The sequence below is a fragment of the Bradyrhizobium zhengyangense genome, from assembly GCF_022012555.1.
In the GTDB taxonomy this organism is placed as follows: domain Bacteria; phylum Pseudomonadota; class Alphaproteobacteria; order Rhizobiales; family Xanthobacteraceae; genus Bradyrhizobium; species Bradyrhizobium zhengyangense.
Genome location: NZ_JAKLTZ010000004.1, coordinates 563,378 through 678,720, shown reverse-complemented (window position 1 = coordinate 678,720; position 115,343 = coordinate 563,378). Strand labels below are relative to the sequence as shown.

The window sequence follows — 115,343 nt, the reverse complement described above, 5'->3', positions numbered from 1 at the left end:
AGGCCATTCCCGGCATCGAGCATGTCATCTCATCGAACGAAGCATTTCATCTACCCGAATTGCCGAAGCGTATCCTGATCCAGGGCGGTGGCTATATCGCGCTGGAGTTTGCGTGCATCTTCTCGGGCCTGGGTTCCCTCGTGACTGTGGTCTATCGCGGCGACAACATCCTGCGTGGCTTCGACGACGACGTCCGCGCCCATGTCCGCGATGAGATGGAGAAGAACGGCATTACCATCCTGACCGGTTGCACGGTCGACGGGATTGAGAAGCACGACGATTGGTACACGTCGCACCTGTCGAATGGCTCCAGCATCGCGTCCGACAAGGTGATGTTCGCCATCGGCCGTCACCCCGCCGTCGCAAATCTCGGGCTGGAGAAAGCCGGCGTCGCCATCAACCCGGATAACGGAGGCATCGTCGTCAACGAAGCCTCGCAGAGCTCGGTGCCACATATCTATGCGGTCGGCGACGTCACCCATCGCTTCAATCTGACGCCGGTAGCGATCCGTGAGGGCCACGCTTTCGCCGATACGGTTTTCGGCAAGCGGGCGGTCAAGGTCGATCACATCGATATTCCGACCGCCGTGTTCACGCAGCCCCAGGTCGGCACCGTGGGCCTCACCGAGGCGCAGGCGCGGGCGCAGTTCGCTATCGTTGATGTCTACAAGGCGGCGTTCCGCCCGTTGAAGGCGACGCTGTCCGGCAGCGAGTCGCGGGTGTTGATGAAACTGGTGGTTGACGCGGGGAGCGACCGCGTCGTGGGTTGCCATATCGTTGGATCGGACGCGGCCGAATTGGTTCAGGTCATCGCCATTGCCGTAAAGATGAAGGCTACCAAGGCGGACTTCGACGCCACTATGGCGCTGCACCCGACCTCCGCCGAGGAACTGGTGACTATGCGTACCCGCACTGCACGTTACGTGCGCGACGCGGCGGCTTAGAAAGCTCAATTTCGATCGATTGTGCAAATTCAGGCCGTTGGCGCGCGCGTTATGCGGCGCCGCTCAAAACGCACTTGACAATACGATTGTGATCATACCAAACTGGTCCTACCAGTATCGGTGAAAATCCAGCAACAGACTAACCTCGCCATCCGCAGCCGCTTGTAGTCGAGGAGCTGGATGCGGAAGTTCTGGCGAAGAAGATTGGGCCCACCATGGAAGTGGATTATTTGACTAGCCTGCCGCGACGCATCCACCTCATTGTGGATGAGGGGGCCAAAGCAGGAGCATCCCGGCCGGCTCTTACTGACGAGCGGGGCATCGTTTGGTCCTATCGGAGACTGATCGATACGATCGAGGCCGTTGCAGGTGACTTGGCGCGTCTAGGGATCCGTCCCGGTGATCGGGTCATGGTGGTGGGCGAGAACTCAATCGGCGCCATCGTCCTGATGTATGCGGCGAGCCGGCTTGATGCATGGGCAGTGATGACGAGCGCACGGCTCGGCCCGCACGAACTGGACGCCATTGAGGGTGATTGCAAGCCCAGACGCGTATTCTATACGCATGGAATATCGGCGGAAGCAGATGCTGCGGCGTGCCGGCGCGGCGCGGAAGCCGAAGCGTTCACGGGGATTGGAGCGATCAAGGTCGGTAAGTTGGAGGCGAGCGCCGTTCCCGAGGAGGTCTATGAGGATCCCGCCCGTCAGGTTGCAGTTCTCATCTACACGACGGGGACTACCGGTCGCCCGAAGGGAGTGATGCTCAGTCATCGCAACCTCGCTTACGTGGCGGGCCGGGGCAAAAGAACCAACACGCTCTTTCCCGAGGACGTCACGCTTTGCGTTATGCCGATCTCTCATTCGTACGGGTTGACGTTGCTGCAAGGTATGTTGTTTGTCGGCGCACACCTGCGGATCATGCCGAGGTTCTCTCTCACGCAAGCAATCGACGCCGTCGTGAATGGTTCGTTGACCGCCTTCAATGCCGTCCCTGCGATGTTGTCGCGGATCATCGCTTACGTCGATCAGAACAATATCAAGCTCACGCCCAATAACCTTCGTTATGTCTATACCGGAACGGCACCGCTCGATCTGTCTCTGCGACAGAGCGTCGAGCGAGTGTTCGGCGTGGTGCTTCATAATGGTTACGGGCTGACCGAGACGTCTCCGACCATCAGTCGGACGCTGTATGCCATGGGAAGCAACGAAATCAACATCGGACCGCCAATCCCGGGAATCGAAACCAAGATCGTCGGACCTGATGGGCGGGAAGTACCCGATGGCGAAGCGGGCGAACTGCTCGTTCGCGGGCCCAACGTGATGTTGGGGTATTATGGTCAGCCGGACATGACCGCGGAGGCGATCGATCGCGAAGGATATTTGAAAACCGGAGATATCGTCAGCCGGTCGCCGGGCGGCGAACTGGTGGTCCAAGGCCGGTCGAAGGAGCTAATTATCAGGTCCGGCTTCAACGTCTATCCGCCCGAAATCGAGGCTGTCCTCAATTCTCATCCGGCGGTTCTCAATTCCGCGGTAGTCGGGCGATCAATCGAGGGCAACGAGGAAATCATCGCTTTCGTTGAGCCGACCCCTGGAAGCACCATCGAAGTGGCCGAACTGCTCGCGCTCGTGGAGCGGCAGCTCGCACCATACAAGAAGCCGCAGCAGATCATTGTCTTGCCGCAACTTCCGGTAGCCCCGAACGGGAAGATTAGAAAGCACGACTTGAAAAAGCGCGCCGAGGAGTCGCTGTCAGCGGCTACCTCAGTTTAACGAATTATAGACCGGACGGACGGAAATGGTGACAAGTCGCGAGCAGATGTACCCCGATACAAAGTTGTTCATCGATGGATCCTGGCGCGATGGAACGAGCGGAAAGGTCGAGCCCATCCTGAATCCGGCGACGGGAAAATTGATCGGAACAGTTGCGCACGCGTCTATCCCCGATCTCGACGACGCACTTGAATCGGCCGTGCGCGGGTTCGAATTGTGGCGGAGGACGTCTTCCTTCGAGCGATACAAATTGATGCGTGGGGCTGCCGAAAAGCTCCGCGAGCGAGCCGCCTCAATCGCGCGTATCATGACGCTCGAGCAAGGCAAGCCGCTGGGCGAGGCGAAGATGGAGGTGTTGCTCGGCGCAGACATCATCGACTGGTTCGCGGAGGAGGCGCGTCGATCCTACGGTCGGACCATTCCGTCACGTTCCGGCGCCGTACAGCAGGTCGTGATCCGCGAGCCAGTTGGGCCTGTCGCCGCCTTCACGCCGTGGAATTTTCCGATCAACCAAGCCGTCAGAAAGATATCAGCTGCGATGGCGGCCGGGTGCTCCGTGATTCTGAAGGGACCCGAAGAAACGCCGGCAAGTTGTGCAGCTCTGGTCAATGCTTATGTCGATGCCGGCTTGCCCTCCGGTGTCCTCAATCTCGTTTTCGGTGTGCCGTCCGACATATCGGAATACTTGATTGCCCACCCTGTCATTCGCAAGATTTCGTTCACGGGTTCGACGCCAGTCGGGAAGCGGCTTGCGGCTCTCGCTGGAAGTCACATGAAGCGCGTTACGATGGAGCTAGGTGGACATGCGCCTGCGCTAGTCTTCGAGGACGCAGATGTCAAACAAGCGGCAAAATTGCTGTCCGCGGCAAAGTTCAGGAATGCCGGCCAGGTTTGTGTTTCTCCGACCCGGTTCATGGTCCATGAACGGGTCTACGACGACTTCGTTGAACAATTCACCGCTGCTGCCAAAGCTCTCGTCGTCGGGGACGGCCTCGACGAAGCGACCCAAATGGGACCACTAGCTAATCTCCGTCGAGTCGAGGCGATGGACGCGCTGGTCTCGGACGCCGTTCAGCGCGGCGCGCGCATCCGGACAGGTGGAAGGCGCCTGCGCAACGATGGCTTCTTCTTTCAACCGACGGTTCTGACGGACGTGCCTCTGGACTCGCGCATTATGAACGAGGAGCCATTCGGCCCTGTTGTGCCAATCGCGTCGTTCTCGACATTCGAGGATGCCATGGTCGAAGCGAATCGGCTCCCTTATGGCCTTGCTGCATATGCGTATACGAAGTCAGCGGCGACGATCGGCGCGCTCGGCTCGATCGTGGAGAGTGGAATGGTGTCGATCAACCACCAAGGCCTTGCCTTACCGGAGACTCCCTTCGGAGGAATCAAGGACTCCGGATACGGTTCGGAAGGTGGTACAGAAGCGATGGACGCGTATCTCAACACTAAGTTCCTGACCCAGATGCACGGTTAGCATGCGCGATCGGCAATGCTGATACGCCGTCGCGGAGCATGCGTCGCGCAGGTCAAACCTCGCGACGGTCCTTCGCCGCGCCAGACTCTAGGGCCCAAAGATCCAACGCCTAAAGCGAGTTAGCGAAGTGTTGTTGACCATCGACCGCGTTCAGATCGCGACGCCGGATGCCAAAAGTGCCGCGGAGATGTGGCGTCGCCGATTGGGGGCGGAACAAGTCTCTGCGGATCGGGTCCGGGGATTGGGCGCCAAACGAGTGACATTGCGTGCCGGGACCGGCGAGATTGAGTTGTTGGAGCCGGAAGGCAACGGCGTTGTCGCGGACGAACTGGCAAGACGCGGGCGATCTCATCTATTCGGCGCCGGCGCGACCTCACTCGACCCGCGTGCACTGGTGCATCATGCCACGTCGGTCGGAGTTGAGCATCAGCACGAAAATGGCCAGGATTTTCTCCGGTTCGAAATCGAGGGGAAGCCGGTCCATTTCGTAATCTCTCCCCCGCGTACGGTGGAGCCGACCGGCGGGATTGATTTCCTTTATGAGGTGACTTTGCTCGCGGCCGACCAGGCAGCCGCGGTAACGCGCTTCGCCGAAGTCTTTCGTCTTGATACACGGAATTTCGTGACGATTACCTCGGAGCTCTTTGGCTATACGGGCGTCCTCACTCTCTTCGCGCCTGATCGCCTCGACCGATTTGAAGTCATCACGCCGACGGACTTCACCAAGACGCTCGGCAGGTATCACGCCCGCCAAGGCTCGTCTTTCTATATGGCGTATGCCGAAAGCCGAGAGATCGGTCGCATCGAAAGATCGGCGAAGGCGGACGACGTGGGACACACGCTGGATCCGCGCGAGGAGAAGCGGAGCGGTCGAGATCCGGAGCAACTCTGGCTTCATCCTCCGGCCCTTGGCGGAATGATGCTAGGGCTATCGCGGCCGACGCTTGGTTGGCGCTGGTCGGGCCACCCTGAGAGGGTCGTGGCGTTAGTGCAATAGAAGCTCGATGGTGGATGCGTCGGGCTTATGTCGATTGCATCAGGCCGCGACTGACCCATCGGAAAAATATCCGATGACGAGGATACGATGAGCAAAATTAGGTTCACCGAACCAAATCGAGAAATCCTCGCGCGCCGAGATTCAATCATAAACGATCTAACCCGCCTTGTTGACCCCGCTGGGCTAATAACGTCGACGGACGAGTGTCGGGCTTATGAGACAGATGCGTTGACGGCCTATCGCAAGATGCCGCTCGCCGTCGTCCTACCGAAGACGACCGAAGAGGTGAGTGCCGTTTTGAAATACTGTCACGACACCGGCGTCAAGGTCGTGCCGCGCGGCGCAGGTACGTCTCTCGCCGGCGGGGCAATTCCGAGTGAAGACGCCGTCGTTCTCGGACTTTCAAAGATGAATCGGGTGCTCGCGGTCAACTACGATGACCGCTTCATCCGCGTCGAAGCGGGAGTCACAAATTTGAGCGTAACGGCGGTGGTGGCGGAGAACGGCTTCTTCTATGCGCCAGACCCTTCCTCTCAACTTGCCTGCACGATCGGAGGCAACATTGCCAACAACTCCGGAGGCGCGCATTGCCTGAAGTATGGAGTCACGACCAATAACCTCCTCGGCGTAAGGATGGTACTGATCGATGGATCGATCATCGATCTCGGCGGTGACTATCTCGATAGCGCTGGACTCGATCTGCTGGGCCTGGTCGTCGGCTCCGAGGGGCAGCTCGGGATAGTGACCGAAGCGACCCTCCGAATTCTGAAATCGGCCGAGGGAGCGCGCCCGGTTCTGTTCGGTTTCCCGTCTTGCGAGGGAGCGGGCAAGGCGGTTGCGGACGTCATTGCCGCCGGTATCATTCCCGTAGCCATCGAATACATGGACAAGGCCGCCATCGAGATCTGCGAGGCCTTCGCCAAGGCCGGCTATCCGCTCGATGTCGAGGCCCTTCTGATTGTAGAGGTCGAAGGGTCCGACGCCGAGATGGACGCGACGCTGGCGGACATCACCGCCATCGCTCGTGCGAATGGTGCGACGACAGTGCGCGAGAGCAGGTCGGCAATTGAGACGGCGGCAATCTGGAAGGGGCGGAAGTCGGCTTTCGGTGCGACCGGGCGAGTCGCTGACTATTTGTGCATGGACGGCACGGTGCCGACCGGCAAGCTGTCGTACGTTTTGGCGGAGATCTCCAAGATCGTACAGCGACACGGATTGCGTGTCGCGAATGTTTTCCATGCCGGTGACGGCAACATGCATCCGCTCATCCTCTACAACGCGAACGATCCGTCGCAGCAGTCGAAGGCGGAAGCAGCGGGAGATGACATTCTCAGGCTCTGCGTTGAAGTTGGTGGGTGCCTGACGGGCGAGCACGGTGTCGGTATCGAGAAGCGTGATCTAATGCGCTGCCAGTTTGACGATGCCGATCTGGCTCAACAGATTCGGGTGCGCGCCGCGTTCGATCCGCGATGGCTGCTCAATACGGATAAGGTGTTTCCCCTCGATTTTCGATGTCAAGGTTAGGGTGACGGGAGTGTGATGACCGATTGCTATAAGCCGCGCGACGAGTGCGGACTGTCGTCTGCCATCAAGGATGCGGCTACAGCAAAGATGCCTCTCGTCGTGCGCGGCGCCGGCTCCAAGTCGGCGATGGGCCGACCGCTGGGTGGATACGCTATGCCTCTAACGACCGAGCGCATGCGCGGAGTTTCACTTTATGAGCCGACAGAGCTCGTCATCGGTGCTTTGCCTGGAACGCCGGTTTCCGAAATCGATCGGATGCTCGCCAAGCACAACCAGATGCTTCCGTTCGAGCCGATGGATCATCGTGTGTTGTTCGGGACGAGCGCAGAGCCGACAATCGGAGGTATTGTCGCCGGGAATGTTTCGGGTCCGCGTCGTGTCGCGGTCGGAGCTTGTCGCGACAGCCTGATCGGCGTTCGCTTGGTCACGGGCCGCGGAGACATCGTGAAATCCGGCGGGCGCGTGATGAAGAATGTCACCGGGCTCGATTTGGTCAAGCTGACCTGCGGTGCGTGGGGCACGCTCGGCGTTTTGAGCGAAGCCATCTTCAAGGTGTTGCCGAAGCCGGCGCGTTCCCTATCGCTGGGATTGCGCGGCTTGGACGACATGACAGCGATTTCGGCGCTAACCGCAGCGCTCGGGTCGACTTTCGCGGTCTCGGCGGCGGCGCATATCCCGGCGAGTATTGGGTCGGACTCGACTACGATCGTTCGACTAGAGGGGTCCGAGGGCTCGGTAGCCTACGGATCCCGCGAACTTGCCAGGCTCTGGTGCTCCTTTGGGCTGCCCGACCTGATCGAAGGGGATGAAAGCGCAAACTTTTGGTTGCGCATCCGCGACGCGCACTGGCTGGCTCAGCCAATGGATCGTTCCATTTGGCGGTTGTCCTTGGCCCCCTCCAAAGCGCCGCGTGCTCTTGCTGACATCCGGCGAAAACTCGGCGTGCGGTATTTCTACGACTGGGGCGGTGGTCTCGTGTGGCTCGCGGTCGTGGGCGCTGACGATGCGGGAGCGTCGGTCGTTCGGGAAGCTATGGTCAATACCGGTGGGCACGCCACACTCGTACGGGCTTCATCGGAGATTCGCCGCAGGATCGATGTGTTCGAGCCGCTTCCTCCTGCGGTGCTCAAGTTGACGCAGGAAATCAAGAAATCTTTCGATCCTGACCGCGTTCTAAATTTCGGCAGGATGTACGCCGGTATCTGAGGCGAGGCGGACTGGTATGCAAACAAACTTCTCGCTGACGGCCTTGGCCGATGCACATGTAAGCGAGTCAGAAAAAATCCTCCGTGCCTGTGTGCATTGCGGCTTTTGTACTGCGACATGCCCGACATATCTGCTTCTTGGTGACGAAGCGGACAGTCCGCGCGGGCGCATCTATCTGATCAAGGACATGTTGGAGGAGGAAAAGCCGGCGACCCCTCAGGTCGTCGAGCATATCGATCGATGTCTGACGTGTCTTTCCTGCATGACGACCTGTCCGTCCGGCGTGCACTACATGCACCTGGTCGATCACGCGCGAGCCCATATCGCCCGAACCTATACGCGTCCTCTGCCTGATCGGTTGCTTCGAGGCATGTTGGCGAAGGTGCTGCCGTTTCCGGGCCGACTTAGGTTGGCTTTACGCGTGGCTACCGTGAGCAGGCCGATCAGAAAGTGGCTCGCCAATCTTCCCGGCGGCGCGCAACTCGCCGCGATGATTGAACTTTCGTCGTCATTCAAGCGAAGAAGGCCGACCCGAAGGTTACCGGGCGCGACCGTCGATAGGCCGCGCGGTCGGGTTGCGCTTCTGAGCGGATGTGCCCAGCAGGTCCTCGGCCAGAACATCAACGAGGCTGCAATCCGGTTGTTGACGCGTCACGGTATCGAAGTAGTTCAACCGATCGACGAAGGGTGCTGCGGAGCTCTCGTGCAGCACTTGGGATACGAAAGTCGGGCGCTGGATGCGGCTCGACACAACGTGGATGTATGGACACGCGAAATCGAGAACGGCGGCCTCGACGCCATCGTGGTTACGACGTCCGGTTGCGGAACGGTCATTAAAGATTATGGCTTCCTACTTCGCAACGATAACGCCTACGCTCAGAAAGCCGTACGGATCTCGGCTCTAGCGCGGGACATCACAGAATTCTTGCATGAATTACCGCTTCAAGACGGTGTTCGGACTACCGGCCAGGTCGTGGCTTACCATTCGGCATGCTCGATGCAGCATGGACAGCAGGTTAGAGATCAGCCGAAGTCACTTTTGAGGCGAATGGGGTTTGTAGTGAGAGAAGTACCGGAAGGCCACATATGTTGCGGCTCCGCCGGAACATACAACGTACTGCAGCCTGAGATCGCCAATCGACTGCGCGCACGAAAGGTCACCAACATTGAGAAGGTCAAACCGCAAATCATTGCGAGTGGAAATCTCGGCTGCATAACGCAGATTGGTGCTGGAACACGCATTCCAGTCGTCCACACGGTGGAGTTGGTCGATTGGGCGATGGGCGGCCCGTTGCCTGACGTCCTAAAGGGGTGCTTGGGCTAGGTGCGGACAAGCGACCGCTCTGACGTCCTAGTTTGGATTGCCATTTCCGTCCATCGCGGCTTCGATTGCCTTATTGGCTGCTGTCTCATCATACAGATGGCAGGCGATCTGCCGATTGCCGTGCAACCGCAGCGGCGGAATTTCGCGGCTGCAGACCGGCATGGCGGACTGACAGCGAGGGTGAAATGGACAGCCGGGCGGGGGGGTGGCGACGCTCGGCACCTCGCCCTGAAGGAGCACGTGATCGCGGGCGCGCTCGATTTGCGGGTCCGGCACCGCTACCGCATCGAGAAGAATGCGCGTGTAGGGATGGAGCGGTTCGCCGTAGAGGTCGTCGCGCGTCGCGATCTCGACGATGCGTCCGAGATACATCACTGCGACCCGATCGCTCATGTGTCGGACGACGCCGAGGTCGTGCGAGATGAACAGATAGGACAAGCCGAACTGCTCCTTGAGGTCGGAAAACAAGTTCAGAACCTGGGCCTGCACTGAGACGTCGAGAGCTGAGACCGGCTCATCACAGATGAGCAGTTTCGGACGCAGTGACAGGGCGCGCGCGATGGCGACCCGCTGACGCTGGCCGCCGCTGAGTTGGTGCGGATAGCGGTCGAGGAAGCGAGTACCCATTCCGACCGTATCTAGGAGTTCGGCAGCCTTCGCGCGGCGCTCGTGGCCCGATCTGCCGACGCCCTGAATCGCCATCGGTTCGGCGATCAGGTCGGCGATTGTCATGCGGGGATTTAGCGACCCGAACGGATCCTGGTAGATGATCTGCATCTCACGCCTTAGCGGTCGCATCTGGCGATGACTGAAGCCCGTGATATCGCGTCCGTCGAACACGACCCGGCCGCCGCTCGGCGGCGTCAGTTGTAGTATGGCCATGGCCGTGGTGGATTTGCCGCAACCGCTTTCGCCGACGAGCGAGAGAGTTTCGCCGCGCTGGAGTGTGAGGGATATGCCCTTGACAGCTCGAACGGAGGGGGCGCCCGTTACGCCGAAAGAGGTTGTGCTTGCATAGTCGACGCACAGGTCCGAGACCTCGAGAATATTCGTTGCTACGTCGTTCATAGCGGATTCCAGCACGCGAACAGATGGCCGTTCCGTGTGCGTTCGTCGCCGCTAAGCGGAGGGCGTTCGTCGCACCGTTCGGTCCGACGTGGGCAGCGCGGTGCGAAGGCGCAGCCCCCGGTTCCGTCGGAGGGGGCGGGTGGCTGCCCAGCGATCGACTCGAGCCGATGAGCGATCGGACCGACGATCTTGGGCACGGAGGCGAGGAGGGCGTGCGTATAAGGATGGCGCCCATCGCGATAGAGGTCGTCGGCCGCCGCTGTCTCGACGATGCGGCCGGCATACATCACGTTGACCCAGTCGGCGTAGCGCGCCACGACGCCGAGATCGTGCGTGATGAGAAGCAGCGCCCCGCCCAATCCGCGGGTAAGGTCAGTGAGAAGCGTCAAAATCTGCGCCTGCACGGTGACGTCGAGTGCTGTCGTCGGCTCGTCCGCGATGATGAGTCTTGGCTCGCAGGAGATCGCGATAGCAACCATGACACGCTGGCGCATACCCCCACTGAGCTGGTGAGGATAGGCCTCGGCTTTGGTCTCTGCATCCGGGATGCGGACCTTCTTGAGAAGGTAGATCGCCTGCGCTTTGGCGGCGCTCCAGGACATCCGGCGATGACGCACCAGCGGCTCGGCGATCTGGCGCCAGATGCGCAGGCTTGGGTTCAGCGCTGTCATCGGCTCCTGGAAAACGATGCCGACCTCGTTGCCTCGGATGTCCCTGATCTGTTTTGGTGACTGCGTCTGCATATCACGGCCGGAGAGGCGTATTTCGCCGGCCGTGATCTTGATCGGTGGCATTGGCAGTAGATGGGTGAGCGACATCGCGGTGATGCTCTTGCCCGCGCCGCTTTCGCCTACGAGCGCCACGACCTGGCCTGAATAGGCCCGGAACGAAACGTCTGCGACAGCACTCAGCTCCGTCTTGCCCGACCAGATGCCCACGCAGAGCCCGCGTACATCCAGTATCGGGGGCCCCGACATTTCCAAAGTTCCGTGCATCGATCAGAAGCCCATCGACTTCTTTAGATCCTGATCGATCCAAGCGCGCGCCCAGACCGGCGCATCACGCCGAGCGGAGACCGAAATCTCACCATAGTAATTCTTGACCCACGGCCACCATACCGTGAACGAGCGCGGCCTGGGCAGAAACAGGAATGGCGCTCGCGCGGTCATCTCATTGGTGAGCGCGGCGACGCCCTTCTTGACCTTGTCCGGGTCCCTCTCCTGCTGGATGGTGTCGAGTGCCGCATCGACCTTCGGGTCGTTGACGCGGGCCGAATTCCAGACGGAAGAGGACCGGTACAGTTTCTCGATTGAGGCCGTCGGATTGCTCATGCCTGCGAAATGCCAATAGCCGGGGCCGTGCTTGCCGGTGGTCATCAGACTGAGAAACGCTCCATACTCCTTTGGCTCGATGGTCATCTTTACGCCGATTGCCGACAGATATCCGGCTACAATCTGCGCTTTCTTTAGCTGCTCAGGGAAGCTCGGAACCTGTGCCTTGAACTCGAAACCATTCGCAAGACCCGCTTCGGCGAGGAGCTTCTTGGCCTTGGCCGGATCGTACTGGAGAACCTCCCGGGCATCGTTCGGCATCTTTTCGGGCGGCGTGAAATAGCCTTCCCAAGTTTCGTCCATCGGCAGGTGCGGAAAGTCGGCGTGGCCGCCATAGATCTGCTTCGAGATGGCGGCCCGGTCGACCGCGAGATTCAAGGCGAGACGCACCTTCGGGTTGTCGAAGGGTGGTGCATCGACCCGCATTGCCAGTGCCTCACCCGCATAGTCGGGGTGTTCGATGACTTTGATTTTATCTTGGATCGGCGCCAGTGACTTGAGTTCGTCCCAGTTGATATTCGCCATGACATCGATCTTGCCGGTGCGGAAGGCGGCTAGGCGTGTCTGTGAATCCCCGATCGTCCGCATCACAAGGTTATCGACGAATGGGATCTTGTAAGGTTTGCCGTCGATCGTCTCGCGGTCCCAGTACTCCTTGTTAGCCTGATAATCCCCGAAGGCCCCGGCCTCATACCGCGTCAACCGGAAGGGACCCGTGCCGCAGGCATTCTGCCAGTTGCCAGCACCGCCGTTAGGGGCCTCCGTGATCTCTTTGGGATAGATGCCGGCGTAATAGCCGTAGCCGAGGCGGTACTTCCACTCCGAGTTGTACTCCTTCAGGAAGAAGGTCACCTGGTGCGGTCCCGTCTCCTCGGCCCTGTCGATGAAGGAAAAATAGACTTTGTTCGCCTTCGGACTAGCGACGAGACGGTTATACGCGAACACGACGTCTTTGGCGGTAAAGTCGCGCGCTTCCATGATGCCTTTGCAGGCCTGCCATTTCACGTTCTTGCGCAGGTTGATAACGATCGAGAGCGGTTTGTCGACGACCTCCCAGCTCTCTGCGAGTTCGCCGCGCAGCACGTCGTCGCTGAGCCAGGCCTCGCTGAAAAAGTTGTTCTTCCCGCCGCCACGTACGCCTTTGCTTAGATCGCCCACCATCAACTGCTCCATGTAGGGCCCAGCATCGATAGAGACCTTCCAGTTCCAGTCGGCGGGATCCCACGACAACGCCGCAATCCCCGGGGAGTAAGGAACGATGGTCAGCGTGCCACCGTATTTGGGTTCCTGGGCGCTCACGGCTTGGGTCGCAATCACAGTCCCGAGCGCGATAACCGCCATAGTTCCGAGATGTCGGCCTACCATTCCTTGCTCCTCCTTAGTGTTATGGTTTTTCGCTCAATTGCGCACTATTCCGCGTGGATCGAGAAGATCGCGGAGAGAGTCTCCGAAGATGTTCACGCAAAAAACGATCAGAGTTATCGCGAGGCCAGGGGCCGCGACCATCCAGACGTTCTCGAACATGTAAGGGCGGGCATCGCTCAGCATACGGCCCCACGCGGGTGCGGGCGGTGGCACACCAAGACCAAGGAAGCTGAGACTCGATTCGGCCAGGATCACGCCGCCGAGGCGCGTGGTGTAAAGCACGATGAGGGGCGCGGCGATCGTCGGCAGGATGTGCCGGAGAATAATGTGCCAGTTACCGGCGCCGAAGGAATGGCCCGCCTGCACGTACAGTTGCTCGCGCGCCGACAGGACCGCGCCGCGTACGATGCGCGAACCGGCAACGCCGTAGAGGATGCCGAGGAGGGCGATGATCTGCACGATCCCGGGGCCGAGAACCGCGACGCCCGCGATCAGCACGATTAGGTCGGGAAAGCTCTGCCAGGTATCGACGAACCGCTGAACCAGGGCATCGAGACGTCCGCCGAAATACCCGGACAGAACCCCGAGCGTGACCGATAGGGCGAGCGATAGCAGCGCGGCGGTGATACAGACGATAACGGAAGTACGGGCTCCATAGATGATGCGGCTGAGGATGTCGCGTCCGAGTTCGTCTGTGCCGAGGTGGTGCGACCAGGACGGCCCTTGCATCAGCGATGTAAGGTCGATCGCGTCGAAGTCGTACGGTGCGATCCAAGGTGCCAAGAGTGCGCAGACCACGATCGCGGCGAGAAGGCCGGCGCAAACCGTTCCGAGGATATCCTGCTTAAAAAGGCGACTGAAGAAAGTCCTGACGGGTGCTGCCCAAGCGCCTCGCCCGGGACCTGTTTCGATCTTCAGAGGTGACTCGATAGTCATGCGTTCAGCCCTGACGAATCTTGGGATCTAGGAGGGCGTAGCTGATGTCGACGAGCAGGTTGATCGTCATTACGCCGACGCCCACGAGAAGAAAGATGCCCGTAATGACCGGATAGTCCCGCTGCGACACCGCCATCAGGAGTAGTTGGCCCATACCGGAGATCACGAAGATCTGCTCAATCACGACCGCGCCACCGATCAGCAGGGGCAACTGCAACCCGACGATGGTTATGACCGGCAGAAGCGCGTTTTTGAGGACATGGCGCAGGACGACCGTCCGCTCGTCGAGACCCTTGCTCCAAGCTGTACGGACATAATCCTGGCGCATGACTTCGAGGACCATGGTGCGGGTCATCCGCATCGTCACTCCCGACAAGGCGATGCCGAGGACGATGGCGGGCGGCACCATCTGGCGGAGGCTAAGGAGGGGATCGTCGGTCAGCCGAACATATTGCACGGTCGGAGCGATCCCCCAGAGCATCGCCGGCACGACCACCACTAATGTCCCGAGCCAAAAAGGCGGGACGGACAGGGCCGTGATGGCAAAGACACGGCCGAGATAATCGACCGGCTTGTTTTGCCGGATCGCCGAGATGATCCCGACGGGCAGCGCGATCAAGAGCGCGAATATCATGGCCAGCACGCCTAGATACAGAGTAATCGGCATGCGCTCGGCGACGAGGCGGGTGACGCTATCTCCCGTCCAAAGCGAGCGACCGAAATCTCCGTGGAACACAATCGAGCTGATCCAGTGCCAATATTGTACAAGGACCGGCTGATCGAGCCCGAGTGCCTTGATAAGATCTTCGCGGGTCTGGACGCTGGCCGAGATGTCGTTCTGCGACATCATCATGTCGATCGTGTTTCCCGGTATCAGGCGAATGGCCGAGAACACAATAACGCTCGCTAACAGGAACGTCGGCACAAGGGCGACAAGGCGACGAATTAGATATCTCAGCATGACGCGGTCCATTGGAGGGCGCGCTCACCATGCAGATTGGCTTGGTCCGACAGCACCACGCTCTTGTCCCTCTCTATGTGAAAAAGGCCGCTGAACGCCCGCTCATCAAAAAATGAGGTGAGTTCTCTATTTGCAGATCAGTTGCAATCTGGCACATCCAATCTGGTCATACCATTCAAGCGTGCTCTTGGCGGCGGTGTCAAGGCGAATGTTGTCGCGGTGGCGTAGCTCCGGGGTGCTTATCTACTCCGAGAACCATTGACCGACCGAATTGGATATGCCAATTTGGTCGAACCAGATCGCGATGTCTACCAAAACGCATGCGCACCTGGATGGTTGATTTACGTCGAAAATCTCGAAGGAGAAGCGCTGTGGCGAAGGAAAAGAGTGGCTACTACGGCCAGCGAAGGAAGTTCTGGTCGTGGGGATATGAAGGTGAAGCTAATTCCAAGGACGAAATCCGAACCATGCGAGACCGCGTGGAGCAGCGGCTTGGAATTAAAGACATCGAAATTCTGTCAGACCCGACTCTGGACGAGATTGAACTTTATGCGTCGCGCATAAAGATCCCGCGAACGCTGGAGGATTTCTGTACCTCGGAAAAATGGGACAGAATTGTTCATACGTACGGTAAGGGTTTCAAGGACATGACCCTTATCTACCGGCGCGATTTCAAGAAGGCTCCGGACGTCGTGGCCTATCCGCGCGACGAAGAAGACATCGCTGCCATCTTCGACTGGTGCGGGGAAAATAGTTATGCATGCATCCCGTATGGCGGCGGATCGAGCGTCACCGGCGGCTTCTGGGGTCCCGAGCGCGACGCCTTTCCCGGGGTCGTCGTAATCGACTTGGGCAACCTCAACAAGATTCTCGAAGTCGACCCCGTGTCGCGCTGCGCGCGGATCCAGGCGGGCATTCTCGGTCCGGCTCTGGAAGAACAACTGAAGCCGCATGGCCTCACCTTGCGCCATATTCCGCAATCGTGGGAATTCTCATCGCTGGGCGGTTGGATCGCAACCCGCTCGTCCGGTCACTATGCGACCCATCTCACGCATATTGACGACATGGTGGAAAGCCTGCGCGTGGTCACCCCGGCGGGAACGATCCAGAACCGCCGCCTGCCAGGCTCGGGTGCGGGACCCAATCCGGATCGGCTGTTCATCGGGTCTGAGGGCTCGCTGGGCATCATCACCGATGCATGGATGCGTCTACAGGGGCGTGTGAAATTCCGTGCGAATGCGTCGATCTCCTTCAAGACGTTCTATCAGGGTGCCAAGGCCGTCCGTCAGATCACCCAAGCAGGACTGTTCCCGGCGAACTGTCGCTATCTGGACGAGCAGGACGCCAAATTCTACGGCGCTGGAGACGGCACCGATTCGGTCCTGTTGCTGGGCTTCGAATCCGCCGACCATCCGGTGGACGCGTGGCTGGAGCGTAGTCTCGAAATCTGCAAGGACTTCGGTGGCGTCGTGAAGCAACAGGCGGGAACTGCGGACAACGCGCTGGAGACCAGCCGTAGCGGGCCGCAGGGTAACTGGCGGCACCAGTTCAGATATCTGCCCCGGTTGATGCATACGCGCGCAGCGATGGGAATCGTCAGCTTCACGTTCGAAACTGCCTACACTTGGGATCGGTTCGAAGAAGTCGATACCGAGATCATGCGTCGCATCCGGAAGGCCCAGAAGGAAAATCTTGGCGGCGGCATCGTCTGCCGCAGGTTCTCCTTCCTGTATCCGGACGGCCCGGCTCCTTACTATTCGATCATGGCTCCTTCGACGCACGCCAACAGCCTTGAAGCCTATAAGATGCTCCACGACGTTGCGTCGGACGCGCTAATCGAACTCGGCGCAACCATCACGCACCACCATGCTGTCGGAAAATCGTTCCGTCCTTGGTACGACAAGGAAGTCGATCCGTTGTTCCGCCGTGTGCTGGCAGCCGCCAAGACCGAACTGGACCCGAAGTGGATGTTGAACCCTGGGCTGATCGTTGACAAGCCAGCAGGGCTCAAGATCGTCGGATAGGAGTCCTCTGCGATGATTGATCTATACTTCTGGCCAACCCCGAACGGGTATAAAGCAGCCATAATGCTGGCAGAGTTGGACTTGGAGTATCGTGTAGTTCCGGTTGATATAACGGCAGGTGAGCAGTTTCATCCGGAATTTCTGAAGATCAATCCAAATAACAAAGTGCCGGCCATCGTGGATCACGATGGCCCGCACAACAAGCCATATGCAGTTTTTGAATCCGCGGTCGTTCTTATCTATCTCGCGGAAAAGTCCGGTAGATTTCTCTCTCAGGATCCTGAAAAGCGCTACGATACGCTAAAGTGGCTTGTATTTCAGAATACGACGATGGGTCCAATGCTGGGCCAAGCGCACCACTTCATGGTGTATGCGACTGAGAAGATCGATTACGCGATCGAACGTTATGATCGGGAAGTTGGTCGAATATACAACATTCTCGAGAAGCGCCTTGGCGAATTTGAATATCTCGCCGGCGAGTATTCCATCGCTGACATCAGCACATTCCCTTGGGTTCGCACGCGAAAGCTGCATCGACGTGACTTGTCGGAGTACCCGAACATTGATCGATGGTACCAGGCGATCAAAGACCGTCCGGGGGTTAGGGCGGGCATAAATACGTTGTCCGACAGCAAACAATGGGAAGCGAAGCCGGGCACCGAGGCCTGGAAGAATATGTTCGGAAAGAACTGAAGTTCGCAACAATCCAAAAGCGAGCGTCGACTCGAATGACTAACTGGGTAAAAGCCGCTCTTACGAAAGATGTGTCGGATGACAGCATTCAGCAGCTCAATATCAACGGATGCAAAGTTGCGCTCTACCGCTGCGGCGAAGAGTATTTTGCCACGTCTGACGTTTGTACTCATGCCTATGCACTTCTGTCCGACGGTTGGCTCGATGGTTACGAGATCGAGTGCCCGCTTCATGGCGCCCGCTTCGATGTTCGAACGGGCGCGGCGTTGACCTCACCAGCAGAAACGGCCCTGGCAACCTATCCTGTTCGTGTCGCCGGTGATGCTGTGGAAATCGATGTCACCTCGGCACCGTCTAATCCCGACGCGTCAACCTAACTTAACGGCAAGGGGGGCGACGATGTCGCCATTTTGTGTGACGCCCCCATCTCGTCCGAAATAGCCGCTCCGCTTTGCTACAAGAAAAATAGAGGAGGTCGAATTGACCAGCTTCAGGTCGGAAGTACCCAGCCCTGTGAGGCCGAGCGACGGTGGTGTCAGAGGTGGGCCAATCACACCCGAAATGGTTTCGAAGCTGCTGGACGATCGACCCGATGACGGAATATTTCGGGTAGATCGGACGGTGTTCACCGACCAGGATATTTTTGAGCGCGAACTTACTCACGTTTTCGAGGGGACTTGGGTTTTCGTCGGGCTGGAAAGTCAGTTACGCAAGCCGAATGACTTCGTGACGACGTACATCGGGCGCCACCCCGTCCTGATTACAAAGGACGGGACTGGAGAAATTCGATGCTTCTTTAACACCTGTCGCCACCGCGGGGCGATCGTTTGCCCCTTTAAGAAGGGCAATCAGAAATTCCATGTTTGTCGCTATCATGGGTGGTCGTACGATAGTGCCGGCAAGAATGTTTCGATGACCGATGAGAAGGATGGCCAGTATCCGCCGTCCTTTCTTGCGGATGATCATGGCCTCAAGCCTGTTCCCAAGATTGCAAGCTATCGAGGGCTTCTGTTTGCAAGCGTGTCGCCCGACGTGCCGACGCTAGAGGAGCATCTTGGTGACGCGCGCGCGTTTATCGATCTCGTTGTCGATCAGGGCATCGAAGGGCTGGAGTTCGTTGACGGAAACGTAAGCTACACGTTCGACGCCAATTGGAAGCTTCAGTTCGAGAACGGGCTTGATTATTACCACTTCGCTTCAACGCACAGTTCGTATATCGACGTTCTCAAGAAGCGTGAAGTGCGGAGAGGACCGCTAGAAGTAAAGCCGTGGAATCCGACAGAGACCGACCCCGACGCGCAAGGAAGCTTCAGCCTGGCGAGGGGGCACGCGATGATGTGGTCCATTCATGCGTCAAGGGTTTATAAGCTCCGCCCTCTCAATCAGGATGGCAAACTTCTGTCGACGGTTCAGGGGCAGACTCGGGAAGACAAGCTCAAGTGGATGTTTCGTCAGCGCAATCTCACGATTTATCCTAACCTGCAGATCGTTGATATCGGCACGCTGCAGTTGCGGACGTGGCGGCCATTGGCTCCGGACAAGACGGAGATTACGTCTCACTGTCTTGCCCCAGTTGGTGAAAGTGACGAGGCGCGCCGCGTTCGCATCCGTCTGTATGAGGATTTCTTCAATCCGAGCGGTCTTGCGACGTCCGACGACAACGTCATGTACGAGCTTTGCCAGACCGGCTACGGAGCTCGTTTCGCTGGTCCTACGCAGGGGTATGCGCGAGGCTTGAGGCCGAAGTCCGGCGAGGCACTCAACTACTCTTCCGAATTGCAGGTTTCACCTGATCGGTGGACCTATGGAGCGCCCCTGTTCGGCGATGAGACATGCTTTCATTCCGGTTACCGGGAATGGCTGCGCCTTATGACTCGTGATCCCTCGGAAGGCTAGGTTAGCGACATGTCAGAGGATGATTACCTGAAGATTGCTACTCGCGTTCTCTTCACGGAGGCAAGACTTCTGGATCAGAAGAAATTCCGCGATTGGGTCAAGCTCTACGCTGACGATGCGATTTTCTGGGTGCCGGCCTGGAAGGACGAGTACGAGACGACGTCCAATCCGAACCGCGAGCTTTCAATGATATATCATGAGAACTCATATGGGCTGAGTGACCGAATTGACAGGATACAGTCGCGAAAGTCCATCACGGCGATGCCGCTTCCGCGCACGGTTCATTCCTATACGAACATCATGGTCGATGCGGCCTCGACGGATTCGATCGAGGGAAATGCCTGCTTCACGGTTCATACGTACGATCCGCGCGCTTGTAAAAGCCATACCAACTTCGGACGCCTTGAATTTCGGCTGCGCCGTCTTGGAGAGGCTTGGCTGATCGGATTCAAAAAGATTTCCCTTACGAACGATCAAATGGCCACTGCGCTCGATTTCTACAGCGTCTAGCAAGTGCGTCGCAGATGAATATCAGCAGAATCTGCCAACTAGCCTTCGGCTGAAGGTATTGAATGTGAGAGTGCTCGGCGCCTGTCAACGGCGGATAAGGAGGACGGGCGCGCCGAATGTGCCCTTCCCCTACAGGGAGCGCTAAAATGCGTTTTGTGATTGTCGGAGCAGGCCTCGCGGGGCACACAGCCGCCGTGCATCTTCGCGAGTTGGCGCCACAAGCCAAGATCGATATTCTCGGAGACGAACTCGGCCTGCCGTATGATCGCCCGCCGCTGTCCAAAGAAGTCCTTGGCGAGGGCGCACCGCGCTATCTGGCAAACGCGGAGACCTATCATGAGAACGGTATTTCGTATCATCCCGGACAAACCGCGACGCAGATCGATCGAAACCGCTCCGAAATTCTAACCGCTTGCGGAAATGCTTATGCTTACGATCGGCTACTCCTCGCGACCGGATCGCGGGCGAGAAAATTGCCGGATAGCGTCGGGCAAAGCTCGAAAATTCTCTATCTGCGAACGCTTGAAGACGCGGTTCGCTTGAAATCCGTGCTTCGGGAATCGCGTCGAATTGCTGTGATCGGCGGCGGGTTCATTGGGTTAGAGGTTGCTGCCGCCGCTCGAGCGATGGCCTGCGAGGTTTTTCTGTTTGAGATGACGGATCGGATACTATCTCGCGGCATGCCTGCTATCCTGAGCCGTTGGGCTGAGAAATTGCATCGCCTGAACGGAGTCCAGTTCGAATTTGGCTCAAAGATCGATTCAATTCATCATCAGGATGATGGTTCGTTGCGATTGCGCTGGAATGCATTCGCAGATGTCGACGCAGTCGTTGTCGGGATCGGGGTTCAACCCAACACCCAACTTGCATCGGACGCGGGGCTGGACGTCGATGATGGTATTGTCGTGGATGATCGCTGCCAGACATCTGATCCGGCGATCTTCGCTGCGGGAGAGGTGACGTCACACCCCGTCTTAGGCGGCGCGTTTCGTCAGCGACTTGAGTCCTGGAAGGTGGCCTCGGGCCAATCGCTGGTCGCGGCGAAATCCATGGCAGGGATTGACTCGCATTATGCGGAGCCGCCGTGGCTATGGTCGGACCAGTTTGGACACAACATTCAGTCGTTAGGAGTGCTGCAAAATGCTGACCGCAGTGTCGTGCTGGACGATCCTGAAACGAACAATTGGACGGCAATCTTCCTCGATAGTCACGATAAAATTGCCGGCGCAATCGCGGTGAACAACGGCCGTGATATTTCGATGCTAAAGCGTGCCTTGCTTCATGACGGAATCATTCCAGAGAAACTGCTCAATAGAGCCGCCAGATAGCGCTCCTATTACGTGTTCATCATGAGAACCGAGATACCGAGCGATATGCTTGGCTTCGACCAAACTCATTGCGCCTATGTTGGCGCGGTTCATGGCGACGGACAGAAGCTTTTTTGAAGGCTCGCCGAGTGCGTCATTTCGCTAAGCGAGCCGAAGGGTAGCCCTCGGAGAGCATCCTCAGGAAAGAGTCAGAGCGGGGTTCCCATTGTCGGCTCTCCAATAGGCCGAATAGTAAAGCCGGTTTGGGCCCGCGCCATGCGCAGTTTTCGTTGCCTATTCCGAAGCTCTAGCCGGGACCGCGTTCGCAGCCGCGCCTTCCCGATCCGGCTAAGCTGGTCCCGCCGATGTTCAAGTGCGTCATGGCGGCGGATAAGGGGCCGGAAGGCGAGAGGAAGTTGTCAGTTAAGGTAGATAGCATCAAAGCAGAAGGGGACGCCGCATGTATTGTAATATAGCCGTCAGATCCTCGGTTGCCGCGTCGCGCGACGCACCCGTCGACCATAACGCTCGTTATCCGTCGGATCGGGGTGCTTGCCGCCGCCCTTCCAGTCGTCGGAGATCAGCCAGTCCTCGAAATAGTAAAGCCACGTTGTGGCCCAGGGTACGAATGTCTGATCGATCCGCATCGTGCCGGTCCACTCGCGCGTTCCTGGCAACGTGAGGCACAGGCGCAGGGGATCATGATAGACGTGCGGCAGGGGCCGCTCACCCGCCAAAGCCGAAAGCTCGGGGTCCGTGACGAAGACGCTTGGTGTTTCGCCCCGCTGAAATGTAATGCGCATGGAGTATTCACGGCTAAGGGGCGTCGGCCTGTCACGATAATCCCAAATAAAGCCAGTCGCGTGCAGCCGGCCTGTCCCCGTACAGATGGGATTGGCGCGCAGAAACATAAACTGCTGCGCGGGCGTCAGGTCTGGGCGGTCACGCGAAAACACCTAGTCACCGAAGAACGTGTTGGAGCGAACCGGCGTCGCATTGGCCGCGCTGGACAGCGTGAGCCCGACCGTCGGCGCGACGTAGAGCTTCTTGGCCGTGCGTGCCTGCGAAATGCTGTCGGTGCGAGCATCGATAACTTTGCGAACGACCGAACTCCCGAGGCTTCCTTCCAAGCTCTTGCCGATAACGTCGATGCCCTGCAAATCCGGAAGGGCCTCGAAGTCCGCCAGTGCCTTCGCATGCCACTCGTAGAAGGCGGCGGCGCGAGCCGGCTCAGTATTCCAGCGCTCGGCGAAGTTCTCGCCGACCGTGGTTTCGTTGGCCACCACATAGATCCGCCGACCATTGACGACCGGCTTATCGATGAAGTGTGGCATCAACCGAATGGTCGCGATCAGAACGTCAAGTTCGGAATCGAAAACAAAGCTCTTGACGCAATACTCATACGACTGTGCCGCGAGCGTGGTGATGATGATGGAGATCGGTGCGATCTCCTCGACGACTTCCAGGAAATGCACATCACGATGCCGCTTGAGGATCTGCACCGTCCGCCGCAGGATGCCTTTGGCGGTGCCATGCACAGGGAAGGGCTCGACGGCCGCACGGTCCTCGGCAGCGAGAGCCTTTTGCATCCGCAAGGTGGGGATTAGGGCTGCCCTGCGTTCAAAGAGCGCCTTGTAGCCTTTCGGATTCGTCGGTTTGAATTCCCGCAGCTTCTTGTCGGGAACCAATTCGCCGCCGTTGGCGCATTTGGCATTGTTGATCGTCGGCGAGATGTCGAGATGATATTCGCGTGCGTAGTTCAAGCGCCAGCAGCGCTTCTTCTCTTCGAGCATGGCAGCGTAGCGCGCGTTCTCCTTCAGGCGATCGCCGACAATGCGTTTCAACTCTGCCGGTGGCCGGTCAGCGGTAAAGCGCAGCACCTTGCAGATGAGATCGACGTCGAAATCTTCGCGCCCGATCGGTTTGACCGTCGTGCCGAGGCCGGTCGAGCCGTGAGCATAAATATCGATCCACTTCAGAAGAGGGTTGTCCGACCCGGAGAGCCATTCCGCGACAGCCTCGTAGCTCGTCCGCGCAGCCTCAAGCTGAGCAGCGGTCAACTCCAGCGCTTGGCAAATCTGATCGAGGAGCGAGTAAACCTCGGCTTTGCGCAAAAGCAGATGCGTCTGGGGAGGCGCCGTGAACATCTGATTCATGGCTCAATTCCTTTCACGGTGTAGATAGGTTTGAACGATTCGGCAGTTTCCGTCAGAAAAACGGGTTCAATGCGAGGACGCTCCTTACGAGCTGATGAGGCGCCCATGCCTTTGAGTTGCGCGATCTTGCGCGTGTCATCGAGATTGAAGAAATCCTTCGGCACATCCGGGCAGCACCGGAAAATCGCCTCACGTTCGTATTGATGGCCGGTAAGCAACTTCGCCATACCAAGCGCGCCATGCGACTGGCCGTCCATGAACAGGCGGGTCACATCCTTTGCGAGACCGCCCCAACCAGGCGCCTCGCCGATCATGTAGACCTCGTTGACGCAGCCCAGGCTCAGCACTCGCAGACTGCTGGCCGGCCAGTCGAGCAAAGTGACGGCCTCGACCACCGCCAACGCGATCGGGTTGTTGGCCCATACGCCGCCGTCGAGCAGACCGACATCCTCGGCGGTCCGGTGGCGCTTGTAGTAGGTGGGCGCGGCGGCCGTCGCCATCGCGGCATCGACGGCGAGGCGCTTGTAATCGGTCTTGAGGCGGGGATGATGCGCTGTCTTGAAAATATAGACACCGCGATGGTCGGCATCCCATGCGGGAATCACCAGTCGCGTTCTCGCATCCCCAATGCGCCTGCTGCCGAGAACTGTAGAGAGTTCGCTCCGCAGCAGATCAGCGTCATGCTTCGGGGTGACGATGTGCTTGAGGCGACGCCACGCGTCGCCGGCGAAGCTCGCCAGAGCGCCGCCCGACTGTCCAAAAATGTGTGGGCCGCGACGGACATAGAGGTCAAGGAGATCACGCGCGGGAAGACCCATCGCCAATCCGATCGCCAGAATGCCGCCCGTGGACGTTCCTGCGATCAGATCGAAATACTCTCCGATGGGCCGGTCGAGATCCTCTTCCAGAGACGTAAGAAAGGACGCCGGCTGCGTTCCCATGATGCCGCCGCCGTCAATCGAGAGAATTCGACGAATCGGCGGTTTATCTGAAGGAACTGCAACCTGCGTCATGTCGCTTAGCCCTTCGGAGGATAGGGATCGTGCCCGTAGGAATTCTTGTCGCGAATCCGACCGTCCGGCCGATGAATGACGACTTCGCTCTGCTGGTTGATCGCGATCTCCCGTGCAGCCCGTTCGGCATCTCCCTGGGTCGGATGGATCGAGGTTGCCCTCTCATTCCTTTCGCCACGCACGGCCCATTCGTCACCGTGCGGAACGACATGCTGATTCTTGCCTGCCATGCTCACAACTCCTGATTCCTTGACCTGATTCGCAAATCGTAATAAGTAGCTATACGCTCTGTCATAGCCTGAGCCGAAGAAATAGCCCCGCGGGGCTGTCGACGATCTAGACATGGAACTCTATACGATCTGTCATGGCCGAGTCAAGCGCACCAAAAGACTTCGCCTCTCGCCTGCGCAAAACGCGCGAAACGCGGGAGCTAAGCCAATCCGAACTGGCCAGGGAAGCCGGCATGCAACCTTCGGCCATCGCCCATTTTGAGGCTGGGCGCCGCAAGCCGTCGTTCGACAACGTGCGAGCGCTCGCGAAGGCGCTGAAGGTCTCGGCCGACTACCTACTCGGGGCGCAAGCCGCGACGACCGCCTTTCGCGACGAAGACAAGCTGAGCGCAAAAGATCGACTTTTTATTCAGAACATCATCGACACAATGATTAAGGACAAGAAATAGGGGGCGAAACATGGCGGGCTTTCGGTTGAAGATGGCAACCCAGCACGGCGAAAAGGTCGCTGAGGAATTTGGCTTCAATCAGTTTCCAGTTAGACCTCGAGAGATCGCCAAGGCCAGGGATATTGTCATCCAGGCGAAACCAGCCGAAGTGACGGGCGTGTCCGGCGCGATCATCTTCGCCGGTGATTCGGCCACCATCATCTACTCCACCGAGCACGGCAACGAAGGCTTCGAGAATTTCTCCATTGGCCATGAGCTGGGGCATTGGTTCCTGCCGGGCCATCCCGAGGAGATTATCAAGGCCGGCGGCGCGCACATGTCCCGCGCCAATTTTACACAGAATACGTCGATCGAGCTGGAGGCTGACCACTTCGCCAGCGGCCTTCTCTTGCCGTCCAATCTCACACGCAACCTGCTCTCCAATTATCAGATCGGCCTCGACGGCATTCTCAAGCTGGCTGAGAAGGCCCATTGTTCGATCACGGCTGCCGCGATTCGGGCCGCGGAGTGCGGCAGCTATCCGATGGCGATCATCGTCAGCAAGGGCAACGAGATCGCATATGCGTTTACCTCGGAGTCTTTCAAGAATCTCGGCAAGCTAGCGTTCTTGCGAAAAGGCGCTCCTTTGCCCGACGGAGCGACGCAGAGGTTCAACGCGGATGCGGCGAATGTCCTTCGCGCCGAACGCGCCGTTGGTGAAACCGACTTGGCGACATGGTTCGACGGCCCGGGTCGGATCACTCTTGATGAAGAGATCATCGGCCTTGGCAAATACGGCTACACCTTGACCGTGTTGACCAGCGAGGGGCTGCCCGAAGCCCCTCTCGATGAGGAGGATGAGGATGCTGAATTGGAGCGAAGCTGGACACCCCGCTTCGCTTATGGCCGGTAGCCACATCCGACATTGGGCCGATTAGCAGGGCCATGCTGCGGGCCGTGGGATTGCCCTCGAACTAATACGGGTGTTGCACCCCCCGCAACCATCCCCTCTTCGAAACAGTATTATGACCCTTCCGGTAATTTCGGCTGCCGGAGATGATATTTCGGACGTGGCCGTAGTCCAGGAAGGTCGAAAATGCTTTATCTTTCAGCGGGGGCTGACTGACACTCTCTCCGTCGCACTGCTTCTCCATTGTATCCGGCCGTTCGAAGCCACGGCAAAGCATTGGATCTAGGCGACAACGGCTGTTGCGGTTATCTCAGGCGGACAAGCGCAACGCGATGCAACGGATGCGAAATCGATCCTTCCAGCACGAGATGCACAAGCGTCGACGATTATCACATGAGCTTTGCGACGGGTTGAATTGGGCAACTTAACAGGCCTGATGATAGGCGACTCAAGCCTGCGCGCCTCCCTTGATCGGCATCACCTTCTTGGGATCGAGCCAGTGGTCGATCCGATCAGCCCAATGCTGCATCAGCTTCGTGCGCGAGCCGATCAGCGCGAGGGGTCCGTGCTTCTTGTAGAGACCTTCCACAGTAGAGTTATCGAGATGTGCGAGCTGCAGCTCGACGACATCGCCATCCCATGCCTTGGCGTCCTTGATCTCTTCGTGGTGAGATAGAGTCGAGAACGTGGTCCGGAATCCGTGGGCACAATGATCAGTCTTGGTATCAATGCCAAGCAGCCGCAAGCGCTTGTTGAGCGTATTGTTTGATAGCGGCGCGTCCTTCGAGCAGGAAAACGCGTACCGGCGATGGCCGGTCAGCTTCTGGACGCTACGCAGGATCGCGAGTGCCTGTCGTGACAAGGGCACAACATGGTCCCAACCGGTCTTCATCTTGGGAGCTGGAACAGTCCAGCGTTTGGCATCCCAATCGACCTCGCCCCATTCCATTTCATTGACCATGCCGGGGCGGGGAATGGTCAGCGCATTGAAGCGCAAGGCAAGGCCAACGACGTCACCAAATCTCGCTCTCGTCCACGGTGCGCTGATAAGTTTGAAGACGCGCGTGACGTCGCGTGGTTCGGTGACACCGGGACGCGGCGTCGAAATGTTGGCAATCATCTGTCCATTCAGGTTGCGGAATGGATTGTAGCCGTCGCCTTCGACGTCGGCATAGTCGCAGATCTGCTCGCCGATGCTGCGCACTCGGTCCCGGGTTTCCAGCCTTCCCTCTGCTTCATATGAACGCATGAAAGCGAGCACGTCGGGACGCTTGATGTCCTGCCTGCACAGCTTGCCGAAGCGAGCCTTGACGTAGCCGACGCGCAGCTCGAGCACCTCGACGGTCTTGGGGTCGCGCACTGCGACGATCCTGCCGCGCTTGACTTTCTCCACCTTCTTCTTGGCGAGCCACTCATCGGCCCATTGCGCGAAAGGCCGGGCGGCGGCCTGCTTGTGCTTGTCGAGCTGCTTCTCGATGCTCGGGTCTTTGCCTTCCTTGAGCAGGTCTTTGGCCTTGTCGCGCTCGCGCCGCGCGTCTGCGAGCGAGAACGTGCCATCCCTGCCGTTGCCGTAGGGGCCGATGGAGTAGGTTTTCTGGCGGCCGTGGAAACGGTAGTCCATCCGCCAGAGCTTGGAGGCAGCGTTGCCGGGCCTGCTCACGTCCGGCGTGACGAAGAGATAGAGCCAGCCGCCGGTCACGTCGGAAATCTTAGCGGGACTCCACGCGCCATTGTCGAATTTCGGTCGGGCGGCGCGGCAGTCGACGTCGGTCTTAATCTGCTTGGGATTGGCGCACGCGCCGTCGTTCTTGCCGCCCATCGGCTCAATTCCTTCATTCGGCAAAGCGAAAGTCGCCGTGAACGTTTGTTCTCCCGATACCAGCAAAAATACCAGCAAATCGGGCGGCTGGGATCGGAGGAGAACAAACGGTGACGAACTAGAACGTACGCGGAAGTGCCTATTTTTCAAGGCTTTCCGAGCACGGTGCGGACGGTTGCGGACGTTTCGGAACGGGCTTGAACAGCCTGGTTGGTGCCCCTGGCCGGAATCGAACCAGCACTCCTTGCGGAACTCGATTTTGAGTCGAGCGCGTCTACCAGTTCCGCCACAGGGGCCCTCGGTCGGCCCCTCCGGAAGGAGGGCGTCGCGAAGCCGGCGGACTATAGCCATGGGAAAGGCGGGGTCAACCCGCGCCAAAGTGATCCCCGCCGTTCTCGACAGGCGCTTGGGCCGGGGTTAGAGGCTTAAATCCAAGCCCCTAGCCGGAGAGGCCACCGTGACGACCCAGAGTGCCGCAATACCTGCGTTTCGCCCCGCCGTCGGCGGCTCCGCGCTGACTGCTTCGCTGGCCGTCACCCTGATCGCTGCAGCCACGATCGCGGGCGCCTGGTTCTTCCAGCTGGTCCTGGAGATCCTGCCCTGTCCGCTCTGCCTCGAGCAGCGCTATGCCTATTATCTTGCGATCCCGCTCGGGGCGCTCACCGCGCTTGCGGCACGGAGCGGCGCGCCGCGGCCATGGCTGCTGGCAGGGCTCGCGGTCCTCACCCTGGCGACGCTCGCCAATGCCGGTCTGGGCACCTATCACTCGGGCGTCGAATGGGGGTTCTGGAAGGGACCGACCGATTGCTCGGGCCCGGTCATCAATCTCGGCAGTGCCGGCGATCTCTTGTCCAGGCTCGACACCGTCAAGGTCGTGCGCTGCGACGAGGTGCAGTGGCGCTTCCTCGGCCTCTCGCTCGCCGGCTACAACGTTCTGATCTCGCTGCTGATGTCCGCAATCGCCGCCTGGGGCTTCGTGCGGACGGCGCAGCGAGCATGATCCGGAAAAGTGTGAAGCGCTTTTCCGAAAAGATCATGCTCAAACAAAGAGCCTAGATCGCGCTCGCGCCTTCGTGCTGGAAGCCGAGATAGCTTGCCGCCACCCGTTCGTTCGCCGCGATGTCGCTGGCCTTGCCGCTCAGGACGAACTCGCCGAGCTCCATCACGTAAGCCTGGTCCGCGATCTTCAGCGCGGCCTGCGCGTTCTGCTCCACCAGTAGCACGGAGACGCCGCTGGCCTTGAGCTCGGTGACGATGCGGAAAATGTCGGCGACGATGATCGGCGCAAGGCCGAGGCTCGGCTCGTCCAGCATCAGCAGCTTCGGTTCGCCCATCAGCGCGCGCCCCATCGCCAGCATCTGCTGCTCGCCCCCGGACAGGGTGCCGGCGAGCTGCTTGCGGCGCTCTTTGAGGCGCGGAAACAGCGTGTAGATCCGCTCGATCGAGGCCTTGGCCCGGCTCTTCTCGATACGGAAGGCGCCGAGCTCGAGATTGTCCTCGACATTCATGGTGACGAACAATTCGCGATGTTCAGGCACGAGGCCGAGGCCCATCGCGACGCGATCCTCGATGTCGAGCCGGGCGAGGTCCCGTCCCGCGAAGGCGACGCGGCCCTTCAGCGGCAGGATGCCCATGATCGCCGACAGCAGCGTGGTCTTGCCGGCGCCGTTGGCGCCGACGATGGTGACGATCTCGTTCTCGCCGACCTCGAGCGAGACCGAGCGCACGGCCTCGACCTTGCCATAGGCGACATGCGCGTCGGTGACTGACAACAGCGCGCTCATGCCGCCACTCCGAGATAGGCCTTGATCACTTCGGGATTGGTCTTGATCGTGGCGGGCGTGCCTTCGGCGATCTTGGTGCCGAAGTCGAGCACGACGATACGGTCGGCGAGGTTCATCACAAAGCCCATGTCGTGCTCGACCAGAAGCACGGACATGCCGCCGTCGCGCAAGTCGCGCAGCAGCTTGGCGAGCTGCTGCTTCTCCATGTGGCGCAGGCCCGCGGCTGGCTCGTCGAGCAGCAGCAGCATCGGGTCGACGCACAATGCCCGCGCGATCTCGACGATGCGTTGCTGGCCCAGCGACAGCGATCCTGCGAGCTGATGCATCTGCTCGGCGAGGCCGACGCGTTCGATCTGGCGGGCGGCCTCGGCGAGCAGCTTGGCTTCATCGGCGCGGTCGAGCCGCAGCATCGAAGAAAGGGGTCCCGAGTGGCCGCGCAGATGGGCGCCGATCGCGACATTCTCCAGCACGGTCATATCGGGCACCAGCTTGACGTGCTGGAAAGTCCTGCTGATGCCGAGCTTGACGATCTCCTGCGGCGGCGCGCGATCGACCTTCCTGCCGAGCACCGAGATCGACCCTGACGTCGCCGACAGCACGCCGGTGATCAGGTTGAAAGTGGTGCTCTTGCCGGCACCGTTCGGTCCGATCAGCGCGACGATCTCGCGGGCCTGGACGTCGAAGGAGACGTTGTTGACCGCAACGACGCCGCCGAACTGCTTTCGCGCTTTTTCGACCTGGAGCAGGATGCTGGACTGGCCGGACGCGCGCGGACGCTGCTCCAGCTTCAGTGAGGTATCGGGCTTCCTTCCGCCGGACCTTTCGGGCAGGAACGACATCAGCCAGGGCCAGACGCCGCCGGGCGCAAGCTGGAGCAGCGCCACCAGCATGATGCCGAACACGATGGTCTCGACCTGGCCGGAGCCGGGCACGATCAGCGGCAGATAGCTCTGCAGCACCTCCTTCAGGATCACCACGATCGCCGCGCCCAGCACGCCGCCCCAGACATAGCCGGCACCGCCGACCACCGCGATGAAGAGATATTCGATGCCGGCCTGCGCCCCGAACGGCGTCGGGTTCACCGCGCGCTGCAGATGGGCATAGAGCCAGCCGGAGAGGCCGGCGAGCACGGCGGCGTGGATGAAGACCAGCAGCTTGGCGCGCGGCGTGTGCACGCCAAAGGCCTCGGCGGCGACATGGCCGCGCCGCAGCGCACGGATGGCGCGGCCGGTGCGGGAATCCAGCAGGTTCATCGTCAGCAGCGCCGAGAGGGTCACCGCGACCCAGATCGCAAAATAGATCGAGCCCGGTGAGAGCATCTTGAACGAGCCGATCGACAGCGGCGGGATCGCCGAGATGCCGTCGTTGCGCCCCAGGAACTCCAGCTTGCTGAACAGGTAGAACAGGCCGAGGCCCCAGGCCAGCGTGCCGAGCGGCAGATAATGGCCGGAGAGGCGGACCGTGACGAGGCCGAGCAGCACCGCCAACAGGCCGCTGATCAGCAGCGACAGCGGCAAGGTCAGCCAGGGCGACAGGCCGTAGGCCGTCGTCAGCAGCGCCGTGGTGTAGGCGCCGAAGCCGACAAAGGCGGCCTGGCCGAACGAGGTGAGGCCGCCGACGCCGGTCAGCAGCACGAGGCCCATCGCGACCAGCGCAGAAAGGCCGATATTGTCGAGCAGCACGATCCAGAACGGTGGCATGCCCGGAATGAACGGGATCGCCGCCATGACAAGTGCGAAGACAAGAATGGGAAGCCGGCTCTGCATCTTCGCCTCAGTCCTTCTCTTCTTCGACGGCGGGCGCGGCGAGCGAGCGCAACAGCAGCACGGGGATCAGGAGCATGAACACGATCACCTCCTTGTAGTTGGAGGCATAGAAGGATGAGAACGCCTCGACGATGCCGACGAACAGGGCCGCGGCCGCCGTGAGCGGATAGCTGACGAGGCCGCCGATGATGGCGGCGACAAATCCCTTCAGGCCGATCAGGAAGCCGGAGTCGTAATAGAGCGTCGTGATCGGCACGATCATGATGCCCGACAGCGCGCCGATGACGGAGGCGAGCAGGAAAGCGATCTGCCCCGACAGCGTGGTGCGGATGCCGGCGAGCCGGGCTCCCAGGCGGTTGACGGCGGTGGCACGCAACGCTTTGCCGTACAGCGTCAGGCCGAAGAACAGCCAGAGACCGACAATGAAGGCGATGGTGATGCCGTAGACCGTGAGGCTCTGGCCGGTGAAACGCAGCGAGCCCGCGGTGAAGGCGCCCGACAGAACCGCCGGTCCGCGCTGGCCCTCGGCGCCGAAGAACAACAGGCCCAGGCCTTGGAGTGCCAGATGCGTGCCGACGGAGGCGATCAGCAGCACCAGCACCGAGGTGTGTGCCAGCGGCTGGAATGCGATGCGGTAGAGATAAAGGCCGATCATCGCGACGATCACCAGCGACAGCGCGATGCAGACCGCGACCGACGGCTTCTGGGCAGCAAAGTAGATCGTCAGCGCAAGCACGATGGCCGGCAGCACCACATTGGCGACGACGCTGCGCAGGATCAGCCGGCCATGCAGCGCCTTGCGGGCCACGAACAGGTCGAAGGCGCAGGCGGTGACGCCCATTGCCAGGGCCAGCTTGGCCGTGCCCGGCATCTGGCCCGAGGCCAGCGAGGCATAAGTCAGCGCGCCATAGGTGACGAATTCGCCCTGGGGTATGAGGATGACGCGGGTGACGGCGAACACCAGCACCAGCGCCAGGCCGAGCAGCGCATAGATCGCGCCATTGGTGATGCCGTCCTGCAGCAGGAACAGCATGATGGTGGTGTTCAAAACCGGACGCTCCCCCTTGAAGATTAGGGACCGGTCTCCGCAATTGCGGTGGACGGTCCCCTCACAGCCATTGAAATACGCTGACGATATTTGATATAGTCCATAACAATTATCAAATATAACATCAAGGGTGGGCGAACGACCCGTCCCGAATTTAGCGGGATTGCGAGCACGAGGCGATGACCGTTTCAAAAACCGCTGAAAAGTCCTCCGAAAAGGCTGGTGACGCGACCAAGGGCCGCAAGGACGCGCCCGAGGGCCATGGTCAGGGTTCTGCCGAAGCCCTCCAGCTCGGGGAGCTCTCCGAGCAGCTCGGCTACGTATTGAAGCGGGCGCAGCTCAAGGTGTTCGAGAACTTCCTGCGCTGCATGGCCTCGCTCCAGCTGACGCCGGCGCAGTTCTCCGTGCTGCTGCTGGTCGAGAAGAACCCGGGCCGCAACCAGACCGAGATCGCCTCCACCCTCGGCATCCTCCGGCCGAACTTCGTCGCCCTGCTCGACAATCTCGAGAGCCGTGACCTCTGCGCCCGGATCCGCTCCACCAATGACCGCCGCTCCCACATCCTGGTCCTGACCGACAAGGGCAAGGCCGTGCTTTCGAGGGCGAAAAAGCTGGTCGCCACCAAGCACGAGTCGCGGCTGAACGAGCTGCTAGGGCAGGCCAACCGCGAAGCCCTGATCGAGATGCTCTCGAAGATCGCGAACGAGTTTTGAGGCCCGACTATCACCGCCCGCAATGACGCTGCAGGAGCAGCCTCCTCAATCCACCAAGATCACCCTGATGTCATTCACGTTGGTCAGCGTCGGACCCGGCTGGAGCAGATCGCCCGTCGCTTCGAAGAAGGTCGTCGCGTCGTTGTTGTCCAGATAGGCCTGCGGCTGAAGCCCTTGCGCCTTCATCCTCGCGAAGGTCGCGGCATCGATCAGTGCGCCGGCGGGATCGGTGGGATGGCCGGCGCCGCCGTCGGCGCCGTCGGTGTCGCCGGCAAGCGCGGCGATGTCGGGTGTGTCCTTCAACAGGGAGGCGAGCGCCAGCGCGTATTCCTGGTTGGGGCCGCCGCGCCCATTGCCGCGCACGGTCACCGTGAGCTCGCCGCCGGAGAGAATGGCGACGCGCTTGCCTTGCGCGCGGGCGGCAAGCGCGAGCCTGGCGTGATCGGCCGCGACCTCGCGCGCTTCGCCCTCGAGATCGGCGCCGAGGTCGATGGTCTCGTAGCCGGCGTCTTTTGCCAGCTTCACCGCGGCGTCCAGCGATTGCTTCGGACGTGCGATCAGCTCGAACGAGGCCCGCGCGAAGGCCGCATCGCCGGGCTTGGCGCTTTCATTGGCGGGATCGTCGAGCGCGCGGGCTACGGCATCGTCGATGGTGAGCTTGTACTTCGCGACGATCGCGCGCGCATCCGCAAGCGTGGTTGTGTCAGGCACGGTGGGACCAGAGGCGATCGCGGAGGGATCGTCATGAGGCACGTCGGAGATCGCGAGCGTCACGATCTCGGCGGCGTTCCGGCCGGCGCGCGCCAGGCGTCCGCCCTTGATGCGCGACAGATGCTTGCGCACGACATTCATCTCGCCGATCGGTGCGCCCGAGCGCAGCAGCGCCTTGTTGACCGCCTGCTTCTGCGCAAAGCTGATGCCGTCCGCCGGCGCGATCCAGTTCGCCGAACCGCCGCCGGTGAGCAGCACCAGCAACAGATCGTCGGGGCCGGCCTCGCCGGCCAGCGCGAGCGTATCGGCCGCGCCTTTCAGGCCGGCTTCGTCGGGTACGGGATGACCGGCCTCGACCACGCGGATCCGGCGCGTCGGCACGCCGTAGCCGTGGCGTGTCGTGGCGATGCCGACGAGGCGTTCCGGCGCGAGCTTGAGCATGTCGAGATAGTGCCGCTCCGCGGCCGCAGCCATCGCGGCGGCGCCTTTGCCGGCGGCGAGGCAGATCACGCGCCCCTTCGGCGCGGCACGCAAATGAGGCGCCAGGATCGTGTTCGGATGGGCGGCGGCAACGGCAGCATCATAGAGCGCGCGGAGCAGGGGACGTCGGTCGGTCATGACGATGGCCTTCGGCTAACTCTTGAGCAGACTAAAGCTGTGGCGAGGACGTCGCCATGCCCTGCCTAGCGCATCGGGCGCAAAAGGGTAAGCAGCCTTTACCATCATTCGATTGTGCAATCGCGTAATGATAACAGGCGCAACAAAAAGCCCCCTGCGATCTCCTCGCAGGGGGCTTGGTAGCGCCGCAAACTGTATGGGTATTAGCCGCCGGCGTCGGCGCTGATCACGTCGCCGAACAGTTCCCAGCGCTCGCCCTTGAACTTCTCGAGCTGGAGCTGGCTGATCGGCGCGAAGTCGTTCGGGCCGGTGTTGATCTTGATGCCGGGCAGCAGCGCCTCGGTGCGAAAGTCCTTCATGCTGGCTGCCTGCTTCATGATGTTCTCGCGGGTGAGATCATCGCCGCAGTTCTTCAGCACGTGGACCAGCGTCTGTGCCACCGCGAAGCCGACGATGGTGCCCTTGTCGAGCTTGTCGCCGTCCGGGAAGTACTTGTCCATGAAGGCCATAAACTCCTTCATGCCGGCGTCGTTGTTCCATTCAGGATCGGACACGTCCTTGAGATAGTCGGCCGAGATGATGTCCTGGCCGTTCTCGAAGCCGGCGGGCTTCATCACGCTGCCGACGGAGGCGGAGACGTTGTTGAGGAAGTGCAGCGGCTTCCAGCCGATCTCGGCGTTCTTCTTGATCGCCTGTGCGGCGAATTTCGGCGTCGTGATGTTCATGAAGACGTTGGCGCCGGTCGACTTCAGCCTGACGATGTGGCTGTCGATCGTCGGCTCGGAGGTCTCGTAGCTCTCCTCGGCAACGATCATCGACGCGGCCTTGGCGCCGAGACCATCCTTCAGGCCTTTCAGATAGTCCTTGCCGTAATCGTCGTTCTGATAGAGCACGGCGATCTTGGCGTCGGGCTTGTTCTTGAGCAGCCACTTTGCGTAGATCTGCGTCTCGCTCTGGTAGTTGGGCTGCCAGCCCATGGTCCACGGGAAGTTCTGCGGGTCGTTCCACTTGGTGGCGCCGGTGGCGACGAACAGCTGCGGTACCTTCTTGGTGTTCATGTATTTGTGGATCGCCGAGTTCGGCGGTGTGCCGAGCGAGTTGAAGATGAACAGCACCTCGTCACTCTCGACCAGCTTGCGCGCCTGCTCGACTGTCTTCGGCGGTGAGTAGGCGTCGTCGTAGGAAATGAAGTTGATCTTGCGGCCGTTGATGCCGCCTTCGTCATTGATCTTCTTGAAATAGGCGGCTTCGGTCCGCCCGATGATGCCGTAGGCGGAGGCCGGTCCGCTGTAAGGCATGATGTTGCCGATCTTGATCTCGGTATCGGTCGCGCCGGTATCGTATTTCTTCTGGGCCGATGCGATGGAGGTCGTGGCTGCAATGAGCGCGAGCGCCAGTGATGCGGCTGCAAGCTTGCCGGTGACAGCGGGCATTCCAATCTCCCTATTTTTCTTGGTGTGTGTGCGCTCCTTTTTTTGGCTTGATTGTTTTTGGGCCGCGCGAGTGCAATTCAATACGATTTGCCTTTCGCCTTCAACACAAAGACCCTGCGACAAGGTCGCAGGGTCTGCTCCTTTAGTAGTCAGGGGCGCCTGTGCAATTGCGAGAAGGCCGACTGTCTTGAGTTGCTCGAGTCAAGCCCGGCTATTCTGGGTTGCCGTTAGTGGCCGGGGTCGCTCGAGATGATGTCGCCGAACAATTCCCAGGCCTTGCCCTTGAACCGCATCATCTGAAGCTGCTCGATCGGGGCGAAATCGTCGGGTGCGGTGTTGATCTTGATGCCGGGCAGCAGCGTATCGGGCGCGAAGTCCTTCAGGTTTGCGGCCTGCTTCATGACGTTGTCACGGGTGAGGTTGTCGCCGCACATCTGCAGCACTTTGACCATGGTCTGTGCGGTAGCATAGCCGAACACCACGGCGGCGTCGTGCTTGTTGGCCTTTGGATCAAATTCCGACACGAAGTTGTAGAACCTCTTCATGCCGTCATCGGCATTCCATTGCGGGTCGGAGCCGTCCTTGATGTAGGTCGCCGACAGGATGCCTTGCGAGATCTCGAAGCCCGCGGGCTCGATCACGCCGCCGACGGAAGCCGAGACGTTGGAGATGATGTGGATCGGATGCCAGTTGATCTCGGCCGCCTTCTTGATCGCCTGCGCCGCGAATTTCGGCGTGGTGACGCTGATGAGGACGTCGGCGCCAGCGGCCTTCAGCTTCACGACGTGTTCGTCGACCGCGGGCTCGGAGGTGTCGTAGGACTCCTCCAGCACGATCATCGAGGCCTTGGGCCCAAGCCCTTCCCTCAGTCCGTTCAGATAGTCCTTGCCGAAATCGTCGTTCTGGTAGAGCACGCCGATCTTCGCGTCCGGCTTTTCCTTCATGATGTATTTGGCGTAGATCTTCGCCTCGCCCGCGTAGCTCGGCTGCCAGCCCATGGTCCAGGGATATTGCTTCGGATCGTTCCACTTGGACGCGCCGCTCGCCACGAAGAGTTGCGGCACCTTCTTCTCGTTCATGTATTTGCGGATGGCGCCGTTGGTGGAGGTGCCGAGCGAGCCGAAGATCAACAGAACGTTGTCGCTTTCGACCAGCTTGCGCGCCTGCTCCACCGTCTTCGGCGGCGAGTAAGCGTCGTCATACGAGATGAACTTGATCTTGCGGCCGTTGATGCCGCCCTCGGCATTGACCTTGTTGAAATAGGCCTCTTGGGCCTTGCCGATCACGGCATAGGCGGAGGCGGGCCCGCTATAGGGCATGATGTTGCCGATCTTGATTTCGGTATCGGAGGCGCCGCTGTCGTAGGACTTCTGTGCCAGCGCGGGATTGCTCATCGCAGTGCACAACGCGAATGCGGCCGAAATCACCGCAACCTGAAATCGAACGACGACCATTTCACTCCTGCCTCACCTGGATCGGCGTCGCATTGAACAAGATTGATGCAAGACGTCAACAAAAAGCCCCCGCGATCGCTCGCGGGGGCTTTGTCAAATTCGGACTATTGCCTCAGTGAGTTATTCCGGCGCGACGTCACCGTTCATGATGTCGCCGAACTGTTCCCACTTCTCGCCCTTGAAACGCTGCATCTGCAGCTGGCTGATCGGGGCGAAGTCGCTCGGACCCGTGTTGATCTTGACGCCGGGCAGCAGCGTGTCCGGCGCGAAATCCTTCAGGCTCGCCGCCTGCTTCATCAGGTTGGCGCGGGTGAGGTCGTCACCGCATTGTTCCAGCGCCTTGACCAGCGTCTGCGCGGCACCATAGCCGTAGACGACGCTGGAGTCGGTCTTGTCGGCGCCGGGCATGTACTTGTCGAGGAACTCGACCCACTTCTTCATGTCGGCATCGTTGGCCCAGCGCGGATCGGCGCCGTCCTTGGCGTAAGCCGCCGACAGCACGTCCTGGGAGGCCTCGAAACCGGCCGGTTTCATCACGCTGCCGACCGAGGCCGACACGTTGGTGATGATCTGCAGCGGCTTCCAGCCGAGCTCGGCGGTCTTCTTGATGGTCTGGGCGCCGAATTTCGGCGTCGTGTAGATCAGCAGCACGTCGGGATTGGCGGCCTTGATCTTGACGATGTGGCCGTCGATCGACGGCTCGGAAACCTCATAGCTCTCCTCCATGATGATGGTGGACGCAGCCTTGGCGCCGAAACCGTCCTTGGTGCCCTTGAGGTAGTCTTTGCCGAAATCGTCGTTCTGATAGAGGATCGCGACCTTGGCGTTGGGCTTCTCCTTCATCAGCCATTTCGCATAGATCTGCGCTTCGCTCTGGTAGGAGGGCTGCCAGCCCATGGTCCAGGGGAAGTTCTTCGGGTCGTTCCACTTGGTGGCGCCGGTGGCGACGAACAGCTGCGGGATCTTCTTGGCGTTGAGATACTTCTGGATCGCGCTGTTCGAGGGTGTGCCGAGCGGGTTGAACACGGCGAGCACCTCGTCGCTCTCGACCAGCTTGCGGACCTGCTCCACGGCTTTCGGCGGCGAATACCCATCGTCATAGGTGACGTAGACGATCTTGCGGCCGTTGATGCCGCCCTTGTCGTTGATCATCTTGAAATAGGCTTCTTCGGTCTTGCCGATGATGCCGTAGGCCGACGCCGGGCCGCTATACGGCATGATGTTGCCGATCTTGATCTCGGTATCGGTCGCGCCGGTGTCGTATTTCTTCTGGGCGAGGGCTGCGGTGGAGGCGAGCGTGGCGACCGCCGTTATGAGTGCGGCGGTTCGCAGTGTTCTTACGAAAGTCAATTGGGTCTCCTTGGTTGAAACGACAGTCTTGGTGATGGGGTCAGTTCTTTCTGAACCTGCCCGCGAATTGCTGGCCCAGGATCGCGACCTGCCTTGCGCCATGCGGCACGAGGTAGATGACGAGGAACAGGAGCACGCCGAACACGGCGCCGGAGAGGCCCTTGGAGATGCCCTCCGCGATGTTCGGCACGAAGATGATGAAGGCGGCACCGACGATCGAGCCCGGCAGCCAGCCGACGCCGCCGACGACCATGCCGAGGAACAGCTGGATCGCAAGCGTGATGGTGAAGCTGTCGGGGGCGACGAACTGCACCGCGATGGCGCTGAGGCCACCGGCGACGCCGGTGATGCCGGCGGAGACGCCGAAGGCGAGCGTCTTGTAGAGCGCGACATTGACGCCCATGGCGGAGGCCGCGATCTCGTTGTCGCGGATCGCCATGAAGGCGCGGCCCGAGCGGGAGCGCAGCAGGTTGACGGAGAAGATGTAGATCGCGAGCACGACGACGAGCGTGAAGTAGTAGAGCCACATGTCCTGCGACATCTTCAGCCCGAACGGCGCATCCGGCTTGGTGACGACGAGGCCCTGCACGCCGCCGGTCCACGGCTCGAGGAAGTTCAGCTTGAGCAGCTGCGGCATTGCGGTGGCGAGCGCGAAGGTCGCGAGCGCGAGATAAACGCCGGAGAGCCGCAGCGCCGGCTGGCCGAACAGGAAGCCGACGCCGAAGCAGAGCACGCCCGCGACCGGCAGGCAGAGGAAGTAGGGGATGTTGAACTGCTCCATCATCACGGCAGTGATGTAGGCGCCGATGCCGTAGAACGCGCTCTGGCCGAGCGAGAACTGACCGCTTCCGCCGGTCAGGATGTTCAGCGCCAGCACCGCAAGGCCCAGATAGAGCAGCTGGGTCAGCTGGAAGATCACGAAATTCTTCGCGAACACCGGCACGACAAGGAGCAGCAGCAGCACCACCACCGAGGTGCCTGTGCCCAGCGTCATGGCCCGCTTCGGCACGGCCTCGACGGCCGGGGCTTCCGTGACGACGTCTTCGACAGCGCTCATGATCAAACTCGCTTGACGATGTGCCGGCCGAACAGACCAGCGGGTTTGACGACCAGGACGGAGATGATCAGCGCGAGCGCGATCGGGAGTTTCAGCTCGTTGCCGACGCCGGGGATGTAGGTGCCGGCGAGGTTCTCGAAGATGCCGACCAGGAAGCCGCCGACCACGGCGCCGAACGGGCTGGTCAGGCCGCCGAGCACGGCTGCCGCGAACCCGTAGATCAGCACGCCGCCCATCATGTTGGGCTCCAGGAACACGACGGGAGCGATCAGCATGCCGGCGATCGCGCCGATCGCGGTCGCCATGCCCCAGCCCAGCGCGATCATCCAGGAGGTGTTGATGCCGACGAGGCGCGCCGATTCAGGCACCGAGGCGGCCGCGCGCATGGCAAGGCCGATCCTGGTGTACTGGAAGAAGAAATACAGGCCGAGCAGCAGCAGCACGGTAACGCCGATCATGCCGGCCTGGTGGGTCGAGATCAGTTGGCTGCCGAGGAACGGCGAGGAGCCGAACGGGGTCGGATATTGCTTGATGGTGAAGTCCCAGATCAGGCCGGCCGACGAGTTGATGATCGCGAACAGCGCGATGAAGCCGGCGACGTTGGTCAGAACAGGCGCCTTCGCCAGCGGCTTGAACAGGATGCGCTCGATGGCGATGCCGCCGATGAACGACAACGCCAGCGTGATCGCAAAGGCACCCCAATAGGGCACGCCCCACTGCATCAGCTGCCAGGAGATGAAGGTCGAGAACATCGCCATCTCGCCTTGCGCGAAGTTGAGATGGTCGATGGCCTGGTAGATCATGACCACGGCGAGCGCCATGCAGGCGTAGATCGCACCGGTGGCAATGCCGGCCAGCACCTGGTTGGTAAACAGCTCCATCGTGCCGGCTCCTCAGTAACCCAGATAGGATTTGCGGATTTCTTCGTTGTTCGCGATGTCCTTGGCATTGCCCGACATCACGATACGGCCGGTCTCGATCACATAGGCCTGGTCGGCGAGCTCGAGTGCGAGCTGGGCGTTCTGCTCGACCACCAGGATCGACACCTTGTCCTCGCGGTTGATCTTGCCGAGGATGCCGAACAGGTCGCGCACGACCAGCGGCGCGAGGCCGAAGGACGGCTCGTCCAGCAGCATCAGCCGCGGCCGCAGCATCAGCGCGCGCGCGACCGCGAGCATCTGCTGCTCGCCGCCGGAGAGCGTGCCGGCCTGCTGGGTATGCCGCTGCTTGAGGACCGGGAAATGCGCGTACATGCGCTCGATGTCGGAAACGATGCCGGCATTGTCCTTGCGGGTGATGGCCCCGAGCTGGAGATTCTCCTCCACCGTCATGGTGGTGAAGGTGCCGCGGCCCTGCGGCACGTGGGCGATGCCGTAGCGCACGATGCTCTCGGTGGAGCGGTTGTTCAGCGGCTTGCCGTCGAACTCGATGCCGCCGGTGGAGCGCACCATGTTGCAGATCGCGCGCAGCGTCGTGGTCTTGCCGGCGCCGTTGGCGCCGAGCAGCGTCGTCAGCGAGCCCTCGTTGAGCGAGAAGGTGAGGCCATGGAGCGCCTGGACCTGGCCGTAATAGGCGCGCAGGTCCTTGACGTTGAGCAGCGTCGTCATTGGTCCTTGCTCCCGAGATAGGCCTTGATGACGTCGGGGTCGACCTGCACCTGGGCGGGCGTGCCTTCGGCGAGCTTCTTGCCGAAGTTCAGCGCGACGACGTGGTCGGCGATCGACATCACGAGGCCCATGTGGTGCTCGACCAGCAGCACGGTCATGCCGCGTTCGTCGCGGATGCGGCGGATGAGGTCGCCGAGGACGTGGACCTCCTCGTGGTTAAGGCCGCCGGCGGGTTCGTCGAGCAGCAGGATCTTCGGGTCCGCCGCGAGCGCCCGCGCCAATTCGACGCGCTTCTGCGTGCCGAACGGCAGGCCGGAGACGGTGGTGTGGGCGACGTCCTCGAGATCGAGATAGGCGAGGATCTCGTGCACCTTCTTGTTCACGCTGCTTTCGCTGCGGCGAATCCAGGCGAGGCGCAGCGAGTCGCTGATGATGTCGGAGGAGGTTCGGGCATGGGTGCCGACGCGGACATTGTCCATCACCGACAGGTTCGGGAACAACGCCACGTTCTGGAAGGTGCGGCCGATGCCGATCTCGGCGATCCGGTGCGGCTGACGCTTCAAGATGCTCGCGCCTTCCATCAGGATATCGCCCGACGACGGCTGGTAGAGGCGGGACAGGCAGTTGAACAGCGTTGTCTTGCCGGCGCCGTTGGGGCCGATCAATCCGAGGATCTGGCCCTTGAGCATGTCAAAGGACACGCCGTTGAGCGCGACGATGCCGCCGAACACGACGCTGACGTCGCGAACCGCGAGCAGAGGCGATGTCCCCTGCGCGAGCTGTGCCTGCGTCATCTCGTCTCGCCCACACTCGACAGTGGGCGAAGGGGCGATGCGAACCGCACCCTGACATGACAAAGGCTATCTGATCCCCTCGGCCACACGCGCAACTTTCCCTCCTGATTTCAGCTTTTTGCTGTCGTCTTTTTTGGATAGCGACATCAGACCCCCCAGTGTCGCTTCGATGTTCCTTACCATCGCAAGCAGACGCGGTCCAATGTCGTTGATCAATCGTTCTTCCGTGAAGCGGAATGCCGGCGCGCCACAATTGAATGCGTAAGGCCCGGTTCCGTCGTTGAGCTTGAGCGCGACGCCGGCGGCGCCGATGTCGTCGTGCCAGTCGCCGACCGAGATCGCGAAGCCGTGCTTGGCGACCATCTCGCCGGAACGCTCCAGCCCGTCGCGCATCTTCGGCCAGCGGCTGCCGTAATGTTCGCGCAGCACGCGCGACAGCTCGGTGCGCTCGTCCTCGCCCAGCGCCCAGAAATAGGCGCGACCCATCGCGGTGGTTGCAATCGGCACGCGCGAGCCGACGTCAAGTTGAACGCCGACGGTCTCGCTGCCGCGGCTCTGTCCGAAATAGATCATGCTGTGACGGTCGCGGCCGCCGATCGCGACGGCGCCACCGGTGGCGCGCATCATTTCCTCGCGGAACGGCTCGGACAAATGCCGAACGCCGAGATTGGCGAGCGCCGCGTAACCCAGCGCCATCGCGGCCGGCGCCAGCTGATATTTCTCGAAACGGGGAACCGGCGTCAGATAGCCGAGCTTCGTCAACGTGTAGGTCAGCCGCGAAACCGTCGGCTTCGGCAGGTTGGTGCGGGCAGCAATCTCCTGATTGCCAAGAAGTCCGTCGCTCGGTTGGAATGCGCGCAATACATCAAGCCCGCGGGAAAGCGCGACGACGAAATTCCGATCGGTCGCAGTCTTCTTTCCTGTACGCTTCATCCCTGATCTGCTCTTGCGCGGAGTCGTTGACAACGTCCGTGCTTCAAAATAACCCTGCCGTCAAGATGCGGAATTAAATTCCGCACCGCGAAATCGAACAAAAGTAAATCCCCACCAAGGAGGGAAACCGTGAGCGAAGTGGTCAAGCTTGAGCGTCATGATGAAGTCGGGATCGTCACGGTCAACAGCCCTCCGGTCAATGCGCTGAGTGCCGCAGTCCGCGGTGGTATTCTGGAATGCGTCAAGGCCGCGATCGCCGATTCCGCCATCAAGGGCATCGTGCTGACCTGCGCCGGCCGCACCTTCATCGCCGGTGCCGATATCACCGAGTTCGGCAAGCCGCCGAAGCCGCCCGCGCTCAACGACGTGCTGTCCGAGATCGAGAATTCGCCAAAACCCGTCGTTGCTGCGATCCATGGCAACGCGCTCGGCGGCGGCCTCGAAGTCGCGCTCGCCTGTCATTTTCGCGTCGCGGTCAAGGAAGCCAAGCTCGGCCTGCCCGAGGTGAAGCTCGGCCTCCTGCCGGGCGCCGGCGGCACCCAGCGCCTGCCGCGCGCGGTCGGTCCCGAGCTCGCGGTCAAGATGATCGTCGGCGGTGACCCGATCGGAGCAGCCGAAGCGCTGAAGAACGGCCTGATCGAGGAGATCGTGGAAGGTCCGGCCTCCGGCGGCGAAGCCTTTGTGCGCAAGCTGCTGGCCGAGAAGCGCCCGCTGCGCCGTCTGCGCGACGACGATTCCAAGATCGCGGCTGCGAAGGCCGACCGCTCGATCTTCACCAATGCGGTCGCGGCGATGACCAAGAAGTCGCGCGGCCTGGAGGCCCCGTTCGCGGCGGCCGACGCCGTCGGCTACGCCATCGACCTGCCGTTCGACGAAGGTCTAAAGAAGGAGCGCGAGGGTTTTCTCAAGCTCGTCGCCTCCGATCAGTCCAAGGCACAGCGCTATGCCTTCTTCGCCGAGCGCGAGGCCAACAAGATCGCGGGCGTGCCCGAAGGCACCAAGTCGCGTCCCGTTAACCGTGTTGCCATTCTCGGTGCCGGCACCATGGGCGGCGGCATCGCGATGTCGTTTGCAAACGCGGGCGTTCCCGTCACTTTGATCGAGACCGGTGAAGAGCAGCTCAAGCGCGGCATGGGCATCATGCAGAAGAACTGGGAAGCGACCGCGGCGCGCGGTGGCATCCCGGCGGATGCACCGGCCAAGCGCATGGCGCTGATCAATGGCGTCGTCGGGATCGAGAATGTCGGCGATGCCGATCTCGTCATCGAAGCCGTGTTCGAGACCATGGCGGTGAAGAAGGAAGTGTTCGGCAAGCTCGACCAGTATGCCAAGCCAGGCGCCGTGCTCGCCTCCAACACCTCGTACCTGAACATCGACGAGATCGCGAAGGCGACCAAGCGTCCGCAGGACGTGCTTGGTATGCACTTCTTCTCGCCGGCCAACGTCATGAAGCTCTGCGAGATCGTCCGGGCCGACAAGACCGCGCCGGACGCCCTTGTCACGGCTGTGACGATCGCGCGCAAGATTGCGAAGGTTCCGGCTGTGGTCGGCGTCTGCGACGGCTTTGTCGGCAATCGCATGCTCGCCCAGCGTGGCAAGCAGTCGGAGAAGCTCCTGTTCGAAGGCGCGCTGCCGCAGCAGGTCGACGCCGTCGTGACGAAGTTCGGCATGCCGATGGGACCGTTCGCGATGGGCGACCTCGCCGGCCTCGACATCGGCTGGCGCTCGCGCAAGGACCGCGGCATCAAGTCGGAGATCGCGGACGCGCTCTGCGAAGCCGGCCGCTTCGGCCAGAAGACCGGCAAGGGCTACTACAAGTACGAAGCCGGCTCGCGCGCGCCGATGCCCGATCCTGAGGTCGAGAAGCTTATCGACGAGACGCTGCTGCGTCTCGGCCGCAAGAAGCGCATCGTCAGCGACGACGAGATCCTCGAGCGCATGATGTATCCGATGATCAACGAGGGCGCGAAGATCCTCGAAGAGGGCATCGCGGCGCGTCCCTCCGACATCGACGTGGTCTGGCTCTATGGCTATGGCTGGCCGATCTACCGCGGCGGCCCGATGTTCTGGGCCGACACCGTCGGCCTCAAGCACATCGCCGATCGTCTGTCCTTCTACGCCAAGGAGACCAACGACCCGAGCCTCGAGCCCGCCCCGCTGCTGAAGAAGCTCGCGGCAGAGGGCAAGACGTTCGCGTCGCTGGCCGCGGAGTCGAAGGCAGCTTGATCGGGGCTTGCACTCTCGGCGTCATTCCGGGATGGCCCGCAGGGCCAGGCCCGGAATCCATTTCGCCTCTGAGTGCGCTGCCTAATGGATTCCGGGTTCGCGACTTCGTCGCGCCCCGGAATGACGGTTAGTGTGGTTTAAGGAAGCAATGACCCATCCCGGCGAACAGTTTTACCCCGAGGGCGTGCATTGGGACGACACCATCGTCCAGGGCACGCTGCCTGACCTGCTCACGACGGCCGCTGCAAACTACGGCCCACGCACCGCACTGGAATTTCGCGATCGTCCGATCAGCTATGCCGAGCTCGCCGCCATGGCCGAGCGCGCGGCGGCTGCGTTCCTGCGCGCCGGCTGCGGCAAGAACACGTCCGTCGCGCTGTTCCTCGGCAACACGCCGGACCATCCCGTCAATTTTTTCGGCGCGCTGAAGGCTGGCGCCCGCGTCGCGCATCTGTCGCCGCTCGATGGCGAGATCGCGCTGACGCACAAGGTGTCCGACTCCGGCTCGCGCCTGCTCGTCACCTCGAACCTCCAGGCGCTGTTGCCGACCGCACTGAAATTTCTGGAGAAGGGACTGATCGACCGCCTCGTCGTCTGCGAGGACGACAGCTGGGGCAAGATCGGCACGCCGCAGGCGGCAATTCCCGATGATCCGCGCATCATCACTTTCAAGGCCTTCGTCGAGGGCGCGATGTCCCCGGCGCAATGGCCCGCGGTCGCGGTCGATGACGTCGCGCTGCTGCAATATACCGGCGGCACCACCGGTCTACCCAAGGGCGCCATGCTCACGCACGGCAATCTCACCTCTGCGGTATCGATCTACGACGTCTGGGGCAAGCCGGCCCGCGCGGCCCGCGGCGACGTCGTCGAGCGTGTGATCTGCGTGCTGCCGCTGTTCCACATCTATGCGCTGACCGTCGTCCTGTTGTCGTCGCTCCGCCGCGGCAATCTGATCTCGCTGCACCAGCGTTTCGACGTCGAAGCCGTGATGCGCGACATCGAGGTCAAGCGCGCGACCTATTTCCCCGGCGTGCCGACGATGTGGATCGCGATCGCCGCACTCCCCAATCTCGACAAGCGCGACTTCTCCTCGCTCACCGCCATCGGCTCCGGCGGCGCGCCGCTGCCGGTCGAGGTCGCACGATTCTTCGAGAGCAAGGTCGGCAAGAAGCTCAGGAGCGGCTGGGGCATGACCGAAACCTGCTCGCCGGGCACCGGACATCCGCCTACGGGGCCCGACAAGCCCGGTTCGATCGGCCTGATGCTGCCCGGCATCGAGCTCGATGTCGTCTCGCTGGACGATCCGACGAAAGCGCTGCCGCCGGGCGAAGTCGGCGAGATCCGCATCAAGGGCCCGAACGTCACCAAGGGCTATTGGAATAAGCCGGCGGGATCCGCGGAGGCCTTCATCGACGGCCGCTTCCTCACCGGCGACATCGGCTATGTCGACACCGACGGCTATTTCTTCCTGGTCGACCGCAAGAAGGACATGATCATCTCAGGCGGTTTCAATGTCTATCCGCAGATGATCGAGCAGGCGATCTACACCGTTCCAGGCGTGCACGAGGTGATCGTGCTCGGCATTCCCGACCAATACAGGGGCGAAGCCGCCAAGGCCTTCATCAAGCTCAGGCCGGACGCAAAGCCGTTCTCGCTCGACGAGCTGCGTGCGCAGCTCGCCGGGAAGGTCGGCAAGCACGAAATGCCCGCGGCGGTCGAGTTCGTCGACGATCTGCCGCGCACGCCGGTCGGAAAGCTGTCGCGCCACGAGTTGCGCCAGCAACAGAAACCATCACAATCCACCCAAACAGGAGGTCGCTCTTGACCGACGCCGTCATCGTTTCCACCGCCCGTACGCCGATCGGCAAGGCCTATCGCGGCATGCTCAATGCCACCGAAGGCGCCACGCTGCTCGGCCACGCCATTGGTGAAGCTGTCGCGCGCGCAAAAGTCGATCCGAAGGAGATCGAGGACGTCGTGATGGGCGCGGCGCTCCAGCAGGGCTCGACCGGCGGCAACATCGCGCGCAAGGCGCTGCTTCGCGCCGGTCTCCCGGTCACCGTCGCCGGCACCACCATCGACCGCCAGTGCGCCTCCGGCCTGCAGGCGATCGCGCTGGCCGCACGCTCGGTGATCTTCGACGGCGTCGAGGTCGCGGTCGGCGGCGGCGGCGAGTCGATCAGCCTCGTGCAGAACGACAAGATGAACGGTTTCCACGCCCAGGACCCCGCGCTGCTCAAGATCAAGGGCGAGGTCTACATGCCCATGATCGACACCGCCGAGATCGTCGCCAAGCGCTACGGCATCTCGCGCGAACGGCAGGACGAATATTCGCTGGAGAGCCAGCGCCGCACCGCCGCCGCCCAGCAGGGCGGCAAGTTCAGGGACGAGATCGCGCCGATCACGACGCAGATGGCCGTCACCGACAAGGCGACCGGCACTGTCTCGATGAAGGAAGTGACGCTGTCGCAGGACGAAGGTCCGCGCCCCGAGACCACGCTCGAAGGCCTCGCCGGCCTCAAGCCCGTGCGCGGTGACGGTTTCTCCATCACCGCCGGCAATGCCAGCCAGCTCTCCGACGGCGCCAGCGCCTCGGTGATCATGAGCGACAAGGAAGCGGCCAAGCGCGGCCTCAACCCGCTCGGCATCTTCCGCGGCTTCGTCTCCGCCGGCTGTGAGCCCGACGAGATGGGCATCGGTCCTGTGTTCGCCGTGCCGCGCCTGCTCAAGCGTCATGGCCTCAAGGTCGACGACATCGGTCTCTGGGAGCTGAACGAAGCCTTCGCGGTGCAGGTTCTGTATTGCCGCGACAAGCTCGGCATCGACCCCGAGAAGATCAACGTCGATGGCGGCGCGATCGCAGTCGGCCATCCCTACGGCATGTCGGGAGCGCGCCTGACCGGCCACGCGCTGATCGAAGGCCGCCGCCGCAAGGCCAAGTACGCAGTCGTCACCATGTGCGTCGGCGGCGGCATGGGCGCGGCCGGGCTGTTTGAGATTTTGCAGTAATTCACAGGAGGATCCGATGGATCTCGCATTCACGAAAGAAGAGCAGGCGTTTCGCGAGGAAGTGCGGTCATTCTTCCGCGACAACGTGCCGCCGGATACGCGGCGCAAGCTGGTCGAGGGTCGTCATCTCACCAAGGACGAGATGGTGACGTGGTGGCGCATCCTCAACAAGAAGGGCTGGGGCGTCAGCCATTGGCCGAAGCAATACGGCGGCACGGGCTGGACCAGCGTGCAGCACTACATCTTCAATGAAGAGCTGCAGTCCTATCCGGCGCCGCAGCCGCTCGCCTTCGGCGTCAGCATGGTCGGTCCCGTCATCTACACCTTCGGCAACGAAGAGCAGAAGAAGAAGTATTTGCCGCGCATCGCCAATGTCGATGATTGGTGGTGCCAGGGCTTTTCGGAGCCGGGCTCCGGGTCCGATCTCGCTTCGCTCAAGACCAAAGCCGAGCGCAAGGGCGACAAGTGGATCATCAACGGCCAGAAGACCTGGACCACGCTGGCCCAGCACGCCGACATGATCTTCTGCCTCTGCCGCACCGACAACAATGCGAAGAAGCAGATGGGCATCTCCTTCATCGTGTTCCCGATGAAGTCGAAGGGCGTCACCGTGCGCCCGATCCAGACCATCGACGGCGGCCATGAGGTCAACGAGGTGTTCTTCGACGACGTCGAGGTGCCCGTCGAGAACCTGATCGGCGAAGAGAACAAGGGCTGGGATTACGCAAAATTCCTGCTCGGCAACGAGCGCACCGGCATCGCGCGCGTCGGCGTCTCCAAGGAGCGGCTGCGCCGCATCCGCGACCTCGCCGGCAAGGTCGAATCCGGCGGCAAGCCGATCATCCAGGACTCCGCCTTCCGCGAGAAGCTGGCGGCCTGCGAAATCGAGCTGAAGGCGCTCGAGCTGACGCAGCTGCGCGTCGTCGCCGACGAGGGCAAGCACGGCAAGGGCAAGCCCAATCCGGCGTCCTCGGTGCTGAAGATCAAGGGCTCCGAGATCCAGCAGACCACCACCGAGCTGCTCATGGAAGTGATCGGTCCGTTTGCCGCGCCCTACGATTTGCACGGCGACGACGGCTCCAACGAAGCCATGGACTGGACCGCTCAGATCGCGCCGAGCTACTTCAACAACCGCAAGGTCTCGATCTACGGCGGCTCCAACGAGATCCAGCGCAACATCATCGCCAAGGCGGTGCTGGGGCTTTGAGGCGACAATGACGCTGTCGTCCCCCGCGAAGGCGGGGGACCCAGTACGCCGCGGCGGTCGTGGGTACGGCAGGCGGTTGCGTTTACTGGATCCCCGCATTCGCGGGGATGACGTCTGAGGGTGAAGCGACGGCAGGGCAATTCCCGCCGATTTGGAGAGAAACATGGATTTTGACCTGACCGAGGAGCAGCGGCTCCTGAAGGACAGCATCGACGGCCTGCTGACCGACTCCTACGATTTCGAGCAGCGCAAGAAGTACATGAAGGAAAAGGGCGGCTGGAGCAAAGCCGTCTGGGGCAAGCTCGCCGAGCAGGGCCTGCTCGGCCTGCCTTTCGCGGAAGCCGATGGCGGCTTCGGCGGCGGCGGCGTCGAGACCATGATCGTGATGGAAGCGCTCGGCAAGGCGCTGGTGCTCGAGCCCTATCTGGCAACGGTCGTGATCGGCGGCGGCTTCCTGCGCCACGCCGGCACCGATGCGCAGAAGGCCGCGCATGTGCCTGGGATCGTCGACGGCAGCAAGACGCTGGCGTTTGCCCAGCTCGAGAAGAACTCGCGCTACGATCTGTTCGACGTCGCAACGACGGCGAAGAAGAAGGGCGACGGCTGGGTCATCGACGGCGAGAAGTTCGTCGTGCTCAACGGCGAAAACGCCGACACGCTGGTCGTCACCGCCCGCACCAAGGGCAACCGCCGCGACACGACCGGCATCGGCGTGTTCCTGGTCCCGGCGGACGCCAAGGGCGTCACCAGGAAGTCCTACCCGACCCAGGACGGCCTGCACGCCGCCGACATCACCTTTACGGGCGTCGAGGTCGGCGCGGATGCGGCGATCGGCAACCCCGAGGACTCGCTTGCGCTGATCGAACGCGTGGTGGACGAAGCCCGCGTCGCGCTCTGCGCCGAGGCGGTCGGCCTGATGGATGAGTCGCTCAAGACCACGGTCGAGTACATCAAGACGCGCAAGCAGTTTGGCGTCGCGATCGGCTCGTTCCAGTCGCTCCAGCACCGCGCCTCCGACATGTTCGTCGCGGCCGAGCAGGCCCGCTCGATGTCGATGTTCGCGACCATGGCTGGTGATTTCGAGAACGCCAAGGAACGCAGCAACGCCATCGCCGCGGCCAAGGCGCAGATCGGCAAGTCGCTGAAATTCGTCGGCCAGCAGTCGATCCAGCTCCATGGCGGCATCGGCATGACCATGGAGGCGAAGATCGGCCACTACTTCAAGCGCCTGACCATGATCGAGAACACTTTCGGCGACACCGACTACCACCAGCGCCGCGTCGCCGATGCGGGTGGGTTGATCTAGTCGCCCCTGCCGTCATTGCGAGGAGCTCTTGCGACGAAGCAATCCAGCTTTCTCCGCGGAGAGATCCTGGATTGCTTCGCTGCGCTCGCAATGACGGAGGCCGTTGAAGCATCGGAGTAAAAAAATGAAAAACACCCCGTTCGATCTCACCGGAAAAGTCGCCGTCGTCACCGGCTCCAGCCGCGGCATCGGCCGCTCCTCGGCCGAGCTGCTTGCCAAGCTCGGCGCAAAAGTCGTGGTGTCGTCGCGCAAGGCCGATGCCTGCAAGGAAGTCGCCGATGGCATCAACGCCTCAGGCGGCGATGCCATCGTCATTCCCTGCAACATCGCGCGCAAGAACGAGGTCGAGGCGCTGATCTCGGGCGCGACGAAGCACTACGGCAAGATCGACATCCTCGTCTGCAACGCGGCCGTGAACCCGTATTACGGCCCGCTGCTCGACATCACGGATGAAGCCTTCGACAAGATCATGGGCTCGAACGTCAAGAGCAACATCTGGCTCTCCGCGCTCGCGATCCCTGAGATGGCCGAACGCGGCAAGGGCTCGGTCATCATCATCTCCTCGATCGGGGGCCTGCGCGGCTCCACCGTGATCGGCGCCTACGGTATTTCGAAAGCCGCGGACTTCGCGCTGTGCCGCTCGCTCGCCGGCGAATGGGGCCCGAAGGGCGTCCGCGTCAACTGCATCGCGCCTGGCCTCGTCAAGACCGATTTCGCCCGCGCGCTCTGGGAAGACGAAGCCAACCTCAAGCGCCGCACCGCCACCACGCCGCTCCGCCGCATCGGCGAGCCCGACGAAATCGCCGGCGCCGTCGCCTACCTTGCCTCCGACGCCTCGAGCTTCATGACCGGCCAGACCATCGTGATCGACGGCGGCGTCACCACGGCGGCGGTGTAGGGTTTCGCCGGGACGACGGAGAGATATTGACCTTGCCGCCCTAATCCGCTCCTTTTGGCGCGGACACAATGACCCGTCCTTAGGGAAAACGCCAAGGTAAGCCTCCATGTCTTTCGTCCTCGCCATCGACCAGGGCACCACCTCCTCGCGCGCGATCGTGTTTCGCGGCGATATTTCCATCGCAGCGAAAGCGCAGCAGGAGTTTCCGCAGCATTTTCCGGCCTCGGGCTGGGTCGAGCACGAGCCGGAGGACATCTGGACCTCGACCGTGATGGTCTGTCGCGAGGCGATCGAGCAGGCCGGCATCGGGCCCAAGGATATCGCCGCGATCGGCATCACCAACCAGCGCGAGACCACCGTGGTGTGGGACCGTGCCACCGGGCAGGCGGTGCACCGCGCCATCGTCTGGCAGGACCGCCGCACGGCCGACATTTGCGCCAAGCTCAAGGCCGACGGCCGCGAGCCGTTGATCTCGCAGAAGACCGGCCTGATCATCGATCCCTATTTCTCCGGCACCAAGGTCGCCTGGATCCTCGACCACGTCCCCGGCGCGCGTGCCCGCGCCGCCCGCGGCGAGCTGATGTTCGGCACCGTCGATTGCTATCTGCTCTGGCGCCTCACCGGCGGCAAGGTGCACGCCACCGACGCCACCAACGCCTCGCGCACGCTGCTGTTCAACATCCACACCGGCCAGTGGGACGACGAGCTGCTGGAGATCATCGGCGTGCCGCGCTCGATGCTCCCCGAGGTGAAGGATTCCTCCGCGCGCTTCGGCGAGAGCACGCCGGACCTGTTCGGCGGGCCGATTGCGATCTGCGGCATCGCCGGCGACCAGCAGGCCGCAACCATCGGCCAGGCCTGCTTCCGCCCGGGCATGATGAAGTCGACCTACGGCACCGGCTGCTTCGCGCTGCTCAACACCGGCACGACGCCGGTCGCCTCCAGGAACAAGCTGCTCACCACCATCGCCTACCAGCTCGACGGCAAACGCACCTACGCCCTCGAGGGCTCGATCTTCGTCGCGGGCAGCGCGGTGCAATGGCTGCGCGACGGCCTCGGCATCATCAAGCACGCCGCCGAGACCGGACCTCTTGCCGATCAGTCTGATACCATGCAGAGCGTGTATCTCGTCCCGGCCTTCGTCGGCATGGGCGCGCCCTACTGGAATCCGCGCGTCCGCGGCGCGCTGTTCGGCCTCACCCGCAACACCGGACCTGCCGAGCTGGCCCATGCCGCGCTGGAGAGCGTCTGCTACCAGACCTTCGATCTCTGGGCCGCGATGCGCGCGGACTGGCCGAGCTCGGAGGTGGCGAGCGTCGTGCTCCGCGTCGATGGCGGCATGACCGCCTCCGACTGGACCATGCAGCGCCTCGCCGATCTGCTCGATGCGCCGGTCGATCGCCCGGTGATCCAGGAGACCACTGCGCTGGGTGCGGCCTATCTCGCCGGCCTCAATGCCGGCGTCTATCCCGAGCCGACCAAATTCGCCGATAATTGGCGGCTCGAGCACCGCTTCAAGCCGAACATGAGCGATGCCACCCGCGAGCGAAAGCTTGCCGGCTGGGCGCGCGCGGTGAAGGGCGTGCTGGCGAGCGACGAGGGGGAGGGGTGATCCTCCCCGACGGCTATTCCGACATCCCGGCCGGCAAGATTGCCGCCGTCGTCACCCATCTGGAGATGACGGCGCGCCCCGCGCGCCGCGACGATCCGCCCGGCGGTTGGTCGCTGCGCAAGGTCGATGCGCCCGCGCAGGCCTGGTACCGCGATCTCTACCGCCGCGTCGGCGAGGACTGGCTGTGGTCCTCGCGAGCGCAGATGAATGACGCCGAGCTCGCCGCGATCATCCATGCCGCAGGCATCGAGGTCTACGCGCTGGTCGTCGACGGCCGCGACGAAGGCATGCTGGAGCTGGACTTTCGTCAGCCCGGTCAATGCGAGCTGGTCTATTTCGGTGTCACTTCGAGCTTGGTCGGCACCGGTGCCGCCCGCTTCCTGATGAACCGCGCCATGGAGCGTGCCTGGTCCGGCGATGTGCAGCGCGTCTGGGTGCACACCTGCACCTTCGATCACCCCTCGGCCGTGGCGTTCTACCAGCGCTCCGGCTTCATCCCGTTCCGCCGCCAGATCGAGATTGCGGATGATCCCCGGCTCGATGGCACGGTGTCGCGTGACGCGGCGAAGCACGTGCCGATCATAAAGTAAGACGCGGCCGCGCTTCTCACATCGTCTTCAAATATTCCACCAGCGCCCGCCGTTCGTCCGGCGTCAGAAGGCGTCCGATCACGCCGTCCTTGCCATTGCCAAACTCGTGCCCGGTGTTGAAGTTGCCCCGGATCCTGGTGTCGAGCTCGAATCCGCCTTCCAATTTGTCCGTCCGATATCCGACATCGACCGGATCATATTCGCGGTTGCCGAGGTAGAATTTGGTCGGCCGCTCGCTGGCCGGCGACAGCAGGGCATAGAGGTTCGGCACCGAGCCGTTGTGCAGGTAAGGCGGCGTTGCCCAGATGCCGTTGAGCGGACGTGCCTTGTAGGCCAGTGGCGCCTGGATGCCGTTCTCCCGGTAGCCGTTCAGCTCCTCGCGCTTCTCTGGCGCGACAGGCGGTGTCTGGCTGTCATACCAATGCTTGATGGTCTTTTCGGTGACCGCACCGAGCGCCGGGCCGAAACTGTCGGTGGCGATATCGAGCTCCCTGGGCACGGTGACCTTGCGATCGAGCATGTCCTTTGCCTGCGCCGGGTCGGTGCCAACAAGCGAGATGGGGACGACGTTGAGGCGGAGATAACGCTCGCCCGGATAGTGCTCCGCCTTTTGACCTGCTGGCAGCGACCAGCGGTCGGACGTCCAGAATTCGGCACTGCTCACCGGCGCCAGATGGCATCCCTGGCAGAGCTCCTTGTAGAGGGCCGCTCCTTGCCCGGCGCGTGTCTTGTCGATTGGCGGAAGCTCGGCAGGCCATTGCGGCGACTTCAATCCGGTGAAGCCTGTGCCTGCATTCGGTTGCTTGCCGGCCAGCGATTTCTCGATCCTGTCCAGGTTCATGATTTCGATACCCGAGGCGTAAAGACCTCCGGTCGCGCTTGTCAGATTGAGCATCGCCGAGACGCCCATCGCTTCGCCGGCGTTACGCACCATGGGCTGTTCGATCGATGAATTGTACTGGACCCAATCGAACCAGGGGGCATCCCAGATGCGCGGGAAATGCACCGGCGCCGATGTGGCGGCATAGTTGGCGGGAGTCTTGAGATCGACTGCGAAGACCTCGTTGCCGATGCGGTTCAACGCGTCGAGCCTGCCGTATCCTTCGACCACGCTCTGCGGGCCAACCATGGTATCGAGATCGGAAAGCCCCTTGCCCTGCGCCAGCACCTTGTCGAGTTGCGCGAGCAGCTGGGTCTTTTCCACTTCGCTCGGGTTTGCGCCGATCACCCTTTCGGCGAACCTGTCGAAGCGGTAGGGCACGAAGCGCGTGAACGCCAGCGAGAGGCCAAGCGCGGTGCGGAACTTGCCGAGATCAGTGATTGCAGGGCCGCCGTCGACCAGGAATTCCGTGCCCTGATAGGTGAAGCGCCCGGTGTGGCACGCCGCGCAGGTCAGCCCGATCCGTGTCATGTCGGCATAGGGGGCCCGCGGATTCCTCCAAGGCTGTGCGGTGGCATCGACCATCGCCTTGCCGCGCGCCATGCCCACGGGCAATCCGAGCTTGGGATCGGCCGCATCGGGGATGAAGCCGAAACGGTCGAGGTAGACAGGGTCGCTCAGCAGTCCCACCGACGTCAGCGACATCTCCGGCTGCTCGAGGGCCATGAACCATTCGTAAGGGATGTGGAAGGTCGCCGTACCCTGATCGGCGTGGTGAACCCAGTCGCGCTGATCGGTCCAGTTCTGGTCGAGCCAGCGGGTCTTCTGCACGGCTGGATATTCCGGCAACTTCACCCTGATGCCGTCATAGACCTTGGCGACATAGGGATAGGCCACCAGGCCCGCGATCACGATAACAGCGGCAACGACAACCGAGAAGAGCAGGGACAGCGAGCCGACGATGGAATTCGGTTTCCACGCCATTGTATTCTCCAATCAATCATGAGGCTGTGTTCGCAAGGGACTCGGCAAATGATCGCAGCGCCGCGATGCCAGGCAGGAAGAAATATTCGCCGCCGCGCGTGCTCACGAACGCCGGCAGGCCCTGCAATCGACGCCGCGGCGCGCCGGCACGCGGGATCGTGAAGCTTCCACTCCCGTCATTGCCGCCGATCATGGGATCCTTGTCGTTGCCAAGGCCGGCGAAGTCGCCATCGTTGATCCAGACCTTCTGCACGAACTCGAATTGACGGGCGATGTCGGCGTTCACAAGCAACATGATGGCGCCGCGCGCGGCACCGTCGTCGGCCGCGGCGTCCGCAGGCAGGCGCGCGCCGTAGGGCAAACCCTGGCGCAGCAGCCGATGCCGATGGACGGATGCACCATTCGGACCTGATAATCCCGAGCGCGGATTGAGGCGGCGCACATGGGCCCCGATCGGGCAATTCGTCCCGCGCAAATCGTCGAGATAGGTAAAGTCATTATTTCGACTGGCGTCCGCAGCGAGACCAGGGTCGTCCCGTTCTGCGGCCAGGGCCAGCGGCGCGCCGCTTTGCCAGCGTCCCATCATCTTTGCCGCCAGCCGTGCGACGTCAATCTCCTCGCCGGCGGAGCGCCGCAGAAAATCCCTGAAGGCAAAGACATGCTGGTGAAGCTTGCGCAACACCACGAAGCTGCCGTTGCGGCTCAGGCTTGCCGGGCTGGGCAAGTCAGGAACGGCACCGGTCTCGTCACGCTGTCCGAGGACGAACTCACCCGCCCTCAGGGCGCGCCAACCGCCTGCATCAGGGACGCCCGCGCCGGGCAAGAGCGGGTCCCCGCTGCCCTCGATCGCAGGTTGGGTAATCCCGTCACGGTAGCCGAAGTGCTCGATCGCGACGGGCTGGCCATCCGGCCCGGGCAGCAATTGCGCATCGATGGCAGCGAGCGCACTCAGGCCGTTATCGCCGATATCAGACAGCAATGCTGCCGAAGCGGCATCGCGGTCCGCAGAGGTCATCGCACTGACCACGACGAGCGCATGCACGCGCTTGTCGAACGGTGCGTCCCACCGCGCCGGAGCGCTGTCGCCGACGTCGCCGAGCCGATCCGCGCGCGCCGCCATTCCCTGCTGGAATTCCTGTGGGAAGCTCGCAAGGCTCGGCTGTGGCGTAGCGATCGCCGACAGCCCCTGCCACGAGAGGGCTACGTTGAAGGCGAGTGGAGGCGATGCGTCCAGACCCGCCACGGTCGTGCATCGCCCGGCAACGCCACCGAACCATTGCCGGGCTCGCGCCGGATCGCTCACATCAAGCAGATGATATCGCGCGAACGGGAAGCGATAGGGCCGCATCGCCATGCCCTGGATATCGTTCCGATCCAACTCGCTGGCATCGGATGGGGCAGGCATTGTCCGTCAACCGATCTGGTCGAGGAATGTGTCGAACTTGCCCTTCCAATCCAGCGCCTTGTTGATGTCGGCGACGGTGGAGTTCGGATAGGCGCAATAATAGCCGGTGGTTTCGATCGCGCTGCCGAGAATGTAATCGCGCAGCTTTGGATAATCGCGCGCGCCCGGATAGCCTTCGCAATGGCCCCAGATCGCGTCGATCCCGTCGGGGGCGCGCTCGGCGAAATCGCGCATATAGTCTTCGACGTCGCCGTCGAAATTCGTCGCGAACAACAAGCGCGTGTCATTGTCGAAAATGACCCAGCGCACGATATGGATGGTGCCGAGAGACGAGATCTTGCCGCCGTTTGCGGCGGTCAGCCCCTGGAGGGTCCTGCGTAACGCGTCGGCATGATCGGGAAGGATCTTGGTGATTGCGGTGATGGCGCTGATCTTACCCATGGTCAGTACAACGGACATGGCAATTCCTCCTGTTGACCGCCTGAGCCGTTTCGAACGGCTCAATTGCGGCGTGGCTGCATACGTCCCCCTGATTGCTTCGCGTAGGCATACTATCATGTTTGCAACTACAATGTGTGACGTGCTTCACGCATCGCCTGCGACATTCGAACCGCGGCGCGATGCGCGAAACGGTGAGGCATGTGCCATCATCAAATAGTGCAGCACTGCTTCCCCACCGTTGGCTCGCGATGACTGGGTGTAGTGCGCGCCGGCTGTCTCCACGCCGTCATTGCGAGGAGCTCTTGCGACGAAGCAATCCAGATTGCTTCCGCGGAAAGATGCTGGATTGCTTCCTCCTTCGCCAAGGTTTCGGCGGACAAGTCGCTGCGCTCGCAATGACGGAGCGCAGGGGCACCTACGTCGGCCTCAATAATTATACCGCACGCCGACGCTAAATCCCTGCGCGAGCAGGTTCGTCGTGTTCATCACCGGCAGCGGCCGGGTCGGGCCCGCCGGCGGTCCTGGCGGAATCAGGTTCGGATTGATGGTGGTATCGATCAGCCCGCCGGCGCGCTGCACGCCGGTCCAGTACAGCACGTCGTAGCCGACGGTCAGACGCCAGGCGGGCGCAATCTCATAGCCCGCCTTCAGCGACAGCTCCGGCACCGCGGCGAATTTGGTCTGCGAGAAATGGCCGCTGTTGCTGGCGAGCGCGAGGAAGCCGCCCGGCACCGTCGTGGTGACGGCGGCGATCGTCGAAATCGTCGAGCCCGCAACGTCGGCGGTGTTGAGGTTTGCGCCGAGTGCGACCTTGCCGCGCCACTCCAGCGACCACGGGCCATTGCGCCAGTCGCCGGCGAGGCCGAGGTCGAGGCCGTGGAAGTTGCTCGCCGCCTTGAAATTGTCTGTCGACGTGAAGTCGCCGAAGGCGAGGCTGGTCGAGGTGCCGGTGATCCACAGCGTGTCGGAGGCGCGTAAGTAGCGATAGCCGATCAGCGCACTGATGCGCTGCCCGTTCCAGGCGCCGAACTCCTGGCGATAGAGCGCGCCGGCGCCGAGCAGGTGCGATGTCTCGTTGGCGTTGACGCTGCCGGTGAAGACGCCTGGAAAACTTGCGATCAACGCGTCGGGAAGTCCCGTCAGCGCGTTGGTGAAAGGCTGCGTCAGGATCGGAGTGGCACCGGAATTGGCGGCAAAGCCGGTCGAAGCGTTCTCCAGCCCGAAGAACGATGCCTCGACGCCGCTTCTGCGCTGTGGGTCGAACCAGTATCCGGCGGTAATGCGTCCGCCCGAACGCCAGTCATTGTTGACGCTGGAATTGCCGAACAGCACGGTCGTGGTCGGCTGCCCGAGCACGCCGGCTGTGCCCAGCGGCGTGCCGACAGGCGCCGTCGTCACCAGCGCCGGCAGCTTGTCCCCGGTCACGCTCCAGGCGAGATAGTCGGCCTCGGCCCAGAACGGATTGAAATCGACCGCTTTCGGCGGCGCCTTGAGCGGCAGGTCGGCGGCGAATGCGCCGCTCCCCAGCACGATGGCCGCAAATGCCACGCCGACCGCTACCGCCCGTCGATTCATCTGCCGTCCCCAAGGTTCTGCGGACTGAACCATGCGCGATTCTGTTCGGCAAGGCGGAGTGGACAGGGCCACGAAGGAAACCTGCGGCTGTTGCCGCAAAGCCTCGTTGTCGAAGCGCCGCTAGCTATCGAAATTCACCGCCGTCGTATTCGCCCCGCAGACCAGCACCGCGATGCGCTCGCCCGGCGATGGTCGATAGCTGCCGGAGAGCAGCGCTGCAAACGCGGCCGCGCCGCCGGGCTCAGTGACGAGGCGCAAGGTCGACCACAGCGCGTTCTGCGCCTGCCGGATCGCATCGTCGCTGACGAGGACGACGCGCTCGACATACGCCCGTGCGATCGGGAACATCAACTCGCCGACGCGTCGCGGCGCGAGGCTGTCGGCGGCGAGGCCGCCCGCCGGCGCATCGACCGGGGCGCCTGCTGCGAACGCATCGTGCAGGGTCGGCGAGAGCTCCGGCTCGACGGCAATGATGCGCGTCCTGCCGGCGCTCCACGCCGCAATGCCGCCGATCAGGCCGCCGCCACCGACGGCCACCAGCAGCGTGTCGATATCAGGCGCGTCCTGCTCCAGCTCGAGGCCAACGCTGCCCTGGCCGAGCAGGGTTTCGGCCTGGTCGTAGGCGTGAACGGCAAGCGCGCCGGTCCGCGCCACATGCGCCTCGCTGGCCGCGAGCGCATCGGCATAGCGGTTGCCTGCGATCACGAGCTCGGCGCCATAGAACCTGATCCGTTCGGCCTTGGCCGGCGAGGTGATGTCAGGGACGAAAATCGTCGCGGGAATCCCGAGCTGCCGCGCCGCATAGGCGACGGCCGCGCCGTGATTGCCGCCGGATGCGGCGACGATTCCGGCTGGCGGCACCTGCCGCAGCAGCAGGTTGGCAAACGCGCCGCGCGCCTTGAACGATCCGGAATGCTGCAGCATTTCGAGCTTGAACGTGACGGGAGCTGCAGGCAGGCCGAAATCGGCGAGATTGGCCTGCAGCAGCGGTGTGCGGCGGATGTGCGGACGGATGACGGCCTCGGTCGCCGCGATCCGCTCGCGGGTGATGTCTGATGGTGCTGTCATGGCGGTGAATGCTAGCGTATCAGGGTGTTGACATCAATTAGGTATTTAGCAAAATGGCTAAATGAAGTTTGCAACCGCGATGCGCGCCTTGGCCAACGAGCGGCGCCTGCAGATCCTGGAATGGCTGCGGGATCCGCGGCGGCATTTTCGGGCGCAGGTCGACGGCGACTTGGTCGAGGACGGTGTCTGCGGCCTGCTGATCGCCGAGAAGCTCGGCGTCAGCGCACCGACCGTGAGCGAGCACATGCGTGTGCTGACATCGGCAAAACTGGTGCGTGCCAAGCGCATCAAGCAATGGACCATGTACAAGCGCGACGAGACGGCGATCGCGGCCTTGAAGCGCGCTATCCGGGACGGGCTGTGAGGCGAGTGGTCTCGTAGCCCGGATGGAGCGGAGCGCAATCCGGGACAGCGGACCCGGATTCCGCTCCGCTTCATGCGGGCTACATAATTTTCTCAAAACACCTCTTGCTTCCCGCGCGAAAGCGAAAACCCGTGCTGCATGGCATTGAAGCACGTCAGCCCGGTCTGTTCCGAGCGGCAGGTGAATCCTGCGCGCTGCCATATCTCGCCATAGGCGAGCACCGGCAGTGATGGGTCCACGACGGTGTCGCCGGCGCAAATGCGCGCGGAGCCGCCCCTGGCGTCACCCCTGGCGGTCATCGCGAAGGCGTGGCCATAGTCGAGCTCGCAGTCCGGCGGCCGTCGCGGCGGCGTGTCGATTGTCAGTATGTCGCAGCGAAGTGTGTCCTGGCCGTTGTCGGCGAAGACCTGGCAGGCGATGTTCTTCGACGGCATCTGGAAGCCAATCGGACGGTCCTGCGCGCGCGCGAGGGTTGCCGCGGCGAGCAGGGCGAGCACGGTGAATGATCGCAATAGCATGACAGGATTCCCGTTGGGTCGGCGTTGCATTGATTCCGCGTTGTTGCGCTGTGTGCAATGCTCTCCTTCCAAGATATTTGTTGCGCATCCCGCGCAATGACGATGAACTGATCGGCCCTGCCTTATCCCATGCCAGAGAAGAGCGAGAACCATGTTCCTGATTGGCCAATATGATTCCCCCTTCGTCCGCCGCGTCGCGATTGCGCTGCGGCTTTACGGGCTCGCATTCGAGCACAAGCCGTGGTCGACCTTCGGCGATGCCGACAAGATCGCGCCGTACAATCCGCTGCGCCGCGTGCCGACGCTGGTCCTCGACGATGACGAGGCTCTGATCGAGAGCACGATCATCCTGGATTATCTCGACGAGCGCGTCGGGCCTGACAAGGCGATGCTGCCGCGAAACGGCGTCGATCGGCGCAAGCACCTGCGCATCTGCGCGCTCGCGACCGGCCTCGGCGACAAGGCGGTCAGCCTGCTCTATGAGCGCGTGCTGCGGAAGGAGCAGCTCGCGCTATGGGTCGAACGCTGCCGGGCGCAGATCGGCGACGTGCTCAAAGTGCTGGAAGCCGAGCGCGCCAAGGTGACGACGCCGTACTGGCTGGGGACGCGCATCGGTCATGCCGATATTGCGGTGGCCTGCGTCGTCCGCTTTACCCGCGAGGCGCACCCCGACCTGTTCGATGCGGCGCGCTATCCGGCGCTCGCGGCCCATGCCGATCGCTGCGAGGCGCTGGCGCCGTTCAAGGAGATCGTGCAGCCGCTGGCGCCGCCGAAGGGGTAGGCCGGGCTGTCATTCCGGGGCGCGCCACTTGGCGCGAGCCCGGAATCCATCGCGCGACCGGTGACGTGGATAAATGGATTCCGGGCTCGCGCTTCGCGCGCCCCGGAATGACGATATCAGGCGAGACACCCGATTTTGCACTTATACAGGTGTTTTGCCCGACGGAGCAAGCATTTTTCGGTAATATCGAAAAAACACCGGGCGCTGCAACCCCATCCCTACTGTGCATGGGGTTGTTTTCGCCTCTTGCGTTCGGGAGCGCTTATCCCGCCCCCGCGCGCTTCTTCTGCCAGACCAGATGCACCGCACAGGCGCAGCCGGGCGGATGCGAGGCGAGGTCGTTCGACGTCTCGTCGTTCGCGGGGGTCGCCTTGAACGCCTTGTCGGCTCCCTGCTGCGACGGGATGTAGTTCAGCACCGGCGCGAGCCAGCGCTCGGTCTCCGCCACGCTCATGCCCTTGCGCGCGGCGTAGTCCTCGACCTGGTCGCGCTCGATCTTGCCGACGCCGAAATAATAGCTCTCGGGGCTGGCGAAGTAGAGCCCTGACACCGATGAGCCCGGCCACATCGCAAAGCTTTCGGTCAGCTTCACGCCGGCGGTCGCTTCCGCATCGAGCAGCTCGAACAGCGTGGCCTTCTCGGTGTGATCGGGCTGCGCGGGATAGCCGGGCGCGGGGCGGATGCCCTGATACTTTTCGAGGATCAGATCCTCGCTGGAGAGCGCCTCGTCGGGCGCATAGGCCCAGAACTCGCGGCGCACGCGGGCATGCATGGCTTCCGCGAAGGCTTCGGCCAGGCGATCGGCCAGCGCCTTGCACAGGATCGAGGAGTAGTCGTCGTTGGCCATCTTGAAGCGGTCGGCGACGGCATCCTCGCCGATGCCGGCGGTGACGACGAAGCCGCCGACATAGTCGGGCACGCCTGCGGGTGCGACGAAGTCTGAGAGCGCGGCGTTGAAACGGCCCTCGCGCTTCTCGAGCTGCTGGCGCAGCGTGTGCAGCGTCGCGATGCTCTTGGTCCTGGTATCGTCGGCATAGAGCACGATGTCATCGCCCTGCGCGTTCGCCGGCCAGAAGCCGACGGTGGCGCGGGCGCGGAACCATTTTTCCTTCACGATGGTGTCGAGCATCTTGCGCGCATCGTCATAGAGCGAGCGCGCGACCTCGCCGACCTTGTCGTCCTTGAGGATGGCAGGAAAGCGGCCGGCGAGCTCCCAGGTCTGGAAGAACGGCGTCCAGTCGATATAGGGCACGAGCTCGGCGAGATCGTAGTCGTCAAAACTCTTGATGCCGAGGAAGGTCGGCTTCACCGGCTTGCTCTTGGCAAAATCGACCGGCACGCGGTTCTTGCGGGCGTCAGCCAGCTTCAGGCGCTTCTTGTCGGCTTGCGCGCGCAGATGCGCCTCCGAGATCTTGGCGTATTCGGCGCGCACCTCGGCAGCATACGCCTCGCGCTTCTCAGGCGAGAGCAGCGAGGAGGCGACGCCGACGGCGCGGCTGGCGTCGTTGACGTGAACGACGGGACCGGCGCGATAGCTCGGGTCGATCTTCACGGCCGTGTGGACGCGGCTGGTCGTCGCGCCGCCGATCAAGAGCGGCAGCTTGAGGCCTTCGCGCTGCAGTTCGCCGGCGAAGAACGCCATCTCGTCGAGCGAGGGCGTGATCAGGCCCGAGAGACCGACGATGTCGGCCTTCTCCGCCTTCACGGTCTCGACGATCTTGGCGGCCGGCACCATCACGCCGAGGTCGATGACCTCGTAATTGTTGCACTGGAGCACGATGCCGACGATGTTCTTGCCGATGTCGTGGACGTCGCCCTTCACGGTCGCAAGCACGATCTTGCCGGCGGAGCTCGAGCCTTCGGTGCCAACGCCATTGGCGAGGTTGCGCGCCTTCTCCTCCTCCATGAACGGCATCAGCCAGGCCACCGCCTGCTTCATGACGCGCGCCGACTTCACCACCTGCGGCAGGAACATCTTGCCGTCGCCGAAGAGGTCGCCGACCACGTTCATGCCGGCCATCAGCGGCCCCTCGATCACGTCGAGCGGGCGCGAGGACTTCTTGCGGGCTTCCTCGGTGTCCTGCTCGATGAACTCGGTGATCCCGTGCACCAGCGAATGCGACAGCCGCTTCTCCACCGGCCATTCGCGCCAGGCGAGATCAGCTTCCTTGGCTTCGGTCTTCTTGCCGCGGAATTTCTCAGCGAGTGCCAGCAGGCGCTCGGAGGCTCCGGGGTCGCGGTTGAGGACGACGTCCTCGCAGGTCTGGCGCAGCTCGGGATCGATGTCGTCATAGACGATCATCTGCCCGGCATTGACGATGCCCATGTCCATGCCGGCCTTGATGGCGTGATACAGGAACACCGAGTGCATGGCCTCGCGCACCGGTTCGTTGCCGCGGAACGAGAACGACAGGTTCGACACGCCGCCGGAGATGTGCGCGCCCGGCAGGTTCTGGCGGATCCAGCGCGTCGCCTCGATGAAGTCGACGCCGTAATTGTTGTGCTCCTCGATACCGGTCGCAATCGCGAAGATATTCGGATCGAAGATGATGTCCTCGGGCGGGAAGCCGACGCGGTTGACCAGGATGTCGTAGGCGCGCTTGCAGATCTCGGTCTTGCGCGCGAACGTGTCGGCCTGGCCGACCTCGTCGAACGCCATCACGACCACGGCTGCGCCGTGGCGCCGCGCGATCTTGGCCTCGTGGATGAACTTGTCCTCGCCTTCCTTCATCGAGATCGAATTGACGACCGGCTTGCCCTGCACGCATTTCAGGCCGGCTTCGATCACCGAGAACTTTGACGAGTCGACCATGACAGGAACACGGGCGATGTCCGGCTCGGCGGCGACGAGGTTGAGGAAGGTCACCATCGCGGCTTCCGAATCCAGAAGCCCCTCATCCATGTTGACGTCGATGATCTGCGCGCCGTTCTCGACCTGGTCGCGTGCGACTTGAAGAGCGGCGGTGTAGTCGCCGTTCGTGATCAGCTTGCGGAAGCGGGCGGAACCCGTGACGTTGGTACGCTCGCCGACGTTCACGAACGGAATCGCATCCGTCAGCACAAAGGGCTCGAGGCCGGAGAGTCGCAGCTTCGGTGCGATCTCAGGCACGATGCGCGGCTTGTGCGGGGCGACAGCGGCGGCGATCGCCGCGATATGATCAGGCGTGGTGCCGCAGCAGCCGCCGACGATGTTGACGAGGCCGTCGCGGGCGAACTCGCCGACGAGACGGGCCATGTACTCCGGCGTCTCGTCATACTGGCCGAATTCGTTGGGCAGGCCGGCGTTCGGATAGGCGCAGACCAGCGTGTCCGCGACGCGACCGATATCGGCGATATGCGCGCGCAAATCCTCCGCGCCGAGCGCGCAGTTGAAACCGATGGTGACGGGCTTGGCGTGCTGCACCGAATTCCAGAACGCCTCCGGCATCTGGCCCGAGAGCAGGCGGCCGGACTTGTCGGTGATGGTGCCAGACACCATCACCGGCATGTCGATGCCGAGCTCTTCGGTGATCTCGGCGATCGCATAGAGCGCTGCCTTGGCGTTCAGCGTATCGAAGATGGTCTCGACCAGCAGCAGGTCGACGCCGCCATCGATCAGGCCGCGGATCTGCTCGCCATAGGATTTGCGCAGATCATCGAAGGTGACGGCGCGGTAGCCGGGATTGGCCACATCAGGCGAGATCGAGGCGGTGCGGTTGGTCGGACCAATCGCACCCGCAACGAAGCGCGGCTTGCCGTCTTCGGCGGCGACGCGCCGGGCGGCATTGCCGGCGAGGCGGGCGCCGTCGCGCGCCATCTCGTAGACGATGTCGGTGAGATCGTAGTCGGCCTGCGCGATCGAGGTGGTCGAGAAGGTATTGGTCGCGACGATGTCGGCGCCGGCACGCAAATAGGCCGCGTGGATGTCCTCGATTGCCTGCGGCTGGGTCAGGATCAACAGGTCATTGTTGCCGCGCAAATCGCGATGAAAGTTCTTGAAGCGCTCGCCGCGGAAGGCCGCCTCGTCGAACTGCAGGTTCTGGATCATCGTGCCCATGGCGCCGTCGAGCACGAGGATGCGCTCGCGCGCAGCGTGGATCAGGGCGGTTCGCTTGGGCGAGGGGGATACGGTCATGGTGTCTTAAGCCGCCTTCTGCGCGCTCTTGGCGCGGATGCCGAGCAAATGGCTGATCGCGAACACGAGATCGGCGCGGTTCATGGTGTAGAAATGGAAGGTATCGACGCCGTGCTTTGCCAGTTTCTGCACCTGGCCGGCCGCAACGGTCGCGGCGACCAGCTTGCGGGTTTCGGCGTCGTTATCGAGGCCTTCGAATTTCGCGGCGAACCAATCCGGCACGGTGGTGCCGGCCCGGGTGACGAAATTGCGCGCCTGCTTGAAATTGTGCATGGGCATGATGCCCGGCACGATCGGGATGTTGATGCCGCGCGCGCGGACGCGGTCGAGATAACGGAAGTAGAGGTCGTTATCGAAGAACACCTGGGTGATCGCGCGCGTCGCGCCGGCGTCGACCTTGGCCTTCAGCGTATCGATATCGGCGTCGAAGTCGCGCGCCTCAGGGTGCTTCTCGGGATAGGCCGAGACGGACACCTCGATATCCGCGTGCCGCTTCTTGATTCCGGCGACGAGGTCGGCAGAACTCTGGTAGCCGTCCGGATGGCTGGAGTAGGGCGTGCCGATGCCGCCGGCGGGATCGCCGCGCAAGGCCACGATGTGGCGGACACCGACCTCATGGTAGCGATCGACGATCTCGTCGATCTCGCCGCGCGAGGCGCCCACGCAGGTCAGGTGCGCGGCCGGCAGCAGTGCGGTCTCCTTGAGAATCCGGGAAATGGTCGAATGGGTGCGCTCGCGGGTCGAGCCGCCGGCGCCATAGGTCACCGAGACGAATTTCGGGTCGAGCGGGGCGAGGCGATTGATGGTCTCCCAGAGATTCCGCTCCATATCTTCCGTCTTGGGCGGAAAGAACTCGAACGAGATCGCAGGCCGCCTCAGGTGCCCGTCGCGGCCGTCGGTCTGGGTAGGCGTCGTCGTCTCGGTCATGGCACCACTCGCTCCAGGGGCTCACCAAAGGTCCGGCGGCCGGCGGTCTATCTTGGGAGGGCCTAAGATAGGGCAAAGGTGAATTACCTGACAGCCCATCGGAGATGGGAAGTGGCCCACTTTGCGTTAAAAATCCATCAATATTGCGGTGCGGAGGTCTCGGGTGGGAAAAGGTTTATAGCGAAACATTCTGAAATAATATCAATAATATAAAACGATTTTTCTGCCAACGAGATGCGTCTTTGCGCTGTGGGCAAGGTGAATCCTGCATCGCGAGTGACTGGATCGTCCCACCCTACGTGTTGCAGGGCACCCGGCCTCTCCGCCCGCACACGCCAGACCTGCGCTGTCGACCCATTGCCGCCGCGCCGCCCTCCACTACGTTAACCGGCCATGATCCCGCTCTCCGTCCTCGACCTCTCCGTCGTCACCACAGGCACCAAACCCGCCGCGGCGTTGTGCAACAGCATCGATTTGGCGCGCCATGTCGACGGGCTTGGCTATGTCCGCTACTGGCTCGCCGAGCACCACAACCTCGCCTCGGTGGCGAGCCCGGCGCCCGACGTGATGATCGGGCAGATCGCGGCGGTGACGAAGCATATCCGCGTCGGCTCCGGCGGTGTCATGCTGCCCAACCACGCGCCGCTGGTGGTAGCCGAGCGCTTCAAGATGCTTGAGGCGTTGTTTCCGGGCCGCATTGACCTTGGCCTTGGCCGTGCACCCGGCACCGACGGCGCCACGGCCTATGCGCTGCGCAGCCGGCTCGACCGTCGCGAGGGCGACGATTTTCTGGAGCGGCTGCACGAATTGATTTTGTGGGAGACCCGCGAATTCCCCGCAGGCCATCCCTATCACAACGTCGTCGCGATGCCCGATGACAGCCCGCTGCCGCCGATCTGGCTGCTGGGCTCCAGCGACTATTCCTCGGAGCTAGCAGCGCAAGTCGGCATGGGCTTCGCCTTTGCACATCACTTTGCGTCCCACGATGCGATCGATGCGATGGTGCATTATCGCAACCGATTCCAGCCGTCGGCCTGGCGCGCGACCCCGCATGCGATCCTCGCGGTCGCGGTCATCACGGCGGATACGGACGAGGAGGCCGAAAAGCTCGCCGCGTCATTCGATCTCAACCGTCTGCGCCGCGACCGCGGTCAATATCTGCCGCTGCCGAGCGTCGAGGAGGCGCTGGCCTATCCCTATACGGATTCCGAGCGCGTCTCGATTGCGCGCAACCGCTCGCGCCTGTTCGTCGGCAATCCGGCGACCGTGCAAAAGAAGCTGCAGCCGCTGATGGAGGCGAGCAGGCCGGACGAACTGATGGTGATCACCGCCGTCTACGACCACGAAGCGCGCAAGAAATCGTATTCGCTGCTGGCGGAGGCGTTTGGGCTGAAGAAGCAGGGAGCTTAGGTCGTCGTCCCGGACAAGCGCGCGCAGATCCGGACCCATACGCCGCAGCAATCGTTTTACGAAGAGTCGGAGTTGCCAGCCCGCCCGACAACCACTCCCTGTGGCTATGGGCCGCGGCTCCCGTGCGCAATTGCGCACCAGGCCGGGGCGACCAACTAATCCTGCGTCTCGCTGAACGTCGCCCGGAACGGATGTCCCGGATACACGCCGACGATGCGGAATTCGCGCGAGAAGAATTTCAACTCCTCGAGCGCAAACGCCAGGCCCTTGTCTTCGGGGTGGCCGTCGACGTCAGCGTAAAACTGCGTGGCGAAGAAATTGCCGTCGACCATGTAGCTCTCGAGCTTGGTCATGTTGACGCCGTTGGTGGCAAAACCGCCGAGTGCCTTGTAAAGAGCGGCCGGCAAGTTACGCACCCGGAAAACAAAAGTCGTGACCAGCGCTCCCGAGCCTTGCGCCGCCCATTTCGGCTCGCGCGCCAGCACCACGAAGCGCGTGGTGTTGTGAGCCTCGTCCTCGATGTCCTCGGCGAGGATGTCGAGGCCGTAGATCTGCGCCGCGAGGCGCGAGGCGATCGCAGCGACGGTCTTGTCCTTGCGCTCGGAGATGTCGCGGGCGCTGCCGGCGGTATCGGCGTGCACGATCCCCTTGATACCGAGCTTGCGGATGATGCGGCGGCACTGGCCGAGCGCATGCACATGGCTCTCGACCGACTTGATGTCGGAAATCTTGGTGCCCTTGATCGCCATCAGCTGATGGCGAACCGGCAAAAACCATTCGCCGATGATGAAGAGGCCGGAGGCCGGCAAGAGATGATGGATGTCGGCGACGCGCCCCGCCACCGAATTCTCGATCGGGATCATGCCGAGGTCGGCCTCTCCCGAGGAGATCGCCGACAGCGCGTCCTCGAAGGTGGCACAGGGCATCGGCTCGGCGTCGGGATAGGCCTCGACGATGGCGATGTGGGAATTGGCGCCAGGTTCGCCCTGGAATGCGATCTTCATCTTGCTCATGACGGGCCTTGTAGCAGCGGCTCAGGATTTGGAAAGGATGCCGCGGGCGGTCTCGAGATCCGCAGGCGTGTCGACACCCCGGGGGACGGTATCGACGATAGTGAAGTCAATCCGCATTCCGGCCTCCAGGGCTCGGAGCTGCTCGAGCTTTTCCTGCAATTCCAGCGGGGAGGGCGGCAGCGAAACGTAGCGCTCCAGCGCCGCGCGGCGATAGGCGTAGAGGCCGATATGATGGTAGCGCGGTCCGTCGCCGGTCGGCGCGGTCGCGCGGGTGAAATAAAGTGCGCGCATGCGCCTGCCGCCGAGCGAGGTTCCAATCGCCTTCACGACGCTTGGGGCGAGGTCCTCTTCCTCGGTGTGGATCTGCGAGGCCAGCGTGGCGATGTCCACGGCAGGGTCTTCCAGCGGCGGCAGCACTTCACGAATGTTGTCGACCGTAATCGTCGGGAAATCCCCCTGCAGATTGACCACGATCTCGGCTTGGCCGCCAGGATCGAGCTTCTGCATGGCCTCGTGGATGCGGTCGGAGCCGGAGGGGTGCGCGGGGCTGGTCATCACCGCCTCGCCGCCATGGGCGGTCACGACGGACGCGATCTCGTCCGTGTCGGTTGCCACTGCAACCCGGCCGATACCGGCGGCCACGGCGCGCCGCATCACATGCACGATCATTGGCAGGCCGGCGATATCGGCGAGCGGCTTGCCGGGCAGGCGGGTGGCGGCCATGCGGGCCGGGATCAGCACCAGGATGCGGGGATCGATCATCGGTTCAAAGGCTTGGGTTCAAGAGCTTGGAAACGGGACGTTTTCCGCACCGAGAAATGGGGTGGGGACGGGCGGGAAGCCGGGTCGCTTATACGGGTTGCCAGACCACGGGCAAACCGATATCTGAATGGCAAAACTCGGGGAAACAATAAGGAACGTTTGATTCTCCCGAGGCTCGTCCTGGCGGCCGCCCGGCCGCTAATTCCTTCTTGCGGTGTGGGGCCTAGCCGGAAATGGACTCTTTCGAACTCAATAAGATTCTCGGTGCTGTGCTCGGCACCTGTCTCATTCTGCTGGTGACGAGCTTCACCGCCCAGGCGCTGTTCTCGCCCAAGATGCCGGAAAAGCCGGGCTTCGAGATCGCCGTGAAGGAAGAAGCTGGTGACAAGGGTGGCGCCGCCGCGGCCGCAGCCCCGTCCGAGCCGATCGAAAAGCTGCTCCAGACCGCCTCCGTCGAGAAGGGTGCTGCTGCCGCCAAGAAATGCGGCGCCTGCCACACCTTCGAGAAGGGGGGGCCGAACCGCGTCGGTCCGAACCTCTTTGGCATCGTTGACGATCACCGTGGCGAAGGCCGCAACGGCTTCAACTTCTCGGCCGCGATGAAGGCCAAGGGCGGCACCTGGACCATCGACGAGCTGAACAAGTTCATCGCCAACCCGAAGGGTGACATCCCCGGCACCGCGATGGGTTTTGCCGGTATCCCGAAGGACTCGGAGCGCGCCGACGTCATCGCCTATCTGAACAGCCTCTCCGACAGCCCGAAGCCGCTCCCGACCGCGGCGAAATAAGGCTCTTCGGTTTCAATTTGGAATGTGCGGCCAGGCCCCAAAGCCTGGCCGTTTCCATATCCGGGGCTCGCGGCGTTGTTATCGGGGCGTTTGGCCGCATCTGACGGGCCGTCCGGCCTTCCAAGATGAGGAAAAAGCAACATATTCCGTCGAAACCTCGCCTATATTGAGCACTTAAAGGGGTAACCTCCTTCAAGACTGGGATGTTGATTTGGCCATTACCCGACGCGATCTCCTGCTCACCGGCGCGGCCGTTGCCGCGCTTCCCGTCCTCGGCTCTGCGGCGGGTGTTCCCGTCGTCGGCACGGCAGAGGCGCAATCGGCCGGTGAACTCCCTTGGCGCCATGCGTTGTCGCTGTTCGGCGACATCAAATATCCCGCCGGCTTCAAGCGCTTCGACTATGTCAATCCGGACGCGCCCAAGGGCGGAGTCGCGCGGCTGATCTCGCTCGGGACTTTCGACAATTTCAACCTCGCGGTTGCCGGCATCAAGGGCTCGCTCGCGCCGGCCGCGGCGCTGATCTACGAAACCCTGATGACGCGCGCCCAGGACGAGGTCGCCACCGAATATGGCGAGCTCGCCGAATCCGCGCAGCATCCGGACGATTTCTCCTGGGTGACCTATCGCTTGCGGAAAGAGGCGCGCTGGCACGATGGCAAGCCGGTGACGCCGGAGGACGTGATCTTCTCGCTCGAGACGTTCAAGAAGCAGTCGCCGATGTACGCGTCCTACTACCGTCATGTGGTGAAGGCCGAGAAAGTCGGTGAAGGTGACGTCAAGTTCACCTTCGACGCGCCGGGCAACCGCGAATTGCCGACCATCGTGGGCGAGCTGACGGTGCTGCCGAAGCATTGGTGGGAAGGCACCGATGCGCAGGGGCGCAAGCGCGATGTCAGCGCGACCACGCTGGAGCCGCCGCTCGGCTCCGGCCCGTACAAGATCAAGGAATTCGTGGCCGGACGCTCGGTCAAGCTCGAACGCGTGAAGGATTATTGGGGCGCCAACGTCCCGAGCCAGATCGGTACCAACAATTTCGACGAGCTGCGTTTCGAGTTCTTCCGCGATAACCTCGTCGCGCTGGAAGCCTTCAAGGCCGATCAGGCCGACTGGATTGCCGAAAACTCGGCCAAGCAGTGGGCCAAGGCCTACGATTTCCCCGCCGTGGCCGAGAAGCGCGTGCTCAAGGAAGAATTCCCGATCAACGATTCCGGCCGCATGCAGGCCTTCGCCTTCAACATCCGCCGCGACCAGTTCAAGGACGCGCGGCTGCGCCGTGCCTTCAACTACGCCTTCGACTTCGAGGAGATGAACAAGCAGCTGTTCTACGGCCAGTACAAGCGCATCAACAGCTATTTCGAGGGGACCGACCTTGCGTCCTCCGGCCTGCCGCAGGGGCAGGAACTGGAGATCCTTCAAGCCGTGAAGGACAAGGTGCCGCCGGAGGTCTTCACCACGGCCTACCAGAATCCGGTCGGCGGCAACCCGGAAGCCGTGCGCGCCAATCTGCGCGAGGCAGCAAGGCTGCTCAAGGAAGCCGGCTTCGAGGTGAAGGACCACAAGCTGGTCGACAGCGCTGGAAAGCCGCTTTCGGTCGAGATCCTGGTGCAGGATCCGTCGTCGGAGCGCATCGCGCTGTTCTACAAGCCCTCGTTGGAGCGGATCGGCGTCAGCACCTCGATCCGCGTCGTCGACGATGCGCAATACCAGAACCGGCTGCGTAGCTTCGACTTCGATATGATCATCGATCAATGGGGCGAGTCGCTTTCGCCCGGCAACGAGCAGCGCGAGTTCTGGGGCTCACAGGCCGCCGACATGCCGGGTGCGCGCAACACCATCGGCATCAAGAATCCCGCGATCGATGCGTTGATCGAGAAGGTGATCTACGCCAAGGACCGTGCCCAGCTTGTCGCAGCGACCCACGCACTCGATCGCGTGCTGCTGTGGAATTTCTACCTGGTGCCGCAATTCACCTACGGCTTCACGCGCTACGCCCGCTGGGACCGCTTCAGCCATGCCGAGCCGCTGCCGAAATACGGCCGGTCCGGCCTGCCGACGCTGTGGTGGTATGACGCTGACAAGGCGGCGCGTATCGGAAAACGCTCTTGAGGAAACAATTGCGCATGGCGCAGCTTTCACGCCGGCATGTGCTGGTCCTCGGTGTCGGCGGCGCGCTCAGCGCTGCCGCACTCCGTGGCGCAGCGGCGTCCGAGGGGCCGGCCGAAGCCCACGGCATTTCGGCCTTCGGCGATCTCAAATATCCCGCCGACTTTCACCATTTCGGCTACGTCAATCCTGACGCGCCGAAGGGCGGTGCGTTTTCGCTGATCCCGTCGGTCCGGGCCTACAACCAGTCCTATTTCACGTTTTCTTCGCTCAACGCCTACATCATGAAGGGCGAGGGCGCGCAGGGCATGGACATGACTTTCGCGGCGCTGATGGCGCGCGCCAATGACGAGCCCGACGCGATGTATGGGCTGGCGGCGAAATCGGTGCGTATCTCGCCGGACAAGCTGGCCTACACCTTCACGATCAGGCCCGAGGCGCGTTTCCACGACGGCTCGAAGCTCACGGCGCATGACGTTGCCTTCTCGTTCAATGCGCTGAAGGACAAGGGGCATCCGCTGATCGTCGTACAGCTCCGCGATTTCGTGAAGGCCGAGGCGCTCGATGACGCTACGGTGGTCGTCACCTTTGCGCCGAACCGCGCCCGCGACGTGCCACTCTATGTCGCGAGCCTGCCGATCTTCTCGAAGGCGTACTATGCCACGCGCGCCTTCGATGAATCGACGCTCGACACGCCGCTGGGCTCCGGCCCCTACAAGGTCGGCAGGTTCGAGGTGAACCGCTACATCGAATACGACCGCGTCAAGGACTGGTGGGGCGCCGACCTGCCGGTCTGCCGCGGCAGCTACAATTTCGACACGGTGCGCTACGAATTCTACCGCGACCGCGACGTCGCCTTCGAGGGCTTCACCGGCAAGAACTACCTGTTCCGCGAGGAGCTCACCTCGCGCATCTGGGCCACGCGCTACGATTTCCCCGCGGTGAAGGACGGTCGCGTCAAGCAGGAGCAACTGCCGGACGAGACCCCGTCGGGCGCGCAGGGCTGGTTCATCAATCTGCGCCGCGACAAGTTCAGGGATCCGCGCGTGCGCGAGGCGCTGATCTGCGCCTTCGACTTCGAGTGGACCAACAAGTCGATCATGTACGGCGCCTATGCGCGCACGCAATCGCCGTTTCAGAACTCCGACATGATGGTATCGGGCCCGCCTTCGCCGGAAGAGCTCGCGCTGCTGGAGCCCTTCCGTGGCAAAGTGCCCGACGAAGTGTTCGGCCAGCCTTTCGTGCCGCCGGTGTCGGATGGGTCGGGACAGGACCGGGCCCTGCTGCGCAGGGCAGGCGAGTTGCTGAACGCGGCGGGCTACATCATCAAGGACCGCAAGCGGGTGCTGCCCAATGGCGAGCCCTTCACGATCGAGTTCCTGAACGACGAGCAGTCGATCCAGCCGCATCACGGGCCGTATTTGAAGAACCTCGCCACGCTCGGCATCGACGCTACGTTCCGCCTGGTGGATGCCGTGCAGTACCGCGCGCGGCTCGAGGATTTCGATTTCGACATGACGATCGAGCGCTTCTCGATGTCGGCGACGCCAGGCGATGCCATGCGGGCGTTCTTCTCCTCGCAGGCTGCCAAGACCAAAGGGTCGTACAATCTCGCCGGGATCTCCGATCCTGTCATCGACGCCCTCATCGACAAGATTATCGCGGCCCAGACCAGAGCGGAACTGACCACGGCGTGCCGGGCGTTCGACCGTGTGTTCCGCGCCGGGCGCTATTGGGTGCCGCAATGGTATGCGAATTTCCATCGCGTCGCCTATTGGGATCAGTTCAGCCATCCCGACAAGCCGCCGAAATATGCGCAAGGCGTCGGCGCGCCTGAGAACTGGTGGTACGATGCCGCCAAGGCCGCCAAGCTCGAGCAGGCGAAATAATCATGACCACCTATATCGCCCGCCGCATTCTGCTGATGATTCCGACGCTGCTCGGCATCCTCTTCATCTCCTTCGTGGTCGTGCAATTTGCGCCGGGCGGTCCGGTCGAGCGCGTGATCGCGCAGCTCTCGGGTGCCGACACCGGCGGGACCTCGCGCATCTCCGGCGGCGGCGATTTCGCGCAACGTGCGCCCGGTCAGGTGGGTGCGGGCGGCGACGCCATCAATTCGAAATATCGCGGCGCGCAGGGGCTGGACCCCGATTTCATCAAGAATCTCGAGAAGCAGTTCGGCTTCGACAAGCCGGCGCCGGAACGCTTCGCGCTGATGGTCTGGAATTTCGCCCGCTTCGACTTCGGCAGGAGCTATTTCCGCGATGTCAGCGTGATCCAACTCATCAAGGAGAAGCTGCCGGTCTCGATCTCGCTCGGTCTTTGGCTCACGCTGCTGACCTACATGATCTCGATTCCTCTCGGCATCCGCAAGGCCGTCAAGGACGGCTCGCGCTTCGATGTCTGGACATCGGGCGTGATCGTGCTCGGCTATGCGATCCCGGGATTCCTGTTTGCGATTCTCCTGATCATCCTGTTTGCCGGCGGCTCGTTCTTCAACTGGTTCCCCCTGCGCGGATTGACCTCCGACGGCTGGTCGAGCTTTCCGTGGTACTGGAAGATCATCGATTATTTCTGGCACCTGACGCTGCCGCTGATCGCGATGGCGCTCGGTGCCTTCGCGACCATGACGCTTCTCACCAAGAACTCCTTCCTGGACGAGATTCGCAAGCAATATGTCATGACGGCGCGGGCCAAGGGCTGCAGCGAGCGCCAGGTGCTCTATGGTCACATCTTCCGCAATGCCATGCTGATCGTCATCGCGGGCTTCCCCGGCGCGTTCATCAGCGCATTCTTCTCGGGAGCGCTGTTGATCGAGACCATCTTCTCGCTCGATGGGCTCGGTCTGCTCTCGTTCGAGAGCGTGCTCAACCGCGACTATCCGGTCGTGTTCGGGACGCTCTACATATTTTCGCTCATGGGGCTCGTGATCGGTCTGATCTCCGACTTGACCTACATGTGGATCGATCCACGGATCGATTTCGAGGCGCGGGAGGTCTGATGACGCTGACAGCCCCCACTCCGATCGAAACCACCGCAAAGTCGCCGCTCGGCGACGCCGTGCCGATCACGCGCAAGCCGTTCGTGCCGTCGCCGCTCAACAAGCGGCGCTGGCAGAACTTCAAGGCTAATCGCCGCGGTTACTGGTCGTTCTGGATCTTCATAGCCCTGTTCGTCGTCTCGCTGTTCGCCGAGCTTATCGCCAACGACCGGCCGTTCCTGATCAAGTTCGACGGCCATCTCTACTGGCCGGCCTTCGTGACCTATTCGGAAACGACATTCGGCGGCGATTTCGAGACCGCCGCCGATTATCGCGACCCGTATCTGCAGAAGCTCATCAAGGACAAGGGCGGCACCATCCTCTGGCCGCTGGTCCGCTATTCCTACGACACCCACAATCTTGATTTGCCGACGCCGGCGCCGTCGCCGCCGACATGGTTGCTGACGGAAGCGCAATGCAAGCCGGTGGTGGAGAAGAAGGGGCTGAAGAGCTGCCGCGACCTCGAATACAACTGGCTCGGTACCGACGATCAGGGCCGCGACGTCGTCGCCCGGCTGATTTACGGCTTCCGCATCTCCGTGCTGTTCGGCCTCGCACTCACGATCTGCTCGTCGGTCATCGGCATCATCGCCGGTGGCGTGCAGGGCTATTTTGGCGGGTGGACCGATCTCCTGTTCCAGCGTTTCATCGAGATCTGGAACTCGATCCCCTATCTCTATCTGCTGCTGATCATATCGGCCGTGCTTCCGCCAGGCTTCTTCATCCTGCTCGGCATCATGGTGCTGTTTCACTGGGTGTCGCTGGTGGGCCTCGTGCGCGCGGAATTCCTGCGCGGCCGCAATTTCGAGTACATCCAGGCGGCGCGGGCGCTCGGGGTCTCCAATGTCATGATCATGTTCCGTCACCTGTTGCCGAATGCGATGGTGGCGACCATGACCTTCCTGCCGTTCATCGTCTCGTCCTCGGTGATGACGCTGACCGCGCTCGATTTTCTCGGCTTCGGCTTGCCGCCCGGCTCGCCTTCGCTGGGTGAATTGCTGTCGCAGGCCAAGGCCAATGTGCAGGCGCCGTGGCTCGGCTTTGCCGGCTTCTTCTCGGTCGCGATCATGCTCTCGCTCCTGCTTTTCACGGGCGAAGCCGTGCGCGACGCCTTCGATCCGCGCAAGACGTTCAAGTGAGGGCGTGATGGACGCGATCAACCAGCCCCTGCTTGCCGTCCGTGACCTCTCGGTGGCTTTCCACCAGGGCGGCAACACGACGCTTGCGGTCGACAAGGTCTCGTTCCAGATCAAGCGCGGCGAATGCGTCGCGCTGGTCGGCGAATCCGGCTCCGGCAAGTCGGTCAGCGCGCTGTCGATCCTGAAGCTGCTGCCCTATCCGAGTGCCTCGCATCCCTCGGGCAGCATCCGCTTCAAGGGGCAGGAGCTGATCGACCGGAGCGAGCAGCAGATGCGGGAAATCCGCGGCAGCGACATCTCCATCATCTTCCAGGAGCCAATGACCTCGCTCAATCCGCTGCACACGATCGAGGCGCAGATCGGCGAGATCATCCAGCTGCACAATCCGACCAGCAATGCCCAGGCGCGCAAGCGGACGCTGGAGCTGCTGACGCAAGTCGGCATTCCCGAACCGGAGACGCGGCTGAAGAGCTATCCGCACCAGCTCTCCGGCGGACAGCGCCAGCGCGTGATGATTGCGATGGCGCTCGCCAACGAGCCGGATCTCTTGATCGCGGACGAACCGACCACGGCGCTCGACGTCACCGTGCAGGCACAGATCCTGGCGCTGCTCGCCGAGATCAGGTCAAGGCTCGGCATGAGCCTGCTCTTCATCACCCACGACCTCGGCATCGTGCGCCGCATCGCCGACACCGTCTGCGTCATGAAGGGTGGCGTGATCGTCGAGCAGGGGCCGGTCGAGCAGGTCTTCAAGACCCCGAAACATCCCTATACGCGCGATCTGCTCGCGGCCGAGCCGAAACCGGATCCGGCGCCGCCGCAGCCGAATGCGCCTGTCGTGATGGCGGCCGACGATCTGAAGGTCTGGTTTCCGATCAAGCGCGGTCTGATGCGCAAGACGGTCGGCCACATCAAGGCGGTCGACGGCGTCAGCGTCGCCGTGCGCAAAGGCGAGACGCTCGGCGTCGTCGGCGAGTCCGGCTCGGGCAAGACCACGCTGGGCCTCGCGCTGCTGCGGTTGATCTCGTCGAACGGTCGCATCGTCTTCTTAGGAAAGGACATCCAGGGCCTGCGCTTCAAGGAGATGCGCCCCATCAGGCGCGATATGCAGATCGTGTTCCAGGATCCGTTCGGCTCCCTCTCACCGCGCATGTCGGTTGCCGACATCATCGCGGAAGGCCTTTCCGTGCATCAGCCGAACCTGTCGCGCGAGGAGCGCGAGGCGCGCGTCGTCAAGGCGCTCGAGGATGTCGGGCTGAAGCCGGAGATCCGTGACCGCTATCCGCATGAATTCTCCGGCGGCCAGCGCCAGCGCATCTCGATCGCGCGCGCGGTCGTGCTGGAGCCCGACTTCGTCGTGCTGGACGAGCCGACCAGCGCGCTCGACATGCTGTTCCAGGCGCAGATGGTCGATCTCTTGCGCGAGCTCCAGCGCAAGCGCGATCTCACCTACATGTTCATCTCGCACGATTTGCGCGTCGTCGCCTCGCTTGCGAGCCATCTCATCGTGATGCGTGGCGGCAAGGTGGTGGAGGAAGGCCAGGCCGCGGAGCTGTTCAAGAACCCGAAGACGGATTACACGCGCGCGCTGTTCGCGGCAGCGTTCCGGCTGGAGACGGCGGGCAACGGCTCGGTCGCGACGTAGCTTTTCCTGGTCATTTCGCCGCGGGTACCGCTGGTACCGGCAAGATGATTTCGGACGCGATCTTCCAGTCTTTCCCGGCGCGAAGCCAATTGATGATCATGAGAAAGGGCCTCGCCGTTCCGTCCTGTCCCGCATAGGAGACGGTGATGTTCATCGGCACATAGGACTCGGCGACGTCGCGCGTCAGACCGACAACCCTGAGCTTTGAATAATCCGGCTCGATCACGACCGGACCCGAGCTGCCGATATCATGCAGTTTTTGATCGATCGCTTCGTTGCCCCAATAGCCGGCCCAGTTTCCTTCAGAAGGAATCGCGCTCTTGGCCACCAACAGGGTCGAAGGCGATTGCCAGAACATCCCATGCAAAGCCGTGAAATCGTGTTTGTTCGCCAGCTCCATCAGCCTGCCGAACTTCAATTTGATCGCGCCGAGGGTCGCCGCATCCAGCGGCGCGTTCCCGACGGCCGGAGCAGCTGCGACAGCTCCGGTGAAAAAAGCCGAGGCAGCGAGGGTGACAACCAATGTCTTATACATGCAGGAATGTCCCTTCCAGAGCCTGCGCGCTCCCGGCGCGAACACGCCGGGAGCGGCACCGTCACTTCGCGAGCGCGGCCTTTTCGATGACCTCGGCGACTTGCTTCGCATGAACGACGAGCGAGGCATGGCTGCCGGCGACTTCCGTCGTCTGAGCCTTGATCCTGGCAGCGAACGACTTCTGGGCCTCGGGCGCGAGGACCTTGTCCTTCGTGCTGATGACGTAGAAATTCGGCTTGTCGTGCCAGGCCGCAATGTCGACGGGGGCCTCGAACGCAACATGATTCAACGGAAGCTGAGTGTTGGCCAGGTGCGCCGCGATCTCAGGAGGAAGGTCAGCGGCGACGGCTGACGGAAACACCTTGGGGTCGATGTACAGATTGCCCTTCGCGTCGGGATGAATCGCATTGCCGCCTTCGGTCGGCGGACCGGCCTTGGCCAGCGATGCCAGGGATTCGCCGACGTCGGGCGCGAAGGCGGAAACATAGACCAGCGCCGAGACCTTGGGATCGTTGCCGGCTTGCGTGATCACCACGCCGCCCCAGGAGTGGCCGACCAGAACGGTCTTGCCGTCCTGCTTTGCGAGGGCCTGTTTGGTGGCGTCGACGTCGGCCGCGAGCGACGTCAGCGGATTTTCCACGAGCGTGACGTTGTAGCCTTTCTTCGAGAGAATATCGGCAACGGGCTGCCAGCTCGTCTGGTCCACGAATGCGCCGTGCACGAGCACGATGTTGTGGGCTGCGCCCTTGGGCGGCTCGGCGGAATAGGCGGAGCCGGCCAGCGCCGATCCGGCCAGAAGTATAGCGGCGGCTGAGAATAGAATGTTTCGCATTGATGGTTCCTGTGGGCATGTCGGACGAGCACGGTCCGGGGGAATGGGCAGGCGTTTCCATGGAGGTCGCGGTTCTTCCATCTGCCGTTGGCGAAATGGTTGCCGCACGTGACGGCGGCCCGCCGCAGCATCACCTAGTCCGCAGGCCTTTCGGACGATAGGGATCAATCGTCCGGATGTTGTGTCCGATCGTCCACGAGACTAACCTCGACGGCATGGACATCCTCGCCCAAGTGCTCGATCGCGTTCGCCTCGGTGGCACGCTGCTGTTTCACTTCGAGCTTGGCCATCCCTGGAATCTGGAGCTGCCGGCGCGTCCCTACGCGCTGTTTCACTATCTCAGCCGGGGCTCGGCGACGCTCGCGCTTGCGGACGGACAGGAAATCCAGATGACCGAGGGCGATTTCGTCGTGATCACGCGCGGCGATCCCCATGTGTTCTATTCGGATCGCCGCGCCAAGCCTTTGCGGATCATGGACATCGATCGAGCGTCGTCGCGGTTTGGTGTCATCAGTCACGGGGGCCGCGCAAAGCCGCTCTCGACCATGATTTGCGGCAATTTCACCGTGTCGCGGCCGATGTTTGGCAGCGTGCTCGAGTTGCTTCCGCCCGTCCTCCTGCTGAAGCCGGCAGCGGACGGTGGTTGGCTCGAAGCCATCCTGCGCCGCATGATCAGCGAGTCTGCCCTCGAACGTCCTGGGCAAGTTGTCGCGCTGTCGCGACTGACGGAAGTGCTCTTTGTCGAGGTGCTGCGAAGCTGGATCTCGTCTCTCAGTCCCGGACAAGGCGGCTGGCTCGGGGCCATCTCTGACCCGCATATCGGACCGGCGCTCAAGCTGATTCACGAAAATCCGGAGCGGCCCTGGACCCTGAACGACCTTGGCCGTCGCGTCGGGCTCGGCCGCTCGGCATTTTCGGCGCGCTTCACCAGGCTCGTCGGCCAGTCCATGCAACGTTATGTGATCGAACGCCGGATGTCGGAAGCGGCGTTCCTGCTCGAAACCAGCGATGAGTCCATCGCACGCATTGCGAGCCGGGTCGGCTATGAGACGGCGGCGGCGTTCTCTAGACTGTTTCACCGGCATCACGGAGCGTCGCCAGGCCGCTACCGGGCCTCTCGACGCACCGACGCAGGCCATGCGCAGTTGGACGGCTCGGAATTGCAGATATCCGATTGACCTTGAACAAGCGGCGTCGCCGGGTCTGCAAGTGGCCCGTTTGCGACATGCCAGTATTGGTAACAGGGAGCCCACAATGCTGAAGGCAAACACCGGCCAGTTTGGGTTCAGTGCGGACCACGATCCTCCGATGGTGGTTGCCTTGATGCCGTCCACACAGCGACACCGAACCGTGGCTGCTGGTGTCGTGGTCGTCATGCTTGCCGTTTCAGCTCTCGTCGCTCCTTTCGAGAATCGACAAATCGGTAGAATCGACAGCTTTCTTCCGGTAGTTCAGACGGTCACCAGCGCAGCTGACCTGCTGACGGCGACCCTCCTGTTCGCTCAATATTCGGTGCAGCCTCACCGGGCGTTGCTCGTCGTCGCGGGCGGATACATCTTCGCCGGCTCGTTTGCCTTTCTGCAAACTTTGAGCTTTCCGGGCAGTTACGCCCCGAACGGGCTCATCGGTGACGTCTACAACACGCCAGCGTGGTTCTTCGTACTTTGGTACACCACTTTTCCGCTGAGCATCCTTGCCTATGCGCTGCTCAAGGACAAAGGAGGAGGCTCGAGGCTCTCGACGAGGGCAAGCATCGCAACCACGCTGATCTCGGTGTTTGCGGCAATAGCCTTTTTGTCGTGGTTGGCCATCGGCGAAACCAGGCACTTGCCGAGCTTTTTCACGACAGGTCTGATGCTGCAGACCCCGCTCAGCAATCAATTCAATATCGGCCTGTCGCTGTTGGGTTGTCTCGTGCTGCTGGTGCTGTTCGTCCGTCGGCGCACGGTGCTGGATCTGTGGCTGATGGTCACGTTGTTTGCGGCGCTTCCCAACTTTCTGGTGGCGGCTTACGCGGGCTCTTCGCGATTTTCCGTCGGCTGGTACACCGCGCGCGGATTTGCCCTGATCGCAAGTTGCATGCTGTTGTCCGTGCTGGTGACAGAGATGATCGTGCTCTACTCGCGGCTGGCCAGCGCCCTGGTCATGCAACGGCGCGAACGCTCCAATCGCTTCGTGAGCATCGATGCGGCGACTGCGGCAATCGCTCACGAAATCGGATCTCCGCTGGGGGCAATCACCCTGAACGCAAACACCGCTCAGCAGATACTTGTCGCGCAGCCTCGTCGGCTCGACGAGATCAATGCCATTCTAAGGAATATCGAAGAAGACAGCCTCAGGGTAAGCGAGACAATCACCAGCGTTCGTGGACTGTTCAAGGGGGCGGTTGATGAACCGGCCACGATCAGCCTCGAGGGCGTCGCGCGCCAGGTGTTACGGTTGTTGCAGCACGAAATGCAGTTCAACGAAATTCTCGTTGCGACCGATTTTCGGGTCGAAGTGTCTCTGGTGCGTGCCGATCCGATGCAGTTGCAGCAGGTAATTCTGAACTTGTTCAAGAACGCCATCGAGGCGATGGCTTCCGCCGGCCCCAACGGCCGCAGATTGAGTATTGCCACGCGGCTCGACGAACGAAACTCGTTTGTCCTGCTGTCTGTGCAGGACACTGGCCGCGGAGTGCCGCCGCAGGATCATGACCGCATCTTTGATGCGTTCTTTACAACCAAGCCAGCGGGCATGGGATTGGGACTGGCGATATGCCGAACGATCATCGAAAGGTACGGCGGCCGTTTGGTTCTTGCCAAATCGAGCCCTCAGGGTTCGACGTTCGAGATCGCGTTGCCTCTTGAAAGCGATAGGAGAGGCCGTGCGTAGGACCTCCTCGCCTCAGGGTCGGGCGGCGTGGGGATCAAATGGATCATTGTGCGAGCGGTATGCCTCGCACCGTTCGTCGGGACAGCGGTAGCCGTTTGCCTTGAACCCCTTGCCATTCTGATTGAGCGCAGGAGGCCTTGTATGGCAGGCGTTACAGGGTAGGCCGGTCTGCAGGGCGTATGGCGGCGTGGCCTGGCTTGAGGTCGTGGCGGCCCAGGCGAGGACGGCCGATACCCCAACCGTGAGGAGAACGATTTTCATAAACGCTCTTTCCTTCGCGCGAAAGACAGCAATCACCGGTACAACGCCAGGTTCGTCTTGGCTGTTCCCTGACCGTCGCCCTCTGGTGGACCATTGCCAATATCGCCGGTGGCCGTCGACATCTTGTTTGCGCGACTGTCGTGCAAACTCGGTTTTTGCGTAGGTGGGTTATCGGGAGGGGACGGCAATGCAATAGTTCAGGATAAAATCCGCTGATTTAGAATCCCTGATGCCGGGGCAGCAATCGTGAAACCGGAGATCTTCGTCCGCTTTCATGCAGCTGGGATAAACGCCAGTCACGAGACAAACCCTTCCGGTGCTGCACTTATGCGTGCCCGACGCAGAAAAGCGGGCCTCCTCGCCCAGAGCCGAGGTCGCTACCAGGACGATAGCTGCGGTCAACAAGAGAGGTCGCGTGCGGCGTTCGTATCTGTACTTCGCTCGCCAGATCGATAGCCTCATTGTCACCCCGCCGTTTGTATGTTGGTCAGCCTTAACACAATTAGACTGGGCGGGAATGTCTCCTCGGCGCCCAGATCATTCACCGGCCGTGCGCCAGGTCGCTCATGGCCGTGGCGGACCCGCCAAGCGCTTCTCAGGGAAGACCGCTTATGACCCATAGCACTTTGGAACTGAAGCCACCCCGCCTGCGTATTAAGATTTGCGAGAACTCAAACCCTGCGGTTAGGACCCGTAACGACGAGGTTGTGTCATGCAGCGGCGCCGCCGATTCAAGCAAACCCGATCCCTTGAAGAACGCCTCACCCAAGAAGCCGAACGCCTCCGTGAAGAAGCCAAATCCCTTCCCCCAGGTCCTCAACGTGAGTACGCCCTCCGCAAAGCCAGACATGCAGAAACCGGCGTGCACATGAGCGAGTGGCTCAGATCGCCGAGGCTTGAGCTGCCAGAGTAGCGCACCGAATCTGCTAGTAACCAGTCGAGAATAGGAACATTGTTCTGGCATCACCGACCTGGGTCCTGCCCGTAGGCGTCGGTGGCAGAGAGAGAGACGCGCGCTCCCGCCTTTATAGGAGTGAGCTTTGAGTGCGTCGCAAAATCCGTTGTCACCGCAAGAGCCGCCAAGCCAGTGTCCCGTCTGCTATGCCATTCCGTGCCATTATCTAACGGTTCCGGATACGGCTGAAGGTCGCGTAGCAAACGTCTATCGCTGCAAAGAGTGCCATAACCTGATCTGGCAGGGCTAAGGCCGCCTTCGTCGAATCTCGCTGCATCGACCATCAGCTGGAGGGCGGTGTCCGAATTCGATAGCAACGAATACTGCCGAAGCGTATTGTTCTCACATCATCGGCCTAGGCCCTGCCAGTAGGCGTCGGTGGCTGAGAGAGACGAGCGCTCCCGCCTGCATTGGGAGCGCGCCATGGCCGTGTATTATTTTGACCTCCGCGACGAAGACGCTCTTCTTCTAGACGAAGAAGGCCTGGAATTCTCAAATCTACGGGACGTGCAAGAAGAAGCCGCCAAGTCCTTGGCCGACATGGCTCGCGACGCTGTGCATGGCGCCCGCCATTTTTCGACGCGATACATGGCGATAGAAGTGAGGGATGAAGAGGGGCCGGTCATGCAGGTCCGGGTTAATTTCGAGGTCACCCGGTGGCAATAGGCGACCTCCTCAAGTGGAACTCCTTCCGTACTGGCGTGGGGGCGTGTTCGCCAACGGAGCGCCAACCTGGAGCATGCCAATGATGAGCGCCATTGAGTGTCGGGTGGCCGCCGAAGCCTACAAGGCCGAAGCTAGCGTCGCTGGGACCGCCACCAAGAAGGTCACCATACTCACCAATATCGTGCATACGCTCGGCGGCTTAGCGAGCCAGTTAGAAATGCTCGATAACTACGAGCGGGAGCATGAGCGAAAGCACTAAGGGCTCTCAGTTGGCGGCCTCTTTCATCTGAAGAGGTCAGCTTGTGGATCAAAGCAGACGCGAGGTATTCTCGACGACGCGTGCTACAGCCGCTTGATCGCAACGACCTCGCTGCCGGCCGTCTTGATCCGCGCGACCGCCGGCTCGATCGGCTCGATCACCGTCGCCATGTGATACGCGTTGGCGTGAACCATCGTGCTGCCATCACGCACGATGGCGACATGGCCCTTCCAGAAGATCAGGTCGCCGCGTTGCAACTTGCTCTGCTCGTGCCGCTCCAGCGCGCGACCGAGGCCCGCCTGCTGCATGTCGCTGTCGCGCGGGCAGCCAATCCCGGCAGCCGTCAGCGAGGCCTGGACCAGACCGGAGCAATCGATGCCCAGGCTGCTCTTGCCGCCCCAGAGATAGGGCGTGCCGAGGAAGCGCTCGGCGACCGCGACGAAATCAGGCTCGCGATGGTCGAGCGGCGAAAGATGGGTCTTCGGCACGAATGTACCCTCGCGCGTGACGGCGAACATGCCATCCTCGCGCGCGATCGTGAGCTGCGATCCCAGCACCAGCGTATCATCAGGCGGCAGCTTGATCGACGCACCGGGAAAGGCGAGCGTCCGCAGTGCGGTCACCTTGTGCGTTGGCGCGGCTGCGGGCTTCATCAGCGCCGCATCCGGCAACCAGCCGACATAGCCGTCGCTGCCGAGCTGGCCCCAGGCCCAGCCCTCGCCGTTGCGATCGTAGACAGTGACGCGCTCGCCGCGCAGTGCTTCGGTCATCAGCATCGCGTTCGACGACGGCTGCTCGCGGACCGGCGCGATCGGCGCGATCACCTCGAACTCCTCGCCGGTGACGAAGCGATCGGCCTGCACCTTGCCTTCGAGATATTTCGCGGCGAGGTCGCTCCGCGCCGGTGTCAGCCTGAGATCATGCATAGCGCTCGCTCAGCACCTTGTAGATGGCGCGGGCGGCCTGGCACTCGCCGCCCTCGGGCCGCGCCGGCTTCGCCGACGGTGTCCAGCCATAGATATCCACGTGAAGCCAGCTCCTGGCCTGCTCGACGAAGCGTTGCAGGAACAGAGCGCAGGTGATCGAGCCGGCAAAGCCGCCCGACGGCGCGTTGGTGATGGTGGCGGTCTTGGAGTCCAGCCACGCATCGTAAGGCGGCCACAGCGGCATGCGCCACAAGGGATCGTTCTCCTGCGCCGCGCAGCGCGCGACGTCGGCGGCCAGCGTCTCATCATTGGTGTAAAAGGGCGGTAAATCCGGCCCCAGCGCAACGCGCGCAGCGCCCGTCAGCGTGCCCAAATCAATCAGCAGCTCGGGCTTCTCCTCGTCGGCCAGCGCCAGTGCGTCGGCGAGCACCAGCCGGCCTTCCGCGTCGGTATTGCCGATCTCGACGGTGATGCCCTTGCGGGAGGTGAAGATGTCGAGCGGACGGAAGGCATTGCCGGCGACGGCATTCTCCACCGCCGGGATCAACACGCGCAGCCGCACCTTCAGCTTCGCATCCATCACCATGCGCGCCAGCGCCAGCACATTGGCGGCGCCGCCCATGTCCTTCTTCATGATCAGCATGCCGCTCGACGGCTTCAAATCCAGCCCGCCAGTGTCGAAGCAGACGCCCTTGCCGACCAGCGTCACCTTGGGATGGGTGAGGTCGCCCCACCCGATATCGATCAGCCGCGGCGCGCGATCCGAGGCCATACCGACCGCGTGGATCAACGGGAAGCTCTTTTCCAGCTCCTCGCCGATGGTGCAGGCGTAGCTGGCGCCGTACTCGGCCGCGAGCGCTTGCGCGGCGGCGGCCAACTGCTCCGGCCCCATGTCGTTGGACGGCGTGTTGATGAGGTCGCGCGCCAGCATCGCAGCTTCCGCCATACGATCGATCTCGGCGACGTCGATGCCATCGGGCGGCACCAGGCGGGCGTCGGGTCTCTCGGCCTTGCGGTAGCGGGCGAAGCGATAGCACCCCAGCGCGAAGGCGAGCGCCGCCAGTCGTGCATCGTGCGGTGCATTGGCAAAGCGATAGGTGCCTGCCGGCAGCAGGCCTGGCAGGGCGCCGGGCCGGAACAGATCGCGCGATTTCGCGCCGTCGTCATCGAGGCCGAACAGCACCTGCGCAATCGCGCCGTCGGGCGCGGGCAGCGCGAGATAGCCGCCCGGCTTGGCGGCAAAGGCGCTCGCAACGGCGAACTGGCGCTGCGCCGGCGGTAGCGTCTCGCGCACGGCTTCCCAGCTCGATTTGGTGACGAAGGTGATTGGGGTGGCGGTCGAGGACGTCTCGAAGACGGAAGGCATTGGCGGGTCCGCAGGTCATTCGGTTGGAGGAGACTTCGCAGAGTTTTGCGGTGGCTGCAATCGGCTTTGCGGTCACCGTTCAGCGAGCCGCTACTCGCAGAGAAAGACCCATGCTAGGTTCCGGCAGTGGTCGCCAAGCAGGTCATCAGGGGCGCAGAGAACGCCCATGACCGACGACAATGCGTGCCGGGAGGAATTGCGATGGAATTTGTGTGGAGCGGGATCACATTCATTGGCCAGGCCATCGAGGCCGTCTTCGGCTATGTCGAGCATCACCATTGGGTCTTCGCATTCCTCGCCGGCGGCTACGTCTTCTATCTCCACGATCGCTCGGTCCACGCGCGATTCGACGCGCTCGACAAACGCATTGACGAGATCCGCAAGCGTCTCGCCATCGAATATTGATCGAGCTTCCCGAAACAATCCGCGGCCGGCGCTCGTATCTTGGTCGAGAACCGCGGTTCATGCGTGCGTTGCCGCAGGGCTTTACTAGCGTTTCGGTTGTGGCATTATTGACAAATACTTTTTAGGTTGTGTGATGCGTTTCTGCACGTACCGAGCGCAACAGCGCCGTTGAATTCCTGATGATACCGATCCGGGTTGTGACCTGACTGAGCTCTTCGTCGTAGGCATTTCTCTCAATCGTTTGGGCGACGCAGCATTCGCATTGAGCGGCGCAGTATGAATAGATCGTTTGTCATTGCGCAGATCTCCGACCTGCACCTGGACGGGTCAGGCCGGCTGCTTCCGACAATCGAGGCGCTCACCGCCGCCATGCGCGAGCGGATGGCGCGCTTTATGGATGTGCCTGATCGGGTCCTGCTGATCACGGGGGACATCGTGAATGATCCGACGCCGCGTTCGCTCGAGGAGGCGGTCGCTGTCATCGCGTCGTTCCGGCAGAGCGGCCTGTTCACCGACATCCAGGCCGTTGCCGGCAATCACGACGCCAAGCGTCCGAGTAAGCCGGGCGGCCGGCACGATGCCTACGACTATCTGCATCTGCCGCGAACCTCGAAGAGCGTCTATTACCGTCAGGCTGGTCTCGACCTGATGCTGCTCGATTCCAACAGCGCCAGCCTGACGGCGCTCGCGAGCGGCCATGTCGACGAGCAGGCCTATCATGCGATGGTCGCACGGTCTGCTAGGCTCAGCGTCGAGCTCGCGGGGACCGTCGGTTCAGCCGGGCGGGCGGATTATTCAGAGCCGACGGAGAACCTGGTCCGTGTGCTGGCGCTGCATCATCATCCGCTGCCGCAGGCGACCGGCGAAGGCAAACGGTTCCTCGGTGCCGCCGACGAGCCGCTGATGTATCTCGCAGCGCCCGCCACCTTTCTCGAAGCGGCGACCTCGCTCAATGTCACCATGGTGCTGCACGGGCACCGGCATGTCGAGGGGCTTACCCGCTATTCGATTCCCGATCCGCGTGCGACGCGAAGGGGCAGCGAGGATTTCTGGCGCACGATCTACGTGCTGTCCTGTCCGTCCTCGACCGGGCAGGGTGGCGACGATGCCGGCTTCAACATCATCCATTTCGGCGCGGCGCCCGCGGCGGACCGGCCCGACTACCTGATCTCGATCGCCCGCTATTCGCGGCCGCGCAACGATAGCGCCTTCAGCCCGCTCGATTCGAACATGCCGGATGGGCTCATCAGCCTTCCGGTCGGGCGAGATCTGTCCCGAGACCCCGCCATTCAGTCGGCGATCGAGATTGCCTCGTGGGCGTCGCTGGATTGGGATCAGGTTCTGCTGCTCGCACGCCGATTGCTGTCGCGCTCTGCCTTCTATGATGACGGAGGGCAGGGCTGGACGGATTGTCTCTATACCTACCTCGTGACGTCCCATGCCTTGGCCGACCTCGATCGCAAGCTCGACAGGTCTGTCCAGAGGCGCCATGTCGCGGCGCTGGCAGAAGCCAGAGCTTTGCTTCGCGAACTGATCGGATTATCCGCCGACATGCTCGACATCGACCCCGCCACGCTCGACGAGCTCCGGGCCGTCAGGCTGATCAATCGTGATGACCTCAAGCGCCGATGGCCGGCGCTGCCGCGCGAGGATGGCGACGTCGAGGAGAGGGCGCGGCAGCGGCTGCAAGTGCTGCGGAGCTTGAACGACCAGGTGAAGCTGCTCGGTCTCGATCTGGACCTCGGCGGTGAGGCGCCGCCGCAGGCCAGCATACCGCGTTAACCGGCCATTAGGGTTAACAGTCTATTGCTGGCGCGTTCGGCTCGATCAATCCGCTCGAGAGTCAAGGCGTCATGCGTCAACGGTTCCGTCCTGTCCGGCTTCTTGCGTCAGCCTCGCTGATCGCGCTGGTGGCCGCCAGCCTCGGCGGCTGCACGGCAATGTCCAAGCTTTCCGACGTCACCGGCTCGATCGGGCCGAAGGCGGAGGCTGCTGCGCCGGCCGATCCTGCGCGCGCCGTCGAGGTCTATGGCGAGCGCTATCGTGCCAATCCGAAGGATGCCGACACGGCGCTGGCCTATGGCCAGGCGCTGCGCGCCAACGGCCAGCACGCCCAGGCCGCGGCCGTGCTGGAACAGGCGACTCTCGCCAATCCCGGCAACAAGGCGCTGCTGGCGCAATACGGTCGCGCGCTCTCCGACGTCGGCAATTTCCAGCAGGCCTTCGACGTGCTGTCGAAGGCACATTCGCCCGACAATCCGGACTGGCGCCTGCTCTCGGTGCAGGGCACCTGCCTCGACCAGCTGGGCCGTCACGACGAGGCGCGCGCCTATTATGCGAGCGCGCTCAAAATCGCGCCTGACGATCCCGGCGTGCTCTCCAATCTCGGCCTGTCCTACATGCTGTCGCGCGATCTGCCCAAGGCGGAGGAGGCGCTGCGGCAGGCTTATGCCTCGCCGCGGGCGAGTTCGCGGGTGCGGCAGAATCTCGGCCTGGTGGTCGGCCTCCAGGGCCGCTTCGCGGAAGCCGAGACCATCGTGAAGGCGGACCTGCCGCCGGACCAGGCCGCGGCCAATGTCGCCTATCTGAAGGAGATGCTGAGGCGCAACGACAATCCGCGCGGCGCGCCGAAGCGGACGCCGGTCGCTTCCCTCAGCCAGCCCGGCTGATTCGCCGCCTTTGGCGCGATGATGTGAATTTCATCCGATAATTCAGACGTTTGCCGCAACCCGCATGCCACCGAGCCGGCGATTGGCCGGCTACTGTGCATGGGGTTGTTTTCGCAGTTTTGTTTCCGCGTCAGTGCAATTCGGAGATCTTGATGCCGGTCGGTCCGAGAATGACGACGAACAGCACCGGCAGGAAGAACAGGATCATCGGCACCGTCAGTTTCGGCGGCAGCGCGGCGGCCTTCTTCTCGGCTTCGTTCATGCGCATGTCGCGGTTTTCCTGCGCCATGACGCGCAGGGATTGCCCGAGCGGGGTGCCGTAGCGTTCCGCCTGCTGAAGCGCCAGACAGACCGACTTGACGCCTTCCAGCCCGGTGCGCTTGGCCAGGTTTTCGTAGGCGACCTTGCGGTCCTGCAAATAGGACAGCTCGGCCGTGGTCAGGGTGAACTCCTCGGACAGCGCGATCGACTGGCCCACGATTTCGGTGGCGACCTTGCGAAACGCCATTTCCACCGACATGCCGGATTCGATACAGATCAGCAGCAGGTCGAGCGCATCGGGAAAGGCGCGCTTGATCGAGAGCTGGCGCTTGGAGATCGCATTCTTCAGGAACAGCATTGGCGCCTGGAGGCCGAGATAGGCCGCGCCGACGCAGATGCCGATCTTGATCGGCATCGGGCGGTCCATATGGGCGATCAGGAAGACATAGACGATCGAGCCGACGAACAGCACGATAGGGGCGACCAGGCGGGCGAACAGGAACGTGACATAGGGCGCATGGCCGCGATAGCCGGCCATGATCAGCTTGTCGCGCGCGGCCTCCTGCGCCAGCCATTTGGTGAGATTGAAATCCTCGACCACCTTCGAGACGAGCTGCTTGGGGGTCTGGCGTAGCGAGACCTTCTCGCTCTTGTTGAGGCGTTCGCGCTCGCGCTGCCGGATGCGCTCGCGTTCGCTCGCCACCGCCTTCATGCGCTTGGCAAGGCCCTCGCCGGCGAACATCGGCATCACCAGCGTGTAAACGGTGGCGCTGGCAGCGATGGCTGCCAGGAGCATGGTCATGAAGTGGGCGTCATGCAGTTTCGTAACGAGGAACTCGACCATGCGGCACCGTTAGAAATCGAAGTTGATCATCTTCTTCATCACCATGATGCCGACAGACATCCAGACGACGCAGCCGACCAGCATGAGCTGGCCGGTGGGATGGGTCCACAGCAGGGAGATGTAACCGGGGGTCGTGAGGTAGACGAGGAACATCACGATCGGCGGCAGCGAGCCGATGATGCCGGCCGAGGCCTTGGCCTCCATCGACATCGCCTGGATCTTTTCCTTCATCTTCTTGCGGTCGCGCAGCACCTTGGAGAGGTTGCCCAGCGCTTCGGAGAGGTTGCCGCCCGACTTCTGCTGGATCGACACCACGATGCCGAAGAAGTTGGCCTCCGGCAGCGGCATGCGATCGTAGAGCCGCGAGCAGGCCTCGCCGAGCGGCATGCCGATCGCCTGTGTCTCGATGATGGCCAGGAACTCGCTGCGTAGCGGCTCCGGCGCGTCAGCCGCGACGACCTTGATGGACTCGAACAGCGGCAGTCCGGCCTTGATGCCGCGGACGATGACGTCGACGGCGTCGGGAAGCGCCGCCAGGAACTTGTTCTCGCGACGCTTCTTCAGGAAGCCCAGCGCCCAGCGCGGCAGGCCCAAGCCGCCGGCAAAGGCAAGTCCGGCCGCGCCGAGCAGGCCGCCGCCACCAAACAGCGCGCCGAAGAAAAACACACCCGCCACGACGCCGGATACGATCCAGAATTTCTGTGTGGTCCAGTCGAGCCCCGCCTGCGACAGGCGAATGTTGAGCGGGACGCTCTTCTCCTGCGCCCGCCTCGCCTCGAGGTCCTTGAGCGAGCTCTCGACCTGCTCGCGGCGTGAGCGCTGGCTCTTCTCCGCCTGCTTGGCAGCGGGCGCATCGGCGCGCGCGATCGAGGCGCGCCGACCTTCGGCCTTTCGCTCGCCAGACAGCAGCGGATAGAGGAAGACCCAGGCGATGCCGCCGACAGCGGCGGTGGCGAGGAAGGCGAGGGCGAGGACCTGAATGTTCATGGCTGCGCCGGCCTGCTCACGTGTTCGGTTTCTTTTCCGCGGCGTCGAGCGCAGCGGCAAGGCGTTTCTCTTCGCCGTAGTAGCGGGCGCGTTCCCAGAATTTCGGGCGACCAATGCCGGTCGAGCGATGCTGGCCAATGATCTTGCCGTTGGCGTCCTCGCCGATCAGGTCGTAGAGGAAGATGTCCTGGGTGATGATGGTGTCGCCTTCCATGCCCATCACCTCGGTGATGTGGGTGATGCGGCGCGAGCCGTCGCGCAGACGCGCGGCCTGGACGATGACGTCGATCGAGGCGCAGATCATCTCGCGGATCGTCCGCGACGGCAGCGAAAAGCCGCCCATCGTGATCATGGATTCGCAGCGTGACAGCGCTTCGCGGGGATTGTTGGCGTGCAGCGTTCCCATCGAGCCGTCGTGGCCGGTGTTCATGGCCTGGAGGAGGTCGAAGGCCTCCGGGCCGCGGACTTCGCCGACGATGATGCGTTCGGGCCGCATACGCAGGCAGTTTCGCACCAGCTCACGCATCGTGACCTGGCCTTCGCCCTCGATGTTGGGCGGGCGGGTTTCGAGCCGCACCACATGGGGCTGCTGCAGTTGCAGTTCGGCCGCGTCCTCGCAGGTGATGACGCGCTCGTCATGCTCGATGTAGTTGGTGAGACAGTTGAGCAGGGTGGTCTTGCCCGAGCCGGTACCGCCCGAGATCAGCACGTTGCAGCGGACGCGCCCGATGATCTGGAGGATCTCCGCGCCCTCAGGCGAGATCGCGCCGAATTTGACCAGCTGATCCAGCGTCAGCTTGTCCTTCTTGAACTTGCGGATGGTGAGCGCGGGGCCGTCGATTGCGAGCGGCGGCACGATGGCGTTGACGCGGGAGCCGTCGGCAAGGCGCGCGTCGCAGATCGGCGAGGATTCGTCGACGCGCCGGCCGACCTGGCTGACGATGCGTTGGCAGATGTTGAGGAGCTGCTGGTTGTCGCGGAAGCGGATACCGGTCCGCTGGATCTTGCCGCTGACTTCGATGAAGACCGTACCGGCGCCGTTCACCATGATGTCGGCGATGTCGTCGCGGGCGAGCAGCGGCTCGAGCGGGCCGTAGCCGAGCACGTCGTTGCAGATGTCGTCGAGCAGCTCTTCCTGTTCGGCGATCGACATCACGATGTTCTTGATCGCGATGATCTCGTTGACGATGTCGCGGATTTCCTCACGCGCCGATTCGGAATCGAGCTTGGCGAGCTGGGCGAGGTCGATGGCCTCGATCAGCGCGCCAAAGATGGTCGCCTTGACTTCGTAATAATTGTCCGAGCGGCGGGTTTCCATCACCGGCGGAGGCCGGGAGGGGGCGAGCGGCGGGGACGCGACCACCGGCGGGGGCGGCGCGCGCGACACCGTCGGCGCCGGAGCCGAGGCAGGCTCTGGCGACACGGCGCCGGGCTTGGGAGCCCGAAAGTCGGTGTCTGTTCCGCTACGCTTACCGAACACTTAACAACTCCATGCGGCGGCTTATCTTCCCCGCAACTTCTCAATCAGCGGTGAAAGCAAGGACGACTTTTGTTTCTTCGTCTCGCTCCGGCCGGTCAGGCGCTGGGCGATCTGGAGGAACATCTCGATAGACTTATGGTTCGCGGAGATTTCCGCGATCATCTGGCCGTTGTTGGCGGCTGCGCCGAAGATTTGCGGCTCGAACGGGATCGAGACGACCGGCTGGCTCTCGATCGCCTTGGCGAATTCGGTGGCGGCGATCTCCGGCCGCTTGGGAACGCCGACCTGGTTGAGGCAGTACAGCGGCGGGCGGTCGTTGGGACGGGCGGCCTTCAAGAGATCGAACAGGTTCTTGGTATTGCGCAGATTGGCGAGATCGGGCGCCGCCACGATCAGGATGTCATCGGCGCCGATGAGGGCGCGCTTGGTCCAGCCCGACCATTGATGCGGGATGTCCAGCACGATGCAGGGCATGGTCGAGCGCAGCGTGTCGAACACGGCGTCGAAAGCGTCGGTGCCGAAATCATAGACCCGGTCGAGCGTCGCCGGCGCCGCCAGCAGGCTGAGATGGTCCGTGCATTTCGACAGCAGGCGGTCGATGAAGGCGGTATCGACGCGATCCGGCGAGAACACGGCATCCGCGATGCCCTGCGGCGGATCCTGGTTATAGTCGAGCCCGGCTGTGCCGAAAGCAAGGTCGAGATCGGCGACCACGGCGTCCATCGCGAGGTCGCGAGCGATGGCCCAGGCGACGTTGTGGGAAATGGTGGAGGCGCCGACGCCGCCCTTGGCGCCGACCACGGCGATGATGCGGCCGACCGCCTTGGCTTCCGGCGCCGAGAACAGATTGCAGATCGAGCGCACGACGTCGATCGCGCCGACCGGCGCGAGCACGTAGTCGCTGACGCCGCGGCGCACCAGCTCGCGATAGAGCATGACGTCGTTGATGCGGCCGATGACGACGACGCGGGTACCGGCGTCGCAGACGGTGGCGAGCTGGTCCAGCCCGGCCAACAGATCGTTGCGGGCGTCGCTCTCGAGCACAATTACATTCGGCGTGGGTGCCGAGCGGTAAGCTTCGATTGCAGCCGCCATACCGCCCATCTGGATCTTCAGATGGGCCTTGCCGAGGCGGCGATCCTCGCCGGCCGATTGCACGGCTGCGGCGGTCTCGACGGTTTCGCAAAAGGCCTGGACCGAGACGCGCGGCGCAGGCGCAATATGCTCCTCGACCGGCGGTGGGATCTCCGGCTGCTCTTCCTGAGTCTGGCGCGCGTAGTTGATCATTTGCCGGTGTCGCTGAGTTTGGCCTTTTCGGCCTCGGGATAGGAGATCGCCGTCGGCGTGCCCTTGCGGTATTTCTCGAAGGCGGCAGTGCGTCGCGCGGTGTAAACAGGAGTTTCAGGCCGCGGCTGCTCGAGGTCCGACGGATTGTCGACCATGGCCGCCATGTTGCGCTGATAGGCGCAGCCGAAATTGTAATAGTCCTTGTTCTCGAACCAGCTCTTGTTCTTCATCGAGGGGCCGATGTCCTCTGGCCAAAGGCCACACGGGCCTGCGACCGCCGCAACCTTCGAATAAGTCAGTCGGATCGGCGGCAGGAAGCGCTTGTCTTCGGGCTGGTAGGGGCGGGCGATGATGCCGCGCGGGGGGACGCCCCCGGCCGCCAGCATCGCCTGAATCTCACGCATGGATTCTGCGACCGGGCGCGCATTGGGCGTTCCCGTGGGCACGTCGATATGAATGGCGCCGGTACCCTCGTGCATCCAGGTCGACGCCAGGCCCATCACGTCGGCGCGCTGGGCCGCGGTCAAGCCGCCGCGGGCGTGACCGACGAAAACGACGATCGAGCGGTTCTGCTCCTCGATCGCGATAGGGTGACGTTGCTTGTAGTCGTCGGGAATGGACGCCGTTGCCACCTCGTCATGCTGGCAGCCGCCGAGCGCAAGCGCGATACCGACGAGCACGCCGCCGAGGCCGGCGGTGCGGCGGCGGTTCTGGGGTCGTGTTGTGATCATGACTTAAGTCCCCGTTCCGCCTCAGTCGGTGATGAAGCCGTAAGTGCCGCGGTAGTTCTTGGCCGGCTCGGTCCGGCCCGGCACGCCATAGATGCGGTTGATATTGCCGATCAACTCGGCCTGCGGATCGGCTGGCGCCGAGAAACCGTCATCCGGCCGCGAGAGGTCTTTTGGCGACGTCGCGCGCACGATGTAGGGCGTCACGATCACGACCAGCTCGGTCGAGTTGTTGACGAAGTCGCGGCTGCGGAACAGCGTGCCGAGAATTGGCAGCTGCATCAAACCGGGCAATCCGCTGACCGCCTGCTTGGTCTGCTGCTGAATCAGGCCGGCCATCGCCATGGCGCCGCCGGAGGGAATTTCGAGCGAGGTCTCGGCGCGGCGGGTCCTGATCGAGGGGACGGTCACCGAGTTCACCGAGGTCGAGGTGACGGCCTGCGACAGCGTGATCGCGTTGTCGTTGGAGAGTTCCGACACCTCGGTCATCACCCGCAGGCTGATCTTGCCTTCGGTCAGCACCACGGGCGTGAAATTGAGCGAGATGCCGAACTTCTTGAAGCTGATCTGGGTGGTACAGACATGCGTGGTGGGATCGCAAGCATAGCCTGCCGGCACCGGGAATTCGCCGCCGGCGATGAACGTCGCGGACTCGCCGGAGATCGCGGTCAGGTTCGGCTCGGCCAGCGTACGGATCACGCCTGCGGTTTCCATCGCACGCAGGGTGGCCTGCACGGAGGGGCCTCCGCCGAACTTTGCGCTCAGGCTGTTGCCGTCCACGAGATTGTGGCCAAGCGCGGTGAACGGGTTCGAGTTGGTGAAGCTCACCACCGAGGTGCCGTAGTTGAGGTTCGCGGTGAGATCGATGCCGAGCTGCTTGACGATGGTTCGCGCGACTTCCGCAACGGTCACCTTCAGCATGACTTGGTCGCGGCCGCGGACAATGATTGAGTTCACCACCTTGTCGGCGCCCCCGGCAAGGCGCGCGGCGAGGTCGTTGGCCTGCTGTGCTTCGACCGGGTTGGCCGCGGAGCCGCTCAGGACCACGCCGTCGCCGAGGCCGTCGATCTGGATGTCGGAATTGGGCAGGATCTGCTTCAGCGCTGCGCGTACGCCGTTAAGGTCGCGCTTGACCGCGATGTCATAGGCGGCGATCTGCTGACCGGCGGAATCGAAGAACACGATGTTGGTCTGGCCGACCGTGGCGCCGATGATGTAGGCGCGCTGGGACGAGCGGACCACCGCATTGGCGATCTTGGGATCAGCGACGAGCACGTCCTTGATGTCGCGGGGCAGGTCGATCACGATCGACTTGCCGACGCCGAGCGAAAGGAAGCGCGCGTTCATCTGGTCATCGGCCGCAACCTGTGCCGCCGGACGGTAGTCCGCGGCGATCACGGGCGTCAGCGCGGGGTTGAGCGTCAGCGCGAGAGCGGCCGAGAACGACAGGGCGCGGACCATGGAGGTCCGCATCGTCGCCAGATTTGCCCTGCATTTCATATCGACTGTCCTCATCGTGCCTTCGCAGCCTGACTTTGAATGCCGTAGCGAATGATCGAAACGCCGTCGCGCTGCTGCGCGGATTCATCAAGCGTGATCTCGGTCGTCTTGACGTCGGCAATGCTGCGCAGCGCCAGCGACAGTGTCCCGGCCTGGCGTCCGGAGGACAGCACCTTGGTCTGCGCGGAATCGAGTTCCAGGGTCACGGTCTTGCCGACCACCGCGTTCTGGCCGTCTTTCTCCTTCGGCGCCTGGTCAATGGCCAGCACGCGGACATTGGTCAGGAGGATCTCGGACGTGACGATGTCCTGTCCGCCCGGGTCCGGGTTCTTGAGGCGGCGCGTGAGCAGCACGTCAACGCGATCGTTGGGCAGGATGAAGCCGCCGGCGCCGGTCTCCGGTGAGATTTCGGTCGAGATGGCGCGCATGCCGGTCGGCAGGATCGCAGCCATGAAGCCGGAACCATCGGCTTTGACCAGCTTCTGGTCGCGGATCGGTTCACCCTGGATGAAAGGGGCGCGCGCAATCGAACCAGTGACTTGGGTCGCGCCGTCGGGGCGCTCGTTGCGGCGAATGAAAGTGGCGCTGGCGGTCGCCGTCGGCCAAGTCTGCCACTGCACGTCGTCCGGCTTCAGGGTCTGTCCGAGGCCGATGTCGTTCTTGGCGACCAATACGTCGGTGGTGGGAAGCTGCGCGACCGGAGCCGCCGGAGGCGGGGCAGAGTCCGAGCCGCTCGCCAGGTACGCAGCGATGCCGCCGGCGCAGATGGCGACCGTCAGGACGACTATGCGTGCCCTATTCATACGCTTCACTTTCCACAAAACGCTGCGACGCTGCCGCCGCCGTAATCGGCAGTTGACCAGCTATTCGTCAAAGCATGGTTAATGAGGCGTATCTAAATCGCCTTAACGCCGGGTTATCGCGGCGTTCAGCGCAGTGCGAGGTGAGCGAGGTCGATCGCTCTCACCCATTCGGTCTCGGGGTAGACCAACAGCGCGCCAAGCGCGAGCGCGATGCCGTAGGGAATGCCGGTCTGCTTGTCGTGGAGCCGTGCGAGCCAGGCCTGGCCGGCAAGTCCGTAAGGGAGTGGCCATTGCCGGAACTGAAGCAGGAGCAGTGTCAGCGCCCCGCCGAACAGCGAGGCGTAGAGCAGGAAGTCCATCAATTGGGCGAAGCCGAACCACAGCGCCACGGCAGCTGCGACCTTGGCATCGCCCCCGCCCATCCAGCCCAACGCAAAGCAGGTAAACGCCACGACGAGGAGCAGCGCGCCGGCGCCGACATGGCTCAGCATCTCGTAAGGTGCCATGCCACCGGCGAAGGCGAGCATGAAGAAGCCCGCGACCAGCGTCAGCGACACCCGGTTCGAGATCGTCATCGTGAAAAGATCGCTGGCGGCCGCGAACGCCATCAGGGCCGGGAAGAGCAGGAGGCGCGCGAGGTCGAGTGTCATGGGCTGCGTCTGGAGGCCTGGGTCCTTCGCCGGATCGGGCGTCGGCGCATGCTAAAAGGCAGTGTTAAACAAACCGACAACAGGCGCGGAAGCCTCGGAACGACAACCGCGTGCCGGCGGTCTCACCATATGCTGGCGACGCGCATCGCCAGCATGACCGTGGCGAGCAGCAGTGCAAGGCAGACCCAATAGGCCGAGGCATCGCCGCGCGCCGTGCCCGTCTCGGTCGCCGCAATTGCGGCATCGGTTCTGTGTTTACGCAACGCCACTGGAACTCGCCGTGTCCTTAAAAAACAAAGGCCCCGGAAGACCGGGGCTTTTGCCGTCGTTCGTCGCTCGGCTTACTTCAGCGAGGTGCTGATCGAGCCGAACTTGGTGTTCAGCGTGCTGCCGAGGTTGTTGACGACGGTGATGATGGCCAGCGCGATGCCGGCGGCGATCAGACCGTATTCGATGGCGGTGGCGCCGGATTCATCCTTGGCGAAACGCGCAATCAGGTTCTTCATGAACTAAACTCCATCTGGTTGAGGTCGCCTCGTTCGGCGCTGTCTTGACGCACCGACCATGTGAGCCGAGCTCTTTCGGCGGGGTTAATTCAATCGCTCAAACCCGTCGCGTGCGCGATGCTTTTGGCCAGAGTGAATTTCACCTTAAGGCGCTCGCTGTAATTCGTTCCAGTTCCGAACGCGGCGTCAACTTCACCCTCCTTTAAATTTCGCGGCGTAGTCATAAGTGGATCAGCAGCCCGGAAGAGACGCGATGATGTCGAGCCTGCCCATGCAAGTCGCCTTGATGCTCGGCGAGACCATAGAGAAGGTGATCCCGGTCACCTTCATGCTCGCGGTGGTCTTCACGGTGCTCGAGCATTTCTGGGCGTGCAATCCCGGTCCGGCATGGTGGCGCAAGCGCGAGATCGTGACCGATATCTGCTACTGGTTCTTCGTTCCGGTGTTCGCCCGCACTATGCGGATTGGTCTCCTGATCGTCACCGCCGGCGTCGTCTTCAACATCCACGATGCGGACGAACTGATCGCCTTCTACGACAACGGCCACGGCCCGCTGTCGCAACTGCCGCTCTGGCTGCAGGGCGTGCTGTTCCTGGTCGCGTCCGACTTCATGCTGTACTGGCTGCACCGGCTGTTTCATGACGGTGGGTTCTGGAAATACCATGCGATCCACCACTCCTCGGAAGAAATCAGCTGGATTTCGGCGGCCCGCTTTCATCCGGTGAATCTGATGCTCGGAACGATCGGCGTCGACGTTGTGCTGCTGATGGCCGGCATATCGCCGAACGTGATGATCTGGGTCGGCCCGTTCACGACCTTCCACTCGGCCTTCGTGCACGCCAATCTGAACTGGACCTTCGGTCCGTTCCGATACGTGCTGGCGACGCCGGTGTTCCACCGCTGGCACCATACGGCGCTCGAAGAGGGCGGTGACACTAATTTTGCCGGCACCTTCCCGATCTGGGACGTGCTGTTCGGCACCTTCCGCATGCCGAAGGGCGAGCTCCCGCAGGATTATGGCAAGGACGAAGCGACCATGCCGAAGGAGATCGCCGGCCAGCTCGCCTATCCGTTCCGCCACTAGGCTGGCGATAAAACGCAAGTCCGTTAGAACAATAGTCGGCGAATTTGCGGAACGTTCACGAATTACAGGCAGGTTAACCGGGTCGGGCGCCGGCTCCGCTCTCTGATCGATTCTGCCGGTTTGTGACGTCCCGGGGTAAGAGTATGCGTAAAGAGTTTCTGCGCCGCCATGCGCGCGTCTGTTTCCTGGCTGCGGCTGCGATGCTGGCATCGCCGGCGATCGGCCTCGCCGAGCCCACCGTCGACACCATCGCCGTCAATGTCGACCAGGCCAAGCTGGTGCGCTTGCCCGGCAAGGTCGCCACGATCGTGGTCGGCAATCCCCTGATCGCCGACGTGACGCTGCAGGCTGGCGGGATGATCGTGGTAACCGGTAAGGGTTACGGCGCCACCAACTTCATCGCCCTCGATCGCGGCGGCGAGATCTTGGTCGACCGGCAGATCCAGGTCGAAGGCCCGAGCGACCGGCTCGTCACCGTCTATCGCGGGATCGAGCGGGAGTCCTATAGCTGCATGCCGCTCTGCCAGCGCCGCGTCACGCTCGGCGACAGCGACCAATACTTCAACACCACGATGAACCAGGCCGGCACGCTGAGCAGCAATGCCAGCGGAAACGCCAGCGCGGCTGCGGCTGCCAAGACAAATTAACAAGACGACCTAATACGGCGACTGACACCACGGACGGGACCATCCGGTCCCGCCCGCCGTCGTCGGCGACGTACTTTCTGCTTTCCCCCTCTCCGCGCTCCCGGCGTGGTTAACCAGATGTTAACGACCCGGTCCCGTTCGGCTCGAATATCAGAAACATTTAGACAATCAGCTTCCGATATTGATCGAAGCGGTTGATCGCTGCCGCCGGGGAATTCAACGCGATGCCATCGCCCGTAGCTTCGAGATTCGCGTTCCGGACTGCACTGCGACGGTTTCGCGGCAACCGCGGTGGATCGGCGGCGGTCGAGTTCGCGCTGATCGCACCGATCTTCTTCGGGCTGCTGTTTGCCATCATCGAGGCGGCGCTGGTGTTCTTCTCGAGCCAAGTGCTCGAGACCATCACGCAGAATTCCGCGCGCGTGGTGCTGACCGGTCAGGCGCAGTCGGGTTCGGTGGCGCCTGCGCGGTGAGCGGCGTCGCTTCGCCTTGCACGCAGGCGACGTTCAAGACCTACGTCTGCAGCCAGATCCCGGCGCTGTTCGACTGCAACAGCCTGTATGTCGACGTCACGAGCTCCTCGTCCTTCTCGGCGGTAACGCTGCCGACGCATCTCGATGCGGCGTGCAATTTCGACACCAACATGAGCTACAGCGCCGGCAACGCCGGCGATATCGTGGTGGTCCGGCTGTTCTATCAGTGGCCGCTGTTCGTGACCGGGCTCAGCTACAACATCGGCTGCGGCGGCACGAAGAAGCGGCTGCTCGTGGCAACCGCCGCGTTCAAGAACGAGCCTTACTAGGACAACGGATCGGGCAGGGCGATGCGGGCGATTGCAGGATTCTGGCGGACGGCCCGCTTCTCCGCGTACGAATTCCTGGTCGACGGCAGAGGTCTTGCCGCGACCGAATTCGCGGTGATCGTTCCGCTGATGCTGGTAATGCTCTTCGGTACCGTCGAATTCTCGTCAGCCATAGCGATCGATCGCAAGGTGACGCTGATGGCGCGGACGCTGTCGGACCTCACCTCGCAGTCGACGACTGTCGCCGACACCGACATGACCAATTTCTTCGCGGCCTCGACCGCTATCATGACGCCTTATGACGCGACTCCCGTGTCCGCGACGATCACCGAACTGTACGTGGATTCGACGCAGACGGCGCATGTGCAGTGGAGCAAGGGGTCGGCTCCGCGGGCGCAGAGATTCACCGTCTCGATTCCCACGACACTCGCGATCGCCGGCACCTATCTGATCTTCGGCGAGGTCAGCTACACCTACACGCCGTCGGTCGGCTACGTGCTCAAGAATTTGATCACCCTGAGCGACGTCGCCTACACGCGCCCGCGGCGGTCCGCCTGCGTCTATTACAGCCCGGACACGTCCTGCACGACCTATTGAGCTCATCTGTTCTTCGGGCATGAAAAAAGGCCGTGCAGTCCGCACGGCCTTTTCCGTTGTTTGCTTGCGTTCAAGCTGATCCGGTAGCGCGCCCCTCAGGGCACGCGTTGGATGTCAGCCTGCATCGCGGAGATTGTCGGCAGCCGACTTGCCGGACCGGCGATCGGCGACGATCTCGTAGGAGACCTTCTGGCCTTCGCGCAGCGAGCCGAGGCCGGCACGCTCGACGGCGCTGATGTGAACGAACACGTCCTTGCCGCCGTCGTCGGGCTGGATGAAGCCATAGCCCTTGGTCGCGTTAAACCACTTCACGGTTCCCATGCTCACGGGGGTAGTCCCTTCTCAGATACACAATGGTCGAGCCCGCTCACGCAGGCAGGTTAGATCGAATTTTTGGAAGGGTCGTCAGCGTGTCTGAACCGGCTGTACCGGTGGATGCTAATGTCGTCCGGCCGAAAATCGATTAATTCATTTTATTGGAATCAAGGCCTCAAAACAATCCGGACGTGCACGATTTTTTGATCCGCCGTGATGTCCACGGCGGATCAGCATACAGGTCAGCATTTTAATTCCGCGCCCAGGCGGGCGAGGCCGATCAGCGGCGGCGGAACTGGCCGCCGCGCTGGGGGCCGCCGCGCGGCGGTCCACCGGCGGTTGCCGGCCGTTCGTCCTTGTGGCGGAAAATCAGCCGGCCCTTTTCGAGGTCGTAGGGCGACATTTCCACCGTCACGCGGTCGCCCGCCAGCGTCTTGATGCGGTTCTTCTTCATCTTGCCGGCAGTGTAGGCGACGATCTCGTGCCCGGCGTCGAGCTGCACGCGGTAGCGCGCGTCGGGGAGGATTTCGGTGACCAGTCCTTCGAACTGGATCAGCTCTTCCTTAGCCATGAATTTCTCCAGGTCGTGGACGGCTAGTGCGAATGGGGTTTGCGGTTCGGGTGGCCGTTCGGCCGACTCTCACGGCGCAAAAAGGCCACGCCTTGTATCCCATCGGACGCTCCCGCGCTATGCGCGGAACGCTGTTCCGGGCGTTCGTTTGGCGAAGAATGCACCTTACCACCGGAGCGGCGACGGCGGGACCCCTTCGAGCCGTTTCCGGGCCTTCCGTCCACATGCCGCGCCTCGCCGTGACGGCCTTCGCCGGGCCGCCCGTCGCTCGGCTTGCCGGAGCTGTGATGGCGTCCGTCGGCATGTCTCTCATCGCTACGCCGTCCGTCGCCATGCCGTGCGCCTTGCGGACGCTGGCCCGGGCGGCCGCCCGGCCGGCCCTGACGTTGTTGCTGGGGTGGAGGAGCGCCCGCGTCGCGGCGGCCGGCATCTGTGCGGAGATCCTCGCGCGGCAGCGCCACCTTGATCAGCCGTTCGATGTCACGGAGATAGCTGAGTTCCTCGCCGCCGGCGACCAGCGAGATCGCGGTGCCGTCGGCGCCGGCGCGCGCGGTGCGGCCGATCCGGTGCACATAGGTCTCCGGGACGTTGGGCAGGTCGTAGTTGATGACGTGGCTGATGCCATCGACGTCGATGCCGCGAGCGGCGATGTCGGTGGCGACCAGGGTGCGGATTTCGCCGGAGCGGAACTGCGCGAGCGTGCGCTCGCGATGGTTCTGCGACTTGTTGCCATGGATGGCGCTGGCGGGGATGCCGGCCCGCTCCAATGTCTTCACCACCTTGTCGGCGCCGTGCTTGGTGCGGGTAAAGACCAGCGCGCGGTTGATCGGCTCGTCCTTCAGCAGCTTGGTCAGGAAGGTGGCCTTGGCCGAGAAATCGACCTGGATGATGCGCTGGTTGATGCGCTCGGCAGTCGAGGAGACCGGGGTCACAGCGACGCGCGCGGGATCACGCAGCATGGAATCGGCGAGCTCGGCGATGTCCTTCGGCATGGTGGCGGAGAAGAACAGCGTCTGCCGCTTGATCGGGAGTTTCGCAACGATTTTGCGGATGTCGTTGATGAAGCCCATGTCCAGCATGCGATCGGCTTCGTCGAGCACGAGGAACTCGACGCTGCCAAGCTTCAGTCCGTTGCTCTGCACGAGGTCGAGCAGGCGGCCTGGGGTGGCAACCAGCACGTCGACGCCCTGCATCAGGGCGCGGACCTGGCGGCCCATCGGCACGCCGCCGATGGCGAGCGTCGAGGACAGGCGGATGTGGCGGCCATAGGCGTTGAAGCTGTCGAGGATCTGCCCCGAAAGCTCGCGGGTGGGCGACAGCACCAGCACGCGGCAGGTCTTGGGCTGCGGCTTGATGCGGTTCTCGAGCAGGCGGTGCAGGATTGGCAGCGCGAAGGACGCGGTCTTGCCGGTGCCGGTCTGGGCGATGCCGACGACATCGCGGCCGGTCAGCGCCGTCGGGATCGTCTGGGCCTGGATGGGGGTGGGGGTGACGTAATTCTCTTCGGCGAGAGCACGTGCGATGGGTTCGGCGAGGCCGAAGTCCTGAAACGAAGTCAAAAGATGGGTTCTTTCCATGTCAAATGCGGTCGGCCCGACGCAATCAGCGGGGCGCGCGCATAAGGGTGTCGAGAAGACACCTGCGTGTTTGGGGTGTCGGATGGCTTGGATGATATGGGGCAAGCCAGAGGCCCGGAGGGGGCTTAAGAACACGCGGCTCGCAACGACCGCTCGATTCGCGAGCGATCTCGTCACCTATATGGAACATTGACGGGGCGCTTTCAAGGCGGACCGTCTACTGGCGTCGATTGCGGTGCAAAAATAGTTATGCCGGAATTTTAGCCAGCGGCCCTATCTTGCTCAAAAAATGGACTGATTGCCGCATAAGCATACATTTTATTCGCTCAAATTTTGAGCAGCCGGACTGCGGCTAAAGTTTGATTGCGGCAAAATTATCTAGACTGAGCAAACACTTGGCAGGTGCCCAAGCCATGGCACGGTTCTTGCGATTCCGTTAATCGCAGGCGGCCGTGGGGCCGTTTCGCAGCGTTTTTCACGTCTGCGTCAGGGAGATGATAGATCCATGCCTACCAAATCCATTCACGATATAGCGGCATCATTTAGCCGCCGCGGCGTGCTCGCCGCGACCACCGGACTGTTGCTCGGTCTGGCGTCCATTTCCGGCGCGAAGGCCGCGGACGACACCATCAAGGTCGGCGTCCTGCACTCCCTCTCCGGCACCATGGCCATCAGCGAAACCACGCTGAAGGACACCATCCTCTTCCTCATCGACGAGCAGAACAAGAAGGGCGGCGTGCTCGGCAAGAAGCTCGAGGCCGTCGTCGTCGATCCCGCCTCGAACTGGCCGCTGTTCGCCGAAAAGGCGCGCGAGCTGATCACCAAGGACAAGGTCGCGGTCGTGTTCGGCTGCTGGACCTCGGTGTCGCGCAAGTCGGTGCTCCCGGTATTCAAGGAGCTCAACAACATCCTGTTCTACCCCGTCCAGTACGAGGGTGAAGAGTCCGAGCGCAACGTGTTCTACACCGGTGCTGCGCCGAACCAGCAGGCGATCCCTGCCGTCGACTACCTGATGAAGGAAGAGAAGGTGAAGCGCTGGGTGCTCGCGGGCACCGACTACGTCTATCCGCGCACCACCAACAAGATCCTGGAAGCCTACCTGAAGTCGAAGGGTGTCGCCCAGGAAGACATCATGATCAACTACACGCCGTTCGGTCACTCCGACTGGCAGACGATCGTGGCCGACATCAAGAAGTTCGGCTCGGCCGGCAAGAAGACCGCGGTGGTCTCGACCATCAACGGCGACGCCAACGTCCCCTTCTACAAGGAGCTCGGCAACCAGGGCATCAAGGCGAAGGACATCCCGGTGGTCGCGTTCTCGGTGGGTGAAGAAGAGCTCGCCGGCATCGATACCAAGCCGCTGGTCGGCCATCTCGCCGCCTGGAACTACTTCGAGTCGATCAAGACCCCGGCGAACGAGAAGTTCATCAAGGACTGGCAGGCCTACACCAAAAACCCGAAGCGCACGACCAACGATCCGATGGAAGCCCACGTGATCGGCTTCAACATGTGGGTCAAGGCCGTCGAGAAGGTGAAGTCGACCGATCCGGACAAGGTGATCGACGCGCTTCCCGGCATCGAGGCTGCGAACCTGACTGGTGGCACCTCGAAGATGCTGCCGAACCACCACATCACCAAGCCGGTGTTCATCGGCGAGATCAAGGGCAACGGCCAGTTCGACGTGGTCTGGAAGACCCCGGGTCTCGTGGCGGGCGACGCCTGGTCGAAGGAGCTCGATGGCTCCAAGGACCTGATCGGCGACTGGGTCGGCAAGAAGTGCGGCAACTTCAACACCAAGACCAACAAGTGCCTCGGCTCCGGCTCCTGATCCGGATCTGACGTTCGACTGCACGACGGGAGAAGACGGTTATTCCGCCGTCTTCTCCCCACTTCTGCCGGGGTGATCCACAGTGCCAACCAAATTGTCCGCCCGTTTCTGCAGCTTTGTCCTTTCGCTGTTTCTGATCGCGTTCGCACTGCCGGCCTTTGCCGGTCCGTTCGAGGATGCGGTCGCCAAATTCGCAAACGACGATTTTTCCGACACGGATGAGGCAATCGGCGTGGTCGCAGGCAGCGGCAACAAGCTCGCCTTTCCGATCATCAGCGCGCTCCAGGACGGCCGTCTCATGGCCGATCCTGACACCAAGAAAGTTTACGTCACCGGCACCGACGGCAAGTCGATCGACGCCGCGACCGGCGAGGCCGTCGCTAGCGTGCCTGACAGCGCCAGCGCCGTCCGCCTCAACAACCGTCTGCGCCGCAGCGTCGATGCTGCGCTCGGCAGCCTGACGCTGCAGTCGCCCGATCTCGTTGCGCGCCTGCAGGCCGCGCAATCCGTATTCAAATCGCATGAAGAGACCGCGCTGGATCCGGTCGAAGGCGCGCTTGCCAAGGAAACCAATAAATCGGTCAAGACCGCACTCGGCGAAGCGCGTGCGGCGATCCTGCTGTTCAAGTCCGACGCGACCGAAGTGCAGAAGCTCGAGGCGGTCGCGACCATCAAGGCGCGTGGCGATCAGGACGCGCTGGCGCTGCTCTCCGACATCGGCACCGATCAGCCGGCCTCCGTCGCAAAGGCTGCGACGAGTGCGATCGGCTCGATCCAGAGCTCGCTGGCGGTCTGGTCTTCGGTGCAGAATGCCTGGTACGGGCTGTCGCTCGGCTCGGTGCTGCTGCTCGCCGCGATCGGGCTTGCCATCACCTTCGGCGTGATGGGCGTCATCAACATGGCCCATGGCGAGATGGTGATGATCGGCGCCTACACCACCTTCGTGGTGCAGGAGGTGATCCGCACACGCTATCCCGCTTTGTTCGACTATTCGCTGCTGATCGCCGTGCCGCTCGCCTTCCTCGTCGCCGGTGGCATCGGCGTGCTGATCGAGCGCAGCATCATCCGCTTCCTCTATGGCCGGCCGCTGGAGACGCTGCTCGCGACCTGGGGCCTGTCGCTGGTGCTGCAGCAGGCGGTGCGCACCATGTTCGGTCCGACCAACCGCGAGGTCGGCAATCCTTCCTGGATGAGCGGTGCGTTTGAGCTCGGCCAGATCACCATCACCTATAACCGGCTCTGGATCCTGTGCTTCACGCTGGCGGTATTCGTGATCCTGCTCGCAATGCTGCGCTACACGGCGCTGGGCCTCGAGATGCGTGCCGTGACGCAAAACAGGCGCATGGCGGCCTCGATGGGCATCGCCACGTCTCGCGTCGATGCGCTGACCTTCGGGCTCGGCTCGGGCATTGCCGGCATCGCCGGCGTTGCGCTGTCGCAGATCGACAATGTCAGTCCCAATCTCGGCCAGAGCTACATCATCGACAGTTTCATGGTCGTGGTGTTCGGAGGGGTCGGCAATCTCTGGGGCACACTGGTCGGCGCCTTCACGCTCGGCGTCGCCAACAAGTTCCTGGAGCCGGTCGCCGGCGCCGTGCTCGGCAAGATCGCGATCCTGGTCCTGATCATCCTGTTCATTCAAAAGCGGCCGCGCGGCCTGTTCGCGCTCAAGGGCCGTGCGGTGGAAGCATGACCCCTCACATGCTGACGCGATCGCTGGACCGCGGCGCGACCATATTCCTGTTGGTTGTTGCCGCGCTGGGCGTGCTGATCCCGCTGTCCAACCTGCTGCTGCCTGCAGGCTCGTTCCTGCAGGTGCCGACCTATCTGGTCGCGCTGTGGGGCAAATATGTCTGCTACGCCATCCTGGCGCTCTCGATCGACCTGATCTGGGGCTATTGCGGCATTCTCTCGCTCGGCCACGGCGCCTTCTTCGCGCTCGGCGGCTACGCCATGGGCATGTATCTGATGCGGCAGATCGGTACCCGCGGCGTCTACGGCAATCCGATCCTGCCCGACTTCATGGTGTTCCTGAACTACTCGAAGCTGCCCTGGACCTGGTACGGCTTCGACATGTTCTGGTTCGCCGCGCTGATGGTGCTGTTCGTGCCGGGCCTGCTCGCCTTCTGCTTCGGCTGGCTAGCCTTCCGCTCCCGCGTCACCGGCGTGTATCTGTCGATCATCACCCAGGCGATGACCTACGCGCTGCTGCTCGCCTTCTTCCGCAACGACTTTGGTTTTGGCGGCAATAACGGCCTGACCGACTTCAAGGACATTCTGGGCTTCAATGTCCAGGCCGAAGGCACCCGCGCGGCACTGTTCGCGCTGAGCTGTCTGGCGTTGATCCTCGCCTTCCTGATCTGCCGCTCGGTCGTGTCCTCCAAGCTCGGCAAGGTGTTGATTGCAATCCGCGACGCGGAATCGCGCAGCCGCTTCCTCGGCTACCGCGTCGAATCCTACAAGCTGTTCGTGTTCACGCTGTCGGCCTGCATGGCCGGCGTCGCCGGCGCGCTCTATGTGCCGCAGGTCGGCATCATCAATCCGAGCGAGTTCGCGCCGGGCAACTCGATCGAGGCGGTGATCTGGGTCGCGGTCGGTGGGCGCGGCACGCTGGTCGGTGCTGCGCTCGGTGCCATCGTCGTCAACTACGCCAAGACGTTCTTCACCTCAGGCGTGCTGGCGCCGTACTGGCTGTTCATGCTGGGCGCGCTGTTCATCCTGGTGACGCTGCTGTTGCCCAAGGGCATCGTCGGTACCTTCAGCGCCTGGCGGGAACAGGCGAGGGAGAGGCGCCCGGCCGCGACGACTGCGAGCGCGGCGGCCGAAGACGGCATCACCGAACCAAAGATGGCGGAGTAGCGGTCATGAACGTCATGGATACCCGCGCGACCTCCGCGATGCTCTATCTCGACGGCGTGCACGTCTCGTTCGACGGCTTCCACGCCATCAACAACCTGTCGCTGACGCTTGCGCCCGGCGAAATGCGCGCCATCATCGGTCCGAACGGCGCCGGCAAGACCACGATGATGGACATCATCACCGGCAAGACCAAGCCGGACGAGGGCACGGTGCTGTTCGATGGCGTCACCGATTTGACGCGTCTCGACGAGACCCGCATCGCCGAGCTCGGCATTGGCCGCAAATTTCAGAAGCCGACGGTGTTCGAGAGCCAGACGGTTCAGGACAATCTACTGCTGGCGCTCAATGTCGACCACAGCGTCAAGGGCACGCTGTTCTGGCGCGGCAGCAGGGCCGAATCCGAGCGCATCGACAAGGTGCTGGAGACGATCCGCCTCACCGACGCCCGCAACCGCCTCGCCGGCAGTCTCAGCCACGGCCAGAAGCAATGGCTCGAGATCGGCATGCTGCTGGCGCAGGACCCGAAGCTGCTCCTCGTCGATGAGCCGGTCGCCGGCATGACCGACGTGGAAACGCACCTCACCGCCGAGCTGCTCAAGGAGATCAACAAGACCCACACCGTCATGGTGGTCGAGCACGACATGACGTTCGTGCGCGAGCTCGGGGTCAAGGTCACCTGCCTGCATGAAGGCACCGTGCTCGCCGAAGGAACCATCGACCAGGTCTCGTCCAACGAGCGGGTCATTGAAGTCTATCTGGGACGCTGAGCGATGCTTGAGGTCAAGGACATCAACCTGTTCTACGGCGCGGCGCAGGCGCTGCGCGGCGTCTCGATCGCGGCCGAGCCGGGCAAGGTCACCTGCGTGCTCGGACGTAACGGCGTCGGCAAGACGTCGCTTCTGCGCGCCATGGTCGGGCAGTATCCGATCTCCTCGGGCGCGATCCTGTTCGACGGCAGCGACATCACCGGGCTGAAGCCCTATGAGCGGGCGCGCAAAGGGATCGGCTTTGTGCCGCAGGGCCGCGAGATCTTTCCGCTGCTGACGGTCGAGGAAAATCTCAAGACCGGCTTCGGTCCGCTCAAGCGTCAGGACAAGAACATTCCGGACGATGTGTTCTCGCTGTTTCCGGTGCTGCAATCCATGCTCGGCCGGCGCGGCGGCGACCTCTCCGGCGGCCAGCAGCAGCAGCTCGCGATCGGGCGCGCGCTGGTGATGCGGCCAAAACTGCTGCTGCTGGACGAGCCGACCGAGGGCATCCAGCCCTCGATCATCAAGGACATCGGCCGCGCCATCTCTTACTTGCGCAACCTCGGCAACATCGCCATCGTGCTGGTCGAACAATATCTCGACTTTGCCTGCGAGCTCGGCGACAGCTTTGCGGTGATGGATCGTGGTGCGGTGAAGTTCACCTGCGACCGCTCCAATCTCGACCCAGGCGAGATTAGCCGCCAGATGGCGCTGTAAGTCGGGGCACTGTAGGCTAGCGAAATCCTGCCGCGGCCGGCTGGGGGAGACGGATGCGCAGCGACGCCTTGGTCACATCTTTGACGACATCTTCGGTGTTCGAAGCCAATCGCGCGCGCGGTGCCGTGCGTTTCGACGTCCACGCCCGCGACGGCGTGACGCGACGCGGCGCCTTGCATGAATCCGGCTCGCTCCGTGTGCGCTTTCCTTCGCCGGAGGATGAGGGCCTGTCCGGCGTGTTCGTGAACACGGCCGGCGGCGTCGCTGGCGGTGACCGGTTCGACATCGAGATCTCGGCCATCGATTCTGCCCGCCTGACGCTGACCACGGCGGCCGCGGAAAAGGTCTACCGCGCGCCGGGGGCCGCAGCGCAGCTCAGCATTTCCCTGAAGGTTGGCGCTGGGGCCCATCTCGGCTGGCTGCCCCAGGAGACGATCCTGTTCAACCGCGCGCGGGTCCATCGCCGCTTCGACATCGAGCTCGATGAAGCCGCCTCGCTGCTGTTGTGTGAAATTGTCGTATTTGGCCGCACGGCCATGGGCGAGCGCATGGAGCAGGGCGAATTTGTCGACCGCTGGCGGCTCTCCCGTGGCGGCAAGCTTGTCTTTGCGGAGACCGTCAGGCTGGACGGCGATATCGGTGCGAAATTGGCGCGGTCGGCAGTCGCGAGGGGCGCTGCGGCGATCGGCACGGCCCTGATCGTGCCGGGCGACGAGGCATTGGTCGAGCGCCTCCGCGAGGCGTCGGACTCTTTCGCCGGCGAGGTCGGGATATCCGCCTGGAATGGCTTTGCAATGGCACGGTTCTGTGCCCAAGATGCGGCGCGTTTGCGTGCCGACATGATGGCCGTGCTGGCGCGCACCGGTGCGGCCTTGCCGCGACTCTGGCTGAATTGACGACCGGGTGAATTGAAGTGTTGAACCGAAGAGATTTCGCATGAACCTGTCTCCCCGCGAAAAGGACAAGCTTCTGATCTCGATGGCCGCCATCGTGGCGCGCCGCAGGCTGGATCGCGGCGTCAAGCTCAACCATCCCGAGGCGATCGCGATCATCTCCGATTACATCCTCGAGGGCGCGCGCGACGGCCGCACCGTCGCAGAGCTGATGCAGTCGGGCGCGCAGGTGCTCACCCGCGACCAGGTGATGCCCGGCATCCCCGAGATGATCCACGACATCCAGGTCGAGGCGACGTTCCCCGACGGCACCAAGCTCGTCACCGTGCACGAACCGATCAGGTAGCTTTCAATTCGTCATTCCGGGGCGCCCGCAGGGCGAACCCGGAATCCAGAGATTGTTGATCGAGATTCCGGGTTCTCGCTTTGCGCGCCCCGGAATGACAAAGGAAGATAGACATGATCCCCGGCGAACTCTTCATCCAGGGCGGCGAGATCGAGCTCAATGCCGGCCGCAAGACCGTGACGCTGACGGTGGCCAATACCGGCGACCGTCCGATCCAGGTCGGCTCGCACTATCATTTCTTCGAGACCAATCCTGCGCTGAAATTCGACCGCAAGAAGTCCCGCGGCATGCGCCTCGACATCGCCGCCGGCACCGCCGTCCGCTTCGAACCCGGCCAGACCCGCGAGGTCCAGCTCGTCGCGCTCGCGGGCAAGAAGACGATCTACGGTTTTCGCGGCGACGTGATGGGGAAACTATAGGCAGGGAATCTACAGGAAGGTTCGCCATGGATGCGCTCGCGAAGGACAAGGTCGAGGTTGGACTCGTGCTCCAGGGCGGCGGTGCACTCGGCGCCTATGAGTTCGGTGCGATCGAGGCGCTGCTGGAATTGATGGATACGGTCGATCGTGCGGGCCGGACGATCACGCTGGCGGCGGTCACGGGTGTGTCCATCGGCGCGATCAATGCGGCCTGCGTTGTTGGCGCCGCTGGTCGGGCCGACGCCAAGCTGCGTTTGAATGGCCTTTGGTCCGAGCTTTCGCTGGGAAACCATTGGTGGGGCATTGCCGATCATGATCTCGCGCTGTTCGGCGTGCATGGCTTCTACAAGCAGCGCTACGACTATTGGGATGTCCTAAACTGGAAGAACTTCTACGATACCTCGCCTATGCTCGAGACGCTGAAGAACCACGTGGATTTTGCGGCGCTGAATGCCAGTCCGACCGCCTTCGTCGTGACCGCGGTCGATGTGGCCTCCGGCGAGCTGACGCGCTTCCGCAACCATCCGCGCAAGGATGAGCAGCAGATCGCGATCAAGCCTCAACACGTCCTGGCCAGCGGGAGCCTTCCACCCGGATTTCCGGCGACCCCGATCGATAATAGGACGTTCTGGGACGGCGGTATCGTCGACAATACACCGCTCGGCGATGCGATCGAGGCGTTTTCAGGGGCGGCAGATGTCGATCGCATTCTCGTGGTGATGAACCTCTTTCGAAACAAGCGCGCCGCGCCGAAGAACATGATCGAAGTGAACGACCGCCTGAGCGAGCTGCGCTATGGCAATCGGCTTCGCCAGGATGGCGCCAATGCCGCTGTCATCAACGAACTGCTTCAGACCATCGAGGCCCTTTCCGCAGCCGTTCCCGAAGCGGCGCGGACGCCGGACCTCGACCGGCGGGTGACGCAGGCGCAGCGCTTCAAGACGCTGGGCGCGATCACCAACATCGACCTTGCCGATTCCGATCTGGTCAAGGCCGCCGGCCTGTTGGAGGAAGCCGAGGACTCCGGAGCCTTTCGCGATTTTTCCGCAGGGGGCATCGAGCGACGCCGCAAGGCCGGCTATCGGCTTGCCCAGGTGAAGCTCGACGAAGTGTTCAAGGCCCGCGGCCTGCTGCCGGCGTTGCACTGACCAGGAGTGTTGTGGTGATCCCCCCGGTCCGCCTCGTCTCCCAAGCTGCTGAGCTGGCCGCGCGCCGGCACAACGGCATGGCGCGCAAGGGGCGGGGGAATGAGCCTTACATCAATCATCTCGCGGAAGTCGCGAACCTGCTGGCAACGGCGACTGATGGCGCCGATGCTGAACTCGTTGCGGCCGGTTGGCTGCACGATACGATCGAGGACACCGAGACCACGCGCGAAGAGCTCGCGCAAAAATTCTCCGAGCGTGTCGCTGCGCTCGTCGTCGAATGCACCGACGACATGAGCCTGCCGAAGGCCGAGCGGCGACGACGGCAGGTGATCGATGCGCCGAAGAAGTCGCCAAGCGCAAAACTGATCAAGATTGCCGACAAGGTCAGCAATATCGGCGCGCGCATTCATTCCGATCCGACCGGGGAAGAGCGTGACGACCTCGTCGATTACACCGGCTGGGCCGAGCGGGTCGTCGCCGGCTGCCGCGGCGGCAGCGTCTGGCTCGATATGACGTTCGACGACATGGTGCGAAAAGCGAAGGCTTCGCTGTGAGCACTGACCAGGAATTCAAACGCAAACGGGGCTTGTGATGTCCGTCAAGATGAAACGTTCCGTCTACGCCGACATGTTCGGCCCGACCACCGGCGACAAGGTGCGGCTGGCCGACACCGATCTCATCATCGAGGTGGAGAAGGATTTCACCACCTACGGCGAAGAGGTGAAGTTCGGTGGCGGCAAGGTGATCCGCGACGGCATGGGGCAGTCACAGGTCACCAACAAGCAGGGCGCGGCCGATACGGTCATCACCAATGCGCTGATCGTCGACCACTGGGGCATCGTCAAGGCCGACGTCGCCATCAAGGACGGCATGATCGCAGGCATAGGCAAGGCCGGCAATCCCGACATCCAACCGGGCGTCACCATCATCATCGGCCCCGGCACCGACGTAATCGCGGGTGAGGGCAAAATCCTCACCGCGGGCGGCTTCGACAGCCACATCCATTTCATCTGTCCGCAGCAGATCGAG

Annotated in this window: 105 protein-coding genes, 1 tRNA gene and 1 pseudogene (2 of these 107 running past the window's edge); 57 read left to right on the top strand and 50 right to left on the bottom strand. The window is 62.5% G+C overall.

The annotated features are described in order from the left end of the window. The 7 genes from gor to glcF all read left to right on the top strand — a co-directional run. Positions 1–944, top strand: partial view of a glutathione-disulfide reductase gene (gor, locus tag L6639_RS18740; protein WP_006018750.1) — the 3' portion only. 442 nt of this gene lie to the left of the window's left edge; only the last 944 of its 1,386 coding nucleotides appear in the window; its start codon lies beyond the left edge, outside the window; the stop codon is at positions 942–944. A 215-nt stretch (positions 945–1,159) separates the two neighbouring features. Beyond that, a complete protein-coding gene (locus L6639_RS18735) occupies positions 1,160–2,716 on the top strand; it encodes a class I adenylate-forming enzyme family protein (RefSeq protein WP_006018751.1) in 1,557 nt (518 codons plus the stop codon). A gap of 25 nt (positions 2,717–2,741) precedes the next feature. Further along, positions 2,742–4,196 (top strand): NAD-dependent succinate-semialdehyde dehydrogenase, encoded by a 1,455-nt coding sequence (locus L6639_RS18730; RefSeq protein ID WP_006018752.1) that lies wholly within the window; start codon positions 2,742–2,744, stop codon positions 4,194–4,196. Positions 4,197–4,323: 127 nt separating this feature from the next. After that, complete coding sequence (locus L6639_RS18725) at positions 4,324–5,193, top strand: VOC family protein (RefSeq protein ID WP_006018753.1); 870 nt, start codon at positions 4,324–4,326, stop codon at positions 5,191–5,193. An 87-nt stretch (positions 5,194–5,280) separates the two neighbouring features. Then, positions 5,281–6,717 carry an FAD-linked oxidase C-terminal domain-containing protein gene (locus tag L6639_RS18720; protein WP_006018754.1) on the top strand — a complete coding sequence of 479 codons (1,437 nt, stop codon included), beginning with the start codon at positions 5,281–5,283 and terminating at the stop codon, positions 6,715–6,717. 15 nt (positions 6,718–6,732) lie between these two features. Next, the gene (gene glcE, locus L6639_RS18715; RefSeq protein WP_006018755.1) at positions 6,733–7,923 is read left to right on the top strand and encodes a glycolate oxidase subunit GlcE; all 1,191 of its coding nucleotides are present in this window, start codon (positions 6,733–6,735) and stop codon (positions 7,921–7,923) included. 16 nt (positions 7,924–7,939) lie between these two features. Next, the gene (glcF, locus tag L6639_RS18710) at positions 7,940–9,247 is read left to right on the top strand and encodes a glycolate oxidase subunit GlcF (protein WP_006018756.1); all 1,308 of its coding nucleotides are present in this window, start codon (positions 7,940–7,942) and stop codon (positions 9,245–9,247) included. A 27-nt stretch (positions 9,248–9,274) separates the two neighbouring features. Here glcF and L6639_RS18705 read toward each other — a convergent pair whose 3' ends face one another. Genes L6639_RS18705 through L6639_RS18685 form a run of 5 tightly spaced genes read right to left on the bottom strand, consistent with a single transcriptional unit; the run spans position 9,275 to position 14,908 of the window. Beyond that, on the bottom strand, positions 9,275–10,315 hold the full coding sequence (locus L6639_RS18705) for an ABC transporter ATP-binding protein (RefSeq protein WP_006018757.1): 1,041 nt from the start codon (positions 10,313–10,315) through the stop codon (positions 9,275–9,277). Beyond that, a complete protein-coding gene (locus L6639_RS18700) occupies positions 10,312–11,253 on the bottom strand; it encodes an ABC transporter ATP-binding protein (RefSeq protein WP_237863167.1) in 942 nt (313 codons plus the stop codon). The genes L6639_RS18705 and L6639_RS18700 overlap by 4 nt, the downstream gene beginning before the upstream one ends. A gap of 60 nt (positions 11,254–11,313) precedes the next feature. Next, positions 11,314–12,987, bottom strand: coding sequence for an ABC transporter substrate-binding protein (locus tag L6639_RS18695; RefSeq protein ID WP_237863166.1), 1,674 nt, complete (start codon positions 12,985–12,987; stop codon positions 11,314–11,316). 57 nt (positions 12,988–13,044) lie between these two features. After that, complete coding sequence (locus L6639_RS18690; RefSeq protein WP_006018760.1) at positions 13,045–13,947, bottom strand: ABC transporter permease; 903 nt, start codon at positions 13,945–13,947, stop codon at positions 13,045–13,047. A 4-nt stretch (positions 13,948–13,951) separates the two neighbouring features. Beyond that, on the bottom strand, positions 13,952–14,908 hold the full coding sequence (locus L6639_RS18685) for an ABC transporter permease (protein WP_006018761.1): 957 nt from the start codon (positions 14,906–14,908) through the stop codon (positions 13,952–13,954). 371 nt (positions 14,909–15,279) lie between these two features. Here L6639_RS18685 and L6639_RS18680 point away from each other — a divergent pair, with 371 nt between their 5' ends. The 7 genes from L6639_RS18680 to L6639_RS43475 all read left to right on the top strand — a co-directional run bounded on the left by L6639_RS18680 (position 15,280) and on the right by L6639_RS43475 (position 21,504). Continuing rightward, positions 15,280–16,932, top strand: coding sequence for an FAD-binding oxidoreductase (locus L6639_RS18680; RefSeq protein WP_006018762.1), 1,653 nt, complete (start codon positions 15,280–15,282; stop codon positions 16,930–16,932). Positions 16,933–16,944: 12 nt separating this feature from the next. Next, entirely contained in the window at positions 16,945–17,625 is a 681-nt protein-coding gene (locus L6639_RS18675; protein WP_006018763.1) for a glutathione S-transferase N-terminal domain-containing protein, read from the top strand. A gap of 35 nt (positions 17,626–17,660) precedes the next feature. Further along, entirely contained in the window at positions 17,661–18,002 is a 342-nt protein-coding gene (locus L6639_RS18670) for a non-heme iron oxygenase ferredoxin subunit (RefSeq protein ID WP_006018764.1), read from the top strand. Positions 18,003–18,186: 184 nt separating this feature from the next. Then, the gene (locus L6639_RS18665) at positions 18,187–19,521 is read left to right on the top strand and encodes an aromatic ring-hydroxylating oxygenase subunit alpha (RefSeq protein ID WP_237863165.1); all 1,335 of its coding nucleotides are present in this window, start codon (positions 18,187–18,189) and stop codon (positions 19,519–19,521) included. 9 nt (positions 19,522–19,530) lie between these two features. After that, a complete protein-coding gene (locus tag L6639_RS18660; protein WP_006018766.1) occupies positions 19,531–20,031 on the top strand; it encodes an aromatic-ring-hydroxylating dioxygenase subunit beta in 501 nt (166 codons plus the stop codon). Positions 20,032–20,177: 146 nt separating this feature from the next. Then, the gene (locus L6639_RS18655; RefSeq protein ID WP_006018767.1) at positions 20,178–21,359 is read left to right on the top strand and encodes an NAD(P)/FAD-dependent oxidoreductase; all 1,182 of its coding nucleotides are present in this window, start codon (positions 20,178–20,180) and stop codon (positions 21,357–21,359) included. 76 nt (positions 21,360–21,435) lie between these two features. Next, a complete protein-coding gene (locus L6639_RS43475; protein WP_244438006.1) occupies positions 21,436–21,504 on the top strand; it encodes a DUF2274 domain-containing protein in 69 nt (22 codons plus the stop codon). 313 nt (positions 21,505–21,817) lie between these two features. Here the strand turns inward: L6639_RS43475 and L6639_RS18650 are convergent, their stop codons facing one another. From L6639_RS18650 to L6639_RS18635, 4 genes are read right to left on the bottom strand one after another with little or no spacing between them, the layout of a single operon-like run. Further along, the gene (locus tag L6639_RS18650; RefSeq protein WP_013500415.1) at positions 21,818–22,294 is read right to left on the bottom strand and encodes a type II CBASS E2 protein; all 477 of its coding nucleotides are present in this window, start codon (positions 22,292–22,294) and stop codon (positions 21,818–21,820) included. Next, positions 22,295–23,494 (bottom strand): nucleotidyltransferase domain-containing protein, encoded by a 1,200-nt coding sequence (locus L6639_RS18645; protein ID WP_006018769.1) that lies wholly within the window; start codon positions 23,492–23,494, stop codon positions 22,295–22,297. Next, positions 23,491–24,507 carry a CBASS cGAMP-activated phospholipase gene (locus tag L6639_RS18640; protein ID WP_006018770.1) on the bottom strand — a complete coding sequence of 339 codons (1,017 nt, stop codon included), beginning with the start codon at positions 24,505–24,507 and terminating at the stop codon, positions 23,491–23,493. The genes L6639_RS18645 and L6639_RS18640 overlap by 4 nt, the downstream gene beginning before the upstream one ends. Before the next feature lie 5 nt (positions 24,508–24,512). Beyond that, on the bottom strand, positions 24,513–24,737 hold the full coding sequence (locus tag L6639_RS18635; protein WP_006018771.1) for a DUF2188 domain-containing protein: 225 nt from the start codon (positions 24,735–24,737) through the stop codon (positions 24,513–24,515). Positions 24,738–24,871: 134 nt separating this feature from the next. Here L6639_RS18635 and L6639_RS18630 point away from each other — a divergent pair, with 134 nt between their 5' ends. Both L6639_RS18630 and L6639_RS18625 read left to right on the top strand, forming a co-directional pair. After that, positions 24,872–25,186, top strand: coding sequence for a helix-turn-helix domain-containing protein (locus L6639_RS18630; RefSeq protein ID WP_013500416.1), 315 nt, complete (start codon positions 24,872–24,874; stop codon positions 25,184–25,186). Between the two features lie 10 nt (positions 25,187–25,196). Next, positions 25,197–26,078 (top strand): ImmA/IrrE family metallo-endopeptidase, encoded by an 882-nt coding sequence (locus L6639_RS18625; RefSeq protein WP_006018773.1) that lies wholly within the window; start codon positions 25,197–25,199, stop codon positions 26,076–26,078. Between the two features lie 445 nt (positions 26,079–26,523). On the opposite strand, the gene L6639_RS18620 is transcribed toward L6639_RS18625, so the two are convergent. Together L6639_RS18620 and L6639_RS18615 are read right to left on the bottom strand one after the other, a co-directional pair. Continuing rightward, positions 26,524–27,894 carry a tyrosine-type recombinase/integrase gene (locus L6639_RS18620; RefSeq protein ID WP_006018774.1) on the bottom strand — a complete coding sequence of 457 codons (1,371 nt, stop codon included), beginning with the start codon at positions 27,892–27,894 and terminating at the stop codon, positions 26,524–26,526. A 211-nt stretch (positions 27,895–28,105) separates the two neighbouring features. After that, positions 28,106–28,190: transfer RNA gene (locus L6639_RS18615), tRNA-Leu, on the bottom strand. A 161-nt stretch (positions 28,191–28,351) separates the two neighbouring features. Between L6639_RS18615 and L6639_RS18610 the strand changes: the two genes are divergently transcribed. After that, on the top strand, positions 28,352–28,894 hold the full coding sequence (locus L6639_RS18610; protein WP_237863164.1) for a disulfide bond formation protein B: 543 nt from the start codon (positions 28,352–28,354) through the stop codon (positions 28,892–28,894). Positions 28,895–28,946: 52 nt separating this feature from the next. On the opposite strand, the gene L6639_RS18605 is transcribed toward L6639_RS18610, so the two are convergent. Genes L6639_RS18605 through L6639_RS18595 form a run of 3 tightly spaced genes read right to left on the bottom strand, consistent with a single transcriptional unit; the run spans position 28,947 to position 32,492 of the window. Next, complete coding sequence (locus L6639_RS18605) at positions 28,947–29,678, bottom strand: ABC transporter ATP-binding protein (RefSeq protein WP_237863163.1); 732 nt, start codon at positions 29,676–29,678, stop codon at positions 28,947–28,949. Next, the gene (locus L6639_RS18600) at positions 29,675–31,444 is read right to left on the bottom strand and encodes a branched-chain amino acid ABC transporter ATP-binding protein/permease (protein ID WP_237863162.1); all 1,770 of its coding nucleotides are present in this window, start codon (positions 31,442–31,444) and stop codon (positions 29,675–29,677) included. Before L6639_RS18600 ends, L6639_RS18605 begins: the two co-directional genes overlap by 4 nt. 7 nt (positions 31,445–31,451) lie before the next feature. Next, on the bottom strand, positions 31,452–32,492 hold the full coding sequence (locus tag L6639_RS18595) for a branched-chain amino acid ABC transporter permease (RefSeq protein WP_237863161.1): 1,041 nt from the start codon (positions 32,490–32,492) through the stop codon (positions 31,452–31,454). Between the two features lie 179 nt (positions 32,493–32,671). Between L6639_RS18595 and L6639_RS18590 the strand changes: the two genes are divergently transcribed. Continuing rightward, positions 32,672–33,205 (top strand): MarR family winged helix-turn-helix transcriptional regulator, encoded by a 534-nt coding sequence (locus L6639_RS18590; RefSeq protein ID WP_237863160.1) that lies wholly within the window; start codon positions 32,672–32,674, stop codon positions 33,203–33,205. Between the two features lie 45 nt (positions 33,206–33,250). On the opposite strand, the gene L6639_RS18585 is transcribed toward L6639_RS18590, so the two are convergent. The 9 genes from L6639_RS18585 to L6639_RS18545 form a co-directional block, all read right to left on the bottom strand. Then, positions 33,251–34,534, bottom strand: coding sequence for a glycerate kinase type-2 family protein (locus L6639_RS18585; protein ID WP_237863159.1), 1,284 nt, complete (start codon positions 34,532–34,534; stop codon positions 33,251–33,253). 203 nt (positions 34,535–34,737) lie between these two features. Continuing rightward, complete coding sequence (locus tag L6639_RS18580; RefSeq protein ID WP_237863158.1) at positions 34,738–35,967, bottom strand: ABC transporter substrate-binding protein; 1,230 nt, start codon at positions 35,965–35,967, stop codon at positions 34,738–34,740. A gap of 227 nt (positions 35,968–36,194) precedes the next feature. Next, complete coding sequence (locus L6639_RS18575; protein ID WP_237863157.1) at positions 36,195–37,421, bottom strand: ABC transporter substrate-binding protein; 1,227 nt, start codon at positions 37,419–37,421, stop codon at positions 36,195–36,197. A gap of 120 nt (positions 37,422–37,541) precedes the next feature. Further along, a complete protein-coding gene (locus tag L6639_RS18570) occupies positions 37,542–38,771 on the bottom strand; it encodes an ABC transporter substrate-binding protein (RefSeq protein WP_237863156.1) in 1,230 nt (409 codons plus the stop codon). A 40-nt stretch (positions 38,772–38,811) separates the two neighbouring features. Further along, positions 38,812–39,828, bottom strand: coding sequence for a branched-chain amino acid ABC transporter permease (locus L6639_RS18565; protein ID WP_237863155.1), 1,017 nt, complete (start codon positions 39,826–39,828; stop codon positions 38,812–38,814). A gap of 2 nt (positions 39,829–39,830) precedes the next feature. Continuing rightward, entirely contained in the window at positions 39,831–40,709 is an 879-nt protein-coding gene (locus tag L6639_RS18560) for a branched-chain amino acid ABC transporter permease (RefSeq protein ID WP_237863154.1), read from the bottom strand. Positions 40,710–40,721: 12 nt separating this feature from the next. Continuing rightward, complete coding sequence (locus tag L6639_RS18555) at positions 40,722–41,435, bottom strand: ABC transporter ATP-binding protein (protein ID WP_237863153.1); 714 nt, start codon at positions 41,433–41,435, stop codon at positions 40,722–40,724. After that, on the bottom strand, positions 41,432–42,229 hold the full coding sequence (locus L6639_RS18550) for an ABC transporter ATP-binding protein (protein WP_237863152.1): 798 nt from the start codon (positions 42,227–42,229) through the stop codon (positions 41,432–41,434). The genes L6639_RS18555 and L6639_RS18550 overlap by 4 nt, the downstream gene beginning before the upstream one ends. 66 nt (positions 42,230–42,295) lie before the next feature. Then, complete coding sequence (locus L6639_RS18545; protein WP_237863151.1) at positions 42,296–43,162, bottom strand: IclR family transcriptional regulator; 867 nt, start codon at positions 43,160–43,162, stop codon at positions 42,296–42,298. 129 nt (positions 43,163–43,291) lie between these two features. On the opposite strand from L6639_RS18545, the gene L6639_RS18540 reads away from it, so the two are divergent. The 8 genes from L6639_RS18540 (at position 43,292) to L6639_RS18505 (ending at position 54,010) form a co-directional block, all read left to right on the top strand. After that, on the top strand, positions 43,292–45,388 hold the full coding sequence (locus L6639_RS18540; protein ID WP_237863150.1) for a 3-hydroxyacyl-CoA dehydrogenase NAD-binding domain-containing protein: 2,097 nt from the start codon (positions 43,292–43,294) through the stop codon (positions 45,386–45,388). Positions 45,389–45,536: 148 nt separating this feature from the next. After that, positions 45,537–47,213 carry a dicarboxylate--CoA ligase PimA gene (gene pimA / locus L6639_RS18535; RefSeq protein WP_237863149.1) on the top strand — a complete coding sequence of 559 codons (1,677 nt, stop codon included), beginning with the start codon at positions 45,537–45,539 and terminating at the stop codon, positions 47,211–47,213. Further along, positions 47,210–48,397, top strand: coding sequence for an acetyl-CoA C-acyltransferase (locus L6639_RS18530; RefSeq protein ID WP_237863148.1), 1,188 nt, complete (start codon positions 47,210–47,212; stop codon positions 48,395–48,397). The genes pimA and L6639_RS18530 overlap by 4 nt, the downstream gene beginning before the upstream one ends. A gap of 16 nt (positions 48,398–48,413) precedes the next feature. After that, entirely contained in the window at positions 48,414–49,604 is a 1,191-nt protein-coding gene (gene pimC, locus L6639_RS18525; protein WP_237863147.1) for a pimeloyl-CoA dehydrogenase large subunit, read from the top strand. Between the two features lie 163 nt (positions 49,605–49,767). Beyond that, positions 49,768–50,910, top strand: coding sequence for a pimeloyl-CoA dehydrogenase small subunit (pimD, locus tag L6639_RS18520; RefSeq protein WP_237863146.1), 1,143 nt, complete (start codon positions 49,768–49,770; stop codon positions 50,908–50,910). Between the two features lie 124 nt (positions 50,911–51,034). After that, positions 51,035–51,808 (top strand): SDR family NAD(P)-dependent oxidoreductase, encoded by a 774-nt coding sequence (locus L6639_RS18515; RefSeq protein ID WP_237863145.1) that lies wholly within the window; start codon positions 51,035–51,037, stop codon positions 51,806–51,808. A 106-nt stretch (positions 51,809–51,914) separates the two neighbouring features. Beyond that, positions 51,915–53,420 carry a glycerol kinase GlpK gene (glpK, locus tag L6639_RS18510; RefSeq protein ID WP_237863144.1) on the top strand — a complete coding sequence of 502 codons (1,506 nt, stop codon included), beginning with the start codon at positions 51,915–51,917 and terminating at the stop codon, positions 53,418–53,420. Then, positions 53,417–54,010, top strand: a complete 594-nt coding sequence (locus tag L6639_RS18505; protein WP_237863143.1) for a GNAT family N-acetyltransferase — start codon at positions 53,417–53,419, stop codon at positions 54,008–54,010. The genes glpK and L6639_RS18505 overlap by 4 nt, the downstream gene beginning before the upstream one ends. 16 nt (positions 54,011–54,026) lie before the next feature. Here the strand turns inward: L6639_RS18505 and L6639_RS18500 are convergent, their stop codons facing one another. The 5 genes from L6639_RS18500 to L6639_RS18480 all read right to left on the bottom strand — a co-directional run bounded on the left by L6639_RS18500 (position 54,027) and on the right by L6639_RS18480 (position 60,363). Then, positions 54,027–55,874 carry a di-heme-cytochrome C peroxidase gene (locus L6639_RS18500; protein ID WP_237863142.1) on the bottom strand — a complete coding sequence of 616 codons (1,848 nt, stop codon included), beginning with the start codon at positions 55,872–55,874 and terminating at the stop codon, positions 54,027–54,029. A 16-nt stretch (positions 55,875–55,890) separates the two neighbouring features. After that, a complete protein-coding gene (locus tag L6639_RS18495; RefSeq protein ID WP_237863141.1) occupies positions 55,891–57,279 on the bottom strand; it encodes a Dyp-type peroxidase in 1,389 nt (462 codons plus the stop codon). Between the two features lie 6 nt (positions 57,280–57,285). After that, positions 57,286–57,738 (bottom strand): hypothetical protein, encoded by a 453-nt coding sequence (locus tag L6639_RS18490; protein WP_237863140.1) that lies wholly within the window; start codon positions 57,736–57,738, stop codon positions 57,286–57,288. A 408-nt stretch (positions 57,739–58,146) separates the two neighbouring features. Continuing rightward, on the bottom strand, positions 58,147–59,295 hold the full coding sequence (locus tag L6639_RS18485; protein WP_237863139.1) for a BBP7 family outer membrane beta-barrel protein: 1,149 nt from the start codon (positions 59,293–59,295) through the stop codon (positions 58,147–58,149). 120 nt (positions 59,296–59,415) lie between these two features. Continuing rightward, on the bottom strand, positions 59,416–60,363 hold the full coding sequence (locus L6639_RS18480) for a threonine/serine dehydratase (RefSeq protein WP_237863138.1): 948 nt from the start codon (positions 60,361–60,363) through the stop codon (positions 59,416–59,418). A gap of 61 nt (positions 60,364–60,424) precedes the next feature. Between L6639_RS18480 and L6639_RS18475 the strand changes: the two genes are divergently transcribed. Continuing rightward, positions 60,425–60,727: an ArsR/SmtB family transcription factor gene (locus tag L6639_RS18475; protein WP_237863137.1), complete on the top strand. Its 303-nt coding sequence runs from the start codon at positions 60,425–60,427 to the stop codon at positions 60,725–60,727. Positions 60,728–60,819: 92 nt separating this feature from the next. On the opposite strand, the gene L6639_RS18470 is transcribed toward L6639_RS18475, so the two are convergent. Then, complete coding sequence (locus L6639_RS18470) at positions 60,820–61,245, bottom strand: DUF6636 domain-containing protein (RefSeq protein ID WP_237863136.1); 426 nt, start codon at positions 61,243–61,245, stop codon at positions 60,820–60,822. Between the two features lie 151 nt (positions 61,246–61,396). Here L6639_RS18470 and L6639_RS18465 point away from each other — a divergent pair, with 151 nt between their 5' ends. Then, complete coding sequence (locus L6639_RS18465) at positions 61,397–62,026, top strand: glutathione S-transferase family protein (protein WP_237863135.1); 630 nt, start codon at positions 61,397–61,399, stop codon at positions 62,024–62,026. 262 nt (positions 62,027–62,288) lie between these two features. On the opposite strand, the gene metH is transcribed toward L6639_RS18465, so the two are convergent. After that, complete coding sequence (metH, locus tag L6639_RS18460; protein WP_237863134.1) at positions 62,289–66,140, bottom strand: methionine synthase; 3,852 nt, start codon at positions 66,138–66,140, stop codon at positions 62,289–62,291. A gap of 6 nt (positions 66,141–66,146) precedes the next feature. Continuing rightward, entirely contained in the window at positions 66,147–67,067 is a 921-nt protein-coding gene (gene metF, locus L6639_RS18455; RefSeq protein ID WP_237863133.1) for a methylenetetrahydrofolate reductase [NAD(P)H], read from the bottom strand. Positions 67,068–67,460: 393 nt separating this feature from the next. On the opposite strand from metF, the gene L6639_RS18450 reads away from it, so the two are divergent. After that, entirely contained in the window at positions 67,461–68,477 is a 1,017-nt protein-coding gene (locus tag L6639_RS18450; RefSeq protein ID WP_237863132.1) for an LLM class flavin-dependent oxidoreductase, read from the top strand. A 155-nt stretch (positions 68,478–68,632) separates the two neighbouring features. Here the strand turns inward: L6639_RS18450 and L6639_RS18445 are convergent, their stop codons facing one another. After that, the gene (locus L6639_RS18445; protein WP_237863131.1) at positions 68,633–69,490 is read right to left on the bottom strand and encodes a prephenate dehydratase; all 858 of its coding nucleotides are present in this window, start codon (positions 69,488–69,490) and stop codon (positions 68,633–68,635) included. A gap of 21 nt (positions 69,491–69,511) precedes the next feature. Then, positions 69,512–70,252 carry a 3-deoxy-manno-octulosonate cytidylyltransferase gene (locus L6639_RS18440; protein WP_237863130.1) on the bottom strand — a complete coding sequence of 247 codons (741 nt, stop codon included), beginning with the start codon at positions 70,250–70,252 and terminating at the stop codon, positions 69,512–69,514. Between the two features lie 233 nt (positions 70,253–70,485). Between L6639_RS18440 and L6639_RS18435 the strand changes: the two genes are divergently transcribed. The 6 genes from L6639_RS18435 (at position 70,486) to L6639_RS18410 (ending at position 78,968) form a co-directional block, all read left to right on the top strand. Then, a complete protein-coding gene (locus L6639_RS18435) occupies positions 70,486–71,040 on the top strand; it encodes a c-type cytochrome (RefSeq protein ID WP_237863129.1) in 555 nt (184 codons plus the stop codon). Between the two features lie 211 nt (positions 71,041–71,251). Further along, positions 71,252–73,147, top strand: a complete 1,896-nt coding sequence (locus L6639_RS18430) for an extracellular solute-binding protein (protein ID WP_237863128.1) — start codon at positions 71,252–71,254, stop codon at positions 73,145–73,147. A 14-nt stretch (positions 73,148–73,161) separates the two neighbouring features. After that, positions 73,162–75,033 carry an extracellular solute-binding protein gene (locus L6639_RS18425; RefSeq protein WP_237863127.1) on the top strand — a complete coding sequence of 624 codons (1,872 nt, stop codon included), beginning with the start codon at positions 73,162–73,164 and terminating at the stop codon, positions 75,031–75,033. Positions 75,034–75,035: 2 nt separating this feature from the next. Then, positions 75,036–76,145: a microcin C ABC transporter permease YejB gene (locus L6639_RS18420; protein ID WP_237863126.1), complete on the top strand. Its 1,110-nt coding sequence runs from the start codon at positions 75,036–75,038 to the stop codon at positions 76,143–76,145. Next, positions 76,145–77,323, top strand: coding sequence for an ABC transporter permease (locus L6639_RS18415; protein ID WP_237863125.1), 1,179 nt, complete (start codon positions 76,145–76,147; stop codon positions 77,321–77,323). Before L6639_RS18420 ends, L6639_RS18415 begins: the two co-directional genes overlap by 1 nt. A gap of 7 nt (positions 77,324–77,330) precedes the next feature. Then, entirely contained in the window at positions 77,331–78,968 is a 1,638-nt protein-coding gene (locus L6639_RS18410; RefSeq protein ID WP_237863124.1) for an ABC transporter ATP-binding protein, read from the top strand. Positions 78,969–78,978: 10 nt separating this feature from the next. Here L6639_RS18410 and L6639_RS18405 read toward each other — a convergent pair whose 3' ends face one another. Further along, positions 78,979–79,503, bottom strand: coding sequence for a hypothetical protein (locus L6639_RS18405; protein WP_237863123.1), 525 nt, complete (start codon positions 79,501–79,503; stop codon positions 78,979–78,981). A gap of 61 nt (positions 79,504–79,564) precedes the next feature. Next, positions 79,565–80,335 carry an alpha/beta fold hydrolase gene (locus L6639_RS18400; RefSeq protein WP_237863122.1) on the bottom strand — a complete coding sequence of 257 codons (771 nt, stop codon included), beginning with the start codon at positions 80,333–80,335 and terminating at the stop codon, positions 79,565–79,567. A 215-nt stretch (positions 80,336–80,550) separates the two neighbouring features. Here L6639_RS18400 and L6639_RS18395 point away from each other — a divergent pair, with 215 nt between their 5' ends. From L6639_RS18395 to L6639_RS18375, 4 genes are all read left to right on the top strand, one after another. Next, positions 80,551–81,513 carry an AraC family transcriptional regulator gene (locus L6639_RS18395; protein ID WP_237863353.1) on the top strand — a complete coding sequence of 321 codons (963 nt, stop codon included), beginning with the start codon at positions 80,551–80,553 and terminating at the stop codon, positions 81,511–81,513. A gap of 76 nt (positions 81,514–81,589) precedes the next feature. After that, positions 81,590–83,209, top strand: coding sequence for an MASE4 domain-containing protein (locus tag L6639_RS18390; RefSeq protein WP_237863121.1), 1,620 nt, complete (start codon positions 81,590–81,592; stop codon positions 83,207–83,209). Between the two features lie 1,639 nt (positions 83,210–84,848). Continuing rightward, positions 84,849–85,091 (top strand): DUF6894 family protein, encoded by a 243-nt coding sequence (locus L6639_RS18380; protein WP_237863119.1) that lies wholly within the window; start codon positions 84,849–84,851, stop codon positions 85,089–85,091. A gap of 79 nt (positions 85,092–85,170) precedes the next feature. Further along, positions 85,171–85,350 (top strand): hypothetical protein, encoded by a 180-nt coding sequence (locus tag L6639_RS18375; protein WP_237863118.1) that lies wholly within the window; start codon positions 85,171–85,173, stop codon positions 85,348–85,350. A gap of 83 nt (positions 85,351–85,433) precedes the next feature. Here L6639_RS18375 and L6639_RS18370 read toward each other — a convergent pair whose 3' ends face one another. Further along, entirely contained in the window at positions 85,434–86,276 is an 843-nt protein-coding gene (locus tag L6639_RS18370) for a C40 family peptidase (RefSeq protein WP_237863117.1), read from the bottom strand. After that, positions 86,269–87,642, bottom strand: coding sequence for a leucyl aminopeptidase family protein (locus tag L6639_RS18365; RefSeq protein WP_237863116.1), 1,374 nt, complete (start codon positions 87,640–87,642; stop codon positions 86,269–86,271). Before L6639_RS18365 ends, L6639_RS18370 begins: the two co-directional genes overlap by 8 nt. Before the next feature lie 201 nt (positions 87,643–87,843). Between L6639_RS18365 and L6639_RS18360 the strand changes: the two genes are divergently transcribed. The 3 genes from L6639_RS18360 to L6639_RS18350 all read left to right on the top strand — a co-directional run bounded on the left by L6639_RS18360 (position 87,844) and on the right by L6639_RS18350 (position 90,716). Then, entirely contained in the window at positions 87,844–88,047 is a 204-nt protein-coding gene (locus L6639_RS18360) for a hypothetical protein (protein WP_237863115.1), read from the top strand. Positions 88,048–88,323: 276 nt separating this feature from the next. After that, positions 88,324–89,829, top strand: coding sequence for a metallophosphoesterase family protein (locus L6639_RS18355; protein WP_237863114.1), 1,506 nt, complete (start codon positions 88,324–88,326; stop codon positions 89,827–89,829). A 71-nt stretch (positions 89,830–89,900) separates the two neighbouring features. Then, on the top strand, positions 89,901–90,716 hold the full coding sequence (locus tag L6639_RS18350; protein ID WP_237863113.1) for a tetratricopeptide repeat protein: 816 nt from the start codon (positions 89,901–89,903) through the stop codon (positions 90,714–90,716). Between the two features lie 130 nt (positions 90,717–90,846). Here the strand turns inward: L6639_RS18350 and L6639_RS18345 are convergent, their stop codons facing one another. From L6639_RS18345 to L6639_RS18300, 10 genes are all read right to left on the bottom strand, one after another. Then, a complete protein-coding gene (locus tag L6639_RS18345; RefSeq protein WP_237863112.1) occupies positions 90,847–91,821 on the bottom strand; it encodes a type II secretion system F family protein in 975 nt (324 codons plus the stop codon). A 9-nt stretch (positions 91,822–91,830) separates the two neighbouring features. After that, a complete protein-coding gene (locus tag L6639_RS18340; RefSeq protein ID WP_237863111.1) occupies positions 91,831–92,808 on the bottom strand; it encodes a type II secretion system F family protein in 978 nt (325 codons plus the stop codon). 16 nt (positions 92,809–92,824) lie between these two features. Next, on the bottom strand, positions 92,825–94,288 hold the full coding sequence (locus L6639_RS18335) for a TadA family conjugal transfer-associated ATPase (protein ID WP_237863110.1): 1,464 nt from the start codon (positions 94,286–94,288) through the stop codon (positions 92,825–92,827). 21 nt (positions 94,289–94,309) lie between these two features. Then, a complete protein-coding gene (locus tag L6639_RS18330; protein ID WP_237863109.1) occupies positions 94,310–95,575 on the bottom strand; it encodes a CpaE/TadZ family protein in 1,266 nt (421 codons plus the stop codon). Next, positions 95,572–96,306, bottom strand: a complete 735-nt coding sequence (locus tag L6639_RS18325; RefSeq protein WP_237863108.1) for a CpaD family pilus assembly protein — start codon at positions 96,304–96,306, stop codon at positions 95,572–95,574. The genes L6639_RS18330 and L6639_RS18325 overlap by 4 nt, the downstream gene beginning before the upstream one ends. Positions 96,307–96,327: 21 nt before the next feature. After that, positions 96,328–97,803, bottom strand: coding sequence for a type II and III secretion system protein family protein (locus L6639_RS18320; RefSeq protein WP_237863107.1), 1,476 nt, complete (start codon positions 97,801–97,803; stop codon positions 96,328–96,330). Between the two features lie 11 nt (positions 97,804–97,814). After that, positions 97,815–98,606: a Flp pilus assembly protein CpaB gene (cpaB, locus tag L6639_RS18315; protein ID WP_237863106.1), complete on the bottom strand. Its 792-nt coding sequence runs from the start codon at positions 98,604–98,606 to the stop codon at positions 97,815–97,817. 125 nt (positions 98,607–98,731) lie between these two features. Beyond that, on the bottom strand, positions 98,732–99,256 hold the full coding sequence (locus tag L6639_RS18310) for an A24 family peptidase (RefSeq protein WP_237863105.1): 525 nt from the start codon (positions 99,254–99,256) through the stop codon (positions 98,732–98,734). Positions 99,257–99,378: 122 nt separating this feature from the next. After that, positions 99,379–99,519: a hypothetical protein gene (locus L6639_RS18305; protein ID WP_237863370.1), complete on the bottom strand. Its 141-nt coding sequence runs from the start codon at positions 99,517–99,519 to the stop codon at positions 99,379–99,381. 78 nt (positions 99,520–99,597) lie between these two features. Beyond that, complete coding sequence (locus tag L6639_RS18300) at positions 99,598–99,762, bottom strand: Flp family type IVb pilin (protein WP_129274995.1); 165 nt, start codon at positions 99,760–99,762, stop codon at positions 99,598–99,600. Between the two features lie 256 nt (positions 99,763–100,018). Between L6639_RS18300 and L6639_RS18295 the strand changes: the two genes are divergently transcribed. From L6639_RS18295 to L6639_RS18280, 4 genes and pseudogenes are all read left to right on the top strand, one after another. Then, a complete protein-coding gene (locus L6639_RS18295; RefSeq protein WP_237863104.1) occupies positions 100,019–100,846 on the top strand; it encodes a sterol desaturase family protein in 828 nt (275 codons plus the stop codon). Positions 100,847–100,989: 143 nt separating this feature from the next. Next, the gene (locus L6639_RS18290; protein ID WP_237863103.1) at positions 100,990–101,493 is read left to right on the top strand and encodes a pilus assembly protein N-terminal domain-containing protein; all 504 of its coding nucleotides are present in this window, start codon (positions 100,990–100,992) and stop codon (positions 101,491–101,493) included. A 224-nt stretch (positions 101,494–101,717) separates the two neighbouring features. Then, positions 101,718–102,295 (top strand): annotated as a pseudogene (locus L6639_RS18285) (TadE/TadG family type IV pilus assembly protein). 21 nt (positions 102,296–102,316) lie between these two features. Further along, a complete protein-coding gene (locus L6639_RS18280; RefSeq protein WP_237863102.1) occupies positions 102,317–102,892 on the top strand; it encodes a TadE/TadG family type IV pilus assembly protein in 576 nt (191 codons plus the stop codon). Between the two features lie 114 nt (positions 102,893–103,006). Here L6639_RS18280 and L6639_RS18275 read toward each other — a convergent pair whose 3' ends face one another. The 3 genes from L6639_RS18275 to L6639_RS18265 form a co-directional block, all read right to left on the bottom strand. Then, the gene (locus tag L6639_RS18275; RefSeq protein WP_057759442.1) at positions 103,007–103,219 is read right to left on the bottom strand and encodes a cold-shock protein; all 213 of its coding nucleotides are present in this window, start codon (positions 103,217–103,219) and stop codon (positions 103,007–103,009) included. Positions 103,220–103,487: 268 nt separating this feature from the next. Continuing rightward, positions 103,488–103,778 (bottom strand): translation initiation factor IF-1, encoded by a 291-nt coding sequence (infA, locus tag L6639_RS18270; protein WP_008546913.1) that lies wholly within the window; start codon positions 103,776–103,778, stop codon positions 103,488–103,490. Between the two features lie 23 nt (positions 103,779–103,801). After that, positions 103,802–105,355: a DEAD/DEAH box helicase gene (locus tag L6639_RS18265; RefSeq protein ID WP_237863101.1), complete on the bottom strand. Its 1,554-nt coding sequence runs from the start codon at positions 105,353–105,355 to the stop codon at positions 103,802–103,804. Positions 105,356–105,860: 505 nt separating this feature from the next. On the opposite strand from L6639_RS18265, the gene urtA reads away from it, so the two are divergent. The 11 genes from urtA to ureC form a co-directional block, all read left to right on the top strand. Beyond that, positions 105,861–107,183 (top strand): urea ABC transporter substrate-binding protein, encoded by a 1,323-nt coding sequence (gene urtA / locus L6639_RS18260; RefSeq protein ID WP_237863100.1) that lies wholly within the window; start codon positions 105,861–105,863, stop codon positions 107,181–107,183. Between the two features lie 82 nt (positions 107,184–107,265). Next, positions 107,266–108,876, top strand: coding sequence for an urea ABC transporter permease subunit UrtB (gene urtB / locus L6639_RS18255; RefSeq protein ID WP_237863099.1), 1,611 nt, complete (start codon positions 107,266–107,268; stop codon positions 108,874–108,876). After that, positions 108,873–110,042 carry an urea ABC transporter permease subunit UrtC gene (gene urtC, locus L6639_RS18250; RefSeq protein ID WP_237863098.1) on the top strand — a complete coding sequence of 390 codons (1,170 nt, stop codon included), beginning with the start codon at positions 108,873–108,875 and terminating at the stop codon, positions 110,040–110,042. Before urtB ends, urtC begins: the two co-directional genes overlap by 4 nt. 5 nt (positions 110,043–110,047) lie before the next feature. Continuing rightward, positions 110,048–110,809: an urea ABC transporter ATP-binding protein UrtD gene (urtD, locus tag L6639_RS18245; RefSeq protein ID WP_014498216.1), complete on the top strand. Its 762-nt coding sequence runs from the start codon at positions 110,048–110,050 to the stop codon at positions 110,807–110,809. Between the two features lie 3 nt (positions 110,810–110,812). Continuing rightward, positions 110,813–111,508 carry an urea ABC transporter ATP-binding subunit UrtE gene (gene urtE / locus L6639_RS18240; RefSeq protein WP_237863097.1) on the top strand — a complete coding sequence of 232 codons (696 nt, stop codon included), beginning with the start codon at positions 110,813–110,815 and terminating at the stop codon, positions 111,506–111,508. Between the two features lie 53 nt (positions 111,509–111,561). Then, positions 111,562–112,404 carry an urease accessory protein UreD gene (locus L6639_RS18235; RefSeq protein ID WP_237863096.1) on the top strand — a complete coding sequence of 281 codons (843 nt, stop codon included), beginning with the start codon at positions 111,562–111,564 and terminating at the stop codon, positions 112,402–112,404. A gap of 40 nt (positions 112,405–112,444) precedes the next feature. Beyond that, positions 112,445–112,747, top strand: a complete 303-nt coding sequence (locus L6639_RS18230) for an urease subunit gamma (protein WP_237863095.1) — start codon at positions 112,445–112,447, stop codon at positions 112,745–112,747. Positions 112,748–112,860: 113 nt separating this feature from the next. Then, the gene (locus tag L6639_RS18225; protein ID WP_237863094.1) at positions 112,861–113,166 is read left to right on the top strand and encodes an urease subunit beta; all 306 of its coding nucleotides are present in this window, start codon (positions 112,861–112,863) and stop codon (positions 113,164–113,166) included. Between the two features lie 26 nt (positions 113,167–113,192). Beyond that, positions 113,193–114,314, top strand: a complete 1,122-nt coding sequence (locus L6639_RS18220; RefSeq protein WP_237863093.1) for a patatin-like phospholipase family protein — start codon at positions 113,193–113,195, stop codon at positions 114,312–114,314. Between the two features lie 14 nt (positions 114,315–114,328). Further along, positions 114,329–114,868 (top strand): HD domain-containing protein, encoded by a 540-nt coding sequence (locus L6639_RS18215; protein ID WP_237863092.1) that lies wholly within the window; start codon positions 114,329–114,331, stop codon positions 114,866–114,868. A 37-nt stretch (positions 114,869–114,905) separates the two neighbouring features. After that, on the top strand, positions 114,906–115,343 hold the beginning of the coding sequence (gene ureC, locus L6639_RS18210) for an urease subunit alpha (RefSeq protein WP_237863091.1). 1,278 nt of this gene lie beyond the right edge of the window; only the first 438 of its 1,716 coding nucleotides appear in the window; its start codon is at positions 114,906–114,908; its stop codon lies beyond the right edge, outside the window.

Coding starts and splice junctions, on each gene's coding strand:
- L6639_RS18735 (WP_006018751.1), top strand. CDS start 1,160: ATGGAAGTGGATTATTTGACTAGCCTGCCGCGACGCATCCACCTCATT.
- L6639_RS18730 (WP_006018752.1), top strand. CDS start 2,742: ATGGTGACAAGTCGCGAGCAGATGTACCCCGATACAAAGTTGTTCATC.
- L6639_RS18720 (WP_006018754.1), top strand. CDS start 5,281: ATGAGCAAAATTAGGTTCACCGAACCAAATCGAGAAATCCTCGCGCGC.
- glcE (WP_006018755.1), top strand. CDS start 6,733: ATGACCGATTGCTATAAGCCGCGCGACGAGTGCGGACTGTCGTCTGCC.
- glcF (WP_006018756.1), top strand. CDS start 7,940: ATGCAAACAAACTTCTCGCTGACGGCCTTGGCCGATGCACATGTAAGC.
- L6639_RS18705 (WP_006018757.1), bottom strand. CDS start 10,315: ATGAACGACGTAGCAACGAATATTCTCGAGGTCTCGGACCTGTGCGTC.
- L6639_RS18695 (WP_237863166.1), bottom strand. CDS start 12,987: ATGGCGGTTATCGCGCTCGGGACTGTGATTGCGACCCAAGCCGTGAGC.
- L6639_RS18690 (WP_006018760.1), bottom strand. CDS start 13,947: ATGACTATCGAGTCACCTCTGAAGATCGAAACAGGTCCCGGGCGAGGC.
- L6639_RS18685 (WP_006018761.1), bottom strand. CDS start 14,908: ATGCTGAGATATCTAATTCGTCGCCTTGTCGCCCTTGTGCCGACGTTC.
- L6639_RS18675 (WP_006018763.1), top strand. CDS start 16,945: ATGATTGATCTATACTTCTGGCCAACCCCGAACGGGTATAAAGCAGCC.
- L6639_RS18670 (WP_006018764.1), top strand. CDS start 17,661: ATGACTAACTGGGTAAAAGCCGCTCTTACGAAAGATGTGTCGGATGAC.
- L6639_RS18665 (WP_237863165.1), top strand. CDS start 18,187: ATGGTTTCGAAGCTGCTGGACGATCGACCCGATGACGGAATATTTCGG.
- L6639_RS18660 (WP_006018766.1), top strand. CDS start 19,531: ATGTCAGAGGATGATTACCTGAAGATTGCTACTCGCGTTCTCTTCACG.
- L6639_RS18655 (WP_006018767.1), top strand. CDS start 20,178: ATGCGTTTTGTGATTGTCGGAGCAGGCCTCGCGGGGCACACAGCCGCC.
- L6639_RS18645 (WP_006018769.1), bottom strand. CDS start 23,494: ATGAATCAGATGTTCACGGCGCCTCCCCAGACGCATCTGCTTTTGCGC.
- L6639_RS18640 (WP_006018770.1), bottom strand. CDS start 24,507: ATGACGCAGGTTGCAGTTCCTTCAGATAAACCGCCGATTCGTCGAATT.
- L6639_RS18635 (WP_006018771.1), bottom strand. CDS start 24,737: ATGGCAGGCAAGAATCAGCATGTCGTTCCGCACGGTGACGAATGGGCC.
- L6639_RS18630 (WP_013500416.1), top strand. CDS start 24,872: ATGGCCGAGTCAAGCGCACCAAAAGACTTCGCCTCTCGCCTGCGCAAA.
- L6639_RS18625 (WP_006018773.1), top strand. CDS start 25,197: ATGGCGGGCTTTCGGTTGAAGATGGCAACCCAGCACGGCGAAAAGGTC.
- L6639_RS18620 (WP_006018774.1), bottom strand. CDS start 27,894: ATGGGCGGCAAGAACGACGGCGCGTGCGCCAATCCCAAGCAGATTAAG.
- L6639_RS18605 (WP_237863163.1), bottom strand. CDS start 29,678: ATGAGCGCGCTGTTGTCAGTCACCGACGCGCATGTCGCCTATGGCAAG.
- L6639_RS18600 (WP_237863162.1), bottom strand. CDS start 31,444: ATGCAGAGCCGGCTTCCCATTCTTGTCTTCGCACTTGTCATGGCGGCG.
- L6639_RS18590 (WP_237863160.1), top strand. CDS start 32,672: ATGACCGTTTCAAAAACCGCTGAAAAGTCCTCCGAAAAGGCTGGTGAC.
- L6639_RS18585 (WP_237863159.1), bottom strand. CDS start 34,534: ATGACCGACCGACGTCCCCTGCTCCGCGCGCTCTATGATGCTGCCGTT.
- L6639_RS18580 (WP_237863158.1), bottom strand. CDS start 35,967: ATGCCCGCTGTCACCGGCAAGCTTGCAGCCGCATCACTGGCGCTCGCG.
- L6639_RS18575 (WP_237863157.1), bottom strand. CDS start 37,421: ATGGTCGTCGTTCGATTTCAGGTTGCGGTGATTTCGGCCGCATTCGCG.
- L6639_RS18565 (WP_237863155.1), bottom strand. CDS start 39,828: ATGAGCGCTGTCGAAGACGTCGTCACGGAAGCCCCGGCCGTCGAGGCC.
- L6639_RS18560 (WP_237863154.1), bottom strand. CDS start 40,709: ATGGAGCTGTTTACCAACCAGGTGCTGGCCGGCATTGCCACCGGTGCG.
- L6639_RS18555 (WP_237863153.1), bottom strand. CDS start 41,435: ATGACGACGCTGCTCAACGTCAAGGACCTGCGCGCCTATTACGGCCAG.
- L6639_RS18550 (WP_237863152.1), bottom strand. CDS start 42,229: ATGACGCAGGCACAGCTCGCGCAGGGGACATCGCCTCTGCTCGCGGTT.
- L6639_RS18545 (WP_237863151.1), bottom strand. CDS start 43,162: ATGAAGCGTACAGGAAAGAAGACTGCGACCGATCGGAATTTCGTCGTC.
- pimA (WP_237863149.1), top strand. CDS start 45,537: ATGACCCATCCCGGCGAACAGTTTTACCCCGAGGGCGTGCATTGGGAC.
- pimC (WP_237863147.1), top strand. CDS start 48,414: ATGGATCTCGCATTCACGAAAGAAGAGCAGGCGTTTCGCGAGGAAGTG.
- pimD (WP_237863146.1), top strand. CDS start 49,768: ATGGATTTTGACCTGACCGAGGAGCAGCGGCTCCTGAAGGACAGCATC.
- L6639_RS18515 (WP_237863145.1), top strand. CDS start 51,035: ATGAAAAACACCCCGTTCGATCTCACCGGAAAAGTCGCCGTCGTCACC.
- glpK (WP_237863144.1), top strand. CDS start 51,915: ATGTCTTTCGTCCTCGCCATCGACCAGGGCACCACCTCCTCGCGCGCG.
- L6639_RS18500 (WP_237863142.1), bottom strand. CDS start 55,874: ATGGCGTGGAAACCGAATTCCATCGTCGGCTCGCTGTCCCTGCTCTTC.
- L6639_RS18495 (WP_237863141.1), bottom strand. CDS start 57,279: ATGCCTGCCCCATCCGATGCCAGCGAGTTGGATCGGAACGATATCCAG.
- L6639_RS18490 (WP_237863140.1), bottom strand. CDS start 57,738: ATGTCCGTTGTACTGACCATGGGTAAGATCAGCGCCATCACCGCAATC.
- L6639_RS18485 (WP_237863139.1), bottom strand. CDS start 59,295: ATGAATCGACGGGCGGTAGCGGTCGGCGTGGCATTTGCGGCCATCGTG.
- L6639_RS18480 (WP_237863138.1), bottom strand. CDS start 60,363: ATGACAGCACCATCAGACATCACCCGCGAGCGGATCGCGGCGACCGAG.
- L6639_RS18475 (WP_237863137.1), top strand. CDS start 60,425: ATGAAGTTTGCAACCGCGATGCGCGCCTTGGCCAACGAGCGGCGCCTG.
- L6639_RS18470 (WP_237863136.1), bottom strand. CDS start 61,245: ATGCTATTGCGATCATTCACCGTGCTCGCCCTGCTCGCCGCGGCAACC.
- L6639_RS18465 (WP_237863135.1), top strand. CDS start 61,397: ATGTTCCTGATTGGCCAATATGATTCCCCCTTCGTCCGCCGCGTCGCG.
- metH (WP_237863134.1), bottom strand. CDS start 66,140: ATGACCGTATCCCCCTCGCCCAAGCGAACCGCCCTGATCCACGCTGCG.
- metF (WP_237863133.1), bottom strand. CDS start 67,067: ATGACCGAGACGACGACGCCTACCCAGACCGACGGCCGCGACGGGCAC.
- L6639_RS18450 (WP_237863132.1), top strand. CDS start 67,461: ATGATCCCGCTCTCCGTCCTCGACCTCTCCGTCGTCACCACAGGCACC.
- L6639_RS18445 (WP_237863131.1), bottom strand. CDS start 69,490: ATGAGCAAGATGAAGATCGCATTCCAGGGCGAACCTGGCGCCAATTCC.
- L6639_RS18440 (WP_237863130.1), bottom strand. CDS start 70,252: ATGATCGATCCCCGCATCCTGGTGCTGATCCCGGCCCGCATGGCCGCC.
- L6639_RS18435 (WP_237863129.1), top strand. CDS start 70,486: ATGGACTCTTTCGAACTCAATAAGATTCTCGGTGCTGTGCTCGGCACC.
- L6639_RS18425 (WP_237863127.1), top strand. CDS start 73,162: ATGGCGCAGCTTTCACGCCGGCATGTGCTGGTCCTCGGTGTCGGCGGC.
- L6639_RS18420 (WP_237863126.1), top strand. CDS start 75,036: ATGACCACCTATATCGCCCGCCGCATTCTGCTGATGATTCCGACGCTG.
- L6639_RS18415 (WP_237863125.1), top strand. CDS start 76,145: ATGACGCTGACAGCCCCCACTCCGATCGAAACCACCGCAAAGTCGCCG.
- L6639_RS18410 (WP_237863124.1), top strand. CDS start 77,331: ATGGACGCGATCAACCAGCCCCTGCTTGCCGTCCGTGACCTCTCGGTG.
- L6639_RS18405 (WP_237863123.1), bottom strand. CDS start 79,503: ATGTATAAGACATTGGTTGTCACCCTCGCTGCCTCGGCTTTTTTCACC.
- L6639_RS18400 (WP_237863122.1), bottom strand. CDS start 80,335: ATGCGAAACATTCTATTCTCAGCCGCCGCTATACTTCTGGCCGGATCG.
- L6639_RS18395 (WP_237863353.1), top strand. CDS start 80,551: ATGGACATCCTCGCCCAAGTGCTCGATCGCGTTCGCCTCGGTGGCACG.
- L6639_RS18390 (WP_237863121.1), top strand. CDS start 81,590: ATGCTGAAGGCAAACACCGGCCAGTTTGGGTTCAGTGCGGACCACGAT.
- L6639_RS18380 (WP_237863119.1), top strand. CDS start 84,849: ATGGCCGTGTATTATTTTGACCTCCGCGACGAAGACGCTCTTCTTCTA.
- L6639_RS18375 (WP_237863118.1), top strand. CDS start 85,171: ATGATGAGCGCCATTGAGTGTCGGGTGGCCGCCGAAGCCTACAAGGCC.
- L6639_RS18370 (WP_237863117.1), bottom strand. CDS start 86,276: ATGCATGATCTCAGGCTGACACCGGCGCGGAGCGACCTCGCCGCGAAA.
- L6639_RS18365 (WP_237863116.1), bottom strand. CDS start 87,642: ATGCCTTCCGTCTTCGAGACGTCCTCGACCGCCACCCCAATCACCTTC.
- L6639_RS18360 (WP_237863115.1), top strand. CDS start 87,844: ATGGAATTTGTGTGGAGCGGGATCACATTCATTGGCCAGGCCATCGAG.
- L6639_RS18355 (WP_237863114.1), top strand. CDS start 88,324: ATGAATAGATCGTTTGTCATTGCGCAGATCTCCGACCTGCACCTGGAC.
- L6639_RS18350 (WP_237863113.1), top strand. CDS start 89,901: ATGCGTCAACGGTTCCGTCCTGTCCGGCTTCTTGCGTCAGCCTCGCTG.
- L6639_RS18345 (WP_237863112.1), bottom strand. CDS start 91,821: ATGGTCGAGTTCCTCGTTACGAAACTGCATGACGCCCACTTCATGACC.
- L6639_RS18340 (WP_237863111.1), bottom strand. CDS start 92,808: ATGAACATTCAGGTCCTCGCCCTCGCCTTCCTCGCCACCGCCGCTGTC.
- L6639_RS18330 (WP_237863109.1), bottom strand. CDS start 95,575: ATGATCAACTACGCGCGCCAGACTCAGGAAGAGCAGCCGGAGATCCCA.
- L6639_RS18325 (WP_237863108.1), bottom strand. CDS start 96,306: ATGATCACAACACGACCCCAGAACCGCCGCCGCACCGCCGGCCTCGGC.
- L6639_RS18320 (WP_237863107.1), bottom strand. CDS start 97,803: ATGAAATGCAGGGCAAATCTGGCGACGATGCGGACCTCCATGGTCCGC.
- cpaB (WP_237863106.1), bottom strand. CDS start 98,606: ATGAATAGGGCACGCATAGTCGTCCTGACGGTCGCCATCTGCGCCGGC.
- L6639_RS18310 (WP_237863105.1), bottom strand. CDS start 99,256: ATGACACTCGACCTCGCGCGCCTCCTGCTCTTCCCGGCCCTGATGGCG.
- L6639_RS18300 (WP_129274995.1), bottom strand. CDS start 99,762: ATGAAGAACCTGATTGCGCGTTTCGCCAAGGATGAATCCGGCGCCACC.
- L6639_RS18295 (WP_237863104.1), top strand. CDS start 100,019: ATGTCGAGCCTGCCCATGCAAGTCGCCTTGATGCTCGGCGAGACCATA.
- L6639_RS18290 (WP_237863103.1), top strand. CDS start 100,990: ATGCGTAAAGAGTTTCTGCGCCGCCATGCGCGCGTCTGTTTCCTGGCT.
- L6639_RS18280 (WP_237863102.1), top strand. CDS start 102,317: ATGCGGGCGATTGCAGGATTCTGGCGGACGGCCCGCTTCTCCGCGTAC.
- infA (WP_008546913.1), bottom strand. CDS start 103,778: ATGGCTAAGGAAGAGCTGATCCAGTTCGAAGGACTGGTCACCGAAATC.
- L6639_RS18265 (WP_237863101.1), bottom strand. CDS start 105,355: ATGGAAAGAACCCATCTTTTGACTTCGTTTCAGGACTTCGGCCTCGCC.
- urtA (WP_237863100.1), top strand. CDS start 105,861: ATGCCTACCAAATCCATTCACGATATAGCGGCATCATTTAGCCGCCGC.
- urtC (WP_237863098.1), top strand. CDS start 108,873: ATGACCCCTCACATGCTGACGCGATCGCTGGACCGCGGCGCGACCATA.
- urtD (WP_014498216.1), top strand. CDS start 110,048: ATGAACGTCATGGATACCCGCGCGACCTCCGCGATGCTCTATCTCGAC.
- urtE (WP_237863097.1), top strand. CDS start 110,813: ATGCTTGAGGTCAAGGACATCAACCTGTTCTACGGCGCGGCGCAGGCG.
- L6639_RS18235 (WP_237863096.1), top strand. CDS start 111,562: ATGCGCAGCGACGCCTTGGTCACATCTTTGACGACATCTTCGGTGTTC.
- L6639_RS18230 (WP_237863095.1), top strand. CDS start 112,445: ATGAACCTGTCTCCCCGCGAAAAGGACAAGCTTCTGATCTCGATGGCC.
- L6639_RS18225 (WP_237863094.1), top strand. CDS start 112,861: ATGATCCCCGGCGAACTCTTCATCCAGGGCGGCGAGATCGAGCTCAAT.
- L6639_RS18220 (WP_237863093.1), top strand. CDS start 113,193: ATGGATGCGCTCGCGAAGGACAAGGTCGAGGTTGGACTCGTGCTCCAG.